The following is a 92,254-nucleotide window of genomic DNA, read 5'->3' as shown; positions in this document are numbered from 1 at the left end:
CCGGCGGTCTCGGTCGGCCCCCTGCTTGGCGGCTCCAGACGGTCGCGGACTCGGCGGCACCCGGTGGCAGCTGGCGGCACCCGGCGGTCTCGGTCGGCCCCCTGCTTGGCAGCTCCAGGCGGTCGCGGACTCGGCCACACCCGGCGGCCCTCGGCGGTCTCGGATGGCCCCCTGTTCGGCGGCTCCCGGCCCTCGCCGGTCCCGGCCGCCCCCTGCTTGGCGGCTCCAGGCGGTCGCGGTCTCGGGCGGACCCTGTTCAGCCGCTCCCGGCTCTCGCGGTACCGGTCGCACCCCGTCCGGCGGGACCCGGCCCTCAAGGGTTCCGGTGACCCGCCCCGCCCGACTCACGCCTCCGTGAAGGACCCGTGGCGCCCGGCGCCTCCGGCGAACCGTGCCGCGCCCTGCAGACCCTCCGCCAGCACCTCCATGCCGTGGCGGAGCTCTCCCCGCAGCGCGCTCTCCTCGTCCAGGCCGTCCTGGTCCAGGACCGAGGCCCGGTCGCCGCGCAGGCAGGCCTGCGGGAAGCGGGCGATGGCCGCGGCCAGTTCCTCGGCCTCGGCGCGGGCGCGGCCGGTGGGCACAACGCGGTTGGCGAGGCCGATGTCGTAGGCCTCGCGGGCCGGGACCGGGCGGCCGGTCAGGATCATGTCCATGGCCCGGCTGGTGCCGATCAGCCGTGGCAGCCGTACCGTGCCGCCGTCGATCAGCGGCACGCCCCAGCGGCGGCAGAACACCCCGAAGACGGCGTCCTCCTCGGCGACCCGGAGATCGCACCACAGGGCCAGTTCGAGGCCGCCCGCCACGGCGTGCCCCGCGACGGCGGCGACGACCGGCTTGGACAGCCGCATCCGCGTCGGCCCCATCGGGCCGTCGCCCTCCTCGGCGACCCGGTTGCCGCGCTCGCCGCCCATCGCCTTCAGGTCGGCGCCCGCGCAGAAGGTTCCGCCCTCGCCCCACAGCACCGCCACCCGGGCGGTGCCGTCGGCCTCGAACTCCCTGAACGCGCGGGCGAGGTCCGCTGCCGTGGGGCCGTCGACGGCGTTGCGGACCTCGGGGCGGGACAGGACGATCGTGGTGACGTGTTCCTTGCGTTCCACGCGGACCGGCACGGCGGGTGCTCCTTCTGAGGGGCGGCTCGGAGAGCCACTCTGCCTCAGATGACCTTCAACCGCACCAGTGCCCCCAGCGTCAGCGCCCCCGGCACCAGCGGCACCCAGACGGTGATGATGCGGTAGGCGAGCACCACCGCCGTGGCGACCGCCACGGGACCGCCGGCCGCCACCAGCGCCACGATCAGCGCCGCCTCGACGGAGCCGAGCCCGCCCGGTGTGGGCACCAGTGCCACCGCGACCGTCGCGGCCAGGTACGCCAGAGCCATGTGGGCCGGCGGCACGGTCAGTCCCAGCGACCGGCCCACCGCCACCAGACCGGCGGCCTGCAGCGCAGGGAAGGCGAGCGAGCCGCCCCACAGCGCGAGCGCCCGGGCCGGTCGCGTGTGCACCGAGCGGGCCTCGCCCAGGGCGGTGCGCACGAAGCGGATCACGGGTGTGCGCAGGCGTCGTACCAGTGCCAGTGCGGTCACGGCCACCGCCGGCACCGCGCCCGCGACGGTCAGCATTGGTCCGGCGGCCCCTGCGGGGACGAGGGCGCCGAGCTGCAGTGCGTCGGGGAAGGCGAGCAACAGCGCGGCCAGCAGGCTCAGCCGGCCGACCGACTCGGCGAGCAGGTACAGCGCGAGCGCGGCGGAGGAGCGGGCGAGCGGCACCCCGCACACGGTCATGAACCGCAGGTTGACCGCGCCCGCGCCGAGTCCCGTCGGCAGCAGGTGGTTGGCCGAGCCCGCCGCGAACTGCGTGGCCAGCAGCCGCCACCGGGGCAGCGGCTGGACGACGGCGCCCTGCCGGGTGAAGGCGGCGGCCACCCAGGTCAGACAGGTGGCGCCGGCCGCCGCCAGCAGCCAGGGCAACGAGGCGGTGCGCAGATGACCGAAGCCCTCGACGAGCACGGACCGGTGCTGCACCGCGACGATCGCGACGAGCAGGAGCGGAAGCAGGCACAGGATCTGCCGCACGGGCAGGCGCCGGGCAAGCCGGGTGAGGCGTCCCTGGCGGAGGTCGGGGAGATGTACCGCTGTCACACTGCGAGAGGTTTTCCGCGCCGTGTGAGCGGCGGGTTGCGGGATCGGGGACGGCGTCTTACGGACGGGCAGCGGATGAGAGGGAGACGTCATGGAGTCCTTTGGGTGCGGGGATGCCGATGGACGTGAAAAGGCGCGGACATTGACCTCAACGAAGCTTGAGGTCCTACGGTCTCTCCCATGAGCATGGAGACCACCGCATGGACGCAGCTGCACAGCGTGATGACCGCGCAGCAGGAGCGCCGTCCCTTCGCCCGCGCCACGCTGCGCCGCATCGCCGCCTTCGCCCGCCCGCACCGCTCGGGCATCGTCCGCTTCGTCCTGCTCGGGGTGGTGACGGCACTGCTCGCCGTGGCCACCCCCGTGCTCGCCGGCCGCGTCGTCGACGCGATCGTGGCGGGCCGGGACTCCGGCACGGTCGTCCGGCTGTCCCTGCTCATCGCGCTGGTCGCGCTCGCGGAGGCAGGGCTCGGCATCCTCGGCCGGCGCCTGTCGGCGACGCTCGGGGAGGGACTCATCCTCGACCTGCGCACGGCTGTGTTCGATCATGTGCAGCGCATGCCCGTCGCGTTCTTCACACGTACTCGTACGGGAGCACTGGTCAGCCGTCTCAACAACGACGTGATCGGTGCCCAGCGGGCGTTCGCCAACACGCTGTCGGGCGTGGTGACCAACCTGGTGACCCTGCTGCTGACCCTCGCGGTCATGCTCACCCTGTCCTGGCAGATCACCCTGCTCGCGCTGGTGCTGCTGCCGGTGTTCGTGCTGCCCGCCCGCCGTATGGGCAGCCGGATGGCCCGGATGCAGCGGGAGGCGGCCGCGCTCAACGCGGCCATGGGCACCCGGATGACCGAGCGCTTCTCGGCACCCGGCGCCACGCTGGTCAAGCTGTTCGGCCGGCCCGAGGAGGAGTCCGCCGAGTTCTCGGAGCGTGCCGCCCGGGTGCGTGACATCGGGGTGCGCACGGCGACCGCCCAGTCGGTCTTCATCACCTCCCTCACCCTGGTCTCGGCCCTCGCGCTGGCCCTGGTCTACGGCCTCGGCGGCTGGTTCGCGCTGCACGGCACCCTGGCGGCGGGCGCGGTCGTCTCCCTGGCGCTGCTGCTGACCCGGCTGTACGCCCCGCTCACCGCGCTCGCCGGAGCCCGGGTGGAGGTGATGAGCGCGCTCGTCAGCTTCGAGCGGGTCTTCGAGGTGCTGGACCTCAAGCCCCTCATCGAGGAGAAGCCGGACGCCGTCGAGGTGCCCGAGGGCGCGGTCGCGGTCGAGTTCGAGGACGTCACCTTCTCCTACCCCTCCGCCGACCAGGTCTCCCTGGCCTCCCTGGAGGAGGTTGCCGCGCTCGACACCCGCGGTGGCGCCGAGGTGCTGCACGGCATCTCCTTCCGCGCCGAACCCGGCCAGACCGTCGCCCTGGTCGGCTCCTCCGGCGCCGGCAAGTCCACCATCGCGCAGCTGCTGCCGCGCCTGTACGACGTCGACGCCGGCGCCGTCCGCCTCGGCGGGACCGATGTCCGCGACCTGACCGCCGCCTCCCTGCGGGCCACCCTCGGCATGGTCACCCAGGACGGCCACCTCTTCCACGACTCCGTGCGGGCCAACCTGCTGCTGGCACGTCCCGCCGCCACGGACGAGGAGCTGTGGGACGCCCTCGGCCGCGCACGCCTCGCCGAGGTCGTCCGCTCTCTGCCCGACGGTCTGGACACGGTGGTGGGTGAGCGCGGCTACCGGCTCTCCGGCGGTGAGCGCCAGCGCATGACCATCGCGCGGCTGCTGCTGGCCCGCCAGCGGGTGGTCATCCTCGACGAGGCCACCGCCCACCTGGACAACACCTCCGAGGCGGCCGTCCAGGAGGCGCTCGCCGAGGCCCTTCAGGGCCGTACCGCCGTGGTGATCGCCCACCGTCTGTCCACCGTCCGGGCCGCCGACCAGATCCTGGTCGTCGAGGCCGGCCGGATCGTGGAACGCGGCACCCACGAGGAACTCCTCGCGGCGGGCGGCCGGTACGCGGAGCTGCACAGGACGCAGTTCGCCGAGCGGAGCGGCGAGGTCTCGGCCGTCTGACCGGCGGACCGCCCGTGGCCCGGCACGGCGCCGGGCCACGGACAGTCCGCCGGTACACGTCCATGACCGATGTCCAACCCCTTGACGCCAGTGGTCCGGACCTTTAACTTCACGCCTTAAACAAAGACTTCCGGATGCGCTCAACGCCCTTTCGTCACGCCCGTGTTGGCCTGCGTCCGGCACCCCCACCCGAAAGGCCGCCCGCATGGCCAGACCACTTCCCGCAGCCGTCTCGCTCGCCGCCCTGTCGCTCGCCACCGGCCTGCTCACCGCCTTCCCGGCCCACGCCGCCACCGGCGCCGTCACCGGCCTGGCCGGCAAGTGCCTGGACGTCGCCGGGGCAGGCACCGCCGACGGAACCGCGGTCCAGCTCTACGACTGCAACGGCACCGCCGCCCAGCAGTGGACCGTCGGCGGCGACGGCACCGTCCGCGCCCTCGGCAAGTGCCTCGACGTCACCGGGAACTCCACCGCCGACGGTGCCAAGGTGCAGCTGTGGTCCTGTACCGGCGGAGCCAACCAGAAGTGGACCGTCACCGCCGCCCACGACATCGTCAACCCCCAGGCGAACAAGTGCCTGGACGTCACCGACAACTCCTCGGCCAACGGCGCCCGCGCCCAGATCTGGAGCTGCAGCGGCGGCGCCAACCAGAAGTGGAACGCGCCCTCGGCCGACGGCGGCACCACCCCGTCCGCCCGGATGGCCGTGGCGCCCTACCTCTACAACGGCTGGGGCAGCCCGCCGGACCCGAGCACGATCACCCAGGCCACCGGCGTCAAGTGGTTCACGCTCGCCTTCGTGCTCAGCAACGGCTACTGCAGCCCCCAGTGGGACGGCAGCCGCCCGCTGACCGGCGGGGCCGACCAGCAGACCGTCACCACCGTGCGGGCGAACGGGGGCGACATCATCCCGTCCTTCGGCGGCTACAGCGGCAACAAGCTGGAGAGCTCCTGTTCCAGCGCGGGCGAACTCGCCGCCGCCTACCAGAAGGTGATCAACGCCTACGGCCTCAAGGCGATCGACATCGACATCGAGGCCGACGCCTACAGCAACCCCACCGTGCAGCAGCGCACCGTGGACGCGCTCAAGACCGTGAAGGCGAACAACCCCGGCCTGAAGGTGTACATCACCATCGGCACCGGGCAGAGCGGCCCCGACACCAGCCTCATCGACCGGGCCGCCTCCTCCGGGCTGGCCGTGGACGCATGGGCGATCATGCCGTTCGACTTCGGCGGCGCAGGGCAGAACATGGGCAACCTCACCACGCAGGCGGCCGAAGGACTCAAGAACGCGCTGAAGAACGCCTACCACTACAGCGACGACCAGGCCTACCGGGACATGGGCATCTCGTCCATGAACGGCATCACCGACAACAACGAGACCGTCACGGTGAACGACTTCCGGACCATCCTGGCCTACGCCCAGCAGCACCACCTGGCCCGGCTCACCTTCTGGTCCGCCAACCGCGACCGCCCCTGCACCGGCGGCCCCGCCGACAGCTGCTCCGGCGTCTCCCAGTCCGCCTGGGACTACACCCGCGTCTTCGCGGGCTACACCGGCTGACTCCCCTCTCGCTCCCGGTCCTTCTGCAAGGAGAACCCGTGCCTCCCCTCTCCCGCCGCGGCAGATCCACCGCGGCCGCGCTGGTCGCCGTGGCGGCCGCGTCCCTGCTCACCGCCACACCCGCACATGCAGCGGCCTCCGCCCTGCCCACCGGCCTCGCCACCGTCATGAACGCCGCGAGCGGCCGGTGCCTGGACGCCAAGGCCGCCGGTACCGCGAACGGCACCGTCGTACAGCAGTACGCGTGCAACAACACCGCCGCCCAGCAGTGGAGTTTCACCGCGACCGGTGACGGCTACGTGCGGATCGGCAACGCCAACAGCACCGACCAGGTCGTGGACGTCGCCGACGTCTCCACCGCCGACAACGCCCAGGTCCACCTGTGGGGTTACGGCGGCGGCGCCAACCAGCAGTGGCTGCCCGTGGACGACGGCGGCGGCGCCTACCACTTCGTCAACCGGGGCAGCGGCAAGTGCCTGGACGATCCGGGCGCCTCGCTCGCGGACAGCGTGCAGTTCGTGCAGTACACGTGCAACGGCACCGCCGCCCAGCGCTTCCAGGTGGTCCCGGTGACCCAGTCCACGAGCGACCCCGACCTCGGCCCGAACGTCGTCGTCTTCGACCCGTCGATGTCGTCCTCGGCCATCCAGGGCAAGCTGGATACGATCTTCAAGCAGCAGGAGACGAACCAGTTCGGTTCCCAGCGCTACGCCGTGCTCTTCAAGCCCGGCGCCTACAGCGCGGACGTCAACGTCGGCTTCTACACCCAGGTCGCGGGCCTCGGCCTGACCCCCGACGCCGTCTCGGTCAACGGTGCGGTGCACGCCGAGGCGGACTGGTTCCAGGGCAACGCCACACAGAACTTCTGGCGCGGCGCGGAGAACCTGTCGGTCAACCCCACGGGCGGCAGCGACCGCTGGGCGGTCTCGCAGGCGGCGCCGTACCGGCGGATGCATCTGCGCGGCAACCTCGCCCTGGACGACGGCGGCTGGTCCAGCGGCGGCTACCTCGCCGACAGCTTGGTCGACGGACAGGTCAACTCCGGCAGCCAGCAGCAGTGGCTGACCCGCAACTCCCGGCTGGGCAGCTGGAACGGCTCCAACTGGAACATGGTCTTCGTCGGCAGCCAGGGCGTCCCGGCCACCACCTTCCCCAACCCGCCGTACACCACGGTCGCGCAGAGCCCGGTCAGCCGCGAGAAGCCGTTCCTTTACGTCGACGGCTCCGGCAGGTACCAGGTGTTCGTGCCGTCGGTGCGCTCCGGTTCCACCGCGACCAGCTGGGCGGGCGGCAGCCCCGCGGGCAGCTCGCTGTCCCTGGACACCTTCTACGTCGTCAAGCCCGGCGCGAGCGCGGCCCAGATCGACGCCGCGCTCGCCGCGGGCAAGAACCTCCTGGTCACACCGGGCGTCTACCACCTGGACCAGACCCTGAAGGTGACCCGCCCCGACACCGTCGTCCTCGGTCTCGGCCTCGCCACCCTCGTCCCGGACAACGGCATCACCGCGATGAGCGTCGCCGACGTCGACGGCGTGAAGATCGCGGGCCTGCTCCTCGACGCCGGCACCACCAGCTCGAAGACCCTGCTGGAGGTCGGGCCGGCCGGCTCCGGTGCCTCCCACGCCGCCGACCCGACCTCCCTGCACGACGTCTACGTCCGCGTCGGCGGCGCGGGCGTCGGCAAGGCGGGCACCGGCATCGTCGTCAACAGCAACAACGTCATCGGTGACCACATGTGGATCTGGCGCGCCGACCACGGCAGCGGCGTCGGCTGGACCAGCAACACCGCCGACACCGGACTCACCGTCAACGGCGCAGACGTGACGATGTACGGCCTGTTCGTGGAGCACTTCCAGAAGTACCAGGTGGTCTGGAACGGCAACGGCGGCCGCACCTACTTCTTCCAGAACGAGATGCCCTACGACCCGCCGAACCAGGCCGCCTGGATGAACGGCTCCACCCAGGGCTACGCCGCGTACAAGGTCGGCGACTCCGTCACGAGCCATCAGGCCTACGGCCTCGGCAGCTACTGCTACTTCAACGCCGACCCGGGCGTGAGGGCCGCCCACGCCATCGAGGCACCGAACACCCCGGGCGTCCGCTTCACCAGCATGGTGACCGTCTCCCTCGGCGGCACCGGCACCATCAGCCACGTCGTCAACACCACGGGAGGACCGTCCAACTCGGCCACCAACGTGGCGAACCTGGTCAGCTATCCCTGACCGGCTCCGCCCGATCGACTTCCGAGGTGCCCCGATATACACGGTTGTGCCGGATATCGGGGCACACTGGTTCCAGACGCGCGGAAGGGGATCGCGGACGTGACCGGTCTGACCTGGGAGTACGAGGGCTACCAGCCCGCGCAGCAACGCCTCAGAGAGTCCCTGTGCACCCTCGGCAACGGCTACCTGGCCACCCGGGGGGCCCTGCCCGAGTGCACGGCGGACGACGTGCACTACCCGGGCACCTACGTGGCCGGCTGCTACAACCGGCTCACCTCACAGGTCGCCCGACGCCGGGTCGAGAACGAGGACATGGTCAACCTCCCCAACTGGCTGCCGCTGCGCTTCGGCCCGGCCGGCCACGACCTGCTCACCCCCGACACCGCCCCCGTCACCGAGCACCGCCAGGTCCTGCACCTCGACCCCGGCGTGCTGGAGCGCCGTACCCGCTACCGGCTCGGCGCGGGCGGCACGCTCCTCGTCCGCCAGCTCTGCCTCGTCCACATGGCCGACCCCCATCTCGCCGCCCTGCGCACCGACTTCACCACCGAGGACTTCACCGGAGAACTGGACGTCGAGGCCGCGCTCGACGGCGGCGTCACCAACGCCGGCGTGGCTCGCTACCGCGACCTGGGCGGCCGCCACCTCGCCGACGTCGAGGCGGGCAGCGCCGAACCCGGCACGGCGTGGCTGCGCTGCCGCACCCGCACCTCGGACATCGGCATCGGGCTCGCCTCCCGGCTGACCGCCCCCGTCCCCGTGACCGACACGACCGAGGAGCGGCAGGCCGTGCAGCGGCTGCGGCTCACCCTGACACCCGGGCGTACCGTCACCGTCGACAAGACCGTCGCCCTGCACACCTCCCACGACCCGGCCATCAGCGACCCGCTGTGCGCCGCGGTCGACCGGGTCGCCGCCGCGCCCGGATTCGACGAGCTGCTCGCCTCGCACACCACGGCCTGGCAGCAACTGTGGGTACGGGCCGAACTCGACGTCCCGGGCGAACCGGGCCGCATCCTGCGCCTGCACCAGTTCCACGTGCTGCAGACCCTCTCCCCGCACACGGCCGACCTCGACGTCGGCGTGCCCGCGCGCGGACTGCACGGCGAGGCGTACCGCGGCCATGTCTTCTGGGACGAGCTGTTCGTCCTGCCCTACCTCAACCTCCACCTGCCCGAGGTCTCCCGCGCCCTGCTGCGCTACCGCCACCGGCGCCTGGACGCGGCCCTGCACGCGGCCCACGAGACGGGCCGCCGCGGTGCCCTCTACCCGTGGCAGAGCGGCAGCGACGGCCGCGAGGAGACCCAGGAGCTGCACCTCAACCCCCGCTCGGGGCGCTGGCTCGCCGACCACTCCCGGCTGCAGCGGCACGTCGGCTCCGCGGTGGCGTACAACGTGTGGCAATACTGCGAGGCCAGCGGGGACACCGACTTCCTGCACACCGAGGGCGCCGAGATGTTCCTCCAGATCGCCCGCTTCTGGGCCGACTCGGCCGTCTACGACGACCACCTCGGCCGGCACCGCATCCGGGGCGTGGTCGGCCCCGACGAGTACCACGACGCCTACCCGGAGGCACCCGAACCCGGCCTGGACGACAACACGTACACCAACGTCACCGCCGCCTGGGTGCTCACCCGCGCCCTGGAGCTGCTGGCCCGGCTGCCGGAGCCGCGCCGCCGCGAGGTCACCGAGGGCACGGGCCTGGAGCCCTACGAACTCGCCCGCTGGGAGGAGGTCTCCCGTACCCTGCACGTGCCCTTCCACCAGGGCGTGATCAGCCAGTTCGAGGGCTACGGCGACCTCGCCGAGCTGGACTGGGACGGCTACCGCGAGCAGTACGGGGACATCCGGCGCCTGGACCGGATCCTGGAGGCGGAGGGCGACACCGTCAACCGCTACCAGGCGTCCAAGCAGGCCGACGTCCTCATGCTCGGCTACCTCTTCTCCCCGGCCGAACTCGGCGCCCTCTTCGCGCAGTTGGGCCACCGACTCGACGAGGAGACATGGACGGCGACGGTCGACTACTACCTGCACCGCACCTCGCACGGCTCCACCCTCAGCGGTCTGGTCCACGGCTGGATCCTGGCCCGCGCCCGCCGCGCCGACGCCTGGGGCTTCGTCCAGGAGGCCCTGCGCGGCGACATCGCCGACGTGCAGGGCGGCACCACCGGCGAGGGCATCCACCTCGGAGCCATGGCCGGAACCCTCGACCTCGTCCAGCGCTGCCTCACCGGCCTGGAGACCCGCGACGGACTGCTGTGGCTCGACCCCGTCCCGCTCCCGGAACTCTCCTCCTACGGCTTCTCGCTGCGCTACCAGGGCCACTGGGGCGTCCGTCTGCGCCTGCGCTCCGGCCAGCTGGAGGCCGCCGTACCGGCATCCTCCGGCCACGCCCCCATCGACATCCGCCTGCCGGACCGGGTGGTGCGCATCGGGCCGGGAGAGCGGGTACGGATGCGCCTGCCGGACTGAGCAGGGTCTCGACGGCGGCGGCATCCGGGCCGAGGATGCTGCTCACGTGGGTGCCGGCGTCCCCACGGGAGCGGAGACGAGGAGATGCGGCAGATGCTGCGCGCACTGGCGGTGGACGACGAGGAACCCGCGCTCGAAGAGCTGCTGTACCTCCTGGACGAGGACCCGCGGGTCGGCACGGTGGTGCCCGCCCTTGACACCACCGAGGCGCTGCACCTGCTCGAACGGGCCAGGGCGGCGGGCCCGGACGGGCCCGGGGCCGTCGACGTCGTCTTCCTCGACATCAACATGCCCGGCCTCGGCGGCCTGGACCTCGCGGAACTGCTCGGGGGCTTCGCGGCCCCGCCGCTGATCGTCTTCGTCACCGCCCACGAGGACTTCGCCGTGCGCGCGTTCGACCTCAAGGCCGTCGACTACCTGCTCAAGCCGCTGCGCAGGGAGCGTTTTGCGGAGGCCGTACGGCGCGTCGCCGAACTGACCCGGACCGGGCAGGGCCCCGCCGACCCCCTGGGCGACCAGGTCCCCGTGGAACTGGGCGGGGTGACACGCTTCGTCTCCGTCGCCGACATCACCTGCGTCGAGGCCCACGGCGACTACGCGCGCCTGCACACCCCGCACGGCAGCCACCTGGTGCGCATCCCGCTCTCCGTCCTGGAGGAGCAGTGGCGCTCCCGCGGGTTCGTGCGCATCCACCGCAGCCGTCTGGTGGCCCTCGGCCGCATCGAGGAAGTGCGCCTGGACGGCGGCAACGTGACGGTCAGGGTCGGCGACCGGATCCTCGCCGTGAGCCGCCGCAACGCCCGGGAACTGCGGGATCTGCTGGCCCGCCGGGCCCAGGGCGTGGTCGGCGGAGCGCGGTGACCCGCAAGGCCGTCGGAGACCACCCGACCGCGCCTGTGCCGAGCATGTGCCGAACCTCGTCCGGCGTCTACCTCGCCGTCGGCCTGCTGCGTACACTCACCGCAACAAGGTGATCACCGCGGCCTCCGGGAGTGCGTCATGGGTGCGGAATCCGTCCCGCGCAGAGAGGTGGTCACCGCAGGGCCCCGCACCGACCGCGGCCGCCTTCCCCGGCCTGTGCACCCGCCCGGAGCAGTCCCCGCCACCCCGGCCGACGACACCGCCGTCACCGCACTGATGCGCCGTCAGCTGCGGGCCGCCCTCACGGCCACCGCCCTGCTCGTGGGCTCACTGGGCCTGCTCCCCGTTCTCCTGCGGCTGCTTCCGCTCGCGGACACCCGGCCGAGCGTCCCGCCCGCCGTCTGGCTCGTCCTCGGCGTGGCGCCGTATCCGGCGCTGCTGTGCACGGGCGCCTGGTACGTGCGCCGTGCCGAGCGCAACGAGGACGACGTGACCGCACGTTGAACCGGACGTACGGAATCGCCGGCGTGTCGGCCGTGGTCCTCGCCACGGTGCTCGTCGGCGCGCTGGGCCTGCGCATCTCGCGCACCACCTCCGACTTCTACGTCGCCTCGCGCAGCGTCCCCCCGCGGCTCAACGCGTTCGCCGTCAGCGGCGAGTACCTGTCCGCCGCCTCGTTCCTGGGCGTCGCCGGACTCGTCCTCGCCCAGGGCGCCGACATGCTGTGGTTCCCGATCGGCTACACCGCGGGCTTCCTGGTCCTGCTGGCCTTCGTCGCCGCCCCGCTGCGCCGCTCGGGGGCCTACACCCTGCCGGACTTCGCCGAGGCGCGGCTGGAGTCCCGGTCCGTCCGGCGGATCGCGAGCGTCCTCGTCGTCGGCGTCGGCTGGCTCTATCTGCTGCCCCAGCTGCGCGGCGCCGGACTGACGCTGCGGCTGCTCACCGGCGTGCCCAGCTGGTTCGGCGGCCTGGTCGTCGCGGTGGTCGTGACCGCGGCGGTGGCCGCCGGAGGCATGCGCAGCATCACCTTCGTCCAGGCGTTCCAGTACTGGCTGAAACTCACCGCCCTGCTGGTGCCCGCCGTGTTCCTGCTGGTCGCCTGGCGCTCCGACCACACCCCGGCCCCGGTCTGGGACGAACGGCCCGTCTTCCAGCGCTCCACCCAGGTGCGGGCCGACCGGCCGCTCACCCTCACCGTGCAGGAACCGGTCCGCATCACCGCGACCGGTACCGTCGACGGCCGGGCCCGGCACGACGACCCCCTCACCCTCGACGCGGGCACCCACCGGATCGGCACCGGCACCACCGTGCGCTTCCCCTCCGGCGCCCGCGTGCCCCTGCCGGGCGAAGGCGGAACCGCCACGGCCCCGTCGAGCTGGGCGAAACCGTTGTCGGCCGATCGCGAACAGCACGGCCTGTACGCCACCTACGGGCTGATCCTCGCCACCTTCCTCGGCACCATGGGCCTGCCGCACGTGGTGGTCCGCTTCTACACCAACCCCGACGGCCGCGCCGCCCGCCGCACCACCGTCGTCGTCCTCGGCATGCTCGGCGCCTTCTACCTGCTGATACCCCTCTACGGCGCCCTCGGCCGGCTCTACGCCCCCGACCTGCTGCTGACCGGCGACACCGATGCGGCGGTCCTCGTACTGCCGCAGCGGCTGATCGGCGGAGCGGGCGGCGGCCTGCTCGGCGCCCTCGTCGCGGGCGGCGCCTGCGCGGCGTTCCTGTCCACCGTCTCCGGGCTGACCATGTCCGTCGCCGGTGTGCTCGCCCAGGACGTGCTGCCGACCCTGGGGATCCGGCACTTCCGCCTTGCGACCGTGCCGGCGATCGCGGTGCCGACCGCCGCCAACGCCGTGGTCAGCGATCTGCCGGTGGCCGACGCGGTCGGCCTGGCCTTCGCCGTGTCCGCCTCCTCGTTCTGCCCGCTGCTCCTCCTCGGCATCTGGTGGCGTGGCCTGACCCCGCCCGGCGCGGTCGCCGGACTGCTCCTCGGCGGCGGCTCGGCGCTCACCGCGGTGACGGTGACCATTGCGGGCGGGGCCCGTTCCGGCTGGGTGCACACCCTGCTGGCCTGGCCCGCCGTCTGGTCGGTGCCCGTGGGGTTCGCCGCGATGGTGCTGGTCTCCCTGGCCACCCGCGACCGCGCCCCCGCGAGCGCCGCCGCCACGATGGCCCGGCTCCACCTGCCCGAGGCACTGACCGCCCACCCCGGACCGAGCACGCCGTGAACGACGTCGCCCCACTCGGTACCGTCGTCCTCGCCCTCGCCGGCCTCGCGCTGTTCGCCCTCGGCGCCGCCCTCGGCCATGCCGGCGCCCGGCGCCAGCAGGAGAACCCGGCAGGGCCCGGCACCCCGGTCGAACGAGCCACCTTCCACACCCTGCACACGGCCTCGCTCGCCGCCCCGCCCCTGCGCGCGGGCCTCACCCCCGACACGGCCCGCAAGGCGGCCAAGCGGCTGCGCCCGCTGCTCGGCACGGTCGCCCTCGCCCTCACCGACGAGGAGTCCGTGCTCGCCTGGGACGGCGTCGGGGACCACCACCGCGAGGACGCCGGGGCCCAGCTGGCGCACGCCGTCCGGGTCGGCCGCACCCGGACCTTCTCGCTTTCCTGCGGCAACGACACCTGCCCCGTGCGCTGGGGGGTGGTGGTCCCGCTCGGCGTCGACGGCCGGGTGACCGGCACGCTTGCCGCGTTCGGCGACGGGGAGTCCGCCGTCATGGTCCGGGCCGCCGAGGAAGTGGCCCGCTGGGTCGCCGTCCAGCTCGAACTCGTCGACCTGGACCGGGCCCGCTCCGGTGTGATCGAGGCCGAGATCAGGGCCCTGCGCGCCCAGATCTCCCCGCACTTCGTCTACAACTCACTCGCCGGCATCGCCTCGTTCGTCCGCACCGACCCCGAACGGGCGCGTGAACTCCTCCTGGAATTCGCCGACTTCACCCGCTACTCGTTCCGCCGGGGCGGCGACTTCACCACTCTGGCCGAGGAACTGCGCTCCATCGAGCAGTACCTCGAACTCGCCCGGGCCCGCTTCGGCAGACGCCTCGAAGTGACCCTGCGGATCGCTCCCGAGGTGCTGCCCGTCACCCTCCCGTTCCTCTGCCTGCAACCCCTCGTCGAGAACGCGCTCAAACACGGCCTGGAGGAGTCGGCGGACCGGGGGCGGATCACGATCATCGCCGAGGACGAGGGCACCGAGGCCCGGGTCGTCATCGAGGACAACGGTGCCGGCATGGACCCGCAGCGGTTGCGCGACATCCTGCGCGGCAGGGGCGGCCCGTCCGCCGGCATCGGCCTGAGCAACGTCGACATGCGACTGCGCCAGGTCTACGGCGACGACCACGGCCTGGTCATCGAGACCGGTGTGGGCGCCGGCACGAAGATCACGGTACGCGTCCCGAAGTTCCGCCCCGGCATCCGCCCGGCACCGCCCCCGGCGTGAGAGGACGAGAAGAGAAATGGACATGGACATGGACGCTGAGGCTGCCACCGCTGCCGCCGCCGACCGGGCGCTGGCCCTCCTGCGCGCGTACGGCGCCGACGGCATCGCCCACCCCGGCGGCACCCTGCTCGCACACCTCACCCGCGTCCGGGCCCGGCTCGCGATGTGGCGGGCCCGCCCCGCCCTCCAGCTCGCCGGTCTGTGCCACGCGTTCTACGGCACCGACGGCTTTGCCACCGCACTGCTGCGCGTGGACCGCCGCACCGACCTCGCGGCGGTGATCGGTACGGAGGCCGAGGAGATCGTCTACCTGTACGCCTCCTGCGACCGCAAGGCCACCTACCCGGATCTCGCCCGGCCGGACGCCGCCTTCCACGACCGCTTCACCGGCCGCGCCCACGTCCCGTCCTCGCCGGCCCGCCGGGACTTCGCCGAACTGTCGGCCGCCAACGAACTCGACCTCGCCCGCATCGACCCCGCTTTCCGCGCCGAGTGGGGCCCCGCTCTCCTCGCCCTCTTCACCCGCCTCCAGGGCCTGCTGACCGCCGACGCATGGCTCGACTGCCGTACGGTCCTGGCGCCGGCCGCCCCGTGAGCCCCACGCGAAGGCTGCGGAGGTCGGACAGAAGGCCGGCCGAGCTCCGGCCGGCTCCCGGACACACGGGCGTGTCCGACCCGTCACCGGGTCGGGCACGCCCTGCCGTGACACGGCCCTACGCGGTGCCGAAGGCCACCAGATGACCGTCCCGGGTCCCCACGTAGACCCGGCCCCCGTCGGTGGCGGGGACCACGAACTTGGACGCCGTGCCGATCGAGAACGAGCGGCGCAGGTGCATGGTGCCGTTGACGGGCACCGCGTCGTAGACCCGCAACTGGCCACCGACACCGCCGGCGCCGGAACCGGACCAGACGACCCAGACCAGCGCGGAGCCGCCGGCCGTTCCGTTGGAGGTGACCGCGGGGGAGCCGGAGGCGTATCCGAATCCCTCGTTGCTGACGCCGACGCTGGTCAGTCGCGGAACGCCCGCGCTGTCCACGCCGAACTTCAGCGCGCGCAACGGCACATGGGTGTTGCCGGAGGAGCCGACGGTGTAGACGTAGCCACCGCCGCCGCCCCAGACCGCGGGGTGGCCCCAGACGCCCTCGAACGGTCCGGCCATGCTCACCGGCTTGTCGGTGCCGTTCGGGCCCTGGCCCATGCCGCCCAGGTTGTCCCGGTCCAGCAGGAAGACCCGGCCGTCCTTGCCGACCTCGACCAGCAGGTGCGGGTGCGCGGGACTACCGAAGCCGTCGGGCAGCGCGACCGGACCGCCCGAGCCCAGGTCGATGTCGCCGCTGTCCATCGTCCGGTTGTTCGTCGGGCTGAAGAAGTCGCGGGCCGAGAGGGTGCCGTTGCTGTTCACTCCCAGCCGGACCACCGACTCACCGAAGTGTCCCAGCGGCTTGTTGCCGGGGCCGACGCCCGGCGAGGAGCCCGTTCCGGCGCCGTTGCCGGTGGCGAAGAAGATCCGGCCGGAGCCGTCCGAGACCAGCCCGCCGCCGCTCTGCCAGATGCCGGCCTCCTGGGTGTCGGAGCCCGCCTCGGTGGACCACAGGGTGAGGCTGCGGGTGCTGACGTTCACGCCGGCCACCTGGCCGACGAACGGACCCTTGTCGCAGTAGGAGGCGAAGCCCGCGTACACCGAGCCGTTCAGCAGCAGCAGGCCGGGGCGCTGCGCGGCGGTGAACGAGTTGAACGGGTGGCTGGAGCTGTTGCTCGGCGTGCCCTTGATCTTCACCGGCCAGCCGGAGCGCTCGGCACCGGTGGACGCGCTCACCGCGTGGAAGTACCAGCTCGGATGCTGGACGTCCGGCCCGTCGTTGACCTTGCTCGTGAGGTAGACCGTGTTGGACGACGAGTCGTACACCGGGGTGGAGGTGATCCCGGTCTGCGCCGCGGGGTCGGCGCAGCCGACCGACGACGTCGGCCAGGCCGGGCCGAGCTGCCGGGTCCAGTTCGTCGTCCCGGTGACGGCGTCGATGCCGTAGACGTAGTTGTTCTCGGTGGCGACGACCACGTTCTTGCCGGTGACCAGCGGCTGGGCCAGCACCGAGCCGTTCACCGGGGTGGACCACCGCCGTCCGAAGCTCGACGAGGACACCTTGGACGGCGACAGGTTGGGCTCGTTCGAGTCCCATCCGGTCCGCTTGTTGTTCACCGAGACGGTGGACTCGATGGCCTGCGCCGGAGCAACGATCCCGAGCAGCAGGAGACCCGCCAGCGCCGCCGCCCTGGCTCTCGGCCTCAGCAGCCCCCGTCCTCCGCTTCCTCGTCGATGGGTCGGTGAAGTGACTAGCGCCATGTGATTCGCCCTTGTTTCCGGTTGCGTGGACGCCGACGTCCGGCCGAGGGCCATTGTGATGACGGACCGTCAGATCGGTGGCGCACGAGGCGGAGGCACGGCGGGGGATTCATTCCCCGGGAGCAACCCGTCTGGCCATTCGTGCAGGTGCGCGGCGCCGACCACTGCCGACGCCGCTGATCGCCAGGCGTGCCGCAGGGCGGACCGGGGGGCGGGGCGCGCTCAGCCGCCGGCGCGGACGAAGACGGGGACGCCGAGCGCGCGGGCGATGTCGCAGACGTACAGGCCGATGCTGCCGCGGGCGACGACCAGGACGCGGGCCCCGGGCCTGGCCTTCAGGTGCGGGGCCACCAGGCGCCAGGACAGGGACCGGTTGTCGCTTGCCGAGGTCATGGCGACCGGGTCCAGACCGGCGGGCAGGGGGACGGGCATGGCGTCCGCCCAGGGGACGCGCACCAGGTCGGAGAACAGGCCGCCCTGCCGCCGATCGGTGCGCCGTACATGGCCATGCGCGGTACGGCCGTGCAGTGCGCGGTCAGTGCGGCGCGGCAGGTGCCGCAGGCGCCGCAGTTGACGGACCAGGGCACGACCACCAGGTCGCCGGGGGGCACGGTGGTGACGGCGTCGCCGGTCTCCACGACCCGGGCGACGCACTCGTGACCGAGGGCGAAGGGCGGATCGACGAAGCCGTGTCCGGCCAGGATTGCCGTGTCGACGTCGCACGAGGTGGCGGTGACCGGTGCGACGATCGCCTCCTGATCCGACCGCAGCCCGGGATCGGGTACCTCGCGCCACTCGACGGTGTTGCGGGCGACGTAGGGCAGTTCACGCATCGGCCCGCTGCCCCTCGACGAGCGCGACCAGGTCGGCGTGGCGGACGACCGATCCGCCGGCGCCCCAGGTGCCGTCGGGCTGCTCGTGCACCAGCACCCACACCCGCAGGGCGTCGTCCGCCGGGAGTCCGGCAGCTTCGAGGACGGTCCTGGTGACGTCCCCCACCAGGCCGGCCCTGCGCCGTTCGGACAGCGCGCCCTGGGGCACCGCCACCTCCACGAGGAAGCGGGGCGCGTCGTCCTCGGCCGTGATCTGCGCCCCGTCGGGCAGCTCCACCAGAAAGCTCCACGCCTGCGCGCGGAAGAACGCGGTGTCGGGCGCCCCCTCCCGGCGCAGCAGTACGGCGGCCAGATCCCGCTGGACGCTCGTGCGGCCCTCCTCGGTCAGGGCGCCGGACGGGACGGTGAGCCGGATGATCGGCATGACGGACTCTCCCCTCGTGCTCCACGCAGGGTCACGGACGGCTATGACAGTCTGGCTATAACAGTCGTTATATCCGTGGGTCACGCTGGACTATGACGATCGTTATAGACAGAGGGGAGTACGGTCTTGGCCAAGCCCGGCGCGCCGTCGCGCGAGCGCATCCTGGTCGGTGCCGCCGACATGATCAGCAGGCGCGGCCTGAACGCCACCAGCATCAGGGAGCTCGCCAAGCACGCCAGAGCGCCGCTCGGCTCGACCTACCACTTCTTCCCCGAGGGCAAGCAGCAGCTGGCCACCGAGGCGGTGCGGTACGCGGGAGAGGCGGTCTCCCGCATCCTGCGCAAGGAGCTGGACGCGGGCCCGGTCGCAGGACTGCGCGCCTTCCTGGCCCTGTGGCGCGGCATCGTCGTCGACAGCGACTTCCGGGCCGGCTGCCCCGTACTGGCCGTCTCCGTCGAGGAGCCGCCGTCCGACGAGATCCCGTCGGCCCTGGTCGCCGCCGCCGAGGTGTTCGAGGACTGGGAGCTGCTGCTGACCGAGGCGCTGCGGCGGCACGGCGCCGACCCCGACCGGGCAGCCGGGCTCGGCGCCCTCGTCGTGGCGTCCGTCGAGGGCGCCGTCGCCATGTGCCGCGCCAAGCGCAGCATGCAGCCGCTGGACCGGGTCACACAGCAACTCGAAGCACTCATCCTCGACGCACTCGGCCGCCCGGCCTGACGGCCCGGGCTCCCGGGCCGTCAGGCCGCCTCGGCCTTCTCCTTCCCGGGGCACGCCCCACACGTGGGCCTCGGCTGCTGCGCAGCTTCGCCCCCGTCTCCGCCGCGCAGGGCTGCGACGGGCCACTGGGGTGATCCACGGCGACGACGGCACCCCGTGACGGCGCGGGTCCGGGGAGCCGGCCCCGGACCCGCGTTCAATCGCGCCAGAGAACCGAGATCGCCGGGCAGGAGAGGGCTCACGGACGCGACCCCCCCCGAGCACTGCCCGCAGTGCCTGAGGGAGAGCGCAATGAGCGGCACGACGACCTTGCCGACACCGTCCGGTCCCTACCTGGACGAAGGGCTGCTGCCCGCTGACTTCTACGCCTACGAGGAACTGCTGTCGGACGGGGAACGGGAGAAGATCGAGTCCGTCCGCGCGTTCCTGCGCACGCAGGCCGCCCCGATCGTCGACGGCTACTGGGGCCGGGCCGAGTTCCCCTTCCAGCTGGTCGAGGGCTTCGCGAAGCTGGGCCTGGTGGACTGGGCCGACCCCGACTCGCCGGAACCCCGGCCGAGCAACCTCTTCTCCGGCTTCCTCGCGCTGGAGCTCGCGCACTTCGACGCGTCCTTGGCGACCTTCTTCGGCGTGCACACGGGGCTGGCCATGGGCACCGTCCTCACCTGCGGCTCCGACGAACAGAAGCGGCGCTGGCTGCCGGAGATGACCCGCCTCGAGAAGATCGGCGCCTTCGGGCTGACCGAGCCGCACGGCGGCTCCGACGTCGCCGGCGGCCTGCTGACGACCGCGCGCCGCGACGGCGACGGATGGATCCTCGACGGAGCCAAACGGTGGATCGGCAACGCGACCTTCGCCGACCTGGTCGTCATCTGGGCCCGCGATGCCGAGTCCCAGCACGTGCTCGGCTTCGTCGTGGAGAAGGACACCCCCGGGTTCACCGCGACGAAGATCGAGAACAAGATGGCGCTGCGGATCGTGCAGAACGCCGACATCGTGCTCGACGGCTGCCGCGTTCCCGAGGCCAACCGTCTCCAGAACGCGAACTCGTTCAAGGACACCGCCAAGATCCTGCGCCAGACGCGCAGCGGGGTGGCCTGGCAGGCGGTGGGAGTGATGTTCGGCGCCTACGAGATCGCCCTGCAGTACGCGAAGGAGCGCGAGCAGTTCGGGCGCCCCATCGCAGGCTTCCAGCTCGTGCAGGACCTGCTGGTGAAGATGCTCGGCAACGCCACGGCATCGTGCGGGATGGTGACGCGCCTGGCCCAGTTGCAGGACGCCGGGGTCTACCGGGACGAGCAGTCCGCACTGGCGAAGGCCCAGTGCACCGTGCGGATGCGCGAGAACGTCGGCTGGGCGCGGGAACTGATGGCCGGCAACGGCATCGTCCTCGACTACAAGATCGGCCGCTTCGTCGCCGACGCGGAGGCCCTCTACTCGTACGAGGGCACGCGGGAGATCCAGACCCTCATCGTCGGGCGTGCCGTGACCGGCGGCCTGAGCGCCTTCGTGAGGTGACGGCGATGACCACCGAATCCGTCTTCACCGGCCTGAAGGTCCTCGACGCCTCCAGCTTCATCGCGGGGCCGGCCGCGGCCACCGTGCTCTCCGACTTCGGGGCGGACGTCATCAAGATCGAGCCGCCGGGCAAGGGCGACCCCCAGCGGCGGCTGAGTTCGGTGCCGCCCAGTCCCCGGGCCGAGGCCAACTACAGCTGGCACCTCGCCAACCGCAACAAGCGCGGCATGGTGATCGACCTCAAGTCCCCGGCAGCCACCGAGATCCTCAGACGGCTCGTCCGGTGGGCCGACGTGGTGATCACCAACTTCCCGCACGGCACGCGCGAGAAGCTGCACCTCGGCTACGAAGAGGTCTCGGGCTGGAACCCGGCAGTCGTCTACGCCGACATCACGGGCTTCGGAGATGCCGGCCCCGACGCCGGGCGGCCGGGCTTCGACCTGACCGCCGCATGGTCGCGCAGCGGACTGCTGGCCTCCACCCGGGACGCGGGAGCCCCGCCGACGGTGCCGGTCTGGGGCAGCGGCGACTACATGTCGGCGATCGCGATCTACGCGGCGGTCGTGACCGCCCTGTACCGCCGCGAGCGGACGGGACAAGGGGCCAGCGTGGGGACGTCGCTGCTCGCCGCGGGCGTCTGGGCCACCGGGACACTCGTGGCCGGCGCGCTGGCCGGTGGCACGCCGTTCCAGCTGCACGACCGGCAGGCGCCGGCCAACCCGCTGACCAACCCGTACCGGACCGCGGACGACGAGTGGTTCATGCTGGTCGCCTCACCGCCGCACTGGCCGGGACTGACCCGGGCCATCGGGCACCCCGAGCTGCTGGAGGATCCCCGCTTCGCGGACGTCGAGGCCATCGTCAGGAACTCCGCCGCGCTGGCCGAGCTGCTCGACGCCGAGTTCCGCTCACGGCCCTTCGCACACTGGAAGGAGGCCCTGACCCGGGAGCGCGTCACCCACAGCCTCATCCAGACGCCGGAGGAGGCCGCGCAGGACCCGCAGCTGCGCGCCAACGACATCGTCGTGCCGCTGGAAGGCGTCCGGGGGCTGGAATACACCGTCAACAGCCCGGTCAACCTGCGAGGCGTCGCGAAGGTCCCGGCGAAGCGGGCTCCGGACCTGGGCGAACACAACGACGAGATCCTCACCGAGCTGGGATTCAGCCCCGCCGACATCGCCGGGCTGCGCACCCGGGGCGCGATCCCCGGCCCGACGGATGCGGACGCCACGGGATGAGCACGGCGCCCGGACCGGCCGGCACGGTGCTCCGCCGACGCCGCGACGAGGGTGATCGACGACGTCGGTCGCTCGGCGGCAGGGGCCGCGTTCAGCCGTCCCCGGTCCGCGGGCCGTCGCTGCGCACCGCGCAACCGGCTGTCCCCCGGAACAGCGGCCGCCGCACCGGTGGGTGCGGATGCCGGCTGCGCCGGGGGACAGCGGTGTACCTGGGTCGGGGACTCAGCCCCTGACCTGCTCGCTGTCCAGCGTCGCCCCGGCGTCTCGCTGACTCGGGATGGCCGCGAGCGCCCGCACCGCCATGCCCGACCGGTGCTCGTCGGCCTCCGCGCACAGCGCACGGGCCGCGTCGTTGAAGCGGACGACGGACGGCGGGTCGGAGGGGCCCAGCAGGTGCAGCTTCAGCTCGGTGCGGGCCTCGGCGTAGGTGTCCTTCTCGGGGTGGCGCACGGACTCCAGCAGGGCCGGTATCCCGGAGGCGTCCGGAGTGAGGACGGCGCCTGCCCGAACCGTCGGGAAGGTGTTGCGGAAGTCCTGCTCGGGAAGGCCGCTGGTGTTGGCGACGGCGTAGGGCTTCTCGCTCTCCAGATAGTCGGAGATGACGCTGGAGACATCGCTGATCAGCACGTCGGCCGCGTTGAAGCAGGCGTAGACGGTCGGCCGCGCCCCGGTGACGACCCGGTGCTCCCACGCGGGGAACGAGGCCCAGTACGCGGCCTCCCAGGCGGCGGTCGCGTCGGCCACGGCTGCGGCCCGGCCGGGTTCCGGCACCGTCTGGAGCAGCATCCGCTCCGCGTCGTCCGCGCCCGCCCGGAAGGAGGACGTGGTCAGGCGGTCGAGATCGGCGGTCCGGCCGGCCAGCTCCGCCGCCGTGGAGGGCGCGGGCCGCTCGGCGGAGGGGTCCGCGGCACGCAGGGCGTTCGCGGCGTGGATCATCTCCTGGATCCGGGCGTTCGCGGCTGCAGCCCGGGGAACGACCGAGCCGGTCAGCGGGTGCGGCTTGTAGAGGAGCCGGACGCCCGGATCGGCCAGGAGGGTGCGGACGATGTTCTCGCCGGCCTCGATGATCGAGGTGTTGCCCGGGTTGCCGTCCCACCCCTCCCACGTGGGGGCGTAGAGAACAGTGGTGTACCGGCTCGTGGGCGCACCGGCATAGGGCTCGATCACGTCCAGCTGCGGGCGGCCGATCTCCACCACGTCCCTGTCGTCGACACCCACGGCCGCCAGGGCGTACCGCCGACGCGCAGCCGGACCGGCCACCCACACCTCGTCGTACGCCTTCGCGTACGGATTGCAGCTGGACAGCTTGTCGCTCTCGCCGTGGTTGACGAACGCGTGCTTGATGGTGGGGATCCGCAGCACCTGCGAGGTCTTCCCCGAGTTCGACGGGTGGATCAGCATCTTCAGCGTGGACTGCTCCAGCCGCATCAGGTCGGCGACCTTCGGCAGACACACGATCGGGATGTCGGTGGACGCGATCTTCCTCACCATGAAGCGCTCGCGCAGCACGATCAGCGGGCGCCCCTCCAGCCGGGCCAGCGGCTCCAGCCACATGTTCGCCTGGTAGGCCGAGCTCGTGCCGCCGGAGAAGTACATGCCCACCGTCGGCCGGTACTCGGCGAGCCACGCCTCGAACCACTCCAGCGCCTGCTCGCTGGTCACCGGCCTGCGTCCGGGCAGCAGCCGCAGCGTCAGCATGCCGACGGCCACCACCGCGACGGCGGCGGACAGGGCGATTCCCGCGGCGGCCCACCAGGCCGAGGCGCCCGTCGCGGTGGTCAGCAGTCCGGCCGTCGAGGGCAGACCGAAGACGAGGAGCCGCTGCCCGGGCCGATGCATCAGCAGCGCCGGGGGAGCGGGGCTCAGCCGCAGCGCCGAGGCGTCGATGTTCCGGGTCACCACGGGCAGGGTGCGGGTGCGGCGTACGAGGATCGCAACCGCCTGGCATGCGAAGTGCAGGGCGTAGAAGAGCAGCAGACCGCAGACGAGGGACAGGTACTTCGTCTCGTAGTCCTGCTCCTCGATGCGGATCAGGCCGGTCACCATCAGAAGGTCCCGGACGACCTGGCGCACGAAGACGGTCGCGTGCAGCTTCCCGAGGGCAGTGGCCATGCCCCGCTGCCACCGGTGCAGCGCGAAGTCCGCCGCCAGCCCGCCGGCGGTGGCCGCCACCAGGAGGGGGACGCTCGGAAGGAAGGCACCCGCTGCCTGGACGGCGAACGACAGGGCGAGCACCGTGGGCAGAAGGAGGCGTGCCGCTGCGGTCAGCAACCGAGCGGGCAGGGGCGATGGTGACACTTCGCGGGCTCCAGGCAACTCAACATCCCCGAGCACGGACTTGCTGCTGGCGCGATCAGACGGCGCGGGCCGGAAGCCGACACGTACGGATGTTCTCTTTTCAAGAAGGTGGTCGGACTTTACATGCACCGCCGCGTGCTTGGCACTAGGGGTGACCTGGAACGGAGGGGGCGGAATGCTCCCGGCCGCTTCGAGCCGGCGCTCGGTCCCACGGCGCCCCCCACGGTCCGCGGCGGTGCGACGGAGCCTCCGCCCACGCCTGCTGGATGTGTGCGAAAAGGGCGAGGCGGAAGTCACCTCGACACATGTGCTCCAGTGCGTACTCATTTGAGCAGCTCTCGGAATCCGCCTGATCGAGGCCGGAGGCACAACGGTAGATAGCGCCCCGTTACGGGACAGCCCTCAGCCGGCATCCAGGGCGGCCACTGGGCCGGCCACCGTTACGGTATTGAGAACGAACGCGACAACCGCGCCGGCCGCCACGGTCCGGCGCCTCTCCCGCGGGGTCACCGTCACATCCGTCGTGCCGGACGTCGTCATGACAGAGAAGGCCACAGCTGCGGCACCGGTTCCGCACTCGGCCTTGCCGCGGACCAGGTCGTCGGCGGGCCGGCCGAAGGCCCACATCCGGTCGGTCGCCGGCCGGGACACCCGTCATCGCGCGGCTCCCTCGACGTTCTTGCCCGCCGTGATGTGGTCGGCCGCCTTCTCCGCGGCCATGATCGTGGGCGCGTTGGTGTTCCCGCGCGGCACCGTCGGGAAGACCGAGGCGTCGACGACCCGCAGGCCCGTCACCCCGAACACGCGCAGCTCGGGGTCGACCACCGTGCCGATGCCACAGGTCGACGTCGGGTGGTACAGCGTGTGGCCGGAGCGCTGGGCCCAGGCGAGCAGGTCCGCGTCGGAGTCCGAAGCCTCCGGTGTGTCGGCGTACGGCCCCGTGACGACGGCGGCCATCGCCCGCTGCGCCGCGATCTCCAGGGCGATCCGGATGCCGGCGACGATGCAGTCCCGGTCCTCGGGCGTCGTCAGGTAGTTGTGCACGATGCGGGGCGCGGCGTCCGGGCGCGCGGAGCGCAGGGTCACCGCGCCGCGGCCGGCCGGGGCGAGCACGCACGGGCCGAAGGAGAGGCCGTGCTCGGTGGCGGCTTCGAGGCCCTCCTGGCGGTAGAGCACGGGAGCGGCGTGGAACTGCAGGTCCGGGGCGTCCAGGCCGTCGCGGCTGCCGAAGAAGCCGCCCGTCTCGCCGATGTTGGAGGTCAGCGGGCCGCGTCCCTCGTTCTGCAGCAGCGCGGCGTTCTCCGGGCTTGCCGCGCCGATCAGCGACTCGGTGTGGGTGCGGAAGTTCAGCAGTGTCATGTAGTGGTCCTGCAGGCCCTGGCCGACCGGCAGATCGTGGACGACGTCGATGCCCAAGGCGGACAGGGCGGCGGCGGGCCCGACCCCGGACAGCATCAGCAGCTTCGGGGACTCGTAGGTGCCCGCTGACAGGATCACCTCGCGCTCGGCGCGGACGAGCTCGACGGTGCCGCCCCGCTCCGCCTCCACACCCGTCGCCCGGCCCCCCTCGATCACCACGCGGTGGGCACGGGCCGAGGAGAGCACGGTGAGGTTCGGCCGTCCGAGGGCGGGGTGCAGATAGGCGACGGCCGTGCTGCAGCGCAGGCCGGCGCGCTGCGTGAGCTGGTAGCGCCCGACCCCGAACTGGCTCTCGCCGTTGAAGTCGTCGTTCGCCTTGTGCCCGGCCTGCTCGGCGGCCTGCACGAAGGCCGCGCACAGCGGGTGCCGGGACCTGCCGTCGCTGACGGTCAGCGGCCCGCCCACACCGTGGAACGCGTCCTCGCCGCGCTCGTTGTCCTCGGCGCGCCGGAAGTACGGCAGCACGTCGGCGTAGCCCCAGCCCGCGGCCCCGGCGGCGGCCCAGCCGTCGTAGTCGGCGCGGTTGCCGCGGATGTAGATCATTGCGTTCATCGAGCTGCAGCCGCCGAACATCCTGCCGCGGGGCAGGTAGGTCCGCCGCCCGCCGATCCCCGGCTCGGGGTCGGAGTCCAGGTCCCAGTCGAGGCCGGACTTGAAGAGCTGGGGGAAGGCGGCGGGGATGTGGATCTCCTGTGCGGTGTCCGGGCCGCCCGCCTCGATCAACGCCACGCGGACGCCGGGGTCTTCCGACAGGCGCGCCGCCAGCACGGAGCCCGCGGATCCGGCGCCGACGATGACGTAGTCGTACATGCTCATCCCATCCCCTTCGATCGAAAGACGCTACTGAAGAGGCAAGAGCCGAAAGGGTGCTCCTGCAAAGGCCGTTTCACGCCTGCGTCGGGCGAAAGGCGCTTTCACGCCTGCGTCGGACGGAGGACGCGAGCGCCGACTACGGCCGCCGGGGCGGACGGGAGGGTCGGCGTGGCGACGTGGCCGGGGGCGAGCGCCCGGGGCCGGGGCCACCAGAAGGGCGACGCCGTCGGTCGGCACTTCGGCCGTGCATCCGCTCCGTCGGCGTCCTTCGGCCTTGAGGAATCCTTTGACCGTGCTTGGCGGGCAGGCGGTTGTCCTTGCTGTTCGCGACTTGTGAACATACTGGAGTTTGATCATTGATCAGGGTTGAAAGGCCGCTCTGCGGCGGGGACTTGATGGTGGACGAGCCAGGAAAGACGCCGGGTGCACGGGGCGGCACCGGGGCAGTGCGGCGAGCCGAGCGCGACGACGGGCACCGCACAGGATCCGTCGGCCGTTCATCCGATACGGCGAGGAAGTCACCTTGGCGGCGGATATGGGCGAGACTTAAAACAGACGAGGGTGAACTGATGTATACGATGGAGCAAGCAGAGCGGCTGGCGGCAGAATTTGTCCGGCAGATGTCCGTTGGTTGGGACAATGAGGTTGCTCTGTTTGAAGAGGATGAAATGGGGGCGAAGAGGGGTGAGTTCTTCTACTTCGCTTTTCAGTCCACGAAGTATATAGCCACCAGGGATGACAAGTACTTCCTGTACGGGCCTTGTCAGATTTCGGTGCACGGTGTAACTGGCGAATGCCGAGTGCTCAGTATTCAGGAATCATTCGCGGTAAACCCGTTCGGCCGTCGGACATGACAGGCGACGTGACGGGGATCTCGGTGCGAGTCCGGGCTGCCGATCCCTATTCTGGTCCCCGTTGATAGGGTGTGAGAACAGCCCTTGACCTGCAAGAACGCAGGCAGGGAGCCTAGTTTGGGGAGTACGCCAATGCTGCGCACCATGTTCAAGTCCAAGATCCACCGCGCCACCGTCACCCAGGCCGACCTGCACTACGTGGGATCGGTGACCATCGACGCCGACCTGCTGGACGCCGCCGACCTGCTTCCCGGCGAGCTGGTCCACATCGTCGACATCACCAACGGCGCCCGTCTGGAGACGTACGTCATCGAGGGCGAACGCGGCTCCGGTGTGATCGGGATCAACGGGGCGGCCGCCCACCTCGTACATCCGGGCGACCTGGTGATCATCATCAGCTACGCTCAGGTCACGGACGCCGAGGCGCGGGCGCTCAGGCCGAGTGTCGTGCACGTGGACGCCGCCAACCGGATCGTCGCACTCGGTGCCGACCCGTCCGAGCCGGTTCCCGGTTCGGACCAGGAGCGCAGCCCGCAGGCCGCATCGGCCTGAGTGGCGGACCACGACCAGGAGCGTGCGTGCCATGAGCGACATCGAGATCCGTGACGACCGGGCGGCGGGCCGCCTGGAGGCCGTCGGCGAGGGCGAAGTGGTCGGTCACATCGAGTACTTCGTCCTCGAATCACCCGCGCGCGCCCTGGTCCCGGTCCACACCATCGTGGAGCCCGCCCACGAGGGCAAGGGCATCGCCGGATCCCTGGCCCGTGAGCTGTACGCCGTCGCCGAGCGCGAGGGCATCCCGGTCGCCCCGCTGTGCCCGTACGTCGTCAAGTGGGCCGAACGCCACCCCGCCGTGGCCCCGGCGGCCGACCCGGAGCTGCTCGCGGCCGCGAAGGACTGGCTGCGCGCCCACCCGGGACGGTTCTGACCCCCGTCCCGAAACCGGCTGCGGGCCCGGGACGGTCCGGGACGCGTGAACCGGTGGTGCGGGCCTTGGACGCGCGCAGAGGTGAGTGGCCGGGCGACGCCCGGGTACGCGGGGAGTAGTCCAGAGGCGACGTTTCCAGCGAGCGCCCGGAGGCCAGCCATGACGACCCCGTACCCCGACCCAGCCTCCCCGGGCCCACCACCGGCCCCGGGCCCCACCCCGCCGGACCCCTACCCCAGCCCGGTCCCGCCTCCGGAACCGGGCCCGGGTCCGGATCCGGAGCCCCCGCCACCTCCTGCGCCCCCCGCGCCGCCCCCGGCCCCGCCGGAACCCTCACCGTCCCCCATCCCGCCGGGCCCCGAACCCGTCCCGAACCCGGAACCGGGCCCACCCCTCACCTGAAGACAACGGGCGGGCCCAGCGCCCCCGAGGGGCGGGGGGGAACTGCGCGACCGGCCACAACGGGCCGGTACGCGCGACACGACCATCCCCCTGCCCGCTCAGGCACACAGGACCCTGCCCGCTCAGGCACACAGAACCCCGCCCGCTCAGGCACACAGATCGAACCGGCCCTCAGGCCGAAACCTCCGTCCGGTCCCCACCCCACAGCGTGTGGAACGCGCCCTCCCGGTCCACCCGCCGGTACGTGTGGGCCCCGAAGAAGTCCCGCTGCCCCTGTGTGAGCGCCGCAGGCAGCCGCTCCGCCCGCAACGCGTCGTAGTACGCGAGCGCCGCCGCGAAGCCCGGGGTCGGCACCCCCTGCCGCGTCGCCGCGACCAGCACCTCGCGCCAGTCGTCCTGCGCGGCGGCGATCTCCTGCGCGAACGTCTCGTCCGACAGCAGGCTGGGCAGGTCGGCGCGGGCGTCGTACGCGGCGCGGATGCGGTCCAGGAAGGCCGCCCGGATGATGCAGCCGCCGCGCCAGATCGCGGAGACGGCACCGAGGTCGATGTCCCAGCCGTACTCCTCGCTGCCCGCGGCGATCTCGTGGAAGCCCTGCGTGTACGACACGATCTTCGAGGCGTACAGCGCCTGCTCCACGCGGTCGGCGAACGCGGACGCCTCCGACTCGCTCAGCGCGGTCGGCTTCGGCCCCGCCAGGTCCCCAGAAGCCGCCCGCAGCGCCGCGTGCCCGGACAGCGACCGGGCGAAGACGGCCTCGGCGATGCCCGACACCGGCACACCCAGATCCAGCGCGATCTGCACCGTCCAGCGGCCGGTGCCCTTCTGCTCGGCCTGGTCCACCACCACGTCCACGAACGGCTTGCCGGTCGCCGCGTCCACGTGGGACAGCACCTCGGCGGTGATCTCGATCAGATAGGAGTCCAGGCGCCCGGTGTTCCAGGTGCGGAAGATGTCCGCGATCTGCGCGGGGGAGTACCCGGCGACGTCCCGCAGCAGCTGGTACGCCTCGCCGATCAGCTGCATGTCGGCGTACTCGATGCCGTTGTGCACCATCTTCACGAAGTGACCGGCGCCGTCGGGGCCCACGTGCGTCACGCACGGCGCGCTGTCGGCCGCCTTCGCGGAGATCTTCTCCAGCATCGGGCCGAGGGAGTCGTAGGACTCCTTCGGCCCGCCAGGCATGATGCTCGGCCCGTGCAGCGCGCCCTCCTCACCGCCGGAGACGCCCATGCCGACGAAGTGGATGCCCTGCTCGCGCAGTGCCTTCTCCCGGCGGCGGGTGTCCGCGAAGTGCGCGTTGCCCCCGTCGATGATCATGTCGCCGGGCTCCAGGAGCGGGGCGAACTCCTCGATCACCGCATCCGTCGGACCACCGGCCTTGACCATGACGACCAGGCGGCGCGGCCGCTCCAGCGCCGCCACGAACTCCTCGGCGGTCTCGGCCGCGATGAAGTCGCCCTCCGTGCCGAACTCCTCCACCAGAGCCTTCGTCCGCGACACCGTGCGGTTGTGCACGGCGACCGTGTAGCCGTTGCGCGCGAAGTTCCGGGCGAGGTTGCGGCCCATGACCGCGAGACCCGTGACGCCGATCTGCGCTGAAGTGCTCATACCGCCTGCTCCCTAGCTGCCTCGTGACTACGGCTCCGTCAGTACGGGCCCTCGCCCATCCTGACGTGCCGCTACGGCGAGCGCACATCCGACCCGCCACGTTTGATTACGCACGGAACGCGCCGGTGCCTCAGCGCGCCCCGGCGCACACCGCCGACCCCGCCAAGGAAGGCCCGTTCTCGGCCACTTGGGTGGCACAGGAGGCCGATTTGCCGTCTTGTCATGGCCTGTTCGCGGCGCATACTTTTGCCGCTCCTGACGCATGTCGAGGGGATTTCGGACATGGCCGTACGCGGCCGGCATCGCCGGTACCAGCCGAACAGGATCAACCGCGCCTCACTCACCGTCACGGCGGGCGGCGCCGGCCTCGCGATCCCTCTGGTCGCCGTCGGCAGCGCCGACGCGGCCGACGCCTCCACCTGGAACAAGGTCGCGGCCTGTGAGTCCAGCGGCAACTGGAGCATCAACACCGGCAACGGCTACTACGGCGGGCTGCAGTTCACCCGGTCCACCTGGGAGGCCTACGGCGGCACCCGGTACGCGGCGCGCGCCGACCTCGCCTCCAGGGACCAGCAGATGGCCGTCGCCGAGAAGGTCCTCGACGGGCAGGGCCCCGGCGCCTGGCCGGTGTGCTCGGTACGCGCCGGGCTGACCCGGGGCGGCGGCGCGCCCGACATCCACACCGACAACGCCACGACCCACCCGGTCAGGACCTCGTCCGTGCGGGACGTGCAGCCGCACACCACACCGCAGTCCCGCGCCGGCCGGGCCGAGATGTACACGGTCGTGCACGGCGACACCCTCTCCGGCATCGCAGGCGAGCAGCACGTCCAGGGCGGCTGGCGGCGGCTGTACGCGGGCAACCGCACCACCATCGGGTCCGACCCCGACCTGATACTGCCGGGCCAGCGGCTCAGCCTGCACGGGACCGCCTCCCCGTCGTCCGACACGCACACAGGACACCCCGACACCAGGGCCAAGTCCCCGAAGAGGAAAGCCCCTTCGGAGAAGAAGGCGCCCGCGCCGAAGAGGACCTCGACGCACCACACGTCACCCGGCGTCCACGCGCTCGTCGCGCCGGTGACCGCCTCCATCGGCACCGGCTACCACGAGGCGGGGTCGCACTGGTCGAAGGGCTACCACACCGGGGTCGACTTCCTCGTGCCGACCGGCACCTCCGTCCATGCGGCAGCGGCCGGGCACGTGGTGGACGCGGGCTGGGGCGGCTCCTACGGATATCAGGTGGTGATCCGGCACGCCGACGGGCGCTACACCCAGTACGGGCACCTGTCGGCCATCTCCGTACGGGTCGGGCAGAGCGTGTCGACGGGCCAGCGCATCGGCCGGTCCGGGGCCACCGGAAACGTCACGGGCCCGCATCTGCACTTCGAGGTGCGGACGGGGCCCGGCTTCGGTACGGACGTCGACCCGCTCGCCTATCTGCGGGCCGGCGGCGTCAGGATCTGACCCGCGCGTGCTGCCGGTCCGGGACCGGCAGCACCACGTGGAAGCTCGCGGACAGCGGCAGATACGGCATCGGAAGGGCGCAGAGGGCCGGCGGTGAGCCACCTTCGCCCTCCGCCGCGCCGCTGCCGTCGGGGGCCGGAGCGAACACGTCCTCCAGGGCTTCCTCCAGGGCGGTGCCGTCCGCGGCACGCATGTCCTCGAGACTGTGCCCGTCCCGTAGGAGCGCATCGTCGCGACCGTGCCCGTCCCGTAGGAGCGCATCGTCCAGACCCTGGCCGTCCCGTACGAGCGCATCGCCCAGGCCGAGCCCGTCCGGCACGACCACGTCCTTCGAGACGGTCTCGGGCGGGGAATCGGCAGCCCCCCCGACCCGCTCGTCCGGCTCCGCCGCCGCACGCTGCTGGGGCAGGGTCACGACCACCTCGCGGGCTTCGCCCAACGCGGTCTGCGGAACCGGCTCGGCAGCCGGAGCGTCCTCCAGCCGCTCCGTCGTCAGCAGGATCAGACCGCCGCCGGCCACCACGCCGCAGCCCAGCGCGAGCACGGTGCCCGTGGTGCCGTAGCTGAACGTCTCACCGAACATCAGGATGCCGACCGCGGCGGCCAGCACCGGGTTGACCACCGTCAGCGTGGCCAGCGGCGCGGCGAGACCACCGCCGCGGTAGGAGGCCTGGGAGAGCAGGACGCCGACGGCCGCGAACACACCTATGACGGCGAGGGAGGGCACCTCCGCGAGGCTGATCCCGTTGTCCCAGTCGACCGCGACGGTCTTGGTGAACACCGACGACATGCCGAACGCTATGCCGGAGCCGGTGGCGAGCAGCACGCTGCGCACGGCGGGGTGCCGGTGCGCGGCCCGTCCCGCGATCATCAGGGCCACCACCGCACCGCCGGTGACCAGCGCGACGGCCACCCGGTGAGCCCCGTCGAGGGAGTGCGTGTCGGACGAGCCGACCAGGGACAGCAGCCCGGCGAGGCCCACCGTGGCCATGATCGCGCCCCGCCAGGCGGTGGCCCCGGCCCTGCGGCCGACGAACAGCGCCGCCATGGGCAGGGCGAACACGATGGTCAGCGCGCCCAGCGGCTGGACCAGGCTGAGCGGGCCGTAGGCCAGCGCCACGACGTGCAGCACGCCGCCGAGCCCGTTCAGCGCCAGTCCCGCCCACCAGCCCGCCCGGCGCAGCGGCATGTACGACCCGTCGGGGCAGGACACCGCTACCTGCTCCTGCACGATCGCCCCGCCCGCGTACGTGACGGCGGAGACGAACGACAGCAGCACGGACAACGCGAGGGCGCTCATCGGCCATTCCTCTGCGTGCGGCGGGCCCTGTGGGCCCGGTGCGGCGTACGGTCGGCGTTCATAGCGAACACTCTGCCCGCTCGGGTCCCTCCCGTCGTCGTACCTGAGCACGCAATGGGTCCTACTACCGATGGAGTACGCCATCCCCACGATCATCCCCAAGGGGGGCGTCAGCGGATGGAGACCCCGACTCCCGGGCCAAGGCGGCGCCTGGTACTAGTGCTTGTCGTGGACCTCGACCCTCATCTCGCCGCGCTCCGCCCGCTCGGCGGCTTCTTCGTCCTGCTCACGACCGGAGCCACGGCGGCGCCCGCCTGCTCAGCCCTGCCGACCCTCGCGCAGACCTATGGAACGGCGCCGTCGGATGTCCACCGCAACGCGCTCGCTGTCCGAGTGGCCACGGTCGGGGACCGTCTGCGCGCTCCTGAGCCGAGGGTTTCCGCCTCCATCAGCCAGCAGGGCCTCGCCGCCCGCCTGTGGTCCGTGGCCCTGGGCTGCGCCGCCGTGTACGGCCGGGTGCCGGACCTGGACCCCCGGCTGCTGCGCTGGGACGCCACCGCCACCGCTCCCGACGACCTGTGGCTGATCGAGGTGCACCCGCTGGCCGGGGACGCCGGGACGCTCGCGGACACCGTGCTGCACGGCCATCTGGAACCCCTAGGGGAAGCCCTGAGAGCCCGCTACGGCGTCGCCGCCGGTCTGCTGTGGGGCAACGCCGGCTCGGCGCTGGCCGGCGCGGCCCGCGAACTGGACCGCTGGGCACGTGCGACGGGCCGTGGCGAGGTGGCGGACCGGGCCCGCGCCCTCACGGACGCACTCCTCGCCCATCCGCTCCTGCGCACCACCGGCACCCGCACCGGCACGGCCTTCCGCCGCCGCAGCTGCTGCCTGTACTACCGCGTCCCCGGCGGCGGAGTCTGCGGCGACTGCTGCTTCACCCGTCCGCCGCGCTCTTCCCCGGGCGCCGCATCTGGGTGACCATGAAGGGAACCTGCCACCGGTACAAGGGGGTTGTCGGGTGCGAGTGGGACTGCTGACCCGGGAGTACCCCCCGGACGTGTACGGCGGCGCGGGCGTCCATGTGGAGTTCCTCGCCCGGGAGCTGAACTCCCTGGTGGACCTGGAGGTGCACTGCTGGGGCGAGGGCCGCGGCGTCGGCGTCAGACGCCACCGCCCCTGGACCGCCCTCGACGGCTCCAACGACGCGCTGCGCACCTTCTCCGTGGACCTCTCCATCGCCGCCGCCCTCGAAGGCCGCGACCTCGTCCACTCCCACACCTGGTACGCCAATCTCGCCGGCCACCTCGCCAAACTCCTGTACGGGATCCCGCACGTGGTCACCGCCCACTCGCTGGAGCCGCTGCGCCCCTGGAAGGCCGAGCAACTGGGCGGCGGATACGCCCTGTCGAGCTGGACCGAGCGCACCGCGATCGAGGCCGCGGACGCCGTGATCGCCGTGTCGGGGGCCATGCGCGAGGACGTCCTCGCCTGCTATCCGGCGCTGGACCCGGTCAGGGTGCACGTCGTGCACAACGGCATCGACACGACCCTGTACCGGCCGCACCGCGGCACCGACGTCCTCACCCGGACCGGACTCGACCCCGCCCGCCCGTACGTCCTGTTCGTCGGCCGGATCACCCGGCAGAAGGGCGTGCCCCAGCTGCTGCGCGCGGTCCGGGACATCGACCCGGCCGCGCAGGTCGTGCTGTGCGCGGGAACCCCCGACACCGAGGAGATCGACCGCGAGTTCCGCGAGCTGTACGCGGATCTGAGCCGGGTCCGTGCGGGCGTGTTCTGGATCCCGCAGATGCTGCCGCGCGCGGACGTGATCCAACTGCTCACGCACGCCGCCGTGTTCGTCTGCCCGTCGGTGTACGAGCCCCTCGGCATCGTCAACCTGGAGGCCATGGCGTGCGGCACCCCCGTGGTCGCCTCCCGGGTCGGCGGCATCCCCGAGGTGGTGGAGGACGGCAGGACGGGCCTCCTCATCGACGTGGACGACGGCTTCGAGGAGGGCCTCGCACGGGCGCTGGACACCGTCCTCGGCGACCGGGAGACGGCCCGGCGGATGGGGGAGGCGGGACGCGAGCGCGCAGTGGGCGAGTTCGGCTGGGACGCGGTGGCCCGGCGCACCGCCGGGCTCTACGAGGAGATCCTCAAGCAGGCTTAGTCCGGTCTGCTCGGGGCAGCCATGGTTCAACCAGGGTGAGGGGAGCGGCCATGCGTCGTGGGGGACCTTCGGTGCTCGGGATCGTTCTGGCGGGCGGGGAGGGCAAGCGCCTGATGCCGCTCACCGCGGACCGCGCCAAACCGGCCGTCACCTTCGGCGGCACCTACCGGCTCGTCGACTTCGTGCTGTCCAACCTCGTCAACGCCGACGTCCTGCGCATCTGCGTGCTGACCCAGTACAAGTCCCATTCGCTGGACCGGCACATCACCACCACCTGGCGGATGTCCAGCCTGCTCGGCAACTACGTCACCCCGGTCCCCGCCCAGCAGCGCCTCGGCCCGCGCTGGTACCTGGGCAGCGCCGACGCGATCCTGCAGTCCCTGAACCTCGTGCACGACGAACAGCCCGAGTACGTGGCCGTGTTCGGCGCCGACCACGTCTACCGCATGGACCCGCGGCAGATGCTGCACCAGCACATCGAGGGCGGAGCGGGCGTGACGGTGGCCGGCATCCGCGTCCCGCGCGCCGAGTCCTCCTCCTTCGGGGTGATCACCCCGGGCCCGGACGGCCGCAGCGTCGAGCGCTTCCTGGAGAAGCCGGCCGACCCTCCCGGTCTCGCGGACGACCCCGAGCGCGTGTTCGCCTCGATGGGCAATTACGTCTTCACCACCAAGGCGCTCATCGAGGCACTGCACCGGGACGCCGAGGACACCCGGTCCGTCCACGACATGGGCGGCTCGATCCTGCCCCAGCTGACCGGCCGCGGCGAGGCACAGCTGTACGACTTCAGCGAGAACCATGTGCCCGGCGAGACGACCCGAGACCAGGGCTACTGGCGGGACGTGGGCACCCTGGACGCCTACCACGAGGCCCACATGGACCTCATCGCCGAGCGCCCCGCGTTCAACCTCTACAACCGTCAGTGGCCGGTCTACACCCACTCCAACCAGCTCTCACCGGCCCGCTTCAACGCGGGCGGCATCGCGAGCGAGTCCATCATCAGCGCGGGCTGCCTGATCCGGGGCCAGGTCAGCAGGTCCGTGCTGTCGCCGGGCGTCCGGGTCGACCCGGGGGCGGTGGTGCAGGGCTCGGTGCTGCACGACAACGTGCGCATCGGCCGGGGAGCGGTCGTCCGCGGTGCCGTCCTGGACAAGAACGTCGAGGTGCCGCCCGGCGCGACCATCGGCGTCAACCCGGAGCGGGACGCCGCGCTGTACACCGTCTCCCGGGGCGGGGTGATCGCCCTGGGGAAGGGCCGGCGGGTGTCGTAGCGGGCCGGCCGCTGCCCTCGCCCGGGCGGCGGCCGACGCGACGCGCCGACACATTCCGCCCGGGATACCCGAGTTCGCCTCGTTCGCCCCGCACGATGCAGGCAACGATGTCGAACCTTCGGAGGTCATCCGCCATGAGAGGGACCCGGCGCACGCGGCTGTGCCTGGCCGGGGTGATGGCAGCGTCCGCGCTGATCGCCACCCCCACCGCACGGGCCGCCGAGCGGACCGACGGCCACCTCACCGACCTGGTCAACCCGTTCATCGGGAGCCAGAACGAGGGCAACACCTTCCCCGGCGCCGCCGTGCCCTTCGGCATGGTGCAGCTCTCCCCGGACACCGGGCACAGCACCGGCTACGACTACACGCAGAACCACATCCGCGGCTTCTCGCTGGTCCATCTCTCGGGCGTCGGCTGCCGGATCGGCGGCGACCTGCCCGTGCTGCCCACCACCGGCGACGTCACACAGACGGACTACGCGAAGTACGCCGCCGGATTCTCGCACCAGAACGAGGAGGCGAGCCCCGGCTACTACCGCGTCGGCCTGGACTCCGGCATCCGCGCCGAGCTGACCGCGACCGAGCGCACCGGTGTGCAGCGCTACACCTTTCCGGCCACGGACAAGGCCAATGTCCTGCTGAACGCGGTCCAGTCGCTGCACCAGGCGACCGGCAGCACGGTGGAGATCCTCGACGACCACACCGTGCGCACCGAGATCACCGGCCACGGATTCTGCCGTGACACCGGCCCCTACTCCGTCTACACCGTCACCCGCTTCAGCCGGCCCTTCACCGCGTACGGCACCTGGGCCGGCTCCAAGGTCACCCCCGGTGCCCGCACCGGGACCGGCGGCGCCTACGTCCGCTTCGACACGACGAAGGACCGTACCGTCGAGGCCACCACCGCCCTGTCGTACGTCGATGCACGCGGCGCCGCCGTCAACCTGCGCGCCGAGGGCGGCCGGTCCTTCGACGCCGCACGCGAGCAGGCCCGCGAGCAGTGGGAGCGGCGGCTCGCGGCCGTCCGCGTCGACGGCGGCGACCCGGCGCTGCGCCGCACGTTCTACTCCTCGCTGTACCGCTCGTTCCTCGCGCCCAACATCGGCAGTGACGCCGACGGCCGCTACACGGGCTGGGACCGCCGGGTCCACCGTGCGGAGCGGTTCACGTACTACCAGAACTGGTCCCTGTGGGACACCTACCGCACCCAGGCCCAGCTCCTCGCCCTGCTCGCGCCCCGTGAGGCACGGGACATGGCCCTGTCCGTGGTGAAGGTCGCCGAGGACGGCGGCTGGCTGCCCAAGTGGGGCTACGGCCCCGTCGAGACGAACATCATGAGCGGCGACCCGGTCACCCCGTTCCTGACCACCGCCTACCACATGGGCCTGCTCAAGGGCTTCGAGGAGCGGGCCTACCGGGTGCTGCGCGAGAACGCCGACGGGGTGCCGCCGGCCGCCTACCCGGGCATCGGCCGGGAGGCCAACGCCGAGTACATCGCGCACGGCTTCGCCCCCTACGACAAGGACCGCCCGTACGCCAAGATGGGCGACTCCGACTACCGGCACGGCGCCTCCGTCACCCTGGAGTACGCCCTCGCCGATGCCATGCTCGCCCAGATGGCACGCGGTCTCGGCCATGACGCCGACGCCGCCCGGTACGCCGCCCGGGCGCAGAACTACCGGAAGATCTTCGACCCCGCCACCGGCTTCTTCCGCGCCCGGGACGCCGCCGGCGCCTTCACCGGCTCGGCCGACCCGGCCCGCGGCATCGGCTTCCACGAGGGCACCGCCTGGCAGTACCAGTGGCTCGTCCCGCAGGACCTGCCCGGCATGGTCGGCCTGATCGGCGGCGAGCGCGCGGCCAACGACCGCCTGGACACCTTCTTCGCCTACGACCGGCTGCTGGCGGACCCGGGGAAGACGGCCCGCGAGGTGTGGGTGCACGGCGACGCGTACAACTACTACAACGCCGACAAGTACAACCCGATGAACGAGCCCGACCTCATCGCGCCGTACACCTATCTCTCCACCGGCCAGCCCTGGAAGACCACGGACGTCGTGCATGCGGCGCTGACCCTCTTCACCGACGGACCCACCGGCATGACCGGCAACGACGACCTCGGCACCATGTCCTCCTGGAACGTGCTGTCGTCGATCGGGCTCTTCCCGATCCAGCCCGGCTACGACACCTGGGGCCTGTCCACGCCGGTCTTCGACCGCGTCGACCTCACCCTGGACCGCCGCTTCTGGCCGGGCGGCCGGCTGACGGTCACCGCCCCGGGCACCTCGGCGAGCAACCGCTACGTCCAGGCCGTGCACACCGACGGGACCGCGCACACGCGGACCTATCTGACGACGGGTGCCCTGCGTTCCCTGGGCACCCTCGCCTTCACGGTCGGCTCGCGCCCGTCCGAGTGGGGTACGTCACCCCAGGCGGCACCCCCGGTCCTGAAGTGACCTCAGGAGTCTCATGAGTCCCGCCCCTTTCGCAGGGGCGGGTCTTAATCTGTCGTTAACTGTGCGTAACGTGATCGTACTTGACCGTAATCGGCTCGCACGCTTTGACTGTTGCACTGACACCTCCCCCGTCGTCGACGCGAGGCAAGCCCTTGACTTCCGACCTGCTCGCTCCTCTCGACCTGGCCTTCTGGAACATGGAGTCCGACCGGCACCCGATGCACCTCGGCGCGCTCGGCGTCTTCACCGCGCACTCGCCCACCGCGGGCGCCCACGCCGCCGATCTGCTCGCCGCCCGGGCTGCCGCCGTGCCCGGGCTGCGCATGCGCATCCGGGACGTCTGGCAGCCGCTCGCCTTCGGCGGCGCCGCCCGCGAGGACGACCCGGACTTCGACCCGCTCCACCACGTCCGGCTGCACGCCCCGACCGCCGACTTCCACGCGGTCGCCGGGAAGCTGATGGAGCGTCCGCTGGAGCGCGACCGCCCACCGTGGGAGGCGCACGTCCTGCCCGGCGAGGACGGAGTCTCCTTCGCCGTGCTGTTCAAGTTCCACCACGCCCTGGCCGACGGGCTGCGCGCGCTCAAGCTCGCCGCCGGCGTCCTCGACCCGGTCGACCTGCCCGAGCGCGGCCCGCGTGCCATCGAGCCGTCCCGCGGTCTGCTCTCCGACGTGCGCAGACTTCCCGGTCTGATCCCCCAGCTGGTCAAGGGCGCACTGTCCGACATGGGCCGCGCCCTGGACATCGGCGCATCGCTGGCCCGGTCGACCTTCGGCATGCGCCCCTCGTCCGCGCTGACCTCCGCGCCCACCGGCACCCGCCGCACGGCCGGCGTCGTCGTGGACATCGACGACGTGCACCGGGTCCGCAAGAGCGTCGGCGGCACCGTCAACGACGTCCTCATCGCCGTCGTCGCCGGTGCGCTGCGCCGCTGGCTGGACGAGCGCGGCGACGGCAGCGAGGGCGTGTCGCCCCGTGCCCTCATCCCCGTCTCGCGGCGCCGCCCGCGCTCCGCCCACCCACAGGGCAACCGGCTCTCCGGGTACCTGATACGGCTCCCGGTGGACGACCCCGACCCGCTGCGCCGCCTCGACACGGTCCGCACCGCGATGATCCGCAACAAGGACGCGGGACCCAACCGGGGAGCCGGTGCGGTCGCGCTGCTCGCCGACCATGTGCCCGCCCTCGGTCACCGGCTCGGCGGCCCGCTGGTCGGCCAGGCGGCCCGGCTCTGGTTCGACATCCTGGTCACCAGCGTGCCGCTGCCCGGATTCGGGCTGAGGCTCGGCGGCAACCAGCTCGCCGAGGTCTACCCGCTCGCCCCGCTCGCGCCCGGCCAGGCCCTGGCGGTCGCGATCTCGACGTACCGCGGCCGGGTCCACTACGGGCTCGTCGCCGACGCGCAGGCCGTGCCGGATCTCGATGTGTTCGCGCGCGCGGTGACGGCCGAGGTGCAGACGCTGATCACGGCCTGCCGGGCCTGAGCTGATCGGGTTTGGCCCAGGGGCCCGGTGCTCCGTAAAATTCCCCGTTCGAAAGCGGGCGCGAGTCGGAGCGCCGCGCGGGTGACCAGGGAAGCGGCAGCGCGATGACGGTGACAGAGGACGGCCCGACGGCCATGGACGAGGTCGAGTACGGCCCCGGCATCGACCCCGAGCGCCTGGCCGTCTGCCTCGGCGTGCTCGAGGAACTCGACACGCTGGAGGTCGACCACCCCGACGCCATCGCGGTGCGCCGGGCCACGGCCGGCGTCTACCGCACGGTCAAGCAGCGCCGCCGCCAGGAGCGCCGGGCCGCCAAGACCGCCCACGACAAGGCGGTCACCGAGGCCACCGCGACCGGTTCCGCCCAGCGCATCGACGACGAGACCGAGGGCATCCTGCCGTCGTCGATCACCGAGGCGGGCCGGATCGCGGGCATACTCCAGCGCCCCCGCTCCTGCTACACATGCAAGACCCGCTACGTCGAGGTCGACTACTTCTACCACCAGCTCTGTCCGGACTGCGCCCGCCTGAACCGCACCAAGCGCGACGCCCGAGCCGACCTGACCGGCAAGCGCGCGCTGCTCACCGGCGGCCGTGCCAAGATCGGCATGTACATCGCGCTGCGGCTGCTGCGTGACGGCGCCCACACGACCATCACCACGCGCTTCCCCAAGGACGCCATCCGCCGGTTCAAGGCCATGGACGACTCGGCGGACTGGATGCACCGGCTGGAGGTCGTCGGCATCGACCTGCGCGACCCGGCGCAGGCCGTGGCCCTGGCCGAGCGGGTCACCGAGGCCGGGCCCCTGGACATCCTGATCAACAACGCGACGCAGACCGTGCGCCGTCTGCCCTCCGCCTACGCGGCCCTGGTCGAGGGCGAGAGCGCCCCGCTGCCCGCCGGTGAGCTGCCCGCCCACCACGTCATCGGCGCCTTCAACTCCGGCGCCGTCGACGGCATCGCCGCGCTGCCCGTAGGCACCAGCGGCCTGGACGCGCAGAAGGTCGCCGACCTCGCGCTCGTCGCGGGCAACGCGAGCGTCGCCCGGCACCTCGACGGCACCGCCATCGACGCGGGCGGTCTCGTCCCCGACGTCGTGGACACCAACACCTGGGTGCAGACCATCGACCAGATCTCGCCGGTCGAGCTGCTGGAGACCCAGCTGTGCAACTACACGTCGCCGTTCATCCTGATCAGCGCCCTGCGCCCGGCGATGGCGGACGCCGCGAAGAAGGCCGCCAGCGGCCGTGCGTACGTCGTCAACGTCTCGGCGATGGAAGGCGTCTTCGGGCGCGGCTACAAGGGCGCCGGGCACCCGAACACCAACGCCGCGAAGGCGGCCATGAACATGGTCACGCGGACCAGCGCGCAGGAGATGTTCCAGACCGACGGCATCCTCATGACCTCGGTCGACACCGGCTGGATCACCGACGAGCGTCCGCACTACGACAAGCTGCGCCTGGCCGAGGCCGGCTTCCACGCGCCGCTCGACCTGGTGGACGGCGCGGCCCGCGTCTACGACCCGGTCGTGCGCGGCGAGGCGGGCGAGGACGTGTACGGCGTCTTCCTGAAGGACTACGAGCCCGGCAAGTGGTAGCGGCTCGCACCGGGCGTCGGCCGTCCGCATGACGCCCGGGACGGAGCAGCCCCGCTAGACGGCCCCGCGCCCCGGAAGGGGCGCGGGGCCGTGCGCCCGCAGGCGGTCGTGCACGGCGTACCCGGTCGCCGCGCGTGCGGCCCGCACCCGTGTCCCGCCGTCCACCAGCAGATCGGCGCCCGTGATCCAATCGGCCGCGTCCGAGGCGAGCCACACCACGGCCCGTGCCACGTCCTGCGGCTCCCCGATCCGCCCGAGCGGCAGCCCCGCGGCCACCTCCGCCTCGCCCGGCTCCCAGACGAACCGGGCCATCTCGGTGCGCACGAGTCCGGGGGAGACGGAGTTGACCCGCACCCGGGGAGCGAGTTCGCCCGCGAGCTGCCGGGTGAGATGCAGCAGGGCCGCCTTGGTGGTGCCGTAGGCGCCGACGTGGGGCCCGACATGCCCGGCACCCTCCGTGCACACGTTGACGACGACCCCGGCGTGCTCCCGCATCCACCCCCGCCAGGCGCACTGCACCAGCCGCAGCGGTGCCTCGACGTTGACCGCGAACGCCTCCCGCCACGCATCCGCGCCGGCCTCCATCAGGGCGCCGTAGGGGCGGTTGGTCGCGGCGTTGTTGACGAGGACGTCCAGCCGTCCGAACTCGCGCAGCACCAGATCGGTCAGCTCCTCGGGATGGCCCGGGCCCGCCACGTCCCCGGCCAGTCCGATCCCGCCCAGCGCGGCGGCCGTGCGCCGCACCTCGCCCGCGTCCCGCGCGGTCACGCACACCAGCGCACCGGCGGCCGCCAGCGCTCCGGCGACGGCGCGTCCGATCCCGCGCGTCCCACCGGTGACGACGGCCGCCCTGCCTTCGAGCCCGTACGACGAGGTCATCGCCGTACCGTCTCATGACGGGCCGTCAGACGACAGGGGTCCGGCCGAGCCCGCGCTCAGTCGACGGCGCCGAGTCGCGCGTTCCGGGCCGCGAGCAGCTCCAGTACGGTGCGCCAGTCCTCCAGCACCCCGGCGTCGAAGCGTGCCGTGCGGCCCTCCTCGGTGGCCTGGCGCAGGCGCAGCGCATCGTCCTCGGCGGGTCCGGCGGGGTGGGAGTCCCCGCGCACCAGCCGGAACACCCGCTCCCCGAGCAGCGGGCGCACCGCCTCGGCCGCGCTGCGCGCCCGCCCCGCCTCGTCGGCCGGGTGCAGCACCGGCCCGATCCCGTGGATCAGCCCCGCCACCTGGAGCTCCTTGTCGGCGGGGCGGCTGCGGCGCAGCAGCGCGGCGGTCCGCAGCGCGTGCTGGTGCCCTCCGGCGTAGAGCAGATCCATCAGCTCCTCGACGCTGCGCAGCTCCATGCGTCAGTCCTTCCGCGAGACAGCCGTTGCCGCCCGCCACCAGACCATGGCGACCTTGCGGCTCGGCCAACGGCACCTGAACTGCGCCGCCTAGGAGCGCAGGCCCTCCACTCGGACTCGAAGCCATGTTCGTACAAGTAGGCCGAGTGGGTGATTCGTCGGAAGAGGCGAGTGATGCGCTTTGTGGCAAATAGCGGCATATTGAAGGGCATTGGGGCGCTAAATGAAGCACATTAGTTACACCTTGTTTGCACTCCCTATCGAGCGGACGTGCGCTCATTTGGTTAATCTGGAATGGACGGACAGCAGTACGGGGTGCTACCCACGCCCACCGTCCGTCGCGGGGTGAGCCGGCCGACAACGGCCTGCTCCGACACGAGAAACCGGCGCCACCGCGTCCGAACAGGCCTTCCATGCAGACCCGAGCGGGCAACGAGTGCCGGAGCGCAGACCGTCCGGTACGCCCCGAAGGGGACCCGACACATAAGGAGTGCGCGGTGACACCGGAGAAGACGAATCGCGACGAACGCCCCAAGGAACGTACGGAGCGCAGGGGCCGCCGCCCCGGAGAACTCGGAATTCTCGACGTGTGGGCCCGGTCCGCCCCGATCCGCCTCGCGGGCTACGAGGACGACCTCGCCGAACCCCACATCCTGCCGAGCGTGGACTGACCCGTCGGCCGGACTGTCGCGATCGCCGCATGCATGGGCGTGACAGACTCACGCCCATGCTGATCAGAGAGGCCGCGGCCGACGACTGGCCGCGGATCTGGCCCTTCTGGCACCGGATCGTCGCCGCCGCCGAGACCTACGCCTGGGACCCCGAGACGTCGCAGGAGGCGGCCCGGGCCCTGTGGATGAGTCCCCCCAAGCGCGTCTACGTGGCCGAGGACCCCGCCGGGACCGTGGTCGGCTCGGCCTACCTCACCCCCAACTACGGCGGCCCCGCCGCGGGCGTCGCCAACGCGGGCTTCATGGTCGACCCCGACCGGACCGGCCAGGGCATCGGACGGGCCCTCGCCGAGCACCTCCTCGCCGAGGCGAAGAGCCACGGCTACCGCGCGATGGTCTTCAATGCCGTGGTGGAGACGAACCCCGCGGTCGGCCTGTGGACCTCCCTCGGCTTCACCGTCCTCGGCACGGTCCCGGACGCCTACGACCATCCCCGCCACGGCCGGGTGGGCCTGCACATCATGTACAAGCCCCTCGACTGACCCTCCACCCCCTCAGGCCCGGCCCCTGTCCGGCGACGGGGCCGTGCGGCGCCAGGGGCTCAGCCGCTCCAGTTCCTCCGCCAGCGCCAGCAGGCCGGGCTCCGTACCCGGGCGGCCCACCAGCTGTACGGCGCAGGGGGCGCCGGAGGGGAGCGTGCCGAAGGGGACCGACATCGCGGGCCAGCCCGTCAGGTTCCACGGTGGGGTGAAGGGCGAATAGGCGGTATTGGCCAAGAGGTTGCGCAGCCAGCCCCGCTCGTGCCACGGGCCGGCCTTGGGGGAGCGGCGGGCCAGGGCCGGGGTGAGCAGGACGTCGTGCTCGGTGAAGAACGGCGTCAGCCGGGCGCGCAGCCGCTCGCGTCCGTCGCCGGTGCGGACGGCGGGCAGGAAACGCCGGCCCACGGCCGCGTGCACCCGGGTCCGCCGGGCCAGCCGCGCCGGATCGAGACCCGCCGCGTCCATCGCCGTGCCCGCCGTCCAGTGCTGCAGCGAGGTCACGCCCAGGGAGAGGGGGTAGGGCGGCTCGGCCCGCCGGACCCGGTGACCGGCCTGGGCCAGCATCCCGGCCGCCTCCCGGACCGCGGTCGTATACGGCTTGCTCACGCTCACCCCGGCCAGCGGGCTGCGCAGCGCGACGGCGATCCTGCGGGGCGGGGGCTCCTCCTCAGGGCGGCCGGCGCCGGCGTCCGCCAGGACGTCGAACATCAGCCGCAGATCCTCGACCGTGGTGGCCAGCGGCCCGTTCTCCGCCATGCCGAACCAGTCGCCGTTGCCGATCCCCGCCGGCACCACCCCGTGCCCGGGCTTCAGGGTGACCAGCCCGCAGTTGGCCGCCGGGATGCGCAGCGAGCCCATGCCGTCGTTGCCGAGCGCGAGCGGCACCAGAGCGGCGGCCACCGCGGCCGCGCTGCCACCGGAGGAGCCGCCCGCCGTCCGGGTGATGTCCCACGGATTGCGGGCGGTGCCGTGCACACCCTCCGTGGTGCCGAAGACGCACAGCTCGGGTACGTTCGTCAGACCCACGACCACGGCGCCGGCGGCCCGCAGCCGGGCCACCGTCACATGGTCCTCGGCGGCCGGGGCGTCCGGGGTCGCGGCGGAGCCGTTGCGGGCGGCCTCGCCGCGCACCGCCAGGTTGTCCTTCACCGCCACCGGAACCCCGGCGAGCGGCAGTCCCGCCAGATCGGCACGGGCGCCCACCTCGTCCGCCTCCGCGAGCGCCGCCTCGGCCCGGACCGTACGGAACGCCCCGACCCGGCCGTCGAGCCGCTCGATCCGTGCGAGGTGCTCCGCGACCACCTCCCGTGGCGTGACCTCCTTCCCTCGTACGGCGGCGGCGATCTCGGCGGCGGTCCGGCCGGCCCAGCTGCTCACGGGCACTCCTTGGCTACTCGTCGGTATGAATCGAGGCGCAGGGAGAACTGTGCACGGTCGGGCGCGGCGCGTCGAGAGCCCGATGGCAGACATGGGATCTGTCATCCGATCTATGGCTCAACTACCGTCTCCGACCGTCCCGTTGACAGTGCCGTGATGCTGACACCATCATCAGACCTCCGATGAATCGGATGCATGGGAGCCGCTCATGAGCACGTATCCCAGACGTCGAATCCTGGGTGCGGCAGCCGGCGTGACCGCCGCGGCCGCCCTCCCCCTCACCACGGCGACCTCCGCTCGGGCCGGCGAGCGTCAGGGACCGTGGGCCACCGTCCCCGACCCCGTGCCCGTCCCGCTGGACGCCCTCTACGACAACGACGGCATCGACACCGCCTCCGCCCGCGGCGGTGACTTCGACGGCTCCGGCTACACCTTCCCCGGCGAGGAGCTGCCCGCCGGCCGCATCGAGGTCGACGGCGTGCCCTTCCTCTTCCCCGCCGCGACCGCAGGAGCCCGCAACAACGCCGTCGCCCTCGGCCAGCGCCTCGACCTCCCGCAGGGCCACTACCTGTCGGCCTTCTTCCTCACCGCCGCGAGCTACGGCAACGCCTCCGGGGCGGCCACCGTCCACTACGCCGACGGCACGACCAGCAGCGCGAGCCTCGGCGGCGCCGACTGGTACGCGGCCGGTGGCCCCCTCTCGGCCCCGTACCGCTACCGGCCGGACGGCGGCAGGGACGACCACGCCGTCGGTATCGGCGTCGCGGAGGTCTGGCTCGACCCCGCCCGCGAGGCCGTCGCCCTCACCCTGCCCGTGACCGGCCCCGCCCAGCCGGACAAGGCGTCCCTGCACCTCTTCGCCCTCACCCTCCAACCGGCCGCCGACGGACGGGCGTTGGCCCTGCGCGCCCCGCACTCCACCCCCTCCCTGCTCGAACCCTCCGGCGCGCAGGGCGTGGAGACCACCGTCGTCAACGCGGGCACGGTCGCCGTACTGGCCGCGGACGGCGTGTCGGTGACGGTCGACGTCCCGGGCGCCCGCACGGTCCAGCCCGCTCGCATCCGCCGCCTCGACCCCGGCGAACAGGCCCGCGTCCGCATCGGCATCCGCAACCGCCCGGGCACTGCGCCGGGCACCCGCCGGGACGGCACGGTCACGGTCACCGGCCGGGGCGCCCGGGCGGCCACGAGCAGGGCTGCGCTGACCCTCGGCACCGCCGACTACGAACCCACCGGGGCCTCTCTCTCGGCACACCAGGCGCCGTACTGGTTCCAGGGAGCCAAGTTCGGCATCTTCATCCACTGGGGCGTCTACTCGGTGCCCGCCTGGTCACCGGTCGGCAAGCAGTACGCCGAGTGGTACTGGAACCACATGCAGGACCCGGCCAACGCGGTGTACGCCCACCACCGGGAGACCTACGGCGCGGACTTCGCCTACGACGACTTCATCCCCCGCTTCACCGCCGAGAAGTTCGACCCGCGGGCCTGGGTGGAGCTGTTCAGCGACGCGGGCGCGCAGTACCACGTCCTGACCTCCAAGCACCACGAGGGCTTCGCCCTGTGGGACACCAAGGTCTCCGACCGCAACGCGGTGAAGGCGGGCCCGAAGCGGGACCTGGTCGGGGAACTCTTCGAGGCCTCCCGCCGCTACGCCCCCGAACTCCGTCGCGGCCTCTACTTCTCCATGCCGGAGTGGTTCAACCCCGACAACCCGTGGATGGGCCACGCCCCGCGCAACCCCTACACCCTCCAGCCGGTCCCGTACACCGGGTACACCTCCGGCAAGGACTACGTCCGCGACTACCAGGCACCACAGATGCTCGAGCTGATCCACGGCTACGACCCCGAGATCATCTGGTGCGACATCGGCGGCGCCAACGACAGCCTCCATGTGCTCGCCGAGTACTTCAACCATGCCAAGAACCGCGCCCGCCCGATCGACGTCACCGTCAACAACCGCTCGGGCGTCGACGTCCACGACTTCACGACCCCCGAGTACACGACGTACGAGAACACGGTCGTCGCCAAGTGGGAGTCGAGCCGTGGCCTGGACCCGTTCAGCTACGGCTACAACCGGGCGACCCCGGACTCCGCGTACATGACCGCCGAGGAGGTGGTCCACAGCCTGGTCGACATCGTCTCGAAGAACGGCAACCTCCTCCTGGACATCGGCCCGCGCGCCGACGGCACGATCCCCGAGATCATGCAGACCCGGCTGCGCGAGACGGGCGCCTGGCTGAAGGTCAACGGGGAGGCGGTGTACGACACCACCTACTGGTCGCGGATGGCCCAGCTCGGGACCGACCTGCGTTTCACGGTCCGCCCGGACGAGGCGTTCTACATCCACTCCCTCGCCGAACCCGGCCCCAGGCTCACGGTCGAGGCCCCGGTACCCGTACGCGCCGGTGACCGGGTGACCCTGCTCGGCCACGACCGGCCCCTGACCTGGACGGTGAGCAAGGGCGCGCTGGTGATCGACGTACCCGAGGCTGCCCGGAAGGCGGGCCGGTACGTGTGGGTCTTCAAGGTGGAGTGGCGCGGCTGAGCACACGGCCGTGCCACTCGCCCGAGGCGGCCCCGGACGCCGGGGCCGCCACCGCTCACCAGTACATCAGCGCGATCGAGCCGCTGCCCCAGGTGGAGTACAGACGGGCCCGGGCCACGTAACGGTGGTCCTTGACGAGCTTGACCTCGAGGCGGCCGTTGCGGTTCTGCCCGCTGTCGTCGTCGGCAGTGACGTACCGCAGTCCGCCGTCGGTGTCCTCGAACAGGGCCAGGACGACATCACTGTCGCCGAACGTGCCGATCTGGTAGCTGCGCGTCTCCGGCGGAACGATCTCGAAGTCGCCCTGTTCCCCGGTGGCGAGCCGCAGCGGGGTCGACTGGAACGCCTGGAGCCTGGCCGGCTGGGCGGCCAGCGCCGGGTACCACTGCAGGACGCGCTCCTTGTCCGTGGCGGACAGGCCCAGCGTCTCGGGGATGCCACCGCGGTAGCGCTCCGGACGCACGATCAGTCCGCCGTTGAAGCTGTACTCCATGATGGAGTCGGGGTCCCAGGTCGAACCCGTCACCTCGTCCTGCGACAGCTTGCGCAGGATGTTGTTGAACGTGACCTCGTGGGGCCAGTTGTTGGGAGGCCCCCCGAGATCCGCGTAGACCTTCGCCTCGTCCCACACGATGCCGGCGAAGGGGTTCTGGTGCTCGTGGGCGAAGCCGATCGCGTGCCCGGTCTCGTGCAGCGCGGTGGCCTTGCCGTACCGGGTGGTCAGGTCCCAGCCGAACGTCATGGTCGGCTGGTTGGTACCGATCGTCAGATTGTCCCGGCCGACGTACGACGCGGAGCCCTCGCGCTCGTCGAAGACGATGCGGATCTCGGAGTCGCCGGGATCGGTCACCTCCTGGAACTCCAGCCCGATGCCGAGGTCCTTCCAGGCCTGGAAGGCGTGCCGGACCTCGTCCAGTTGCTCCTCGCCTCCGATGTCACCGCCGTGATCGAGAAAGGCGTAGTGCAGGACCGTGCCGTTGACCCACTTGGCGCGGACCAGCAGGATGGCCCTCGACCGGCTCGGACTGAGGTCCGGGCGCAACACGGGCTGGGTCTGGGGCGGTTGGGCGCAATAGCGGGGCGTGGCTGTCCCGCTCTCGGCCGGCGCGTTCATGGCGGCCCTCCTTCAGGTGCGTGGCTGCCACCGCGAGGGCGAGCACGTACCCAGCCGTCGGCCGGTGGTCGGGCGGAGAAGGAGGTCGGCGGCACGAAGCTGATCGCCACCACGGTGTTACGGCTCTCGACGAAATGCCCGATCCGATGACTCCAGCATCTTTCCGGACGGGCCGTTCCGCAAGTGTTGAATCGTGAAACACGGTGTGGCGCCGCGCTGTTGAACGATGAAGCACCCCCTCTCTCATGCCCGCCGCGCCGCCCCCGTACTGCCCCGCCCCGTCAGCCGGGGCACCGGTACCCCCACCGCCCGCGCCGCGTGACCGTCCAGCAGCGCCAGCAGTTCCCGGGCCGCCGTCCGGCCGAACTCGGCGCTGTCACGGGACAGCGCGGACAGCCGTGGGGTGACCATGCGGCACAGCGCCGAGTCCTCCCAGGAGACCAGTGAGACGTCCTGCGGGACGCGAAAGCCGAGTTCGGCGGCGGCGGCGAGACCGGCGACGGCCATCACGTCGTTGTCGTAGATCAGCGCGGTCGGGGGAGGGGAGCCGCCGAGCATCCGGCGGGTCACGGCGGCACCCTCCGTGTCGGAGTAGTCGGTGGTCACCGACCGGACCTCGGCCAGGTCGCGACGCTCGGCCTCCGCGCGCAGGGTGGCGACACGGCGCTGGGTGTGCGCGAGGCCGGGCAGGCCGGCGATGTGCACGATCCGCCGGTGGCCGAGCGTCGTCAGCTCGTCGACCACGGAGGCCATCGCGCCGGCGTCGTCCGCCCAGACCGTGGACAGGCCGGGGTGCCGGACGTCGGGCGCGCCGCCGATGACGACGGCGGGCAGGCCCAGCTCGTCCAGCAGGTCGGGGCGCGGGTCCTCGGCGCGCGGGTCCACCACCAGGACGCCGTCCACCCGGTGCTCCGCCCACCAGCGCCGGTAGACCGCGCACTCGTCGGCCACGTCCTGGGCCACCTGGAAGAGCAGGCCCAGATGGCGCTCGGCGAGCACCTCCTGGATGCCGGAGACGAGCTGGAGGAAGAAGGAGTCGACACCCAGCGTGTCCGCGGGGCGGGCGAGGACGAAGCCGACCGTGGCCGCGCCCTCGCCGGAGAGCGCGCGAGCCGCCGTGCTGGGGTGCCAGCCGAGCTGCTCGGCGACCCGGTGGACCCGGGCACGGGTGGTCTCCGAGACGCCGGGGCGGCCGTTGAGCGCGAAGGAGACCGCGCTCTCGGAGACTCCGGCGCGGCGCGCGATGTCCTTCATCGTCGGCCGCCGCGCGGGTGATCGCTTCTCCGGCAACGTGGGGCTCCCCTCCGTACGGTCCGGTACCGGCCAACTGCTAATGCGCTTGAGCGGACTTACCCTAAAGCGCATTAGCGATCGACGGCAATAGACTCAACCCACAGCTGTGAACTGGGATTTTGAGTCACTAATGACTTTAGCTGGGCCGAATCCATTGACGCGCCCCGGAAACGGTGGGCACAGTCTGGCCCGGCACCTTCGGCCACATCCCACTGCAAAGGAGCCCCGTCGTCGTGCGCATCTCCCGCAGAACCTTCGCCGCCGCTGCCGTCGCCCTAGTCCTGCCGCTGAGCGCGTGCGGATCGGGCGACGACGACGCCGGCTCGACCGACGCCTCGGGCAAGGTCGAGGGCGACATCACCTTCCAGACCTGGAACCTGCGCGCCAACTTCAAGCCGTACTTCGAGGGCCTGATCGCGGACTTCGAGAAGAAGTACCCCGGCACCCATGTCAAGTGGATCGACCAGCCCGCCGAGGGCTACCCCGACAAGATCAGCGCCGACGCGGCCGGCGGCACGCTGCCCGACGTCGTGAACGTGTCCCCGGACCTGGTCGCCCCGCTCGTCAAGGCGGGCCTCGCCCTCGACCTGGACAAGGCGGCGAGCAGGTACAAGTCCGAGTACCTCGACGGAGCCTGGGCCAGTCACCAGGTGCCGGGGACGAGCGGGACCTACGCCTTCCCCTGGTACCTGAACACCGGGCCGCTCTTCTACAACAAGTCCCTGTTCACGAAGGCCGGACTCGACCCGAGCGCGCCGCCGAAGACGTACGGCGAACTTTTCGCCGACGCCCTGCAGATGGCGAGGAAGAGCGACGGCAAGGTCGCCACCCTCGCCAACGTGCCCAGCATCGAGGACTTCGGCCGGTACGGTGCCCGGCTGATGAACGAGGAAGGGACCGGGTTCGCCTTCAACGACTCCAAGGGGGTCGAACTCCTCACCAAGTACAAGGAGTTGTACGACGCCAAGGCGCTCGACCCGCAGGCGCTCACCGCCACCCCCGAGTCCACCGGGAAGAAGTTCCTCACCGAGGCCGTCGCCATGAACCCCGGCAGCGCCCTCGACCTCGGCAACTTCAAGAAGCAGGCACCGGGGCTGTACAGGAACATCGGTATCACCGACCAGATCACCAGCACCGGGCACGTCAACATGTACGTGATGGGTGTGATGGTCAACTCCCGCACCAGGCACACCCCGGCCGCCGTCGCCTTCGCCCACTTCGTCACCGACGCGAAGAACCAGATGTCCTTCGCCAAGAAGGTCGCCATCTTCCCCAGCACCGCGGGCTCCCTCGACGACCCGTACTTCACCAAGGAGGACGGCACCGACGAGACGCGCGTCCGTATCGCCGCCGCCAAATCCCTGAAGAACGCCGTCAACTACACGCCGGTGCTGTTCAGCGAGCAGATGAAGACCGCGCTGCGCAACGAGGTCGCCAAGGCCCTGCAGGGCAAGGAGAGCCCCAAGGCGGCGCTCGACAACGCTGTCAAGGCCTGCGACCAGCTCCTGAAGCAGCAGGGCTGACAGACGCCATGGCCACTCCCACCGCCCCGCCCCGCACCCGGCGACCCGCCCCGCCCCGGATACGGCGGCAACTGCCCACCAGCCCCTGGCTGTTCGCCGCCCCCGGGCTGCTGATCACCGGCGCCTTCGTGCTCTACCCGTTCGTCACGACGGTGGTGAACTCCTTCACCGACCGCCGCACCCTGATCCCCGGCCACTTCGTCGGACTCGCCAACTTCCGCGAACTGCTCCACGACGACATGTTCTGGACCGGCCTGCGCAACAGCACCCTGTACATCGTCGGCGTCGTACCGGCCCTGGTGATCCTGCCGCTGCTGCTCGCACTGCTGGTGCAGAAGAACATCCCCGGGATCACCTTCTTCCGGTCCGCCTTCTACACCCCGGTCGTCGCCTCCGTGGTGGTCGTCGGGCTGGTCTGGGTGTGGCTGCTGGACGAGCGCGGCCTGGTCAACGCCCTGCTGGAGACCGTGGGGATCGGACGTGTCGGGTTCCTCAGCGACCAGTGGCTGCTCCTGCTGAGCGCCATGGCCGTGACGGTGTGGAAGGGTCTCGGCTACTACATGATCATTTACCTGGCCGCGCTGGCGAACGTACCGCGCGAGCTGCACGAGGCAGCCGCCGTGGACGGCGCGGGCCCGGTGCGCCGGTTCCTCACGGTCACCGTGCCCGCCGTGCGCTCCACCATGGTGCTGGTCGCCGCGCTCTCCTCGGTCGCCGCGTTCAAGGTGTTCTCCGAGGTGTACCTGATGGCGGGCCCGAGCGGCGGCCCGGCCGGCGAGGACACCACCCTCGTCATGCTCGTCCAGCGCACCGGCACCGGCCTGACCGGCCGCGTCGGCTACGCCTCCGCCCTCTCCGTCGTCGTGTTCGCCGTCACCGTCGCCCTGATGCTGCTCGTCCTGCGCGCCGACCGCAGGGAGCAGTCATGAGCGTCCTGGAGAAGGAGAAGGTCCGGCCGCGGCGGGAACCCGCCGTCCGCGAGCCGCGCGTCACCGACGAGCACGGCCGCCGGATCCGGGGGTGGGAGCTGGTCCTGCGCTACCTGCTGCTGCTCGCGGTCCTCGCCATCACCGTCGGCCCCTTCCTCTGGCAGCTGTCCACCTCCCTCAAGGGGCCCACCGAGGACATCTTCAGCTCGCCGCCGACGTTCCTGCCGAGCCATCCCACCCTGCACAACTACGAGCGGGTCACGGACACCATCCCCGTGTGGGACTACGCCCTGAACTCGCTGAAGGTCGCGGGCGCCAGTGTGGTGACCAACTGCGTCGGGTCGGCGCTCGCCGGGTACGCCCTGGCCCGGCTGCGCTACCGCGGCCGGGGCGTGGCCACGCTGGCCTTCGTCCTGGCGATGCTCGTGCCCGTGGAGGGCATCATCATCGCCCAGTTCACGACCATGCGGGAACTCGGCCTGAACAACACGCTCATCGGGGTCGCGCTGCCCGGCTCGATCGGCGCGATGAACGTGCTGCTGATGCGCAACGCCTTCCGCAACCTGCCGTACGAGATGGAGGAGGCCGCCTACGTCGACGGCGCCGACGTCTGGCAGCGGTTCTGGCGCATCGCGCTGCCGTCGGTGAAGGGAACCCTCGCCGTTGTCGCGATCTTCGCCTTCATGGGCGCCTGGGACGACTTCCTGTGGCCGCTCATCGTGCTCAGCGACCCGTCCAGGTTCACGCTGACCATCGGCCTCAACTACCTGCACGGCACCTTCGCCAACGACGAACGCCTGGTGGCCGCCGGCACCGTCATCGCCGTGGCACCGCTCATCGCCCTCTTCGCCTGCCTGCAGCGGTACTTCTTCCGCGGGGTCGGCGAGGGCGCCGTCAAGGGCTGAGCCCCGCGCCCGGCCCGGGCCCCGACCCCCGCAAGGACACAACCGCATGCCTCCTGCCGTGCGCTTCGGCGTCAACTACACCCCCAGCGAAGGGTGGTTCCACCACTGGCTCGACTTCGACCTCGACTCCGTACGCGCCGACCTCGACGCGATCGCCGCCCTCGGCCTGGACCACATCCGGGTCTTCCCCCTGTGGCCCTACTTCCAGCCCAACCGCACCCTGATCCGCCCGCGCGCCGTCGACCAGCTCGTGGCCCTCGCCGACGCGGCCGCCGAACGCGGCCTGGACGTCAACGTGGACGGCCTGCAGGGCCACCTGAGCAGCTTCGACTTCCTGCCCGCCTGGACCCGCACCTGGCACCGGCGCAACCTCTTCACCGACCCGGACGTGGTCGACGGCCAGGCAGCCTACCTGCGCACGCTCGCCGCCGCCCTCGCCGACCGGCCCAACTTCATCGGCATGACCATCGGCAACGAGGTCAACCAGTTCGCCGCCGGGCCCCACCCCGACCCCGACCGGATCACGGCCGACGACGCCGAGCGCTGGCTCACCCGGCTGCTGGCGGCCTGCGCCGAGGGCGCCCCGGACCGGCTGCACCTGCACGCCTCGTACGACGCCGCCTGGTACCAGGACGACCAGCCCTTCACCCCCGGTCACTCGGCCCGCCTCGGCGCCCTCACCGCCGTGCACTCCTGGGTGTTCAACGGCACCGCCCAGCGCCACGGCCGCACCTCCGTGCCCACCGAGCACCACGCCGCCTACCTGGTCGAGCTGAGCAAGGCCTGGGCCGAGGACGCGCACCGGCCGGTGTGGCTCCAGGAGGTCGGCGCGCCCGCCCCGCTCGTACCGGCCGAGCACGCGGCGGCCTTCGCCGAGGCGACCGTGGAGAACGTCCTGGACTGTCCCGACCTGTGGGGCGTCACCTGGTGGTGCTCCTACGACGTCTCCCGCGAACTCGCCGACTTCCCCGGACTCGAGTACGGACTCGGTCTGCTGACCAGCGACCGGCGCCCCAAGGACCTGGCGCGTGTGCTGGCCGACGCGGCCCGTGCGCGCCATGCCCCGCCCGCCGTGCGCGCCACGGCCCTCGTCGTCCCCGCCGACCCGGCCCACCGCGCCGGCTGCGCCCCCGGCGGACCCGTCTTCGACGCCTTCTTCCGGCTCGTCGCCGACGGAGCCCGCCCCACGACCGTCCTGGACACCCGCGCGGACGACAAGGACCATCTCGCCGCGCGCGGCATCACCGAAGCCGTCACTCCCGACCAGGTACTCCCCACCCCCCAAGGAGGCACTTGCTCGTGAAACCCACCAGACGCACCGTCCTCATCGCCGGAGCCGCCGCGGCGCTGCTCCAGGCCGCCCCGGCCCTGGCCGCCGTCCGTCCGAAGGCCGCCGCCACCGCGCCGTACGCCTCGTACTGGTACCCGGACTCCCTTCCCTCCGGCAGCCCCGGCACCGGCATCACCTGGCGCAGCCTGAAGAGCTGGCGTGCCGCCGACGACCCCGACCTGGCCTTCAACGCCGCGTCCGTACCGCTCGCCGCCCGCTTCACCCCGACCCCGGCCAACACCACCGCCCGCTCCGGCCAGGCCCGCATCCAGTCCCTGGTCTCCTTCGGGCCGACCTCCGCCAACCCCTCCCAGGGGTCGGCCACCGCCGACTACTACGCCCCCACCCACTGGGCCTACCTGGACGAGCTGGTGTTCTGGGGCGGCTCGGCGGGCGAGGGGCTGATCCTGGCGCCGAACGCACCGGTCGTGGACGCGGCCCACCGGCACGGGGTGCCCGTCCTCGGCAACATCTTCCTGCCGCCCACCGCCTACGGCGGTCAGCTGCAGTGGACCCGCGACCTCGTCCAGAAGGACTCCTCCGGGCGCTACCCGCTCGCCGCGCAACTCGTCGCGGTCGCGGCGGCGTACGGCTTCGACGGCTGGTTCGTGAACGCCGAGACGGGCGGCGGGAACACCGCGCTCGGCACCGCCATGCTCGCCTTCGTGAAGGAGCTGAAGGCGCTCGCGGCGGCCAAGGGGCAGCGGGTGACCTGGTACGACGCGATGACCGTGAACGGGACGGTCAGCTGGCAGGGCGCGCTGAACAGCCAGAACCAGGCCTTCTTCCAGGCCGCCGACGACATGTTCGTCGACTTCCGCTGGAGCGCCGCGACCCTGGCCTCCTCGGGGACCAGGGCGGGACAACTGGGCCGCAGCCGCTACGAGTTGTGGGCGGGCGTGGACGTCGAGTCCAACGGGTCCGGCACGTCGGTGGAGTGGGACGCGATCGTGCCGTCCGGAAAGCCCCACGTCACCTCCGTCGGCTTCTACCGGCCCGAGTGGACCCGCAACCACCTGCCGGACGGACAGCGCGCCCCGGAGGACTTCCACGCGGCCGACGACCGGTTCTGGACCGGCCGCTCGCTCGATCCCGCGCGGCCGGACACGAGTGATCCATGGCGGGCGCCGGCGGTGTCGGTGGCGGACCGGTCGACGGTGTCCTCGATGCCGTTCGCGAGCGTGTTCAACACCGGGCACGGGCTGCGCTGGTACGAGGACGGGGCCGTCACCTCGGACGCGGCCTGGAACCACCTCGGGCTCCAGGACCGGCTGCCCTCGCGGCAGTGGATCGTACGGACGGTGGGGCAACGGCCGGACGTATCCTTCGACTTCGCGGACGCCTGGCGGGGCGGCAGCAGCCTGCTGGTCGCCGGTGAACCGGATCAACCGGCGGTGCTGGACCTGTATGCGACCCGGCTGCCGATCGGCGCCGACACGGTGGTCGAGCTGACACACCGCACCGACGCCGGCCGTGTGAACGTCGAGCTGGCCGTCGCCACCGCCGAGCCGGGCAGCGCCGGTACGCCACCGCCGTACACGTATCTCCCGGTGCAGTCGGCCACCACCTGGCAGACGTCGACCGTACGGCTCACCGGCCTGTCGGGTACGGTCCACGCCCTCGGCGTCCGCCTCACCGCACCGGACGGCGGCTCCGTGCGCTGGCGGCTGGGCGGCCTCGCCGTCCGCGACGCCGTCGCGGCCCCGGCGGCCCCCGCGGACCTGCGGATCACCGCCGCGTCCGGGGGCGACCTGCGCTTCGCCTGGGGCGCGGCTCCCGGCCCCGTGCGCCACTACGAGCTGCACCGCCTCCTGCCCGACGGCACCCGCCGCTTCCTCGGCGGCACCTGCCAGCGCGCCCACTTCGTCTCCGGCCTGCAGCCCGCGCCGGGGGAGACGGCCGCACGATTCGAACTGCGCTCGGTGGGGGAGCTGTACAACGCCTCGACTCCCGTGACCGTCACCCACCCCTGGTAATCATCCTGAACCCAGCAGGGAGCACCCCGCATGCATGACGACCGTAATCTGGTCGAAGCCCGCCTCCGGCGCGTCCTCGACGAACGCATCCGCCCCGCCGTGTACCCCGAGTCCGTGCCGCTGCAGGTCGCGGTCTGGCACGCGCCGGGCGAACCGGTGCCGGTCGCCGAGGGACTGGCGGCCGAGCCCGCGCCGATCGAGGTGGGCGCCCGGTGGGGTGCTCCCTGGGGGACCAGCTGGTTCCGGGTGACCGGGACCGTGCCCGAGGCCTGGGCGGGCCGGACCGTGGAGGCCCTGCTCGACCTGGGCTTCGACGAGAACATGCCCGGCTTCCAGTGCGAGGGCCTGGTCTACCGGCCCGACGGCACCCCGGTGAAGGGCCTCAACCCGCGCAACCAGTGGGTGCGCATCGGCGCGCCCGTCGCGGGCGGCGAGGAGGTGCGCCTGCACATCGAGGCAGCCTCCAACCCGGTCATTCTCGACTACCACCCCTTCCGGCCCACCCGGCTGGGCGACAGGGACACCGCCGGGCACGAGCCGCAGTACACGCTCACCCGGATGGATCTCGCCGTCCTCGACGAGACCGTGTGGCAGCTGGTGCTGGACCTGGAGGTGCTCGGCGAGCTGATGGCCGAGCTGCCGGCGGACTCCGCGCGCCGCTGGGACATCCTGCGCGCCGTCGACCGGGCCCTGGACGCCGTCGACCTGCAGGACGTGGGCGGCACGGCGGCCGCGGCCCGTGAACGGCTCACCGACGTGCTGGCCGCCCCGGCCGTGCCGTCCGCCCACCGGCTCAGCGCCGTCGGGCACGCGCACATCGACTCCGCCTGGCTGTGGCCGCTGCGCGAGACCGTGCGCAAGGTGGCCCGTACGACGTCCAACATGACCGCGCTGATCGAGGACGAGCCGGAGTTCGTCTTCGCCATGTCGCAGGCGCAGCAGTGGGCGTGGGTCAAGGAGCACCGGCCCGAGGTGTGGGCGCGGGTGAAGAAGGCCGTCACCGAGGGGCGGTTCGTGCCGGCCGGCGGGATGTGGGTCGAGTCGGACACCAACATGCCCGGCTCTGAGGCGATGGCCCGTCAGTTCGTGCACGGCAAGCGGTTCTTCCTCGACGAGTTCGGCATCGAGAACGAGGAGGCCTGGCTGCCCGACACCTTCGGCTTCGCCGCCGGACTCCCGCAGATCATCAGGGCGGCCGGGTCCAAGTGGCTGCTGACGCAGAAGATCTCGTGGTCGCGGACGAACAAGTTCCCGCACCACACCTTCCAGTGGGAAGGCATCGACGGCACCCGGATCTTCACGCACTTCCCGCCCGTCGACACCTACAACTGCTCGATGAAGGGCAGCGAGATCGCCCACGCGGCGCGCAACTTCAAGGACAAGGGCAGGGCCCGGCACTCCCTCGCGCCCACCGGATGGGGCGACGGAGGCGGCGGCACCACCCGCGAGATGGTCGCCAAGGCGGCCCGGCTGCGCGACCTCGAAGGCTCGGCGACCGTCGTCTGGGAAACACCCCGGGCGTTCTTCGAGAAGGCCGAGGCCGAATACCCCGAGCCGCCGGTCTGGGTCGGCGAGCTGTACCTGGAGCTGCACCGCGCCACCCTCACCAGCCAGGCCAGGACCAAGCAGGGCAACCGCCGCAGCGAGCACCTGCTGCGCGAGGCCGAGCTGTGGGCGGCCACCGCGGCCGTGCGCGCCGGCTTCCCCTACCCCTACGAGGAACTCGACAGGATCTGGAAGACGGTCCTGCTGCACCAGTTCCACGACATCCTGCCCGGCTCCTCCATCGCCTGGGTGCACCGCGAGGCGCGGGCGACGTACGAGCGGATCGCCGCCGAGCTGGACGGGATCGTCGAGGCGGCGCAGCGGGCGCTCGCGGGCCGGGGCGAGACGCCCCTCGTGTTCAACGCGGCCCCGCACCCGCGCGCCGGTGTCCCGGCCGCCGGAGCGGCGACACCGCGGCCCCAGGGCGCGACGACGCTCGCGCCCCGCCCGGACGGCGGACACGTCCTGGACAACGGCCTGCTGCGAATCGAGATCGACGCCCGGGGCCTGGTGGTCTGCGCCCGCGACATCGAGGCCGACCGCGAGACGATCGCCCCCGGCACCGCCGCGAACCTCCTCCAGCTCCACTCCGACTTCCCGAACATGTGGGACGCCTGGGACGTGGACGAGTTCTACCGCAACACCGTCACGGACCTCACGGACGCCGACTCGGTGACGGCGGGGGAGGACGGTGCCTCGGTGCGGATCGTGCGGTCCTTCGGCGCCTCCCGGGTCACCCAGGTGCTGACGCTGCCGCCGGGGGAGCGGCGCCTGGTCCTGGACACCGAGGTCGACTGGCACGAGACGGAGAAGTTCCTGAAACTGGCCTTCCCGCTCGACCTGCACGCCGAACGGTACGCGTCGGAAACCCAGTTCGGGCACTTCCACCGGCCCACGCACACCAACACCTCCTGGGAGGCGGCCAAGTTCGAGGCCTGCAACCACCGCTTCGTGCACCTGGCCGAACCCGGCTGGGGCGTCGCGGTCGTCAACGACTCGACGTACGGCCACGACGTGACCCGCACGGTACGCACCGACGGCGACCGCGGTACGACCACCACGGTGCGGGTCTCCCTGCTGCGCGCCCCCCGCTTCCCCGACCCCGAGACCGACCAGGGAGTGCACCGTTTCCGGCACGCGCTGATCCCCGGCGCCCGGATCGCCGACGCGGTCCGCGAGGGCTGGCGGATCAACCTGCCCGAGCGGCGCACGACCGGTGCCGGTGAGGTCGCCCCGCTGGTGACGGTCGACAACGACGCGGTCGTCGTCACGGCGCTGAAGCTGGCCGACGACGGCAGCGGTGACGTGGTGGTCCGCTTCCACGAGGCGCACGGCGGCCGCGCCCGGGCCACGCTCACGCCCGGTTTCGCCGTCGGAGACGTCACCGTGACCGACCTGCTGGAGCGGCCCGGCGCGGAGAGCGGCCCACCGGTGCGGGACGGCGACCGGATCACCGTGCGGCTGCGACCCTTCGAGCTGATGACACTGCGGTTGCGGCGGGCTTGAGGCCGTTCGGGCTGGTGACGCTGCGGCTGTGGCGGGCTTGAGGCCGTTCGGGCTGGTGACGCTGCGGCTGTGACGGGCTCGGACCACCGCCTCCTCCACGCGACCGTCACGTCCTGACCCTCGCGTCCCGACGTCGTGGACGATGCTCGCCGGGCCGTCGTCCACGACGCGCACACACGTCCGTCGCCTTGCGGAGCTAGCCCCCGAGCTGGGCCCGCAGCCACTCCTCCACCTCGCCCACATGTGCGGCCGCTGCCGCCCGGGCCGCCTCCGGGTCGCGGGCGGACAGGGCGCGGTGGATGGCGGCGTGTTCGCGGCGGGTGCGGGCGAAGGCGCCCTCCTCCTGGTAGCCGCGCCAGACCCGGGCCCGGAAGGTGCGCGAGGACAGGCCCTCCAGGATGGCGGCCATCGTCTCGTTGCCCGCGGCCGCCGCGATCTCGCGGTGGAAGGCCAGGTCGTGGGCGAGGATCTCCTCGGGGTCGTCGGTGGCGTTCATCGCCGCCAAGTGCTTCTCGACCTCTGCGAGTCGGTCGTCGGTGATGCGGGCCGCCGCCAGCGCGGTCGCCGTGGACTCCAGGATCCGGCGCACCTCCAGCAGCTCCACCAGCCGCGGCCCCCGGGACAGGTCGGCGACCACGCCGAAGGTCTCCAGCAGGTCGCCGGCCTCCAGCGCGGTGACGTAGATGCCGGAGCCGTGCCGGGCCTCCAGAACGCCCAGGACCGTCAGTGCGCGGATCGCCTCGCGCATCGAGCTGCGGGAGATGCCCAGCTGGGCCGCGAGATCCCGCTCGGTCGGCAGACGCTGACCCGGCTCCAGGGCCCCCTCGGCGATCATCGCCTTGATCCGTTCGATGGCGCGCTGGGTCACCGTGCCCTTCTGCGGTGCTTCCTCGTCCACGCCACTCCTCCCGTCGCTGGGTGCGTCGCAGTCTAACCAGGGAAGTGGTCCGACCACTACACGTCAAAGAGCGGAAAAAATGGCGTCGAAGGGTGTTCTGGTGCCTGAGTGGTCTGATAAGTATCCAGGCATCTGCTCGAACACCCTCGACGAGGAGCCGTGAGATGCACGCCAGAACAGCGAGGAAGCAGAACAGGTCACGGATCACCGGCGTGGCGGCCCTGGCCGCCTGTGCCTCGCTGCTGCTCACCGCGTGCGGCAGCACCAAGGACACCGGCGCCGCCGGTGCGGGAGGCGGAGGCGGCTCCGGCAAGGTCGGGGTCATCCTGCCCCTGCTGACCTCGCCGTTCTGGCAGTCGTACAACGACTACGTGCCCAAGACGGCCAGGTCCGAGGGCGTCGACGCGCTGAAGACGGTCAACTCCAACAGTGACCCCTCGCAGCAGATCACCGACATCAACAACGAACTCAACCAGGGCGTGAAGGGACTGGTGGTCGCGCCCCTGGACAGCGCCGCCATCCAGGCCGGGCTCGACCAGGCCGAACGCAAGGGCGTCCCGGTCGTCGCCGTGGACGTCGCGCCCGACAAGGGCAAGGTCGCCATGGTGGTGCGCGCCGACAACGTCGCCTACGGCGAGAAGGCCTGCGACTACCTCGGGCAGCACGTCACCAGCGGCAAGGTCGTGCAGATCATGGGCGACCTCGCCTCGGTCAACGGCCGCGACCGCTCCGAGGCCTTCCGGGCCTGTGTGAAGAAGAAGTACCCGAAGCTCAAGGTGCTGGAGATCCCCGCCAAGTGGGAGTCCGACACCGCGGCCGCCAAACTGGACACGCTGCTGGGCGCCAACCCCGACATCAAGGGCATCTACCTGCAGGCGGGCGGCGTGTATCTGGCGCCGACGCTGCAGACCCTGAAGTCGAAGAACATGCTGAAGACGGCGGGGCAGAAGGGCCACATCGTCATCGTCTCCAACGACGGCATCCCGCAGGAGTTCGACGCGATCCGCAAGGGTCAGATCGACGCCACGGTCTCCCAGCCCGCCGACGCCTACGCGAAGTACGGCATGTACTACATCAAGGCGGCCATGGCCGGGAAGACGTTCCGGCCCGGCCCCACCGACCACGGCTCGACCATCGTGAAGCTGCCCAGCGGCATCCTGGAGGACCAACTGCCCGCACCGCTGGTCACCAAGGAGAACGTCGACGACCCGAAGCTCTGGGGCAACACGGTCAAATGAGTACCCCGGTCAGCGCCCCGCTCGTGGAGGCCCAGGGGATCGTCAAGCGGTACGGCCCCACGGTCGCTCTCGCCGACGGCCGCCTCACCGTGCGGCCCGGCGAGTCCCACGCACTCGTCGGCCGCAACGGTGCCGGCAAGTCCACCCTGGTCAACGTCCTCACCGGACTGCAGGCGCCCGACGAGGGCACCGTACGCTTCGACGGCGAGCCCGCGCCCGCGCTCGCCGACCGGGACGCCTGGCGCCGCAAGGTCGCCTGCGTCTACCAGAAGCCCACGGTCGTCCCCGAGCTGTCGGTCGCCGAGAACCTGTTCATCAACCGGCAGCCCCTTCGGCGGGGGTTCATCAGCTGGCGCCGGCTGCGCAGCGAGGCCGCCGAGCTGCTCGCCACCTGGGACGTGCGCGTCGACCCCGAGGCCCGCACCGCCGACCTCCGGGTCGAGGACCGTCAAATGGTCGAGATCGCCCGGGCGTTGAGCTTCGGGGCTCGGTTCATCGTCCTGGACGAGCCGACCGCCCAGCTCGACAACCGGGAGATCGAGCGGCTGTTCGGCCGGATGCGTGCCCTGCAGGACTCCGGGGTCACCTTCCTGTTCATCTCGCACCACCTCCAGGAGGTGTACGAGGTATGCCAGACGGTCACCGTGCTGCGCGACGCCCGCTGGATCACCACCGCCCCCGTCGCCGAACTGCCGCGGGCGGCGCTGGTGGAGGCGATGGCCGGGGAGAGCGTCGCCGAGCAGGCGCACGGAGTGCGGGACACGGTGGCCGACGACGCGCCGGTCGCCCTCGAGGCGCACGGGCTCTCGTCGCCCTCGTACCGGGACATCGATCTCACCGTCCGCCACGGCGAGGTCGTCGGACTCGCCGGCTCCAGCGGCAGCGGGAAGATCGAACTGGCCGAGTCCCTCGCCGGACTGCACACCCCGACGAGCGGCACGGCACGGCTCGACGGCAGGCAGCTCCCGTTCGGGGACGTCCGGGCGGCACTCGGGGCCGGAGTCGGCTGCGTACCCCGTGACCGGCACGAACAGGGCCTGGTGACCGGGATGAGCATCGGCGACAACGCCACCCTCGGCGTCCTCGGGCGCCTCGGCCGCCACGGGTTCGTCGGCACCCGGCGCAAGCGCGCCGTCGCCGCCGACCTGATCGAACGCCTCGGCATCCACGCCGAGGGCCCCGACCAGCCCGTCTCCGACCTCTCCGGCGGCAACGCGCAGAAGGTCGTCATGGCCCGCGCCCTCGCCTCCGACCCGCGGCTGCTCGTCCTGATCAACCCCACCGCCGGCGTCGACGTGAAGTCCAAGGAGTCCCTGCTGGCCCGCATGGACAGCGCCCGCGAGGACGGCACCGCCGTGCTCGTCGTCTCCGACGAACTCGACGACCTGCGGCGCTGCGACCGCGTCCTCGTCCTCTTCCACGGCCGGATCGTCGCCGAGCACCCGGCGGGCTGGCACGACCACGAGCTGATCGCCTCCATCGAAGGAGTGGACCATGGCTGACACCAAGGCCCCGCCGCTGACGCCCGTCAAGGTCCAGGGGACCCGCTCGGCCAGAGCCGTCCTGCTCCGCCGGGCCCGTGAACTCGCCCTGGTTCCGGCCCTGTTGCTGCTCATGGTGCTGGGCGCGTTCGTCAACGACTCCTTCCTCACCGAGCGCAACATCATCTCGATCCTCGGTGCGTCCGCGGCCCTGGCCATGGTGGTGCTCGCGGAGTCGCTCGTCCTGATCACCGGCAAGTTCGACCTGTCGCTCGAATCGGTGGTCGGGATCGCGCCCGCCGTCGGCGCCCTGCTCGTCCTGCCCGCCGCCCAGTCCGGCTGGGGCACCGAGTGGCCCACCGCGCTCGCCCTCATCGCGATCCTCGTCGTCGGCGCGGCGATCGGCGCCCTCAACGGGATCCTCGTGGTGAAGTTCAGGCTCAACGCCTTCATCGTCACCCTGGCGATGCTGATCGTCCTGCGCGGGCTGCTGGTCGGCGCCACCAAGGGCAAGACGCTGTTCGGGATGCCCGACGCCTTCTTCACCCTGGCCACCACGACCTTCCTGCGCGTCCCGATGTCCGTGTGGCTGGCGGCGCTCGCCTTCGCGGTGAGCGGTCTGGTCCTGCGCTACCACCGGGTCGGCCGCGCCCTGTACGCCATCGGCGGCAACGCGGAGGCGGCCCGCGCGGCCGGCATCCGGGTCGAGCGCGTGATGCTCGGCGTGTTCGTGGTGGCCGGGGTCCTCGCCTCCGTCGGCGGGCTCCTGCAGACCGGGTACGTCGGCGCGATCAGCGCCAACCAGGGCAACAACATGATCTTCACCGTGTTCGCGGCGGCGGTGATCGGCGGCATCAGCCTGGACGGCGGCAAGGGAACCATGGCCGGCGCCCTCACCGGCGTGCTCCTGCTGGGCGTCGTACAGAACCTGCTGACCCTCGCCCAGGTGCCGTCGTTCTGGATCCAGGCCATCTACGGCGGGATCATCCTCGTCGCCCTCATGATCGCCCGCGTGACGACGGGCCGGGCCCAGGACTGAACCGCGGTGCCCGATTGCCCACCGACCGAAAGGACTTCAGTGTCCCAGGCCCCCGCCCGCGTCACCGCGGTCGACACCCACGACATCCGCTTCCCCACCTCGCGGGAACTGGACGGCTCCGACGCGATGAACCCGGACCCCGACTACTCGACGGCCTACGTCGTCCTGCGCACGGACGCCGGCGACGGGCACGAGGGGCACGGGTTCACCTTCACCATCGGGCGGGGCAACGACGTCCAGGTGGCTGCGATCGACGCGCTGCGGGGCCATGTGCTCGGCCGCCCGGTCGAGGAGCTGTGCGCCGACCCCGGCTCGCTCTTCCGGGACCTGATCGCCGACAGTCAGCTGCGCTGGCTCGGCCCCGAGAAGGGCGTGATGCACATGGCGATCGGGGCCGTCGTCAACGCCGTGTGGGACCTCGCCGCCCGGCGGGCCGGAAAGCCGCTGTGGCAGCTGCTCGCCGACGCCGATCCGGAGTGGCTGGTCGGCCAGATCGACTTCCGTTACATCACCGACGCGCTCTCCCCCGAGGAGGCCCTCGACCTGCTAGGACGCGGCAGGCAAGGAGCCGCGGAGCGCAGGGCCCGGCTGCTGGAGCGCGGCTTCCCCGCCTACACGACCTCTCCCGGCTGGCTCGGCTACGACGACGACAAGCTCACCCGGCTCGCCGCCCAGGCCGTCGCCGACGGCTTCCGGCAGATCAAGCTCAAGGTGGGCGCCGACCTGGCGGACGACGTACGGCGCTGCGGGGTCGCCCGCGCGGTCGTCGGACCGGACGTCCGCCTCGCCGTCGACGCCAACCAGCGCTGGAACGTGGACGAGGCGATCGCCTGGACCAAGGCCCTCGCCGCTTTCGACCCGTACTGGATCGAGGAGCCCACCAGCCCCGACGACGTCCTCGGGCACGCCACGATCCGCCGCGCGGTGAGCCCCGTCAAGGTCGCCAGCGGTGAACACGTGCACAACCGGATCGTGTTCAAGCAGATGCTCCAGGCCGGAGCCCTCGACATCGTGCAGATCGACGCGGCCCGGGTCGCCGGCGTCAACGAGAACCTCGCCATCCTGCTGCTCGCCGCCAAGTTCGGCGTCCCCGTCTGCCCGCACGCCGGCGGCGTCGGCCTGTGCGAACTCGTCCAGCACCTGTCGATGTTCGACTACCTGGCCGTCTCCGGCACCACCGAGGACCGGGTCATCGAGTACGTCGACCACCTCCACGAGCACTTCCTCACCCCCGTGGTGATCCGCGACGGCCACTACACGGCCCCCACCGAGCCCGGCTTCTCGGCCGCCATGCGCCCGGAGTCCCTCGCGCGGTACACCTTCCCCGGCGGCACCTTCTGGGCCGCCGACCCCGACACCCGGAAGGGACAGGCGGCATGAGCGACTTCGAGGGCCTCAGGGCCCTGGTCACCGGCGGCGCCTCCGGAATCGGCCGGGCGACCGCCGTCCTCCTCGCCGAACGCGGCGCCCGGGTCGCCGTGCTCGACCTGGACCCGTCCCCGGTGGACGAGCCACTGCTGGCCCACCGGGCCGACGTCGGCGACGACACCTCGGTGCGTACGGCCGTGGCCCGGGCCACCGAGGCCCTGGGCGGCCTCGACGTACTGGTCAACAACGCCGGGATCGGCGCCCAGGGCACCGTCGAGGACAACGACGACGAGGAGTGGCTGCGCGTCTTCGACGTCAACGTCCTCGGCATGGTCCGCACCGCCCGCGCCGCCCTCCCGCACCTGCGCCGCTCCCGGCACGCCGCCATCGTCAACACCTGCTCGATCGCCGCGACCGCGGGGCTTGAGCAGCGCGCCCTGTACAGCGCGACCAAGGGCGCCGTGTACTCCCTGACCCTGGCCATGGCCGCCGACCACGTCCGCGAGGGCATCCGCGTCAACTGCGTCAACCCGGGTACGGTCGACACCCCATGGGTCGGCCGCCTGCTGGACTCCGCCCCCGACCCGGCCGCCGAGCGCGCCGCCCTCCGGGCCCGCCAGCCCACCGGCCGCCTCGTCTCCCCGGCCGAGGTCGCGGGCGCCATCGCCTACCTGGCCGGTCCGCTGTCCGGCGCCACCACCGGCACCGCCCTCGCCGTCGACGGCGGCATGCAGGGCCTCAGGCTGCGCCCGGCGGCCCGGTGAACCGGCTGGGCCGCAGCGGCGTCGAGGTCGGCCCCCTGGGCTTCGGCGCCGCCGGGATCGGCAACCTCTACACCCCGGTCGGCGACGAGCAGGCGCACGAGGCCGTGACCGCCGCCTGGCAGCGGGGCATCCGCTACTTCGACACCGCGCCCCACTACGGCCTCGGCCTGTCCGAGCGCCGTCTGGGAGCGGCCCTGCGCGCCCACGACCGGGCCGCGTACACGCTCTCCACGAAGGTCGGCCGCCGCCTGGAACCCGCCGACGGCACCGGAGACGACCTCGCGAACGGCTTCGCCGTCCCCGCCACCCTGCGCCGCGTCTGGGACTTCAGCGCCGACGGCGTCCGCCGGACCCTGGAGGCGAGCCTCGGCCGCCTCGGCCTCGACCGCGTCGACGTCGTCTATCTGCACGACCCCGACGACCATGCCGAGCAGGCCTTCCGTGAGGGCTATCCCGCACTGGAGAAGCTCCGCTCGGAGGGCGTCGTCGGTGCGATCGGCGCGGGGATGAACCAGGCCGGGATGCTCACCCGGTTCGTCCGCGACACGGACGTGGACGTCGTCCTCTGCGCCGGCCGCTACACCCTGCTCGACCAGAGCGCCGCGGCCGAGCTGCTGCCCGAGGCCCTCGCCCGGGGCGTGTCGGTCGTCATCGGCGGCGCCTTCAACTCGGGCCTGCTGGCCGATCCGGCACCGGATGCGACGTACGACTACGGCCGTGCGCCCCGGGAGCTGCTGGACCGCGCCCTTAGGCTGAAGGCCGTCGCCGCCCGGCACGGCATCGGCCTGCGCGCCGCCGCCCTGGCCTTCTGCTCCGCGCACCCTGCCGTCGCCTCCGTGCTGGCCGGCGCCCGCTCCGCCGCCGAGGTCCACGACAGCGCCGAGCAGTTCGCCACCACCGTCCCGGTCGCCTTCTGGCAGGAACTGCGCGACACCGGTCTGCTGCCCCCCGAGGAGCCGTCATGAAAGTCGCCCTGCACACCAAGGTCCGCGCCGGACGCATCGCCGACTACGAGGCTGCCCACCGCGAGGTCCCCGAAGAACTCACCGACGCCATCCGTGCCTGCGGAGCCACCTCCTGGACCATCTGGCGCAGCGGCACCGACCTCTTCCATCTCCTGGAGTGCGAGGACTACGCCCGCCTGCTCGCCGCCCTCGAACGGCTGCCGGTCAATGTCGCCTGGCAGGCCCGCATGGCCGAGCTGCTGGACGTCGTGCACGACTACTCCGAGGGCGGCACGGACGCCGGGCTGCCCGTCGTCTGGGAGCTGCCGTGACCGTCGACGCCCACCACCACGTCTGGGACCTGTCGGTCCGCGACCAGGGCTGGATCACCGGCCCCGCACTCCGGCCGCTCAGACGCAGCTTCGGCCTCGCCGACCTGGAACCCGAGACCCGGGCGGCCGGAGTGGACCGTACCGTTCTCGTCCAGACGGTCACCGTGCCCGAGGAGACTCCGGAGCTCCTGGCGCTGGCAGCCGCGAGCGACCTGGTGGCGGGCGTCGTCGGCTGGACGGACCTCACCCGCCCCGGCGTCGCCGACGAGCTGGCCCGTCTGCGCGAGATGCCCGGCGGCCGCTTCCTCAAGGGCATCCGCCACCAGGTCCAGAGCGAACCCGACCCCGACTGGCTGCTCCGGGCCGACGTGCAACGAGGCCTCGCCGCCGTCGCCGGGGCCGGCCTCGTCCACGACCTCGTGGTCCTGCCCCACCAGCTCCCGGCCTGCTCCAAGGCGGCCGCATCGCTGCCCCACCTCACCTTCGTGCTCGACCACTTGGGCAAGCCCCCCATCGCCGCCGGGGAACGCGAACCCTGGACGACCCACCTGCGATCCCTCGCCGCACTGCCCAACACCGTCGCCAAACTCTCCGGGCTGGTCACCGAGGCCGACCCCGCCTCCTGGAGAGTCGCCGACCTGCGCCCGTACACCGACACCGCCCTCGAGGCCTTCGGCCCCGACCGCCTGATGTTCGGCTCCGACTGGCCGGTGTGCACCCTGGCGGCCCCCTACGCACAGGTGCACGCCGCGGCGAGGGAACTGACGTCGGGCCTCGGCGAGGCGGAGCGCAGCGCCCTGTTCGAGGGCACCGCGAGGCGCGTCTACGACCTCTGAGCCACTCCGGCCAGCCGCGTGGGCGGCAGGTACTCCCGCACGTACGTCCGCTGCCAGCACGCCCCCGTCTCCCGCAGCTCGCGCCACGTGGTGTAGCGGTAGCGGAAGAGACGGGCGCGGATGTAGCGGGGCGGGGCGCCCGGCGGGAACGGCGAGCGGCGCAGCAGCCTCAGGGTGTCGCGGTCCTCCTCCAGCAGCCGTTCCACCAGAGCGCCGAACCAGTCACCGGCGTAGGCCGGGGACAGCGCGGCGAACCACATCAGCCAGTCCAGGCGCAGGTGGTAGGGCGCGAACTGGCGGGGCCAGCGCCGGGGGTCGCCGGGCTTGCCCCTGAACACGTACTCCCGCCAGTCCGAGTCCTCCCGCGGTACGTCGTCCCGTGTGCCCTCGACCACCACCTCGTAGCGGATCCGGCTGACGCTGCCGAACGCACCGTAGGTGTTCACCAGGTGCAACGGGTCGAAGGAGCGGTTCATGACCTGGCGGCGGGAGATCATGTTGCGCACCGGGTGGTAGCTCAGACAGACCAGCAGCGCGGCGATCGCGAGGACCAGGACCTCGTACCACAGCGGCGCCGCCGGCACCGTCGGTGCCCTGGCGGGCAGCCGGAGCGCGGACAGGGCCAGCACGATGGTGATCCAGTTCAGCCAGGAGAAGTTGCCGGACAGCACCAGCCACAGCTGGGTGACGATCATCAGCGCGGCGGCGGCCGAGGCGATGGGCTGCGGCGTGAACAGCAGCACCGGCACGACCAGCTGGGTGAGGTGGTTGGCGGCCACCTCCACCCGGTGCAGGGGCCTGGGCAGATGGTGGAAGAACCAGCTCAGCGGGCCCGGCATCGGTTGCGTCTCGTGGTGGTAGTCCAGACAGGTCAGCTTCCGCCAGCACGCGTCGCCCCGGAGCTTGATCAGCCCGGCCCCGAACTCGACCCGGAACAGGATCCAGCGCAGCAGGAACAGCGCGACGACGGGCGGTGCGACCTCGTCGTTGCCGAGGAAGGCGGCCAGGAAGCCGACCTCCAGCAGCAGCGACTCCCAGCCGAACGCGTACCAGGTCTGGCCCACGTTGACGATCGACAGATACAGCGCCCAGGGCACCAGCCACAGCACGATGCCCGCCCACAGCGGCAGCAGGGAGTCCGCGCCGGCCAGCAGCGCCGCCGACACCGCACAGCCGGCCCAGGCACAGGCCGCGAAGAAGCGGTCCGAGTAGTGCAGATGGAACAGGCTCGGGGTCCGCCTGAAGGGTGCCCGGGCCGTGAAGCGGGGGATCGGCAGCATGCCGCGCTCGCCGAGCAGGGCCCGGAACTGGAGGGCGGCCACCAGGAAGGCGACGAGGTACACACCGGCCAGAGCCCGCTGGAAGACCAGCCGGCTCAACCAGTAGTCGGGTGCGGTGAACCAGTCCACGGCTGTGCGCTCCTGCCTCCATTGTGGCCGCCGGGCAGGCGCTGCGCCCCAAGGCCCTGTCACTCCCGGTACCGCGCCGGCGCGCTTGCGTAACCCCGGCGAATGAAGCAGACGGCCGTCGTCCCGGTCGAAGAATCCGGGAAACCCTGGCAAGGTGGCCCCATGGCTGATCGGGGAGCGAGCGCCCCGTCACTCACCGAGGACTGGCCCGCCCATCCGGGCCCGATTCTGGCGCTCAACCGCATGGGCAGCTTCGACTGGGACCTGGACGCTGGCCTGTTCCACATGGACGCCCAGGCCCACGAGGTGTTCGACGTCCTTCCCGAGGAGTACGACGGCCGCCCGCAGTCCCTGGCGGTCCGCGTGCCGCCCGCGGAGGCCGCCCGGCTGGACGCGGTGGTGGCCCAGGCCATCAAGGACGGCAGCGAGAACTACGGCGCCTACTTCCGCATCCGCTGCCGTGACGGCACCCCGCGCTGGACCCACACCCAGGGCTACATCCGGCGCGACGAGACCGGCCGGCCGCGCCGGGTCGTGGGCATCGTCCGCGACGCCACCGAGGAACTCGCCGACAGCGAGTCGCGCAGTGTGCGGGCCGCCCAGGACCAGGCCTTCCGCCAGCAGACCAACGTCGTCCAAGTCATATCCGCCGCCCTCTCCCACGCGCGCACCGTCCAGGACGTGATCGACGTCCTCAAGGACACCCACGGCGTCCGCCACCTCGGCGCGGCGAGCCTCGTCATGGGTCTGGTGGAGGCCGGCCGGATCCGGCTCATCGCGGAGGGCCCCGTGGGCAGCTTCGTGCCCGGCACCCGGATCACCCGGATAGACGAGCCGTACCCGATGGGCGAGGTCGTCCGCACGCTCGCCCCGCGCTTCATCGAGTCCCCGGAGGAGTTCGCCGAGGGCTACCCGATCCTGTGGCCGCACATCACCGGCCTGCGCATCACCTCGGCCGTCTATCTGCCGCTGATCGCCCAGGCCCAGCCGTTCGGCGCCATGGGCCTGCTCTACAACGACCGGCAGGGCTTCTCCAGCGAGGAGCGCGCCGTCCTGGTGGCGCTCGGCAGCACCATCGCCCAGAGCCTGCAGCGGGCCATGCTCTACGAGCAGGAGAAGGACCTCGCCCAGGGCCTCCAGCAGGCGATGCTGCCCCGCACCATCCCGAGCGTCCGCGGCGCCGACATCGCCGTCCGCTACCGCGCCGCGACCCTGGGGGGCGCCCTCGGCCGGGACATCGGCGGCGACTGGTACGACCTGATCCCGCTGCCCGGCGGCCGGGTCGGCGCGGTCATCGGAGACGTACAGGGCCACGACACGCACGCGGCGGCCGTGATGGGCCAGCTGCGGATCGTGCTGCGCGCCTACGCCGCAGAAGGGCACACCCCGGCCACCGTGATGGCCCGCGCCTCCGTCTTCCTCCATGAACTCGACACCGACCGCTTCGCCACCTGCCTGTACGCGGAGGCCGACCTGTCCACCGGGGTCGTCCAGGTGGTCCGGGCCGGGCACATCGACCCGCTGCTCAAGGACGCCGACGGCACATGCCGCCGGGTCCCGGTCGAGGGCGGGCTCCCACTCGGCCTGTCCGCCGAGTTCGGCCGCCTGGAGTACCCCGTGGCGACGCTGGAGCTCGACCCCGGCGACACCCTGCTGCTGTGCACCGACGGGCTCGTCGAGCAGCCCGGTGCCGACCTCGACGACGGGATGCGGGACCTGACGACCCTCATCGCCAAGGGCCCGGACGAGGTGCGCGAGCTCGCCGCCCGGCTGATCGAGGTGGCCGCGGAGCGCGGCGGGGACGACGACGTGGCGCTGCTCCTGCTGCGCCGCCGGGCCGCCGAGGCACCGCGGGCCGCCGGCCGGCTCCAGCAGCATGTGGCCCCCGGTGACCCGGAGGCGCTCACCCACGCCCGGCACATGATCCGCGCCGCGGTCCGCACCTGGGGCGCCCGGGACCGGGCCGACGAGATCGAACTGGTCGCCGACGAACTGATCACCAACGCCCTGATGCACACCGAGGGCTCGGCGATCGTCACCCTGCGGGGCCTGGAAGGCAGCGACCGGCGGGTGCGGGTCGAGGTCGAGGACTGCTCCAGCGCCCTGCCGCGTCGGCGCGACGCGGGGGAGGACGGGGTCTCCGGACGCGGACTGCTCCTGGTCGACCTGCTCGCCGACGTGTGGGGCGTGGAGGCGCGCGGCGGCGGCAAGGCGGTGTGGTGCGAGTTCCTGGTGCCCGTGCGCGCCTGACCGCACGTGCCCCGGATGGCACTCTTGACGTATGCCGGAACTGCCCGAGGTGGAAGCCCTCAGGGACTTCCTGACCGAGAACCTGGTCGGCCACGAGGTCGTACGGGTGCTGCCCGTCGCGATCAGCGTCCTGAAGACGTACGACCCACCGGTCAACGCGTTCGAGGGCAGCGAGGTCACCGCCGTGCACCGGCACGGGAAGTTCCTCGACATCGGGTCGAGCACCGGGCTGCACTTCGTCACCCACCTGGCCCGCGCGGGCTGGCTGCAGTGGAAGGACCGGCTCCCGGACGGCCCGCCGCGCCCCGGAAAGGGGCCGCTCGCCCTGCGCGTGGCCCTGGAGACCGGTGCGGGCTTCGACCTCACGGAGGCCGGTACCCAGAAGAAGCTCGCCGTGTACATCGTCCACGACCCGCAGGAGGTGCCCGGGGTGTCCCGCCTCGGCCCGGACCCGCTCGCCGCAGGCTTCGACGAGGACCGCTTCGCCGCCCTGCTGAAGGACGAGCGGCGCCGGATCAAGGGCGCCCTGCGCGACCAGAGCCTGATCGCCGGGGTGGGCAACGCGTACAGCGACGAGATCCTGCACGCGGCGAGGATGTCGCCGTTCAAACTGGCCGCGTCCCTGACCCCCGAGGAGACCGGCCGACTCTACGAGGCCCTGCGCACCACCCTCACCGAGGCGGTCGAACGCTCGCGCGGGCTGGCCGCGGGACGGCTGAAGGCCGAGAAGAAGAGCGGTCTGCGGGTCCACGGCCGCACCGGCGAGCCCTGCCCGGTCTGCGGCGACACGATCCGCGAGGTCTCGTTCAGCGACTCCTCGCTCCAGTACTGCCCCACCTGCCAGACGGGCGGCAGGCCCCTGGCCGACCGCAGACTGTCCCGGCTGCTGAAGTGAGCCCCGCGGCTAGTGCGGGTTCAGGGTCACCAGCCGCTGTCCGTCCGTGGTGCGTACCTCATAGCGGTCGATCTGGTCCGGACTCATCGTGGAGCCCGCCATGGTGGTGACCGTGCGAGTGTCGTGGTCGCCCGCCTTCCAGCCGGAGACGACCTGCTCGGAGCCGTCGTGGCCGATGACCACGAGCCGGCAGGAGTGCGGCCCGGTGGCGTCCTTCACTTCCAGCCGCATCCGGCTGCCGAAGTCCCCGTCCTCGGTCGTGACCTGCGCCCACACCCCCGTCGCCGGGTCGGTCGCCGCGGTGACCCGGGCGGGCGGCTCGTCGTGCCCGGCGTAGGCGATGATCCCCGGCCCGGCCACGGCCAGCACCACCGAGGCGGCCAGGCCGTACAGGAGGCGACGGCGCCGGGCCCGGTGCCGGTGGGTGAGCTCGCCGAGGAGCCGGTCCAGCAACCGGGGGCCGGGCTGGGCCATGGGGTGCACGAAGCGCGGCGTGGCCCGGCGGTACAGCATCAACTGCCGTGCCGTGGGTCCGAACTCGGTCACGTGTGCCGCGCACTGAGGGCACTCCATGAGGTGGTCCTCGAAGCGGAAGGCCTCCGCCTCGTCCAGCACGCCGAGCGCGTACGCGCCGACGTCGCGATGCCTTTCCAGGGACCTCATGCCGAATCCTCGTGCCTATGGGTGTGGGTGGGGTTACTCCTTGCTCCCACCCGTACGCAGGGGACCATCGAATCACTCAAGGCACACACCGAATCGTGACCAAGAGATTCGGAGCCGCCGGGCCCGCGGATTGGTCCGAATTCCCTGCGGCTCAAAAAAGATGGATGGCGAGATGCCCGAGCGGCAACCCGAGCCGCCAGGCAGGCGTCCACACCTTCGGCCCGTCGTCCTCGCCGAACACCGCGCCGCCCTGCGGCACCGCGTCCAGGTCGGGCGCGAGCAGCTCGGTCTCCTCCAGCCAGCGCCAGGCCTCGGCAGCCAGGGCCAGGTCCGGCGAGGGCGTGCCGCACGCGGCCTGCTCGGCGGTCAGCTCGGCCATCCGCGCGCGCACCCAGTCCTGCCACGGCTGGTCGTACGCCGTCAGCGACAGCCAGTTCTCCAGCTGGGAGATCACCCGGATGCCGGACAGTTCGCCGTCGGTGTCGGAGAGGAAGACGGTCAGCGCCAGCGCGTCCCGGCCGGCCCGGAACTCGAAGGACGTCGGCGGCATCAGATCGCCGGTGCGCAGCAGCTCGTCGGCGATGTACTCGGCGTACAACCAGGCCATGGGGACGGCCAGTTCACCGCCGCCGGTGCCGCCCGTGCTCTCGTGCCCTCTGTGCAGCATCCCTTCCTGCCTTCCTCCGGTACGTGCGTGTCGCCCGAACCCCTGGACTCAATAGGGGCAGCCCCCGTCCGGAACGCGGATGAGGACAGCTGATTGCCCGAACGGGGGTCGTAGCAAGGCGCTTTACCAAGGTTTGACCAGGACCTCGGTTTCACCGCAGGTCGGCCGCATAACCCGGAAGGACCCTGCGCAGGGCGCGCAGCGCGTAGTACGCGCGTGACTTCACGGTACCCGGTGGAATTCCGAGGGTCTGCGCGGCTTCTGCCACACTGGCCCCGCGGAAATACACGAGTATCAAAACGTCACGGTGTTCCGGGGTGAGTGTCTTCACAGCCTCCCGGACATCGAGCATCGCCGCGGCCCGTTCGGCGTGGTCGGCGGTCACCCGGGCGTTCTCGGGCACCTCGTCGACGACCTCGGGCGGGCGCGCCTGCCGGGCCCGCCGGGCGTCGATCGCGAGCCGCCGGGCGACGGTCAGCAGCCAGGGCCGTACCGAGTCGAAGCCGTCCGCGTGCACCGCCTCGGGGTGCTGCCAGGCGCGCACCAGGGTCTCCTGGACGAGGTCCTCGGCGCGCTGGCGGTCCCCGTCGCTCAGCCTGAGCAGCAGTGCGAAGAGGGAACCGCCGTGCTCGCGCTGGAGCGCGGCGAGCTCGTGCTCGGCGGTCGTCGTCCCGTGCTGAAGTGAGGTTCCGGCCGTCATGGCCGTATGGCAGCGCAGGGTGCCGCCCGGGGACAGGGGGCGCACACGGCTCTGCGACGGACGGTCGATCGTGTCGGCGAACGGTAGGGCGAGCGCTCCGCGACGGCGTGTGCACAGCTCCGGACGGGTTAAAGAGGGCGGCCGAGCCGTTTGCATGGAAGGCGGTATTCATACCCATATGTTCATCAAGGCGTGGTCGGTAAATACGACGATCCCGGGGTGAGCTGATGATCGGACGAAAGCACCAGGTGGCGGTGGCCATGACCGCGCTTCTCGCCGCAGCCGCCGCGTGCCAGAACCACCAACGGCAGGAGGTCGCCCGGCATGAGGTCCGTGTTCCGGGCCTTCCGGCGCCGACCGCCGCCCGCGGCTTCACCCTGGTCGCCTCCGGCGACGTCATGCCGCACGGCTCCGTCAACGAACGGGCCCGCTACGACGCAGGCGGCAACGGATACGACTTCCGCCCGATGCTCTCCGGCGTCGAACCCGTCGTGCGCCAGGCCGACCTGGCGCTGTGTCACCTGGAGACCGTCTACGGCGACGGCGGCACCCCCGCCGGCACCACGGACGTCGCCTCCCCGCCGCAGATCGCCGAGGGCCTCGCCGCCACCGGGTACGACGGCTGCTCCACGGCCTCCGACCGGGCCCTGGACGACGGCGCCCCGGGCATCGGGCGCACCCTGGACACCATGGACCGGGCGGGCCTCGGACATCCCGGAACCGCCCGTACCGAGCAGGAGGCCCACTCGGTCACGATGCACCAGGCCGGCCCGGCCAGGGTCGCGCACCTGTCGTACACCTACGGCACCGGCGGCCGCTCGTTCCCGGCCGGACAGCCCTGGGCCGTCAACCTGATCGAGTCGAACCGGATCATCGACGACGCCCGCGCCGCGCGCCTGTCGGGCGCCGACGTGGTCGTGGTCTCCGTGCACTGGGGCACCGACTGGCAGGACGCCCCCGACCGGCTCCAGCTCGACCTCGCGCAGCGCCTCACCGCCTCGAAGACGAACGGCCGCCCGGACATCGACCTGATCCTCGGCACCGATGCCCATGTCCCGCAGGCGTACGAGAAGGTCAACGGCACCTGGGTGATCTACGGCATGGGCGACCAGATCGCCGGCGAGATGTACAACGACAAGGGCGTGCGGGACTCGCGCGGCAACGAGTCCACGATCGGCCGCTTCACCTTCTCCCCGCCCACCGGTCCCGGCGGCCGCTGGGCGGTCACCAAGGCCGAGTTCATCCCGCAGGCGTTCGACGTCGACGCCGGCCGGGTGGTCGACCTCAACGAGGCGATCGCCCGCGGCGCCGACCTGGAGGGCGTGCGCGACCGCATCAGGGACGTCGTCCTCAGCCGCGGGGCCGCCGCGGACGGGCTGGCCATGGGCGAGTGATCACCGGGCGGGCGGCCGCCCGGCCAGCGCCGAGCGGCGGTAGGAGTAGCCGAAGTAGACCACGCAGCCGATCACGAACCAGACGGCGAACCGCACCCAGGTCTGCCACTGCAGGAACGTGATCAGCCAGATCGAGAAGACCACGCCCAGCGCGGGCACGAACGGCATCCACGGCGTGCGGAAGGAGCGCGGCAGCTCGGGCTGCCGGTAGCGCAGCACGATCACCGCCGCGCACACCACCACGAACGCCAGCAGGATGCCGATGTTGGTCAGCTCGGCCGCCTCACCGATCGGCAGGAACCCGGCGATCGCGGCCGACGCCGCCCCGACGATCCACGTCACCCGGGTCGGCACGTGCCGCGTCGGGTGCGTCTTGGCGAACCAGTGCGGCAGCAGCCCGTCCCGGCTCATGCTGAACCAGACCCGGGTCACCCCCAGCATGAAGGTGAACATCACCGTGAGGATGCCGATGATCGCGCCCACCGCGATCACATCGGCGAGCCCGCTCAGTCCCACGGCCTTGAACGCCGAGGAGAAGCCGCTCTCCGGGTCGATGTCCTTGTAGTTCTGCATGCCGGTCAGCACCAGGCAGGCCGCCACGTACAGCACCATCGAGATCGCCAGCGAGTAGATGATGGCCTTGGGCATGTGCCGCTGCGCGTCCTTGGACTCCTCGGCCGCGGTCGACATGGCGTCGTAGCCGAACACCGCGAAGAACACCGTCGCCGCACCCGTGAACGCGCCGCTGATGCCGAACGGGAAGAACGGGTGGTAGTTCGCGGTGTTGATGTGGAACACGCCCACCGCGATCACCAGCAGCACCACCAGCACCTTCAGCGTCACCACGAACGTCTCGAAGCGGGCCGCGCTGCGGATGCCCTGGGTGAGCAGCCAGGCGATCAGCAGGCACAGCACCGCGGCGAACAGGTCGACCCGGTGCCCGTGCCCGGTGCCCGGCGCGCCCAGCATCCAGGCGGGCAGGTTCGCGCCCATCTCCTCGACCAGGAAGCCGAAGTACCCGGAGATGCCGATGGCGACCACGGCGACGATCGCCGTGTACTCCAGCAGCAGGTCCCAGCCGATGAACCAGCCCGCGAACTCGCCGAGCACCGCGTAGCCGTACGTGTACGCCGACCCCGCCTTCGGGATCAGCCCGGCGAACTCGGCGTACGACAGCGCGGCGCAGGCGCTCGCCAGGCCGGCGATCAGGAACGACACCAGCACCGCGGGCCCGGCCGTGCCGTTGGCCACCGTGCCGGCCAGCGTGAAGATGCCCGCGCCGATGATGCCGCCCACACCGATCGCGGTGAGCTGCCACAGCCCGAGCGACCTGTCCAGCCGTGGGCCCTCGGCCATTTCGGTCTCTTCGATGTGCTCGATGGGTTTGCGGCGGAGAATCCCTTCGCCTGCCCGGAGCTTGGCCATGCGCCTCACCTCTTCGCCGACGGCAAACGGCTGACGGCGGATCATGATGGCCCAGGGGCGTCATGGACGGAAGACGCCACGCACGGGCGCGTGGGGCGCGGACCAGTCCGGTGTCCAGGTGCGGTCCTCCGGCCGGGCGGGGCGCCGGTCGGCGAGGTGGGTGCGCAGGGCGGCGAGCGCCGGGTGCGGGTCGGCGGTGACCCACAGCAGGGAGTGCGGGTAGACGGGTGTCGGGTCGAGCAGCCGGATACGGCGCAGATCGTGGCCGGCCGGCCAGACCAGCCGGGTCTGCTCGCTGACGAGGGTCGCCAGCGTGCTGTCAGCGGCGACCGCGTCTTGTACCGCCCCGGTGAAGTTGGGGCCCGAGGAGTCGATGGTGAGCCCGAACTCGGCGGCGAGTGAGGCGTAGTAGGCGGCCCACTCGGTGCCGTCCACGAGGCCCGGCATCCAGATCCGGTGCCCGGCCAGTTCCCCGGGCGAGACCGAGCGGAGGCCGGCCAGGGCGTGCCCCGGGCCGGTGAGCAGCTGGATCGGTTCGTCGTGGACGCGCGCCGCCTCGACGCCCCTGGGCAGCTGCCGCCCGGGCATGGTGACGGCACGGAAGGACGCGTCGATCGTCCCGGAGCGCAGGGCGGTGAGCGCCGAGTCCACGTCGAAGAGCGTGACGACGTCCAGGGCCACGTCCGGGTGCGCCTCGTGGAAGCCGCGCAGCAGCGCCGCGGGGGCGAGCCGCGGCCCGATCACATCGACCCGCAGCGCCCGCCGCCCCGGCCGCACCGAAGCCGCGGCCCGCTCCTCGGCCAGCAGCAGCTCGCGGGCATGGGGGAGGAACGCCTGTCCGTCGGCGGTCGGCTCAGCGCCCCGCGCGGTACGTGTGAACAGCCGCACACCCAGCTCCTTCTCCAGCCCGGCGATCCGCTTCGAGACGGCCTGCTGGGTGACGGCCAGCGCGGCGGCGGCCTCCTGGAACTGCCCCGCGTCGACCACGGCGACGAAGGTGCGCACGGCTTTCAGGTCCACCGCGTCACCCTACAACCGATGGTTGTGTCTCGAAGGCCTCCGGTTGTTTGCCACCGCGGCCACCTGCTCGATTTCATGGCCCGGGTCAACGGGAGGTTGTGCATGGGACGGCGGTTCGGGTGGCTGTGGGCTGCGTACTCGGTCAGTGCGTTCGGGACCTGGCTCGCCTTCGACGCCTTCGCGATGACCGCGGTCCTCGTGCTGCACGCCGGATCCGCCCAGGTGGCACTGCTCGCCGCGGCCGGGCCCGCCGTGGGCGCCCTGCTGGCGACGCCGCTCGGGCCCTGGACGGAGTTCCGGCGCAAGCGGCCCGTGATGGCCGCGATGGACCTCGTCCGGTGCGTCGCGCTGCTCAGCATCCCCGCCGCGTACGCGCTCGGCGGCCTCGGCCTCGGCCAGCTGCTGATGGTCTCCGTCGTCGTCGCGGCCGCCGACATCACCTTCAACGCGGCCTCCGGTGCCTTCCTGAAGGGGCTCGTGCCGGCCGACCGGCTGCTCACCGCGAACGCCCGGTTCGAGTCGACGAACTGGACCGCCCTGGTCCTCGGACCGCCCCTCGGCGGTGCTGCGATCGGCCTGTTCGGTCCGGTCACGACCGTCGTGGCGAACGCGGTCAGCTTTCTGCTGTCGGCCCTGGGTATCCGGGCCGTCGGCGGCGGCGAGCCGCGCCCGGAGCGCACCGGCTCCGGCCGTCTGCGGGCCGCCGACCTGTTCGACGGCTGGCGGTACATCCTCGGCAGCCCTCGGCTGCGGCCCCTGTTCCTCAACACGCTGGTGGCCAACGCCCTGATCATGGTGGCCGCACCGCCGCTGGCCGTCCTGATGCTCGGCCCGCTCGGTTTCGCCCCCTGGCAGTACGGTCTCGCCTTCGCCGTGCCCAGCCTGGGCGGTCTCCTCGGCTCCCGGCTGGCCCGCCCGCTCGTGGCCCGGTACGGGCAGCTGCGGGTGCTGCGCACCGCGGGGACCCTGCGCGCGGTCTGGCCCGTCGGGCTGGCCTTCGTCCGGCCCGGCCTGCGCGGGCTGCTGCTGGTGATGGCCCTGGAGCTGGGGGTGATCACCGGCTCGGCCGTCTTCAACCCGGTCTCCGTCACCCGCCGCCTGGAGTGCACCCCGGACGACCGGGTCGCCCGCACCCTGTCCGCCTGGTCCGTCACCGGCAAGGCCGCCACGGCCGCCCTGACCGCTCTGTGGGGCCTGCTGGCGAGCCTCACCGGCCCGCGCGCCGCGATCGCCCTCGCCGGTGTCCTGCTGCTGGCGACCCCGCTTCTGCTCCCGCGCACGCCCCGGACTACGGCACGACCGTCACCGGCCAGCGTCCCGCCTTCACCAGACGCACCGCGACCGAGCCGATGATCCGGTGGCCGGCCTGCTCGGAGGCGCCCACCACCACCGCGTCCGCCTTCAGCTCGTCGGCCGCCTTGACCAGGCCGGTGTAGGGGTCGCCGCGGAAGGTGTGGAACTCCCAGCGCACGTCGAATATCCCCCTGACCCGCTCGGTCGCCTCACGGATCTGTGCGATCAGGTCTTCGGCGATCTCGTCGGTGGTCTCGGCCACCGGCGCCCCGAGCGCCGCTCCGGCCGCGAGCACCGGCTGCACGTACACCGCGGCCAGCAGTGCGTTCTGCCGCCGGGCCAGACCGCCCGCGTACGCGGCGGCCCGCATCGAGGAGTCGGAGCCGTCCATCCCGACCACGATGACCTTGGGCCCGTCCGTGCCCCGCTCGAACTGGTGCGCGTGCTGTTCGTGCTGCTCCGTCACATCCCGAGGCTATCGGAATCAAAGCTTCCCGCCGAGGCCCGGGCCCGCTGGACGGGCGGGCCGCCAGGGCCCGCTGGACGGGCGGGCTGCAGGAGTCTGCTGATCGGGCGAGCTGCTGGGGTCTGCTGGACGGGCGAGCCGCCGGGGTCTGCTGATCGGGCGAGCTGCTGGGGTCTGCTGGACGGGCGAGCTGCTGGGGTCTGCTGATCGGGCGAGCCGCCCGGGCCCGCTCGACGGGCGAGCCGCCCGGGCCCTTCCTACAGTCGGAACCATGACTGCCACCGCCGGGCCGGCCGCACGAAGGGATGCCCCGGGCCCGATGCGCCCGCGCGCCGGCGGCCGCCTCGGCTGGGTGCCCGAGGCCTTCGGGGCACTCTTCGCCGCACTCGGCCTGCTCTGCGCCCTGCTCGCGTTCTTCGCCCCGCTGCGCCGCCTCCTGCGCCCGGTCGCGCACGCCATCGACCTGGTCCTGATCCCGATCAGCGCCAACCTCGCCTACGCGGTCTTCCTGTTCCTGCTGGCCGCCGCCACCGCCGCCCGCAAGAAGGCCGCCTGGTGGCTGGTCGTCGTCTATCTGGGGCTGCTCGTCCTCAGCGACATCCTCGGCGTGGCCCTCGGGCAGTACGCCGTGTCGCTGCCCTCCCTCGTGCTGTGCACCCTGCTGCTGGTCCTGCTGGTGGTGGCCCGCAAGGAGTTCTACGCCGCCTCCCGCCGCGGTGCCGTGTGGCGGGCGCTGGGCGTGCTGGTGGCCGGTCTCGCCGTGGCGATCTTGGTCGGCTGGGGCCTGGTCCTGCTGTTCCCCGGAACCCTCCCGCAGGGCCAGCACCTGGCCTGGGCGGCCGACCGGGTGTGCGGCGGGCTGGTCTCCAACAACTCCTTCGGCGGCCACCCGCCGCGCAAGGTCACCTTCCTGCTCGGCCTGTTCGGCGCCCTCGCCCTGCTGAACGCCGCCGCCACGCTGTTTCGCTCACAGCGCCTGGAGGCGGCCCTGCACGGTGACGAGGAGGCCCGTATCCGCGCCCTGCTGCAGGCCTACGGCGACCGGGACTCGCTCGGCTACTTCGCCACCCGCCGGGACAAGGCCGTCGTCTTCTCCGCCAGCGGCAAGGCCGCCGTCACCTACCGCGTCGAGGCCGGGGTGTGCCTCGCCAGCGGCGACCCCGTCGGCGACCCGGAGGCCTGGCCGCGCGCCATCGCCGAGTGGCTGGACCTGGCCCGCCGCTACGCGTGGGCACCCGCGGTCATGGGCGCCTCCGAGGACGGCGCCCGTGCCTACGCCCGCGCCGGTCTCGGCGCCCTCCAGCTCGGCGACGAGGCGATCCTGCACGTGCCCGGCTTCGACCTCGACGGCCGCGACATGCGCGTCACCCGCCAGGCCGTGCACCGGGTCCGCCGCACCGGCGCCACCTGCCGCATCCGCCGCCACTCCATGCTCACCGACCGGGAGATGGAGGAGGTCGTCGACAAGGCCGACGCCTGGCGGGACACCGAGACCGAACGCGGCTTCTCCATGGCCCTGGACCGGCTCGGCGACCCCGCCGACGGCGACTGCCTGCTCGTGGAGGCCCTCGGCGAGGGCGGCAGCCTCCTGGCGCTGCTGTCCTTCGTCCCCTGGGGGCGCGCCGGCGTCTCCCTGGACCTGATGCGCCGTGACCGCAGCGCCCCCAACGGGGTCATGGAGTTCATGGTCGCCGAACTGTGCGCGGCCGCCCCGAAGCTGGGGGTGCGCAGGGTCTCCCTGAACTTCGCCGTCTTCCGCTCCGTGTTCGAGGAGGGCGCCCGCATCGGCGCCGGCCCCGTCCTGCGCCTGTGGCGACGCCTGCTGCTGTTCTTCTCCCGGTGGTGGCAGCTGGAGGCCCTCTACCGCTCCAACGCCAAGTACCACCCCGACTGGTATCCCCGCTTCATCTGCTACGGCGAGACCGCCTCCCTCGCCCGCATCGGCCTGGCCTCCGGCATCGCCGAGGGGTTCGTCTCCGTACCTTCCCTGCGCAAACTCTGGGGAAAGGGGCACCCGAAGGCGGGGCAGCAGCCCGCCAGCACGGAGGGCCTGCCGTCCCTGACGGCGCTCGGTCTCGACGGAGGGGGCGAGGCCGGGCCCGCCGCCCCCGAGGAGGCCCTGCCCGACCAGGTCCGCGTCCGGCACCGCCGACTCGACCGTCTGCGCGCCACCGGCACCGACCCGTACCCGGTCGGCGTACCCGGCCCCACCCACGCCCTCGCCGACGTGCCCATGGGCCAGGAGGTCAGCGTGGCCGGCCGGATCATGCTGGTCCGCGACTTCGGCGGCATCGTCTTCGCCGTCCTGCGCGACTGGTCGGGAGACCGCCAACTGGCCCTCACCCGCGACGGCTGCGGACCCGGCCTCGACCGCTTCCGCGCCGACACCGACATCGGCGACCACATCAGCGCCGCCGGACGCTCGGGCCTGAGCGACAAGGGCGAGCCCACCGTCTTCGTCACCTCCTGGCAGCTGACCGGCAAGTGCCTGCACCCCCTGCCCGACAAGCGCCGGGGACTCGCCGACCCCGAGGCCAAGGTCCGTCGCCGCTACCTCGACCTGGTGACCAGCCCGGACGCCCGAGGCGTCGTCCGGGCCCGCTCCGCCGCCGTGCAGGCCCTGCGCCAGGGCCTGCTGGACCGTGGCTTCCTGGAGGTCGAGACCCCGATGCTCCAGCAGATCCACGGCGGTGCCCACGCCCGGCCCTTCACCACCCACATCAACGCCTACGACCTCGACCTGTACCTGCGCATCGCGCCCGAGCTGTATCTGAAGCGGTTGTGCGTGGGCGGCCTGGAGAAGGTCTTCGAGCTGGGCCGCACCTTCCGCAACGAGGGCATCTCCTACAAGCACAACCCCGAGTTCACGATGCTGGAGGCCTACCAGGCGCACGCCGACTACGACGTGATGCTCGACCTCACCCGCGAGCTGATCCAGGGCGCCGCGACCGCCGCCTTCGGGTCCCCGGTCGCCCGCAAGGGCCGCCGGGAGTACGACATCTCGGGGCCGTGGCCGGTGAAGACCGTGCACGGGGCGCTGTCCGAGGTCCTGGACGAGGAGATCGGCCCCGGTACCGAGCTGCTCAGGCTGCACCGGCTGTGCGACCGCACCGGGGTGCCGTACACGGCCGACGACGGTCCGGGCGACGTGGTCCTGGAGATGTACGAGAGGCTGGTCGAGGAGCGCACCGAGCTGCCCACCTTCTACAAGGACTTCCCGACCGACGTCTCCCCGCTGACCCGGCAGCACCGCACCGACCCGCGGCTCGCCGAGCGCTGGGACCTCGTCGCCTTCGGCACCGAACTCGGCACCGCCTACTCCGAGCTGACCGACCCCGTCGAACAGCGCCGCCGGCTCACCGAGCAGTCCCTGCTGGCCGCCGGCGGCGACCCCGAGGCCATGGAGCTGGACGAGGACTTCCTGGAGGCCCTCGAATACGCCATGCCCCCGACCGGCGGGCTGGGCATCGGCGTCGACCGGCTGGTCATGTTCCTCACCGGCCTGACGATCCGGGAGACCCTGCCGTTCCCGCTGGTGCGGCGCCGCTGACGTCCGGCTCCGGGCCGGCCGCCCGCACGCCGTGCCGGGGCAGGGTCAGCAGCGCGACCACCGCGGCGGTCAGGCACAGCGCCGTACCGAGTTCGAAGCAGTCCCGGACCGCAACCCCCAGGTTGGCCTTGTACTGGTGGAAGCCGTTGAGCGGCGAGGCCGTCGTCCGCTCCTCGGCGACCTGGACGATCCCGGTGAAGAGCGAGACGCCGAGGCCCGCGCCGAGCTGCCGGGAGGAGTTCAGACCCTGGGGGAGCGCACCGCTGCCCGACCGCGCGAAAGCGGCGGGCAGGGCGAGCACACCGCAGCCGAAGGCGATCAGCAGCAGCGGCAGCTGCACGTCGCCGAAGCCGTAGCCCGCCCCCGGAAGGCTCAGCAGGACGAAGCCGGCGGCCGACACACCGCAGGCGCCGGCCACCGTGGCCGCGAGACCGATGCGGGCGGCGAGGGCGGGCAGAGCCAGGCACCCCAGCGCCACCCCGGCGACGGCGGGCAACAGGGCCCAGCCGACCTGCATCGGGGACAGCTCGCCGAGCAACTGGGTGGCCATGGTGAGGGCGAACACGACACCGGCCAGGCCCGCCGCCAGCAGCGCCACCACCGTGTACGCGCCGAACGCTCCCCGCTCCCGGTCCAGCCGGGCGAACAGCTCCGGCACCCCCTCGCGCCGGCCGAACCAGCCCAGCACGGACGGCACCAGCGCCCCGGCCACGGCCACGGCGATGACCGTGGTCGTGGACAGGCTCCGGCCGCCGAGCCAGTCGGTGAACCAGGCCAGGAAGCCCAGCGGAACGAGGGCCAGCGCGGCGCGGCCCACCCGGGCCCGGGCCTCGGGAACGGGCGTGGACTCGGTCAGCGCCACGGGGGCCAGCAGCAGGAGCACCAGCCCGGCCACCGCCTGCACCCAGAAGACCGTGTTCTCCGACTGCGCGGCGTCCAGCAGCAGGGAACACGGCAGCACCACCGCCGGCGAGGCACCGGCGACGACCGCGAAGTGCACGTTCAGCGCCCGGTCCCGGCCCGGACCCCGCGGATGCGTGGAGTCGATCAGCGCCAGCGCGCAGGCCGTGATGGCCGCCGCCGCGACGCCCTGCACCGCCCGTGAGGCCAGCAGCACCCAGGCAGCGGACGACAGCGCGGGCGCCGCCGCGGCGATGCTCGACAGTGCGAGGGCGCCCATCAGCATCCGCCGCTGCCCGAACGCCTTGCCGATCGCCCCCGCGAGCACGGGCAGCGCGGCGAAACAGACGCTGTACACGGACAGCAGCCAGGTCAGCCCGGCGAACGAGAGCTGCCGGTGGGCCGCGATCAGCGGCAGACCCATCGCGAAGACCATCGTGTCGAAGACGACCAGGAACTGGGCGACGGCCAGCAGCACCACCGCAAGTCCCTTGCGCGGCACACCACTCGGCGCCCCGTTCACTCCCCCGTGCGTGACCAACTCGCTCGACCCCCGACTCCCTGATGGGTACACGTCCTGTGGACCGACTGCTTATCAGAAGCCCGTGCGAGGGACCACAACGGCCCCCCACTGGTCCGACCGGGTGTTTTCCCGCCGCCGCACCGGTGCCGCTGCGGTGCGCCGAAGGCCTGGCGGGCGACTGATGAGTCATGCAGAAAGATCAGTTGTTCACGCGGCGCCGGATGCTGCTCGCGGGCGCCGCCGCCCTCGGGGCCGCGGGCACCGCGGGAGTCATCGTGGCGGCCGGCAGCGAGGACGCGGCCCGCACCGCCGCTCCCGTCGCCGGCCCGCAGGCCCGCCAGGTGCTCAAGTCCTCCGCCTTCCGGCTCCAGCCGCTCACGGGATACGGCCCGCCGCGCGCCGCGCCGCACAAGCTGAAGGTGCGCCACGAACCCATCCTGCGGATCTCCGCACGCGGCCGGCACATGATGCTGACCTTCGACGACGGGCCCAACCCGGACTACACCCCGCACATCCTGGACACCCTCGCCGAGTACGGCGTACGGGCGATGTTCTTCGTGTGCGGGGAGATGGTGGTCCAGAACAAGAAGCTGCTGGCCCGGATGGCCGACGAGGGACATGTGGTCGGGAACCACACCTGGACGCATCCGCTGCTGACCACCCTCGGCCGCAAGGAGATCCGCTGGGAGATGGAACGCACCAGCGATGCCATCGAGGACGCCTACGGCGAGCGCCCCCAGTGGTTCCGCGCGCCCTACGGCGCCTGGAACCGCGCGGCCTTCCAGCTCGGCGCGGAGATGGGCATGGAGCCGATGGCCTGGACCGTCGACACGACCGACTGGATGACCCCCGGCACGGACACCATCGTCGACCGGGTGGAGAACGGCGCCGCCCCCGGCGTCGTGGTGCTCTCCCACGATGCCGGGGGCGACCGTTCGCAGAGCGTCCGCGCCATCCGCCGGTATCTGCCCTATCTGCTGGAATCCGGCTATCACCTCACCGTGCCCGGCCGCCGCATGTCCTGACCGGGATTTCGCCCGCTGGGTGACGGCATCTCAGCTGACCGCGGCCAGGCGGGCGAAGACGACGACATTTCCTTCGTAGCCGTGCTGTTTGGAGAAGCCGCCGCCGCAGGTGATCACCCGGAGTTCCGGCGTGCCCTTCGAGCCGTACACCCGGTCGCCGGGGAAACTGCTCTTCGCGAAAAGCTCCACTCCGTAGATCTCGAACACCGCGGTCCTTCCGTCCTTGCGCAGGACGTCGACCCGGCCGCCTTTCTGCAGGCCCCCGAGTCCGTAGAACACGGCGGGTCCCTGTTTGTTGTCGACGTGCCCGACGATGACCGCGGTGCCCTTCTCTCCGGGGGAGACCGCGCCGGTGAACCAGCCCGCCAGATTGGGGTCGTCCGGCGGCGGAGCGCCCACCCAGCCCTGCTCGTCCAGGCCGACGGGCACGACGGGCGCGTCGACCTGGATGGCGGGGATCCGGATCCGGTCGGCCGCGGAGAACGGCAGCGCGGCAGGGGCAGGGGCAGCGGCAGCGGTGGGGGCGGCCGTGAACGTTCCGGAAGTGGGCGTGGGGGTACTCGCGTCCGCGGCCGCCGCCGGCGCGGGCTGCGGCGGTCCGACATCGAATTCCCCCGAACCGTTCCGGATGAGTGCCAGGCCGGTCAGCAGAAGAAGCGCTATCACGCCCCACGGAGCGCGCTTTCTGCGCCGCTCCTCCTCCTCGGCCAGTTCGGACAGCTCGGACGGATACATTCGCCAACCCCTCTCCAAACGGCCGTCGCCAGGTACTTCGAACATGGGAAAACGCTAAGTCCCGCGCGGACGGCGGGCGACGGGGCAACGGGCGAACGGGTGGCCTGCCACCTTCCCGGTGCGCCATCCGAGTTGCCGCGGAAAGGAATTTTCTGACGGTCCGTGACCTGCAACAATATCCGATTATGTGGTTTTCATACGGCGTGTCCGCTCACCAGGACGGACCATTCTCGACATGCGGGCGTGTTCCGCGCGTCTGAGGGTCATGTCGGGAGGTGCTTTCTCGCCGATCGACCGGGAACCGGACCCGGTGTGCCTCCCGCGGAGGTTCAGATGCGAAACCAACGTGCCCTGGCGGCCGCGTGCACCGTGGTCGCCTCGCTAGGGCTCGCCACCCCCGTGGCCGTCGCGGACGGCATGGGCAACGGGGGCGGTACGGGCGGAAACGGCGTCGTCACCGTCCCGGGCAACGGAGTCGGGGGCGTCGGCGTCGGCGTCGTACCCGGTGTCGGCGTCGGACCCGGTGTCGGACCGGGATTCGGGAACGGGAACAACTTCGGCCGGTGCGACAACGGAAGGGGTGACAACGGACGCGGTGACAACGGACGCGGTGACAACGGAAGGTGCGAAGACTTCGGCCGGGGTGAGGGCCGGGGTGAGGGCCGGGGTGACATCTTCGGCGACCGGGACGACAATCCGCGCAACATCATCGCCACGCCTGGCGTGGTCGCCGCCGGCGGCCGCCTCACCGTCACCGTGGACGGCTGCCACGGCGGCACGGCATCCTCGCCCGCCTTCCGGACCATCTATCTGGTGCCGATCCGCGACGACATCTCGCGGGGCGAGGCCAGGATCGACGGGGACGCCCATCCCGGCCACTACCCCATCACGGTCGACTGCAACGGCCGCACCCTCACCCGCCCCGCGGCCTTCTCGGTGCTCGGCGGCGTCCAGGGCGGTGTCGGCGGCAGCATCACGAGCGGTGCCACGAGGACCGACGTGGCCATCGGCGGCGGACTGGTGGCCTCGGCCGTCGTCGGGGGCGGTGCGTTCTGGGTGCGGCGGCGCAACGAGAAGCGGATCTGACCCGGGGCCAAGGAACCCCCTCGCCACAGTGCAGCGCACGCGGACGGCCCTTCGCCCCGACCCCTTGCAGGAGCCGGGGCGAAGGCCCGCGTATGGCGCCGCTATCCCTTGATACCGGGGAACAGGTTCAGGAACGGCTCGGCGCTCGCCGCGATGCCCCGGCTGTAGGGCGCGTCGAAGTCCCAGATGAGGAAGAGCATGAAGGCGATGGTCGCGGAGAACAGCCCCGCCAGGACCAACTCGCGCGGGGTGCGCCGGATCTGCAGCGCGAAGACCATGCAGATGGTGATGACCGCACCGGTGAGCAGCCCGAACCACACCACGTCCGGCATCGTCGCCCCGGTCGAGTCGGCCCGCGCGTTGCGCGCCTGGTCGGCGGCGGCCATCTGGTCCAGCAGCGGCTGGTAGGCCTGCGCCTCGAAGTCGTTCTTCGGCTGGTAGTCCGTGACGTCGTGGCGGACCTGGGCCAGCAGTTCGGTGCCGCGCTCGGTGACCCGCTCGTGCTTGGTCATCGACTTCCACTCGGTGTGCACGACGTGTCCGACATAGGTGTTGACGTCGTCCCGAATCCGGTCACGGACGTCCGGCGGGTAGACCCGCACCCGCTCGGAGATCTCGTGCAGTGCCTGGGCCTCGGCCTGCACATGGTCCTGGGCGGCGCTGCGCGCCTCCCACACGCCCGCGATGGCCAGGCCCAGGACGATGGCGTACACGACGCCGATCCACATCGTCATGTACTCGATGACGTCCGGGGTCTCGTTGGGGTCCTCGTCGTCGGGCGCCCGCTTGTGCCGGACGAGGGTGATGACGACCACCACGGCACAGGCCGCCAGCATCGCGAGGACGAGAACAAGCCAATCCGACAACAGGTACCTCCAGAAAGTGAGCGGCGGCGCGTCAGCGCGGGCGCAGGGCAGCGACGGCGACGATCGCGGGAATGGTGATGAGCAGGACATAGGTGACCGGCGTGGTGTGGTCGGGAGCGGTGTGCGCGGTCGGCCGGGTGTGGTACGCCGGGTAGCTCACCCGGGTCGCGAGAGGTCGCGGACGGGGCTCGGGCGACGGGGTCGGCCTGGGCTTCGGCGCCGGAGGGGGCGGGGGAGCCGGGACCGGCGTCGGGGCAGGCCGGGGTGCCGGTGCCGGCGGGGCGGGTGGCTGCGGCCTCGGTTTCGGCCTCGGTGGGGCCTTGGGTGTCGGCGTGGGCCGCGGCTCGGGCGTCGGCCTGGGTGACGGGGTGGGCGTCGGCGTCGGTTTCGGCGGGGGAGTGGGGGAGGGGGTGGGCGTCGGTGTCGGCGGGGTCGGCTTCGGGCACGGCGGGGGCGTGGGCCAGCGGTCGCCGCTTCCCGCCACGGCCACCGCCACCGTGCCGCCCGGGCCCGTCGAGGCGGATGCGCAGGCGTCGGCCGACGCGGTGCCGACCGGGCAGCCCACCAGGGACCAGGTCAGGGTCAGAAGGGCCAACACCCGTGTGGCGGGCGCACATCGGGTCACTTCGGGTCCATGCACGACGAAGATCATGAGGCGCCGAGCGCGGTCGCACCCCGCAGTGCGCCGGGATTGATCCGAAGGAGGGATATGAGGGGATCGATGGTTTGACGAGTGGAACCGGCCCGCCTGGTCGGTATGTACGTTCGTGCGACTCCCGTCCACCCCCGGGAAGACGGGTCCCGTCACAGGATCCGGAAAGAAATTCTCCCGCCCTTTGAACACTCCGGCTCCCCCGCTGCGTACCCATGGCTGTGCGGCGACGCAGCAGGCGCTGCAATATCCAGGCGAATTTTGGGAGTTGAGGATGAAGACCTCCTGGCGGACCGCCTCACTGGTGGCCACAGCCGCTTCGGTCCTGGCGCTGACGACGGCGTGCGGTCAGGACAACAGCACCCCCCCGGCCTCGGCGGCCCAGAACGTCGGGGCCACGGCCCCGGCGGGCGGCTACGGCAACCCGGGCGCCACGACCGGCACGGGGAACGGCGCGGGCAACGGCTACGGCGCCGACGGAAACCAGAGTTCCAGCTCCCCGACCGAGGCCGCGCCCGCGGGCAAGCTGACCGTGGCCAGCAACCCCGACCTGGGCAATGTGCTGACGGACGGCTCCGGCCTCACCCTCTACCGGTTCGACAAGGACACCGCCAATCCGCCCAAGTCGAACTGCGACGGTGACTGCGCCACCACCTGGCCGCCGGTCCCCGCGGACGACGCCTCGGCCGGCGCCGGTATCGACAAGGCGCTGCTGGGCGAGGTCACCCGGGCCGACGGTACCAAGCAGCTGACCGTGGGCGGCTGGCCCGCCTACCGCTATGCCAAGGACGTCAACGCCGGTGACGTCAACGGCCAGGGCGTGGGCGGCAAGTGGTTCGCGCTCGCTCCCAACGGCAAGAAGGCCTCCCTGTCCTCCCTGCCCGGTCTGTCCGTCCGCAAGGACCCCAAGCTCGGCGACATCATCGTCGACAAGAACGGCATGACCGTCTACCGCTTCCTGAAGGACAAGGCCTGGCCGAAGGTCATCTCGAACTGCACCGGCGCCTGCCTGGAGAAGTGGCCGGCCGTCGCCCCGGTCAAGGCCGACAACACCGAGGGCGTCAAGAAGAAGGGGCTCATGGGCTTCACCCGGCCCGACGGCGAGAAGCAGATGACCGTCAACTGCTGGCCCATCTACACCTTCTCCGGGGACAAGGCTCCCGGGAACACCAACGGTCAGGGCGTGGGCGGCACGTGGTACGCCGTCTCGCCCGACGGCAAGCCGGTCGGCGCGCCGGGCAAGTAGAGATCACCTCCCCAGGGTCGATCGCCCCGCCCACCGGCGCGCGGCCGAAGGTCCGCCCCCTCCGCACCGCACGGAGGGGGCGGAC

At 72.0% G+C, this 92,254-nt stretch carries 72 protein-coding genes and 2 pseudogenes; 47 read left to right on the top strand and 27 right to left on the bottom strand.

Going from position 1 to position 92,254, the window contains the following annotated elements:
• Positions 1-344: 344 nt before the first annotated feature.
• The gene (locus AB0H32_RS09935) at positions 345-1,109 is read right to left on the bottom strand and encodes a crotonase/enoyl-CoA hydratase family protein (RefSeq protein WP_361117076.1); all 765 of its coding nucleotides are present in this window, start codon (positions 1,107-1,109) and stop codon (positions 345-347) included.
• Positions 1,110-1,153: 44 nt separating this feature from the next.
• Positions 1,154-2,137 carry a lysylphosphatidylglycerol synthase transmembrane domain-containing protein gene (locus tag AB0H32_RS09930; protein WP_361117074.1) on the bottom strand — a complete coding sequence of 328 codons (984 nt, stop codon included), beginning with the start codon at positions 2,135-2,137 and terminating at the stop codon, positions 1,154-1,156.
• A gap of 186 nt (positions 2,138-2,323) precedes the next feature.
• Here AB0H32_RS09930 and AB0H32_RS09925 point away from each other — a divergent pair, with 186 nt between their 5' ends.
• The 9 genes from AB0H32_RS09925 (at position 2,324) to AB0H32_RS09885 (ending at position 15,363) form a co-directional block, all read left to right on the top strand.
• Positions 2,324-4,201, top strand: a complete 1,878-nt coding sequence (locus AB0H32_RS09925; protein ID WP_361117079.1) for an ABC transporter ATP-binding protein — start codon at positions 2,324-2,326, stop codon at positions 4,199-4,201.
• Positions 4,202-4,406: 205 nt separating this feature from the next.
• Positions 4,407-5,765: a lectin gene (locus AB0H32_RS09920; protein WP_361117071.1), complete on the top strand. Its 1,359-nt coding sequence runs from the start codon at positions 4,407-4,409 to the stop codon at positions 5,763-5,765.
• 38 nt (positions 5,766-5,803) lie between these two features.
• Positions 5,804-7,987 (top strand): RICIN domain-containing protein, encoded by a 2,184-nt coding sequence (locus AB0H32_RS09915; protein ID WP_361117068.1) that lies wholly within the window; start codon positions 5,804-5,806, stop codon positions 7,985-7,987.
• Between the two features lie 99 nt (positions 7,988-8,086).
• Positions 8,087-10,459 carry a glycosyl hydrolase family 65 protein gene (locus tag AB0H32_RS09910; protein ID WP_361117065.1) on the top strand — a complete coding sequence of 791 codons (2,373 nt, stop codon included), beginning with the start codon at positions 8,087-8,089 and terminating at the stop codon, positions 10,457-10,459.
• A gap of 93 nt (positions 10,460-10,552) precedes the next feature.
• Positions 10,553-11,320 (top strand): LytTR family DNA-binding domain-containing protein, encoded by a 768-nt coding sequence (locus AB0H32_RS09905; protein WP_361117062.1) that lies wholly within the window; start codon positions 10,553-10,555, stop codon positions 11,318-11,320.
• 138 nt (positions 11,321-11,458) lie between these two features.
• Positions 11,459-11,824, top strand: a complete 366-nt coding sequence (locus AB0H32_RS09900; RefSeq protein ID WP_361117059.1) for a hypothetical protein — start codon at positions 11,459-11,461, stop codon at positions 11,822-11,824.
• Positions 11,821-13,554 carry a cation acetate symporter gene (locus AB0H32_RS09895; RefSeq protein ID WP_361117056.1) on the top strand — a complete coding sequence of 578 codons (1,734 nt, stop codon included), beginning with the start codon at positions 11,821-11,823 and terminating at the stop codon, positions 13,552-13,554. The genes AB0H32_RS09900 and AB0H32_RS09895 overlap by 4 nt, the downstream gene beginning before the upstream one ends.
• Positions 13,551-14,768: a histidine kinase gene (locus tag AB0H32_RS09890; protein ID WP_361117053.1), complete on the top strand. Its 1,218-nt coding sequence runs from the start codon at positions 13,551-13,553 to the stop codon at positions 14,766-14,768. The genes AB0H32_RS09895 and AB0H32_RS09890 overlap by 4 nt, the downstream gene beginning before the upstream one ends.
• Positions 14,769-14,790: 22 nt before the next feature.
• The gene (locus AB0H32_RS09885; protein ID WP_361117050.1) at positions 14,791-15,363 is read left to right on the top strand and encodes a DUF6817 domain-containing protein; all 573 of its coding nucleotides are present in this window, start codon (positions 14,791-14,793) and stop codon (positions 15,361-15,363) included.
• Positions 15,364-15,481: 118 nt separating this feature from the next.
• Here AB0H32_RS09885 and AB0H32_RS09880 read toward each other — a convergent pair whose 3' ends face one another.
• The 3 genes and pseudogenes from AB0H32_RS09880 to AB0H32_RS09870 form a co-directional block, all read right to left on the bottom strand.
• Positions 15,482-17,110 (bottom strand): PQQ-binding-like beta-propeller repeat protein, encoded by a 1,629-nt coding sequence (locus AB0H32_RS09880; protein ID WP_361117047.1) that lies wholly within the window; start codon positions 17,108-17,110, stop codon positions 15,482-15,484.
• A gap of 252 nt (positions 17,111-17,362) precedes the next feature.
• Positions 17,363-17,943 (bottom strand): annotated as a pseudogene (locus AB0H32_RS09875) (alcohol dehydrogenase catalytic domain-containing protein); the annotation flags it as partial.
• Positions 17,936-18,367 carry a tautomerase family protein gene (locus AB0H32_RS09870; RefSeq protein ID WP_361117044.1) on the bottom strand — a complete coding sequence of 144 codons (432 nt, stop codon included), beginning with the start codon at positions 18,365-18,367 and terminating at the stop codon, positions 17,936-17,938. The pseudogene AB0H32_RS09875 and the gene AB0H32_RS09870, both read right to left, overlap by 8 nt.
• A 126-nt stretch (positions 18,368-18,493) precedes the next feature.
• On the opposite strand from AB0H32_RS09870, the gene AB0H32_RS09865 reads away from it, so the two are divergent.
• The 3 genes from AB0H32_RS09865 to AB0H32_RS09855 all read left to right on the top strand — a co-directional run bounded on the left by AB0H32_RS09865 (position 18,494) and on the right by AB0H32_RS09855 (position 21,840).
• Positions 18,494-19,084, top strand: a complete 591-nt coding sequence (locus AB0H32_RS09865; RefSeq protein WP_361117041.1) for a TetR/AcrR family transcriptional regulator — start codon at positions 18,494-18,496, stop codon at positions 19,082-19,084.
• A 291-nt stretch (positions 19,085-19,375) separates the two neighbouring features.
• Positions 19,376-20,602: an acyl-CoA dehydrogenase family protein gene (locus AB0H32_RS09860; protein WP_361117038.1), complete on the top strand. Its 1,227-nt coding sequence runs from the start codon at positions 19,376-19,378 to the stop codon at positions 20,600-20,602.
• 5 nt (positions 20,603-20,607) lie between these two features.
• Positions 20,608-21,840, top strand: coding sequence for a CoA transferase (locus tag AB0H32_RS09855; protein ID WP_361117035.1), 1,233 nt, complete (start codon positions 20,608-20,610; stop codon positions 21,838-21,840).
• Positions 21,841-22,062: 222 nt separating this feature from the next.
• Here AB0H32_RS09855 and AB0H32_RS09850 read toward each other — a convergent pair whose 3' ends face one another.
• The 3 genes and pseudogenes from AB0H32_RS09850 to AB0H32_RS09840 all read right to left on the bottom strand — a co-directional run bounded on the left by AB0H32_RS09850 (position 22,063) and on the right by AB0H32_RS09840 (position 26,373).
• Complete coding sequence (locus AB0H32_RS09850) at positions 22,063-24,138, bottom strand: hypothetical protein (RefSeq protein WP_361117032.1); 2,076 nt, start codon at positions 24,136-24,138, stop codon at positions 22,063-22,065.
• Between the two features lie 402 nt (positions 24,139-24,540).
• Positions 24,541-24,690, bottom strand: a pseudogene (locus tag AB0H32_RS09845) (DUF1345 domain-containing protein); the annotation flags it as partial.
• Between the two features lie 102 nt (positions 24,691-24,792).
• Positions 24,793-26,373 (bottom strand): GMC family oxidoreductase N-terminal domain-containing protein, encoded by a 1,581-nt coding sequence (locus AB0H32_RS09840; protein ID WP_361117029.1) that lies wholly within the window; start codon positions 26,371-26,373, stop codon positions 24,793-24,795.
• 566 nt (positions 26,374-26,939) lie between these two features.
• On the opposite strand from AB0H32_RS09840, the gene AB0H32_RS09835 reads away from it, so the two are divergent.
• From AB0H32_RS09835 to AB0H32_RS09825, 3 genes are all read left to right on the top strand, one after another.
• Complete coding sequence (locus AB0H32_RS09835; protein WP_361117026.1) at positions 26,940-27,224, top strand: hypothetical protein; 285 nt, start codon at positions 26,940-26,942, stop codon at positions 27,222-27,224.
• Positions 27,225-27,356: 132 nt separating this feature from the next.
• Positions 27,357-27,776, top strand: a complete 420-nt coding sequence (gene panD, locus AB0H32_RS09830) for an aspartate 1-decarboxylase (protein ID WP_361117023.1) — start codon at positions 27,357-27,359, stop codon at positions 27,774-27,776.
• 31 nt (positions 27,777-27,807) lie between these two features.
• Positions 27,808-28,152, top strand: a complete 345-nt coding sequence (locus tag AB0H32_RS09825) for a GNAT family N-acetyltransferase (RefSeq protein ID WP_361117019.1) — start codon at positions 27,808-27,810, stop codon at positions 28,150-28,152.
• Positions 28,153-28,725: 573 nt separating this feature from the next.
• Here the strand turns inward: AB0H32_RS09825 and gndA are convergent.
• Entirely contained in the window at positions 28,726-30,165 is a 1,440-nt protein-coding gene (gene gndA / locus AB0H32_RS09820; protein ID WP_361117016.1) for an NADP-dependent phosphogluconate dehydrogenase, read from the bottom strand.
• A gap of 282 nt (positions 30,166-30,447) precedes the next feature.
• On the opposite strand from gndA, the gene AB0H32_RS09815 reads away from it, so the two are divergent.
• Complete coding sequence (locus AB0H32_RS09815; protein WP_361117013.1) at positions 30,448-31,632, top strand: transglycosylase family protein; 1,185 nt, start codon at positions 30,448-30,450, stop codon at positions 31,630-31,632.
• Here AB0H32_RS09815 and AB0H32_RS09810 read toward each other — a convergent pair.
• Positions 31,622-32,932, bottom strand: a complete 1,311-nt coding sequence (locus AB0H32_RS09810; RefSeq protein WP_361117010.1) for a DMT family transporter — start codon at positions 32,930-32,932, stop codon at positions 31,622-31,624. The genes AB0H32_RS09815 and AB0H32_RS09810 overlap by 11 nt on opposite strands.
• A 228-nt stretch (positions 32,933-33,160) precedes the next feature.
• Between AB0H32_RS09810 and AB0H32_RS09805 the strand changes: the two genes are divergently transcribed.
• The 6 genes from AB0H32_RS09805 (at position 33,161) to AB0H32_RS09780 (ending at position 41,911) form a co-directional block, all read left to right on the top strand.
• Positions 33,161-33,910, top strand: a complete 750-nt coding sequence (locus AB0H32_RS09805; protein WP_361117007.1) for a (2Fe-2S)-binding protein — start codon at positions 33,161-33,163, stop codon at positions 33,908-33,910.
• Between the two features lie 40 nt (positions 33,911-33,950).
• A complete protein-coding gene (gene glgA, locus AB0H32_RS09800; RefSeq protein WP_361117004.1) occupies positions 33,951-35,102 on the top strand; it encodes a glycogen synthase in 1,152 nt (383 codons plus the stop codon).
• Between the two features lie 50 nt (positions 35,103-35,152).
• Complete coding sequence (glgC, locus tag AB0H32_RS09795) at positions 35,153-36,373, top strand: glucose-1-phosphate adenylyltransferase (RefSeq protein ID WP_361117001.1); 1,221 nt, start codon at positions 35,153-35,155, stop codon at positions 36,371-36,373.
• Between the two features lie 134 nt (positions 36,374-36,507).
• The gene (locus tag AB0H32_RS09790) at positions 36,508-38,829 is read left to right on the top strand and encodes a GH92 family glycosyl hydrolase (protein WP_361116998.1); all 2,322 of its coding nucleotides are present in this window, start codon (positions 36,508-36,510) and stop codon (positions 38,827-38,829) included.
• A gap of 152 nt (positions 38,830-38,981) precedes the next feature.
• Positions 38,982-40,313, top strand: a complete 1,332-nt coding sequence (locus tag AB0H32_RS09785; RefSeq protein ID WP_361116995.1) for a wax ester/triacylglycerol synthase family O-acyltransferase — start codon at positions 38,982-38,984, stop codon at positions 40,311-40,313.
• A 104-nt stretch (positions 40,314-40,417) separates the two neighbouring features.
• Entirely contained in the window at positions 40,418-41,911 is a 1,494-nt protein-coding gene (locus AB0H32_RS09780) for an SDR family NAD(P)-dependent oxidoreductase (RefSeq protein WP_361116992.1), read from the top strand.
• Between the two features lie 54 nt (positions 41,912-41,965).
• Here the strand turns inward: AB0H32_RS09780 and AB0H32_RS09775 are convergent, their stop codons facing one another.
• A complete protein-coding gene (locus AB0H32_RS09775) occupies positions 41,966-42,790 on the bottom strand; it encodes an SDR family oxidoreductase (RefSeq protein WP_361116989.1) in 825 nt (274 codons plus the stop codon).
• 56 nt (positions 42,791-42,846) lie between these two features.
• Complete coding sequence (locus AB0H32_RS09770; RefSeq protein ID WP_361116986.1) at positions 42,847-43,251, bottom strand: hypothetical protein; 405 nt, start codon at positions 43,249-43,251, stop codon at positions 42,847-42,849.
• 497 nt (positions 43,252-43,748) lie between these two features.
• Here AB0H32_RS09770 and AB0H32_RS09765 point away from each other — a divergent pair, with 497 nt between their 5' ends.
• A complete protein-coding gene (locus tag AB0H32_RS09765; RefSeq protein ID WP_361116983.1) occupies positions 43,749-43,922 on the top strand; it encodes a hypothetical protein in 174 nt (57 codons plus the stop codon).
• Between the two features lie 56 nt (positions 43,923-43,978).
• Entirely contained in the window at positions 43,979-44,464 is a 486-nt protein-coding gene (locus AB0H32_RS09760; RefSeq protein WP_361116980.1) for an N-acetyltransferase, read from the top strand.
• A gap of 12 nt (positions 44,465-44,476) precedes the next feature.
• Here the strand turns inward: AB0H32_RS09760 and AB0H32_RS09755 are convergent, their stop codons facing one another.
• Positions 44,477-45,838 carry an amidase family protein gene (locus AB0H32_RS09755; protein WP_361116977.1) on the bottom strand — a complete coding sequence of 454 codons (1,362 nt, stop codon included), beginning with the start codon at positions 45,836-45,838 and terminating at the stop codon, positions 44,477-44,479.
• Positions 45,839-46,046: 208 nt separating this feature from the next.
• Between AB0H32_RS09755 and AB0H32_RS09750 the strand changes: the two genes are divergently transcribed.
• Entirely contained in the window at positions 46,047-48,383 is a 2,337-nt protein-coding gene (locus AB0H32_RS09750) for an alpha-L-fucosidase (RefSeq protein ID WP_361116973.1), read from the top strand.
• Between the two features lie 55 nt (positions 48,384-48,438).
• On the opposite strand, the gene AB0H32_RS09745 is transcribed toward AB0H32_RS09750, so the two are convergent.
• Together AB0H32_RS09745 and AB0H32_RS09740 are read right to left on the bottom strand one after the other, a co-directional pair.
• Entirely contained in the window at positions 48,439-49,497 is a 1,059-nt protein-coding gene (locus AB0H32_RS09745) for a matrixin family metalloprotease (RefSeq protein WP_361116970.1), read from the bottom strand.
• A gap of 243 nt (positions 49,498-49,740) precedes the next feature.
• Positions 49,741-50,787: a LacI family DNA-binding transcriptional regulator gene (locus AB0H32_RS09740; protein ID WP_361116967.1), complete on the bottom strand. Its 1,047-nt coding sequence runs from the start codon at positions 50,785-50,787 to the stop codon at positions 49,741-49,743.
• Between the two features lie 236 nt (positions 50,788-51,023).
• Between AB0H32_RS09740 and AB0H32_RS09735 the strand changes: the two genes are divergently transcribed.
• Genes AB0H32_RS09735 through AB0H32_RS09710 form a run of 6 tightly spaced genes read left to right on the top strand, consistent with a single transcriptional unit; the run spans position 51,024 to position 60,504 of the window.
• Positions 51,024-52,313 (top strand): extracellular solute-binding protein, encoded by a 1,290-nt coding sequence (locus tag AB0H32_RS09735; protein ID WP_361116964.1) that lies wholly within the window; start codon positions 51,024-51,026, stop codon positions 52,311-52,313.
• A gap of 8 nt (positions 52,314-52,321) precedes the next feature.
• Positions 52,322-53,242, top strand: a complete 921-nt coding sequence (locus tag AB0H32_RS09730) for a sugar ABC transporter permease (RefSeq protein WP_361116961.1) — start codon at positions 52,322-52,324, stop codon at positions 53,240-53,242.
• Positions 53,239-54,147: a carbohydrate ABC transporter permease gene (locus AB0H32_RS09725; protein ID WP_361116958.1), complete on the top strand. Its 909-nt coding sequence runs from the start codon at positions 53,239-53,241 to the stop codon at positions 54,145-54,147. Before AB0H32_RS09730 ends, AB0H32_RS09725 begins: the two co-directional genes overlap by 4 nt.
• Before the next feature lie 46 nt (positions 54,148-54,193).
• The gene (locus tag AB0H32_RS09720; protein WP_361116955.1) at positions 54,194-55,450 is read left to right on the top strand and encodes a glycosyl hydrolase; all 1,257 of its coding nucleotides are present in this window, start codon (positions 54,194-54,196) and stop codon (positions 55,448-55,450) included.
• Positions 55,447-57,453, top strand: coding sequence for an endo-beta-N-acetylglucosaminidase (locus AB0H32_RS09715; RefSeq protein WP_361116952.1), 2,007 nt, complete (start codon positions 55,447-55,449; stop codon positions 57,451-57,453). The genes AB0H32_RS09720 and AB0H32_RS09715 overlap by 4 nt, the downstream gene beginning before the upstream one ends.
• Positions 57,454-57,483: 30 nt before the next feature.
• The gene (locus tag AB0H32_RS09710) at positions 57,484-60,504 is read left to right on the top strand and encodes a glycoside hydrolase family 38 C-terminal domain-containing protein (protein WP_361116949.1); all 3,021 of its coding nucleotides are present in this window, start codon (positions 57,484-57,486) and stop codon (positions 60,502-60,504) included.
• 196 nt (positions 60,505-60,700) lie between these two features.
• On the opposite strand, the gene AB0H32_RS09705 is transcribed toward AB0H32_RS09710, so the two are convergent.
• Positions 60,701-61,402 (bottom strand): FadR/GntR family transcriptional regulator, encoded by a 702-nt coding sequence (locus AB0H32_RS09705; RefSeq protein WP_361116946.1) that lies wholly within the window; start codon positions 61,400-61,402, stop codon positions 60,701-60,703.
• A gap of 164 nt (positions 61,403-61,566) precedes the next feature.
• On the opposite strand from AB0H32_RS09705, the gene AB0H32_RS09700 reads away from it, so the two are divergent.
• Genes AB0H32_RS09700 through AB0H32_RS09665 form a run of 8 tightly spaced genes read left to right on the top strand, consistent with a single transcriptional unit; the run spans position 61,567 to position 69,404 of the window.
• A complete protein-coding gene (locus AB0H32_RS09700) occupies positions 61,567-62,640 on the top strand; it encodes a sugar ABC transporter substrate-binding protein (RefSeq protein WP_361116943.1) in 1,074 nt (357 codons plus the stop codon).
• The gene (locus tag AB0H32_RS09695; protein WP_361116940.1) at positions 62,637-64,142 is read left to right on the top strand and encodes a sugar ABC transporter ATP-binding protein; all 1,506 of its coding nucleotides are present in this window, start codon (positions 62,637-62,639) and stop codon (positions 64,140-64,142) included. The genes AB0H32_RS09700 and AB0H32_RS09695 overlap by 4 nt, the downstream gene beginning before the upstream one ends.
• On the top strand, positions 64,135-65,160 hold the full coding sequence (locus tag AB0H32_RS09690) for an ABC transporter permease (RefSeq protein WP_361116937.1): 1,026 nt from the start codon (positions 64,135-64,137) through the stop codon (positions 65,158-65,160). The genes AB0H32_RS09695 and AB0H32_RS09690 overlap by 8 nt, the downstream gene beginning before the upstream one ends.
• 39 nt (positions 65,161-65,199) lie before the next feature.
• A complete protein-coding gene (locus tag AB0H32_RS09685) occupies positions 65,200-66,540 on the top strand; it encodes an L-fuconate dehydratase (RefSeq protein WP_361116934.1) in 1,341 nt (446 codons plus the stop codon).
• Positions 66,537-67,292, top strand: coding sequence for an SDR family oxidoreductase (locus AB0H32_RS09680; RefSeq protein WP_361116931.1), 756 nt, complete (start codon positions 66,537-66,539; stop codon positions 67,290-67,292). Before AB0H32_RS09685 ends, AB0H32_RS09680 begins: the two co-directional genes overlap by 4 nt.
• Positions 67,289-68,257 carry an aldo/keto reductase gene (locus AB0H32_RS09675; RefSeq protein ID WP_361116929.1) on the top strand — a complete coding sequence of 323 codons (969 nt, stop codon included), beginning with the start codon at positions 67,289-67,291 and terminating at the stop codon, positions 68,255-68,257. Before AB0H32_RS09680 ends, AB0H32_RS09675 begins: the two co-directional genes overlap by 4 nt.
• Positions 68,254-68,568: an L-rhamnose mutarotase gene (locus AB0H32_RS09670; RefSeq protein ID WP_361116926.1), complete on the top strand. Its 315-nt coding sequence runs from the start codon at positions 68,254-68,256 to the stop codon at positions 68,566-68,568. The genes AB0H32_RS09675 and AB0H32_RS09670 overlap by 4 nt, the downstream gene beginning before the upstream one ends.
• Positions 68,565-69,404: an amidohydrolase family protein gene (locus AB0H32_RS09665; RefSeq protein WP_361116923.1), complete on the top strand. Its 840-nt coding sequence runs from the start codon at positions 68,565-68,567 to the stop codon at positions 69,402-69,404. Before AB0H32_RS09670 ends, AB0H32_RS09665 begins: the two co-directional genes overlap by 4 nt.
• Here AB0H32_RS09665 and AB0H32_RS09660 read toward each other — a convergent pair.
• Positions 69,392-70,813 (bottom strand): lipase maturation factor family protein, encoded by a 1,422-nt coding sequence (locus tag AB0H32_RS09660; RefSeq protein WP_361116920.1) that lies wholly within the window; start codon positions 70,811-70,813, stop codon positions 69,392-69,394. The two genes, AB0H32_RS09665 and AB0H32_RS09660, sit on opposite strands and share 13 nt — an antisense overlap.
• A 162-nt stretch (positions 70,814-70,975) precedes the next feature.
• On the opposite strand from AB0H32_RS09660, the gene AB0H32_RS09655 reads away from it, so the two are divergent.
• Positions 70,976-73,063 (top strand): SpoIIE family protein phosphatase, encoded by a 2,088-nt coding sequence (locus AB0H32_RS09655; protein WP_361116917.1) that lies wholly within the window; start codon positions 70,976-70,978, stop codon positions 73,061-73,063.
• Between the two features lie 31 nt (positions 73,064-73,094).
• On the top strand, positions 73,095-73,958 hold the full coding sequence (locus tag AB0H32_RS09650; protein ID WP_361116914.1) for a DNA-formamidopyrimidine glycosylase family protein: 864 nt from the start codon (positions 73,095-73,097) through the stop codon (positions 73,956-73,958).
• Between the two features lie 9 nt (positions 73,959-73,967).
• Here the strand turns inward: AB0H32_RS09650 and AB0H32_RS09645 are convergent, their stop codons facing one another.
• The 3 genes from AB0H32_RS09645 to AB0H32_RS09635 all read right to left on the bottom strand — a co-directional run bounded on the left by AB0H32_RS09645 (position 73,968) and on the right by AB0H32_RS09635 (position 75,988).
• The gene (locus AB0H32_RS09645) at positions 73,968-74,621 is read right to left on the bottom strand and encodes a zf-HC2 domain-containing protein (protein WP_361116911.1); all 654 of its coding nucleotides are present in this window, start codon (positions 74,619-74,621) and stop codon (positions 73,968-73,970) included.
• 151 nt (positions 74,622-74,772) lie between these two features.
• Positions 74,773-75,288, bottom strand: a complete 516-nt coding sequence (locus tag AB0H32_RS09640) for a hypothetical protein (RefSeq protein ID WP_361116908.1) — start codon at positions 75,286-75,288, stop codon at positions 74,773-74,775.
• Positions 75,289-75,439: 151 nt separating this feature from the next.
• Complete coding sequence (locus AB0H32_RS09635; RefSeq protein ID WP_361116905.1) at positions 75,440-75,988, bottom strand: sigma-70 family RNA polymerase sigma factor; 549 nt, start codon at positions 75,986-75,988, stop codon at positions 75,440-75,442.
• Between the two features lie 227 nt (positions 75,989-76,215).
• On the opposite strand from AB0H32_RS09635, the gene AB0H32_RS09630 reads away from it, so the two are divergent.
• The gene (locus AB0H32_RS09630) at positions 76,216-77,382 is read left to right on the top strand and encodes a CapA family protein (protein ID WP_361116902.1); all 1,167 of its coding nucleotides are present in this window, start codon (positions 76,216-76,218) and stop codon (positions 77,380-77,382) included.
• Here AB0H32_RS09630 and AB0H32_RS09625 read toward each other — a convergent pair whose 3' ends face one another.
• Together AB0H32_RS09625 and AB0H32_RS09620 are read right to left on the bottom strand one after the other, a co-directional pair.
• Positions 77,383-78,807 carry an amino acid permease gene (locus tag AB0H32_RS09625; protein WP_361116899.1) on the bottom strand — a complete coding sequence of 475 codons (1,425 nt, stop codon included), beginning with the start codon at positions 78,805-78,807 and terminating at the stop codon, positions 77,383-77,385. It abuts the gene before it with no gap.
• A 60-nt stretch (positions 78,808-78,867) separates the two neighbouring features.
• Entirely contained in the window at positions 78,868-79,827 is a 960-nt protein-coding gene (locus AB0H32_RS09620) for a LysR family transcriptional regulator (RefSeq protein ID WP_361116897.1), read from the bottom strand.
• A gap of 102 nt (positions 79,828-79,929) precedes the next feature.
• Between AB0H32_RS09620 and AB0H32_RS09615 the strand changes: the two genes are divergently transcribed.
• Positions 79,930-81,180, top strand: a complete 1,251-nt coding sequence (locus AB0H32_RS09615) for an MFS transporter (protein ID WP_361116894.1) — start codon at positions 79,930-79,932, stop codon at positions 81,178-81,180.
• Here AB0H32_RS09615 and AB0H32_RS09610 read toward each other — a convergent pair.
• Positions 81,116-81,586, bottom strand: coding sequence for a universal stress protein (locus AB0H32_RS09610; protein WP_361116891.1), 471 nt, complete (start codon positions 81,584-81,586; stop codon positions 81,116-81,118). The genes AB0H32_RS09615 and AB0H32_RS09610 overlap by 65 nt on opposite strands.
• Positions 81,587-81,857: 271 nt before the next feature.
• On the opposite strand from AB0H32_RS09610, the gene lysX reads away from it, so the two are divergent.
• Positions 81,858-85,136 carry a bifunctional lysylphosphatidylglycerol synthetase/lysine--tRNA ligase LysX gene (gene lysX / locus AB0H32_RS09605; RefSeq protein ID WP_361116888.1) on the top strand — a complete coding sequence of 1,093 codons (3,279 nt, stop codon included), beginning with the start codon at positions 81,858-81,860 and terminating at the stop codon, positions 85,134-85,136.
• On the opposite strand, the gene AB0H32_RS09600 is transcribed toward lysX, so the two are convergent.
• Positions 85,081-86,559, bottom strand: coding sequence for an MFS transporter (locus AB0H32_RS09600; RefSeq protein ID WP_361116886.1), 1,479 nt, complete (start codon positions 86,557-86,559; stop codon positions 85,081-85,083). The genes lysX and AB0H32_RS09600 overlap by 56 nt on opposite strands.
• Positions 86,560-86,747: 188 nt before the next feature.
• On the opposite strand from AB0H32_RS09600, the gene AB0H32_RS09595 reads away from it, so the two are divergent.
• Positions 86,748-87,584 (top strand): polysaccharide deacetylase family protein, encoded by an 837-nt coding sequence (locus AB0H32_RS09595; protein ID WP_361116883.1) that lies wholly within the window; start codon positions 86,748-86,750, stop codon positions 87,582-87,584.
• A gap of 30 nt (positions 87,585-87,614) precedes the next feature.
• Here the strand turns inward: AB0H32_RS09595 and AB0H32_RS09590 are convergent, their stop codons facing one another.
• Positions 87,615-88,319, bottom strand: coding sequence for a class F sortase (locus tag AB0H32_RS09590; protein WP_361116881.1), 705 nt, complete (start codon positions 88,317-88,319; stop codon positions 87,615-87,617).
• 333 nt (positions 88,320-88,652) lie between these two features.
• Between AB0H32_RS09590 and AB0H32_RS09585 the strand changes: the two genes are divergently transcribed.
• Positions 88,653-89,405: a hypothetical protein gene (locus AB0H32_RS09585; protein WP_361116878.1), complete on the top strand. Its 753-nt coding sequence runs from the start codon at positions 88,653-88,655 to the stop codon at positions 89,403-89,405.
• A 101-nt stretch (positions 89,406-89,506) separates the two neighbouring features.
• Here the strand turns inward: AB0H32_RS09585 and AB0H32_RS09580 are convergent, their stop codons facing one another.
• Both AB0H32_RS09580 and AB0H32_RS09575 read right to left on the bottom strand, forming a co-directional pair.
• Positions 89,507-90,271, bottom strand: a complete 765-nt coding sequence (locus AB0H32_RS09580; RefSeq protein WP_361116875.1) for a DUF4239 domain-containing protein — start codon at positions 90,269-90,271, stop codon at positions 89,507-89,509.
• A gap of 31 nt (positions 90,272-90,302) precedes the next feature.
• Positions 90,303-90,431 carry a hypothetical protein gene (locus tag AB0H32_RS09575; RefSeq protein WP_361116872.1) on the bottom strand — a complete coding sequence of 43 codons (129 nt, stop codon included), beginning with the start codon at positions 90,429-90,431 and terminating at the stop codon, positions 90,303-90,305.
• A gap of 766 nt (positions 90,432-91,197) precedes the next feature.
• Here AB0H32_RS09575 and AB0H32_RS09570 point away from each other — a divergent pair.
• On the top strand, positions 91,198-92,169 hold the full coding sequence (locus tag AB0H32_RS09570) for an SCO0930 family lipoprotein (RefSeq protein ID WP_361116870.1): 972 nt from the start codon (positions 91,198-91,200) through the stop codon (positions 92,167-92,169).
• The last annotated feature ends 85 nt before the right edge of the window (positions 92,170-92,254 follow it).

This window comes from Streptomyces sp. NPDC020362, assembly GCF_040642095.1.
Lineage (GTDB): Bacteria > Actinomycetota > Actinomycetes > Streptomycetales > Streptomycetaceae > Streptomyces.
The sequence above is the reverse complement of the archived record's forward strand: the minus strand, read 5'-3'. Positions and strand labels throughout refer to the sequence as shown.

Coding starts and splice junctions, on each gene's coding strand:
- AB0H32_RS09750 (WP_361116973.1), top strand. CDS start 46,047: ATGAGCACGTATCCCAGACGTCGAATCCTGGGTGCGGCAGCCGGCGTG.
- AB0H32_RS09645 (WP_361116911.1), bottom strand. CDS start 74,621: ATGAGGTCCCTGGAAAGGCATCGCGACGTCGGCGCGTACGCGCTCGGC.
- AB0H32_RS09730 (WP_361116961.1), top strand. CDS start 52,322: ATGGCCACTCCCACCGCCCCGCCCCGCACCCGGCGACCCGCCCCGCCC.
- AB0H32_RS09810 (WP_361117010.1), bottom strand. CDS start 32,932: ATGAGCGCCCTCGCGTTGTCCGTGCTGCTGTCGTTCGTCTCCGCCGTC.
- AB0H32_RS09615 (WP_361116894.1), top strand. CDS start 79,930: ATGGGACGGCGGTTCGGGTGGCTGTGGGCTGCGTACTCGGTCAGTGCG.
- AB0H32_RS09775 (WP_361116989.1), bottom strand. CDS start 42,790: ATGACCTCGTCGTACGGGCTCGAAGGCAGGGCGGCCGTCGTCACCGGT.
- AB0H32_RS09870 (WP_361117044.1), bottom strand. CDS start 18,367: ATGCCGATCATCCGGCTCACCGTCCCGTCCGGCGCCCTGACCGAGGAG.
- AB0H32_RS09745 (WP_361116970.1), bottom strand. CDS start 49,497: ATGAACGCGCCGGCCGAGAGCGGGACAGCCACGCCCCGCTATTGCGCC.
- AB0H32_RS09655 (WP_361116917.1), top strand. CDS start 70,976: ATGGCTGATCGGGGAGCGAGCGCCCCGTCACTCACCGAGGACTGGCCC.
- AB0H32_RS09690 (WP_361116937.1), top strand. CDS start 64,135: ATGGCTGACACCAAGGCCCCGCCGCTGACGCCCGTCAAGGTCCAGGGG.
- AB0H32_RS09680 (WP_361116931.1), top strand. CDS start 66,537: ATGAGCGACTTCGAGGGCCTCAGGGCCCTGGTCACCGGCGGCGCCTCC.
- AB0H32_RS09880 (WP_361117047.1), bottom strand. CDS start 17,110: ATGGCGCTAGTCACTTCACCGACCCATCGACGAGGAAGCGGAGGACGG.
- AB0H32_RS09920 (WP_361117071.1), top strand. CDS start 4,407: ATGGCCAGACCACTTCCCGCAGCCGTCTCGCTCGCCGCCCTGTCGCTC.
- AB0H32_RS09635 (WP_361116905.1), bottom strand. CDS start 75,988: ATGACGGCCGGAACCTCACTTCAGCACGGGACGACGACCGCCGAGCAC.
- AB0H32_RS09630 (WP_361116902.1), top strand. CDS start 76,216: ATGATCGGACGAAAGCACCAGGTGGCGGTGGCCATGACCGCGCTTCTC.
- AB0H32_RS09670 (WP_361116926.1), top strand. CDS start 68,254: ATGAAAGTCGCCCTGCACACCAAGGTCCGCGCCGGACGCATCGCCGAC.
- AB0H32_RS09640 (WP_361116908.1), bottom strand. CDS start 75,288: ATGCTGCACAGAGGGCACGAGAGCACGGGCGGCACCGGCGGCGGTGAA.
- panD (WP_361117023.1), top strand. CDS start 27,357: ATGCTGCGCACCATGTTCAAGTCCAAGATCCACCGCGCCACCGTCACC.
- AB0H32_RS09835 (WP_361117026.1), top strand. CDS start 26,940: ATGTATACGATGGAGCAAGCAGAGCGGCTGGCGGCAGAATTTGTCCGG.
- gndA (WP_361117016.1), bottom strand. CDS start 30,165: ATGAGCACTTCAGCGCAGATCGGCGTCACGGGTCTCGCGGTCATGGGC.
- AB0H32_RS09860 (WP_361117038.1), top strand. CDS start 19,376: ATGAGCGGCACGACGACCTTGCCGACACCGTCCGGTCCCTACCTGGAC.
- AB0H32_RS09905 (WP_361117062.1), top strand. CDS start 10,553: ATGCTGCGCGCACTGGCGGTGGACGACGAGGAACCCGCGCTCGAAGAG.
- AB0H32_RS09815 (WP_361117013.1), top strand. CDS start 30,448: ATGGCCGTACGCGGCCGGCATCGCCGGTACCAGCCGAACAGGATCAAC.
- AB0H32_RS09780 (WP_361116992.1), top strand. CDS start 40,418: ATGACGGTGACAGAGGACGGCCCGACGGCCATGGACGAGGTCGAGTAC.
- AB0H32_RS09725 (WP_361116958.1), top strand. CDS start 53,239: ATGAGCGTCCTGGAGAAGGAGAAGGTCCGGCCGCGGCGGGAACCCGCC.
- AB0H32_RS09790 (WP_361116998.1), top strand. CDS start 36,508: ATGAGAGGGACCCGGCGCACGCGGCTGTGCCTGGCCGGGGTGATGGCA.
- AB0H32_RS09695 (WP_361116940.1), top strand. CDS start 62,637: ATGAGTACCCCGGTCAGCGCCCCGCTCGTGGAGGCCCAGGGGATCGTC.
- AB0H32_RS09710 (WP_361116949.1), top strand. CDS start 57,484: ATGCATGACGACCGTAATCTGGTCGAAGCCCGCCTCCGGCGCGTCCTC.
- AB0H32_RS09855 (WP_361117035.1), top strand. CDS start 20,608: ATGACCACCGAATCCGTCTTCACCGGCCTGAAGGTCCTCGACGCCTCC.
- AB0H32_RS09760 (WP_361116980.1), top strand. CDS start 43,979: ATGCTGATCAGAGAGGCCGCGGCCGACGACTGGCCGCGGATCTGGCCC.
- AB0H32_RS09770 (WP_361116986.1), bottom strand. CDS start 43,251: ATGGAGCTGCGCAGCGTCGAGGAGCTGATGGATCTGCTCTACGCCGGA.
- AB0H32_RS09700 (WP_361116943.1), top strand. CDS start 61,567: ATGCACGCCAGAACAGCGAGGAAGCAGAACAGGTCACGGATCACCGGC.
- AB0H32_RS09825 (WP_361117019.1), top strand. CDS start 27,808: ATGAGCGACATCGAGATCCGTGACGACCGGGCGGCGGGCCGCCTGGAG.
- AB0H32_RS09585 (WP_361116878.1), top strand. CDS start 88,653: ATGCGAAACCAACGTGCCCTGGCGGCCGCGTGCACCGTGGTCGCCTCG.
- AB0H32_RS09925 (WP_361117079.1), top strand. CDS start 2,324: ATGGAGACCACCGCATGGACGCAGCTGCACAGCGTGATGACCGCGCAG.
- AB0H32_RS09650 (WP_361116914.1), top strand. CDS start 73,095: ATGCCGGAACTGCCCGAGGTGGAAGCCCTCAGGGACTTCCTGACCGAG.
- lysX (WP_361116888.1), top strand. CDS start 81,858: ATGACTGCCACCGCCGGGCCGGCCGCACGAAGGGATGCCCCGGGCCCG.
- glgC (WP_361117001.1), top strand. CDS start 35,153: ATGCGTCGTGGGGGACCTTCGGTGCTCGGGATCGTTCTGGCGGGCGGG.
- AB0H32_RS09595 (WP_361116883.1), top strand. CDS start 86,748: ATGCAGAAAGATCAGTTGTTCACGCGGCGCCGGATGCTGCTCGCGGGC.
- AB0H32_RS09720 (WP_361116955.1), top strand. CDS start 54,194: ATGCCTCCTGCCGTGCGCTTCGGCGTCAACTACACCCCCAGCGAAGGG.
- AB0H32_RS09570 (WP_361116870.1), top strand. CDS start 91,198: ATGAAGACCTCCTGGCGGACCGCCTCACTGGTGGCCACAGCCGCTTCG.
- AB0H32_RS09840 (WP_361117029.1), bottom strand. CDS start 26,373: ATGAGCATGTACGACTACGTCATCGTCGGCGCCGGATCCGCGGGCTCC.
- AB0H32_RS09885 (WP_361117050.1), top strand. CDS start 14,791: ATGGACATGGACGCTGAGGCTGCCACCGCTGCCGCCGCCGACCGGGCG.
- AB0H32_RS09900 (WP_361117059.1), top strand. CDS start 11,459: ATGGGTGCGGAATCCGTCCCGCGCAGAGAGGTGGTCACCGCAGGGCCC.
- AB0H32_RS09625 (WP_361116899.1), bottom strand. CDS start 78,807: ATGGCCAAGCTCCGGGCAGGCGAAGGGATTCTCCGCCGCAAACCCATC.
- AB0H32_RS09590 (WP_361116881.1), bottom strand. CDS start 88,319: ATGTATCCGTCCGAGCTGTCCGAACTGGCCGAGGAGGAGGAGCGGCGC.